This window comes from Rhizobium grahamii (genome assembly GCF_009498215.1).
Lineage (GTDB): Bacteria > Pseudomonadota > Alphaproteobacteria > Rhizobiales > Rhizobiaceae > Rhizobium > Rhizobium grahamii_A.
The window spans coordinates 1994410-2107616 of record NZ_CP043498.1 but is presented as its reverse complement, the minus strand read 5'-3'; the positions used below and the strand labels follow the sequence as shown (position 1 = coordinate 2107616).

Here is a 113207-nt window from a genome sequence, read left to right as displayed (position 1 = left end):
TGGCGGGCAGCAGGATGGCGAACTCGTCGCCCCCGAGGCGCGCGGCCTCGTCCGACGGTGCAAGATGCATCTTGAGCCGCTCGACAAATTCGCGCAGCGCGTTGTCACCCTCGGCGTGACCGAGATTGTCGTTGATCCACTTGAAACGGTCGAGGTCGACGAAGAGGCAGGCGAGTTCGTTGCCCGTCTGGTCGGCCTGGTGGATCTTCCGGTCGAGGACCGCTTCGAAGCCCTGGCGGTTTAGCAAGCCGGTCAGGTGATCGCTGATCGCCTGCTGGTGGTTGCGCGCTTCGGAAGCCTTCAGCTCGGTGACATCGGTCATGACCGAGAGCGAGAGGAGATCGTGTCCGCCGGTCGCGGCCTTCGATTCCAGGATCAGAACGTCCATCAGGCGGCCGTTGGCGCAGATGAACTTGACGGTAACACCCGAAGCTGCCGCGCTGTCGCTACGCGTATTGCGGTCGAGGAAGATGTCGCGGGTTTCGGCGGTGACGAGATCGATGAAGCGCTTTCCGATGACGTCGCGCCTGAGGTAACCGGTTGCGAATAGCCAGTAGTCGCTGACGGCGGTGATCCGGTTTTCCTCGTCGAGCGAGAACAGCATCGCGGGCGTCAGGTCGTAGATGTCGATCGCGCGCCTGTGGGCGAGCTTGAGTTCGCGTTCCTCGCTCTCGAGCTTCGACTGCATCTCATTGAAGCTGCTGGCCAGGCGGCCCATTTCGTCGTTCGAACGCCAGTCAACGTGGTGGCGCGATCCCAGCTGCCCGGTCGCCTCGATGGCCGCGATCAAACGCATCAGCGGGCGAATGACGAAGATGCGGTTGCCGATCAAGGCGGCGCTGAAGACCGTGAGAACGGCGAACACGAAGATCGCCATGAAGACGATCTCTTCATGCTTCAGCCCGCCGAAGAGACCGAGCGCAGGATAGAATACGGAAATGGTGCCGAGGTTCTTGGGGCCATCGACGGTGTTGTAGATGATCGCGCGGGACACCTGGATGAGTTCGCCGCGGAAGGACTTCGGGATTGTCGACTGGGTGACGTCGAGCTGGCCGGACTGATCGCGAACCTGAACCTTGACGATCGCACCTTGCGAAACGACGGTGGCGCTGATCTGGGCCACGCTGTCGTCATCCAGGTCCCATAGCGGCTTGGCGAGCGCCTGCGCATTGGCGACAAGAAGAACGGAGATGTGGTCGCGGATTTCCTTGTCGGCTCTTTCGGAGGACAGAAAAAGGAACAGCACGAAGAGGGGCGCAACGAAGAGAAGCAGTGCTCCGCAGACGATTGCGAGAAATCTATTCTGAACGGAATTGTGCATTTGTTCCGTTTTTCCCCTTGCCGCATTCTGGCCGTTTCCTGGTGCCCTCGGCATCCTCCGGACGGTCCTGAATGCTTCCCCGAAATGTATTAAATGTTGCTGAAACGGCCCCTTTCGCCAAAATGAAAAAGCCCGCCTTCGTGAGAAAGCGGGCCGTATGCTTTACAAATTATGGAAGCTATCAGGCTTCGGCTTCTTCGGCGCTTTCGTCAACGCCGCCAGCCGGAGCAACGATCGTTGCGATCGTGAAGTCGCGGTCGATAACCGTCGAAACGCCCTTCGGCAGAGTGACTTCCGAAATATGGATGCTGTCGCCGATCTTCTTGCCGCTGAGGTCAATGTTGAAGAATTCCGGGATAGCGTCTGCCGGGCAATGAACTTCGATTTCGTGACGAACGATGTTCAGAACGCCGCCGACCTTGAGGCCCTGAGACTTCTCTTCGTTGATGAAGTGAACCGGGATCTCAACGGTAACCTGGGTGTTGCCGGATACGCGCAGGAAGTCCACGTGCATCGTGAAATCACGGACGGGATCCAGCTGGTAGTCCTTCGGCAGAACCTTGTACTTCTTGCCGTCGACGTCGATCGTCGCGATCGTGGTCATGAAACCACCGGCATGAATGCGCTTCGTCACCTCATTGGTGCTCAGCGAGATAGAAATGGGGGCCTGCTTGTCACCATAGATGACAGCGGGGATAAGACCATTGCGGCGAAGTTCACGGGCGGACCCCTTACCAACCCGTTCGCGCGCCTCGGCCTTGAGCTCGTAGCTTGCGTGGCTCATGACTTTTCCTTCCGAGGTTATTTGGAGAGCTCGGCGCAGGCATTGCCTGTCGCTGAACTGGAGGCGGGTTTCCCCATCCTCATCCGCATTGCCTCCAAGGGTGTCTGTGCGGACGCGTGCGCTATAGTATAGATGGCCCACAAAGGCAAGGCAGTATGACTTTACGACGTCACACCGTCGGCAAGCTCCCGGCGAGTTGCCGTCCGGAAGAGGAATTCGAGGTTGCGGCGCGTCGCCAACACTTAACCATATGGCTGGAATTCGTCACGCATTAATGAATGCTAATGTCGCGATGAATATAAGGGAGCTGTCTCAATACGGTTCCTCATATGCTCCGCCTTATTACCTGCATCGGCATCGAACACAGCGCGCTGCACCTCCTCTTTGCTACCGTCATCTGCATTTCCGGCTCGCTGTTGACCGTGCGGCTGTTTTCCAGGGTACGGCGAACGCAGGCGCTGCAGCGGATCAACTGGCTGTTCTTGTCTGGATTCGTCGGCGGTTCGACGATCTGGACGACGCACTTCATCGCCATGCTCGGCTATCAGAGCCCGGTTCTGTTCGGCTACGAGGCGGAGCTGACGCTTCTGTCGTTGTTCATCGGCATCACCTCGGCGATTGCCGGCTTTGCCATCGCGTCGCTCGGGCGGGACAAGAGCGTCTTTATCGAAGCTGGCGGTGCAATCGTCGGTCTTGGCGTTGCGGCGATGCATTATGTCGGCATTTCCGGCTACAAGGTTGCCGGTGAGATCCAGTGGAATCAAGCCTATGTGATCTGCTCGCTGTTGACCGGTGGCTTCTTCGGTGCTCTGGCGACCAACCGGGTCGTGCGGCCGAGCCGGCGCTTGAGCAAATGCGGTGCGGCCATTCCGTTGCTGCTCGCGATCGTTTCCACGCATTTCCTCGGCATGGCCGGGATGACGATCGTTCCCGATGTGGGTGTTTCCGTGCCGCCGGAAATCCTGTCGGTCGGCATCATGACGGGTCTCGTGGGGGCGGTGATGATCGTGATCCTGCTTCTCGGCGCCTCGACCTATATCATCGACATGCAATCGACAGTCGCGGCCGTTGCCCGCTATCGCCATCTTTCCCTGCATGATCCGTTGACGAACCTCGCGAACCGGGCCGCTTTGAACGAGCACCTTCCAGCGCTGACAAAGAGCCTCAACGACCTGACCAGCAGCATCGCGGTTCTCTGCTTCGATCTCGATCGCTTCAAGGAGATCAACGACGTGCACGGCCACGCGGCGGGCGATGCCGTGCTGCGGGCGATCGGCGAACGATTGGCGTCGGTGACCGGGCCAGAGCGGTTTGCGGCGCGTGTCGGCGGCGACGAGTTCGTCGTCGTCATGCGCGACCACATCGCACGCCCGGAGGCGCGCAATCTCGCGCAGCGTCTGCTGGAAGAGATCGAGCGCCCCGTCGAGTGGAACGGGCAATCTCTCTGCGTCGGTTCCAGTATCGGCATTTCGAGCTTTCCCGACCGGGCGCGCACGATCGACGATCTGCTGTCACAGGCCGATGTCGCCATGTACCGCGCCAAGTCGACGATCGGCGGCAGCATTTGCTTCTACGATCCCTCGATGGACGAGGCGGCTCGCGCCCGCAACGCGCTCGCCATCGAGATGCGCGATGGTCTCAAGCGCGGCGAATTCCTGCTTTTCTACCAGCAGCAGAACGATACGGTGAGCCGGGAGGTCGTCGGTCTGGAAGTTCTTCTGCGCTGGCAGCATCCGACACGCGGATATGTACCGCCGACCGAATTCATTCCGATTGCTGAAAAGACCGGCTTCATCATGGAGCTGGGCGAGTGGGTGATGCGGACGGCCTGCGCGGAGGCTGCCACCTGGCAAAACCCGTTGCGCATCGCTGTCAACGTTGCGGCTCAGCAGCTTGCCGACAGCCGCCTGCCGCAGATCGTCCATCAGATCCTGATGGACACCGGCCTTGCGCCTGCCCGCCTTGAAATCGAGATCACCGAATCCGGCATCGTTGCCGATCACGTGCATGCCTTGAACGCGATACGTCGCCTCAAGGGACTGGGCGTGCGGATAGCGATGGACGATTACGGAACGGGCTATTCCTCACTCTCGACGTTGCAGAGCTTCCCGTTCGACAAGATCAAGATCGACCGTGCCTTCGTCGAGGGTGTTACCAACAACAAGCAGTCGGCGGCGATCGTTCGATCGACGCTTATTCTGGCGCAGAGCCTCGACATTCCGGTTCTCGCCGAAGGCGTGGAGCGGGAGGAGCACGTCGATTTTCTGCGGCGGGAAGGATGCCCGCAAGTGCAGGGCTTCCTGTTCAGCAGGCCGGTTCCGCGTCATGAGATCGAAGAACTTGTCGGCAGACCGGCTTCAAAATCCGCTGCGAACGAGCAAGCGGCGCCCAGCATTGACGGTTCGCGCGGCGCGGCGGCGTGATCGCGGCAACCCGTCGGGGTTGACATCAGCCCATCGCACACTTCACATGCCCACCAAATGAGGCAGGAGAAATTCGGTATGCGTCTCAACGCCATAGTTCTCGTTTGTGCTGTCGTTGCGGGCATGGCCGAGCCGGCCCTTTCCGCCGACATCACCCAGCAGGGCGCGGATAATCTCAAGCGCGACCTGACACGCCTCCTGCCGAAAGATGCGCAGAAGAACGGCAGCATCAAGGTCAATCCGGCGGGTGAACGCTACGAGATCATCTACGACCTCGACAAGATGCTGAAGACCTTCGGCAGTCATGCCGGCCTGTCGGTTTCCGGGCTGACCCCGTGGTCGATATTCGCGACGCCGGAGGACGGTGGGCTTTGGAAGCTTGAGGGCGACAACTCGCTCGACGTTTCCGGAACCATCAAGGCCGAAGGGCAGTCGACGACGGATTTCTCCTACGGCATCGATTCCTACGTCTTCAACGCGCTGTTCGATCCCGCGATCAGCTATCTCCGCTCCGGCGACTTCTCGACGAAGGCGATACGGCTTACCTCCAAGACGGACAAGGAAGAGGTAAAGGTCACCGCCGCGAATTCCACGACGAAACTAACCTCGTCGGACAACGAGCAGCCCGGCAGGACGAATTTCGCCGCCAGCGGAAGCATGACGCAGCTGTTCGAGAGCGTCAGCGGCACCGATATGCCGCTGGTCGAGATCCGGGCTGACGCACTGGACTTCGCGGCCGCCGTCAACGGCGTCGCGGCCAAGGAACTCCGCGAGATCGTAGCCTTCGTCATCGCCCATGCCGACGACAAGAAACTGAAGCGGGCAGACAGCGAAAAGCTTAAGTCGCTGCTGCGTGATGCGTTCCCGCTGGTAACCAGCTTGAACGAAACCATCAGCTTCAACAACGTGACCGTTTCGGCCAAGGATGGCAGCGGCGGTGCCAAGAGCATCGACTACAACATCGCCATGGCCGGCCCAACCAACGCGACCCGGTTTGACGTCGGCGTCGCGGCGCAGGGGATCACGCTCGATAGCGCGCTCGTTCCCGCAGCCTATTCCGCGTTCCTGCCGCAATCCTTCAGCATGCAGTTCTCCATGCCGGACATGGATTTTGCCACCTTCGGCGATGAGCTGTTGAAGATGGACTTCACGAAATCCAAGGGGTCGGACGAAGCGGGCAAGAAGGCGTTCGAGAAGCTCTTCAAGGACGACAACCTGGTGATTGGTTTCCCCAAGATTTCCGCGGTTTCCAGCATGTATGATGTCGATGTTTCCGGCGAATTGCGCGGGCACTCGACGTCGCAGAAGGACTATTCGCTGGACGCATCGATCCTCGTGCGGGATTTCGACAAGACGATCACTGCCATCCAGGATCTCGCCAAGACCAACCCAGACCTGAACCAGGTCTCGTTTGGGCTGATGATGGCGAAGGGCTTTGCGAAGACCGATGCCGACGGGCGTCAGCGTTGGGATATTAACGTCGCCAAGGACGGCGCCGTGACGATCAACGGTCAGGTCGTCAAGGGCGCCGATTAGCATTTCGACGGCCTCTTGCGCGTCTGGCGATGCAGGTTCATTCTGGCGTAGCCTTGGTGCTCAATTGAGCCGGGCCTGCCAGCTTGTGGACTGGCGTAAGGGCGGCTGCGATGAACTGTGCGGCCTGCGGTTTTGTGATCCAGAGCGGCTTTGCGTTTTGTCCCAAATGCGGCGCAAAGCAACCGATCTCTTGTGCCGCCTGCGGCCAGCAATGCGCTCCCGACTTTCTGTTTTGCCCCCGCTGCGGAAAGCCACTCGGCGACAGTTCCGCCGTACGCCCGGAACCGGCTGCCCCGGAGATCGTACCCGCGACGCGTGGTCCGGATGACGCTGCCGCTGACCGGCGGCCGCTGACAGTGTTGTTCGCGGACCTCTGCGGTTTCACGACGCTGAGCGAGAAGTTCGATCCGGAACTGATGCGCAGTCTGCAGAACGAGCTTTTCGATGAGCTCAGCCGTTGTGTCGTTGCCTATGGCGGCTTCGTCGACAAGTTCGTCGGCGATGCGCTCCTGGCACTTTTCGGTGCTCCGACGGCCCATGAGGACGATCCGCACCGGGCTCTCTGCGCGGCAATGGACATGGAAAGAGGCGTCGCCGAGCTCGGAGCCCGCAGACACGAGTTCGCCGGAATTCCCCTTCAGCTTCATATCGGCATCAATACCGGTCCTGTGGTGACCGGTAGCTTCGGGACAGGCGGTGCGCGCTCCTATTCAGTGACAGGCGATACGGTCAATACAGCCCAGCGCCTGCAATCCCTGGCCGCGCCGGGCGAAATTCTCGTCGGTCCGGTAACGCACCGGCTCACCCGCCATGCCTTCGGGTTCGAAAACCTCGGGACACAGGAGTTGCGCGGAAAGAGTGGTATCGTCGCCGTGCACCGCCTCATCGGTGCGCTGGAAACGCCGCACGCGGCGCGCGGTCTGGAAAGCCTCGGCCTGCGGGCCGAAACGATCGGTCGCGATGCCGAACTGGCACGGATGACCGGCTGCCTCGAGCTTGCCTGCGCCGGCAGCGCGCAGCTGGTGCAGCTCGTCGGCGAGGCGGGGATCGGGAAGTCGCGGCTCGTTCGCGATTTCCTGACCAGGATCGAGAAGGACGATGCATTCACCGACGTCGTGGTGCGTTGCGCGGTCTGCTCTCCGCTCGGCGATCAATCCTACGGCACGCTGGCCTCGGTGCTGCGCAGTGCCTACGGGATTGCAAATCGCGAGAGTGCGGCCAAGACCGTCGAGCTTCTGACCGCTGGTCTGAGAGGACTGGGATTTCCCGAGGAGAACGTCGCGGAGCTTTCGCCGCTTCTGTTCTGCGTATTCGGTTTCGGTGATCCTGGCGATGCGCTTCGCCATCTCGAGCCAGAGCAACTGCGGCGGCAGATTTTCTATGCGACGCGCACAATCATCGAGCGCCGCCTGGCGATCAGTCCGCTCGTCCTCGTCGTGGAGGACATGCACTGGGCCGACGCCGCCTCGATCGATGCCCTTCGGTTCGTGCTGGATCGGCTGGAGAGGGCGCGGTTGATGATGCTGACCACCGCACGGTCCTCGGAGGAGGGCGAGGGGCTCGCATCGAACCGAACCAACCGCACGATTCTGAGGCTGGTGCCGCTGTCGCTTGCCGATGGAGAACGGCTGCTATCGCAGTTCTTCGGAGCTGAGCTTCCCCCGGATATCCGCACGGGAATTCTCACGCGGTCGGGTGGTAATCCGCTGTTCATCGAGGAAATCGTCCGCAGTCTCATCGATACCGGGATGGTGGCTTCTCGTGACGGTGTCTGGGCTTTCTCCGCCGGAGATGGCGGGGCGGAGATCCCGATGAGCCTGCAGGCGATGCTGCTTGCGCGCATCGATCGGTTGCCCTCCGACATGAGGCGGTTGTTGCAGGAAGCCGCTGTGGTGGGGCCGCGTTTTGAAGCCGTTCTGTTGCAGGCGGTGGCGTCGGATCGGGCAAATGTCGAAGCTGGCCTCGATGCGCTTTGCGCGGCGGAAATTCTGGTCGAGGAGGTGAGAGGGCCGTCGGGCGGAACCTATGCTTTCACGCAAACCCTGCTGCACGATGTCGTCTATCACAATCTGCTGCTGCAGCGACGCAAGGAACTGCATGGCCGGATCGGGGTCGCGATGGAACGGCTGCTGCCGGCCAGCTTGCCTCGGCTCGAGGATGTCGCGTTGCTGGGACACCACTTCTGTCAAGCCGATGAGGTTGCCAAGGGTGCCCACTATCTGACCGAAGCAGGTGACCTGGCCGGAAAGGCCTATGCCAATGACGACGCGATGCGGCTCTATCTCGAAGCCTTCGCCGCGATCGGCGACCGAACCGCTATGCTGCGACAGAAGCTGACGCTCTGCGAGCGCTTGGCGGATCTCTGCATTGCCGCCGGTGACCGCAGCGCTGCACTCGGCTATTGCGAGGAAGCGCTTGCGGCGTATCGAGCCAGTAACGACCGGTCAGCGGCGGCGCGGATGCTGCGAAAGCTCGGCCGCCTCAATGTGAATGCCGGCAGGCGAGACCTCGCGGATGCCTTCTTCGTGGAAGCCAGCACCTGCCTGGAAGGTATGCCCGCATCCATCGAACTGGCCCATCTGCTACAGGAACGCGGGCATCTCGCCTTCAGGCAGGGGGATCATCAGGCGGCGGCGCGCTGGGCCGATGAAGCGCTGGCGTGCCTCGCGGACGTGAACCTCACCAATGCGGAAGCGGCGCAGGCGAGAGCAGAAGCGCTGAACACCAAGGGCGTTGCCCTTGCGCGCCTGGGTTATCATCGGCAAGCCGTGGGGGAAGTCGAGGCCAGTCTTCAGGTGGCCGAGCAGGCACAACTGCTTCGTGCGGCATGCAGGGCCTACTCCAATCTCGGCGTGCTCTACGCCATCGTCGATCCCGCCAGCGCCATCAAGGTTTGCCGGCGCGGGCTCGATGTCGCGATCGGGATCGCGGACCTTGGTTTCCAGGCAAGGCTTCACGCCAACCTTGCGGTCGCATGCTGCACTTTCACCGATCGATGCGCGAGCGAAGGGTTGCCGGCAGCGGAGCGCGCGATCGAGATCGATCGGGCGCTCGACCAACGCGACCATCTCGCCGTGCCGCTCATCGTTCTCGGTCAGATCCATCAATGCCACGGCGAGCTGCGGTCGGCACGGCGATGCTATCAGGAAGCGCTCCAGCTGGCGGTGGAGATTGGTGAGCCGCAGCTTCTGTTTCCATGCTATGATGGATTGGCGACACTGGATCTCGAGACAGACGACATGGCGAGTGCGGAGCATAATTTCGCATTGGCAAAGGACGTTTGTGCCCGCCATGGCCTGGATCCCGATGCACTCGTCGTGTTGCCTTTTCTGGACTGAAGAATGCGGCGGTTCGAGGCCGTCAAATAAAGCGGCGTACCGAGTTTCGTTGCCGACGCATTGCGCCGGCGGACAGGCGAAGGAGGAGACCATGCCGGAGACCCAGAGTGACAGACCCCTGAAGCCAGGCGATCGCGCGCCCAATGTCGTGCTCGACGCGATCACCCGTCAGGGAAAGATCGCCATTGATGATTTTCGCGGCCAGAAACCGGTTCTGGTTGGTCTCTTTCGCGGATTGCATTGTCCCTTCTGTCGTCGCCAGATTGCCGCCATGGCGAACCTCGCCGGCGAGTTGCAGCAGAAGGGCATCGAGAGCCTAACCGTCGTCAATACGCCGACCGAGCGGGCAAGGCTGTATTTCCGATATCACCCTTTGCCAAACCTGCTGGCCGCTTCCGACCCGGACAGGATTTCGCACCGTGCATTCGGGCTCCCCAATGTAGAGTTCACGGAATCGGAGACGGCATGGCCTTACAAGGTCGGGCTCAACGTGGTGAACTCGATGCGCCTCGACATGCCCGAACTGCCGCAGCCGATGGATCCGATGGCGGCGACGGAATACCTCGACAAGGCCGACGGGTACGAATTCGACGATGACGACAGGCGCATGATCGCGAAGGGCGAGGGGCAGCTGGTCGGCGAATTCCTCCTCGATCGAGACGGCTTCGTTCGCTGGTGCTTCACCGAGGTCGCGGATGACGGACGCCATATGTTCGGTGTTCCGGCACCCCAGGAGGTGATGTCGGCCGCATCTCACATGACGGCCTGATGCGCGTCAGGGCCGGCACTCTCCCTGCGCAATGATACGGAAGCCGCCGTTGTCTGCTTCGCATGCGTTCGGGAAAGTGCGCATCTCAGGTCCACGCTGGCCACAGACAGGCCGATACTCGCGTGTGCAGATACCGCCTGGCCTCTGCGGGCGATCAGGCTCGGGGTGTGGAGGCCCCGGTTGTGGTGGCATCGGCGTGACAGGTGGCTGGCGACGGCATTCGCCCCGAGCGACGATCGCAAAGCCGTCGGCGCGAGCCTGGCAGGCATTCGCGAACGTCTGCATTCGTCTGCCCCGTTCGCCGCAGACAGGGGCGTATTCCATCGTGCACATCTGCTGCTGTGGCGGGCGGGGGCGAGGCGGTGGTCGCGAGTAGCCGGGATCTGTCTCGACCGTGCAGGCGGACAGCACCGGCGCGATCAAGATCAGTGCAAGCTTTTTGGCGGATATGAACCGGGTGTGTCGCATCGCCATCCTCGAAACTGAAGAATTTCGAAGAACTCTAGCGGAAGCTGCACGTCGGCAAAAGCCCCGGCGTGCAGGCACGATTTCCGATCAATCGAAGAGGCTGGAGACAGACTCTTCCTGGCTCGTGCGGTTGATCGCTTCGCCTATGAGGCTCGCCGTGCTGATGACACGGATATTATGCGCCGACTGTACAGCCGTGGTCGGCTGAATGGAGTCGGTGGTAACGAGCTCGCGAAGCTTTGAGGAGGTGATGCGGGTTACCGCGCCACCCGAGAGAACACCGTGGGTGATATAGGCGGTGACGCTGGCGGCACCCTGGGCGAGCAGGGCGTCAGCGGCGTTGCAGAGCGTGCCGCCGGAATCGACGATGTCGTCGATCAGCAGGCAATCCTTGCCTGTCACGTCGCCGATAATGTTCATCACTTCGGATTCACCGGGGCGGTCGCGACGCTTGTCGACGATCGCCAGCAGACAGTCCAGGCGTTTGGCGAGCGAGCGAGCGCGCACCACGCCGCCGACGTCAGGCGAAACGACCATGACGTTGCCGAGATTGTAGTTCGCCTTGATGTCGCGCGTCAGGATCGGCACGGCATAGAGGTTGTCTGTCGGGATATCGAAGAAGCCCTGGATCTGCCCGGCATGGAGATCAAGCGTGAGAACGCGATCGGCGCCTGCTTCAGTAATGAGGTTCGCGACGAGCTTGGCCGAGATCGGCGTACGCCCGGAAGCGCGGCGATCCTGACGAGCATAGCCGAAGTAGGGAAGGACCGCCGTGATGCGACGTGCCGAAGAGCGGCGCATAGCGTCGATCATGATCAGCAGTTCCATCAGGTGGTCATTCGTCGGGAAGGACGTCGACTGCACGAGGAAGACATCCTCGCCGCGCACATTTTCCTGGACTTCGACGAAGATTTCCTGATCGGCAAACCTTCGGACGGTGGCTCTGCCCAAGGGCACATTGAGATAGTTGCAGATCGCTTCGGCGAGATGCCGGTTCGAATTGCCTGCGAAAACCTTCATCTTGGTCCGCCTGTTACCTGCTGATAGCCGCGCTTTTTAGCCAGCTTCTTCGTGAATGCAAGCGTAAAGGCGCCTCAAGCTTCCATATTTCTGAAAAGCTTGTGGCTTAGCCGCCACGCCCTCGCGCCACGACGAAAACTCACTGATCGTTCGCGATGCGATCTGCTGCATCACGGATGCCGGAACGCCTGCCCACGGGTCCTTGGCAGAAGACGGCACCTGTTCCTGTCCTTGTATGCGGTGGAGGCGGGCGCCGCTGTTATCAAGCACGTCCCACACGTAGACCACCGTGATATTTCCGCTGTCGGTGAAGGCGGATAGATAGCCCTTGAGGATATAGGCGCTACTGTTGTCGTTGGAGCTCTTGATCGAAAGGCCGTGGGCGCGCGCCTCGTTGCCGAGCTGCCTGGACAATGGCGTGACGGCCTGCACCGGGGCGCCGATGATCGGAAGGAAGCGCACCGTCGCGCCGCCCTGTGCCGGAGCCGATCGCAGCATTGCCGTCTGCTCCGGCTTCGCGGCGGGTTGCTCGACCATATCCTCTTCTTCTGCCTGCGCGTTCGATACCGGCTCGGAGAGAGGCTGGCTCCGCATCGGCGCTGAAACCGCGGGGGCCGGGTTTCGTTCTGAAGCGCCAGCGCCTGCTCGTCCATGGTTTTCGGCGGAGCGCCGCTTCCCTGCCTTGGCTGCTGGACGTAGCCCGGCTGCTCAACATAGGCCGGATGATAGCCGCCGCTGTTCTGACGGGACTCGACTGCAAAGGCCTGTCTGCGTGAGGAGGCGCCAGCCATCTGCTCGGCTTCGCCCTGGCTGACGGGGGATGAGCGCTGTGCGCTCGAGGTTTCGCCGATGTCGACGAGAGGCGTCAGCGTCAGTGCGTCCGTGGTATTGCAGGCAGAGAGCAGGGCAAGGCATGCAAAAATCGTGGATGCTGTCGCAAGTCGCGTCATCCCTCGTGTCGTCCTTCCCGCATGCGCGTAGAGCCCCGGCTGACTTTATGACGGCGCGGGTCGGTCCGTGTCAATTGCGGATTGTCGTCGATCAAGGCTCAGACGTTGAGGAAGTCGAGCGGATGCCGGGAAAGGGCGCGCGGTGCGCCATCGGTGGTCAGATAGGTCTGGCCAAGCGTCATCGCGGCACCGCTGTCGGAGTCCATGATGATCATATGGAGGAAAAGCGACATGCCGGGCTCGATCGGCTGCGGGTTGCCGACATGGAACATCTGGTGCTCCATCCACGAGGGGGAGAAGCGGGCGCCCAGCGAATAGCCGCAGGCATTCAGGCGATGGCGCGCCAGTCCGCGCTCATCCATGATTTTGGCGTGCATGTCGAAGACATCGCCGAAGACCTTGCCTGGAGTAAGGACGGTTTCGGTCGCCTGCATGGTCTCCAGGCAGGCATTATAGAGCTCGCGATGCCGATAGCTCGGCTCTCCGATCACGATCGTTCGCATCATGGCCGCATGATAATGAGCATAGGCGCCGGCCCATTCGAGCGTCAGCTGGTCGTTTGTGTCGAGCTTGCGACGACCGGCCTTGTAGCGGCAGAGCAAGGCGTCCTGCGCGGAGCCGACAATGAATTCGTTGGCGGCGTAGTCGCCGCCGCCGGCGAGCACGGCTCCCTGCATCGCGGCCAGGATTTCAGCTTCGTCAGCGCCGGGCTTCGTCAGGGCGAGGGCAGCGTCAAGCGCGTCGTCGGCAAGCGCTGCTGCCTTCTCGACATAGACGATTTCGGCGTTGCTCTTGACCAGCCGCAGCCGGCTGACGAGGTATGACGCATCGATGATCTGGCCGAACGTGGTCAGTTGCGTATCCAGCTGGCGGGCAACGCGTCCGGTCATTCCATGCGTGTCGTATTCCACACCGATGCGGGCACCGAGCAGGTCCATCTCGACCAGCATGTTCTTCAGGTCGACGGTCGGATCGGCGTTCACGCGGTCGACCCAGATCTGGATATCGTCGAGGATCGAGGTGTGACGCGCCTGCCTGAGGTCGGCGGAACGCGTCAACAGCGCCATCGTGCCGTCGGCCTTCACCACGAGCGTCTGGAAGAAGCAATAACCGAAGGTGTCGTATCCGGTCAGCCAGTACATGCTTTCCTGCGCGAACAGCAGGACCGCATCCAGCTTCTCTTCCTTCATTCCGTCGGTGAGCCGTATCAGGCGGTTTGCGAATTCGGTCTTTTCGAAATGAAGGGCCATGTCGTTCAAACCTCCCTTATGGCAATCGCTGAGATCTGCCGGCCGTAGTCCGGTTCGCGATTGTGCGTCGTTCGGCGATAGGAGAAGAAGCGTTCGTCGTCGGGATAGGTGCAGATGCCGAGGCTTTCGGCGCGAATGCCTGCCGCACGCAGTCTATCGACTGTCAGCGTCGGAAGATCGAACATCGCGTGGCCGGGTTTCGACGACGGGGTGAAATAGCGTTCGTAAGCCGGGTCGTAGGCGAGGAAGCGATCGACAAATTCGGGGCCGACTTCATAGCTGCTGCGGCTGATCGACGGGCCAAGGCAGGCAACGATCGTCTGGCGGCTGGCGCCAAGCTTTTCCATCGCGTCGATGGTGTTTTCGAGAACGCCCGTCAGCGCACCTTTCCAGCCGGCGTGCGCCGCACCGATGACCCCGTGTTCGGGATCGGCAAAAAGGACCGGGCCGCAATCGGCGGCGAGAACGCCCAGCACAACGCCCGGCGTCGCCGTCACCATCGCATCGGCTGCGGGGCGGGTGCCGTCATATCCGGGCTCGATAACCACGACATCCGGCGAATGAACCTGATGAACGGTGGCAAGACTTGCCTCTGGTAGATCGAACCATTCGGCGACGCGCCTGCGGTTCTCGACTACCTTTTCGCGCGAGTCGTTCGAGCCGAGGCCGACATTCAGTCCTCGATAAATTCCCTCGGACACGCCGCCCTGCCGGGTGAAGTATCCATGGCGAATGGCCTCGCCCGTCGCCTCTGTCAGAAGGGCGCTTTGGAGGGGTGCCGGGGAGGGCGTGTCAGTCATCAGCAATTCCGAGATTGGTATGGGCTTCTTTTCGAAACAGTCTTCAACAAGAGCGAATGTTGGTCAGTCGAAAACATCCTGTCAATCTACTGGTCGAAAAGGCATGAGATCGACCGCCGGATAGGAAACGGCCATGACCTTGAACAGTTCCCCCATTTTGCCTTCGCCTTCACCGGCCAGCCGATCGACGGCAGCCTGGATCATCTGCTGGGTGTTCGGCTGACGGTCACGGCCGAGGGCGGCAGCGCGCTCCAACAGGCCAAGACCGACGAGGAAATCGCCCTGATGCAGCAGGCCGTTCAGATAGAGGCCTGATGCCTGGGCGGTTTCCGCAAGCGCCTGAAAGTCGACATGCGAGGTGAGATCGGCTTCGCCGGGATGAGCCAGCGGCGGGTCGAATTCATGCATGCGGACCGCCTGAAGCGTGTCGCCGAAACTGGTAGTCAGGTGGCCGTAGTCGATCGCAAGTGCGGTGCCGCCGAACTGCATCAGGCGGTCGCCGATCGCCGTCATCACAGACTGGCGGGCAGGCGAGATCTCGAACAGCGTCCCGACCGGAACGGACGAGGCCTGGGCTGGCAGCAGGGACGGGTCGACGCCCGCAACGCCGACACCGAACGACAACTCGTCCTGCGCATCAACGCCGACCATGCGTTCGCGAAAGCCGGTGGGGGTCTTGATGAATTGGCGTATCGGGATCGCATCAAAGAGCTCGTTGGCAGCGATCAGGGTAAAGCCCTGCGGTACTTCGTCGAAGCTGTCATGCCAGCTGATCCTGCCCTCGTGCGCCACAAGTGTTTCCTGCTGGACATCCCGCAGGCGTTCGCTCGTTTCGACCAGATGGATGCTCATCGCATCGAAAAGAGGCGGCGCGAGGCGCTCGATGACGCGAAGCATGTCGGCCATCATGGTCCCGCGGCCGGGTCCGATTTCCACCAACCTCGCGTCAGCAGGCGCACCGTGGCGCTGCCAGGCATGGACGATGAAGACGCCGATCATTTCGCCGAATAGCTGGCTGACTTCAGGGGCGGTCACGAAATCGCCGGAGCGGCCGAAGGGTTCGCGTGTCCTGTAGTAGCCGTGATCAGGGTCGGCCAGGCAAAGCGAAAAGTAATCCGTTACGCTGATCGGACCGTTGGCCTGGATGATCGTCTTGATCTTTTCCCCGAGAGCAGTCGTCATGGGCTCCTCCGTACCGGCACAGGTCAGCTTTGCAGGGCCGCGCGGCTGCGGGCGCGGAGGATCGCCCACAGGCCAAGCAGGACCATCGGCGAGGACAGAACCATCCCCATGGTCAGCCAGTTTGTTCCCAGCAGATAGCCAAGCTGCGCATCGGGCTCGCGGAAGAACTCGACGAATATCCGCGACAGAGCGTAACCGCAGACGAATACGCCGGTGACCAGGCCTGGTGTCTTCAGGGCGCGGAACGCGAAAATCAGGATCGTCAGCACGGACAAGAGAACGATGCCTTCGAGGCCTGCTTCATACAGTTGGCTGGGGTGGCGGGCGAAGGGGCCGCCGTTCGGGAACACGAAAGCCCAAGGCACATCGGTCAGGCGGCCCCAGAGTTCGCCGTTGATGAAGTTCGCGATGCGGCCGCAGAACAGGCCAATCGGAACCACGGCCGAAACGATGTCGAAAAGGCTCCAGAGCGGAATGCCGTTCCGTCGCGCGAAAATGATCATCGCGATCGTGGTGCCGGTCAGGCCGCCGTGGAAAGACATGCCGCCGTTCCAGATCTGAATGGCCCGGATCGGGCTCTCGATGACGGCAGGCATGTCGTAGAAGAGAATGTAGCCGATGCGGCCGCCGAGAACGATGCCCAGTGCCACCCAGACAATGAAGTCATCGAGTTGGGTCTTGGAGATGGGCGAGGCGTTGCCCGGCCAAAGGGCGTCATTGCCGGCAATCAGGCGCGCGTAATACCAGCCGAGCATGATGCCGGCGACATAGGCGAGGCCATACCAGTGAATCGCGATGGGGCCGATCGAAAACGCGATCGGGTCGATATTCGGAAAAGGCATGATTGCCAGGAGGTTGGCTACTGTCGGCAAGGTGTCCCCATCCGCTGGCGCACGGACCCATCGAGGGCTGAAAGACTCAATGTCCGTACGCGTCTTCGAAGTGCAAAGGCATCCGATCCACGTCTTTTTCAAGGCGCTCGGCACCCAAGGTTGGCGGAAGATGGCCCTGAGCCGACGGGTGGTCAAGTCGATTGTGAGCGATGGGTCACGCAGGCTGCCTCTTATCCAGCGCAAAGCGCTTGCATCCTTAACGGCGAAGCCCTACCTCATTTCCGAGGGCCACCGATGGCCGGAATTCAAGTGTTTCAAAGGGAGTAGTCCGCCATGACGACAGGGACAAACCGCATCATGGACGAGTTCGCCAAGCTCATGACCGATGCGGCTGGCGCGGCCCAGGGCGTTCGCAAGGAAATCGAAACGGCTTTCAGTGCGCAGGCCGAGCGCTGGCTCAACAGCCTTGACGTCGTCAAGCGTGAGGAATTCGAGGCTGTTCGCGAGATGGCCATCAAGGCTCGCGACGAAAACGACGCGCTGCTGGCGCGCATTGCTGCTTTGGAAGAGAAGCTGGCAGCAGCCGGCAAGTAATCCCGTTCTGACACAGGTCGCGGTGTGACCTTTAAGAGACACGCCGCGGCTACACCCAAAAAATCAGGTGTGCTTATCCACCTGTGGACACTGCCAAAAAAGCCAATTCGCAGAGTCGTTTAATCCCTCCTCCTGAATGCAAATCCGAAGACCTTTCCACAGTGGCGTTCCCTAAAAGGCCCTCATGGGGCTAGCATACCCCGGACGCATTATACACTGATTTTAAATGATGATTCGAAGCGGTTGGTAAGCTCCAGGCAGGGTAACTGCGTAAGTCTGGTAGCGGTTCAACGGTCATCTGGGTTGGTGGTTTCCGGTAGCTGCGTGTGTTCTTGCTTGCGTCGTGTTTGACGAAGTTGGGCCGCATTCACTCCGGTCAAGAAGGTGCTGCATGAGCCTTATGGAATTGGAAGTCGAGCGTCAGTCGAACCCGGTCGATATGATCGAGTACGTCGCCGCCAATAACGACTGGGCTTTCGAGCGGTCTGGCGATGATGAAATCGCGATGACGGTCGAAGGCAAATGGACGGACTACCACGTCTCCTTTTCCTGGATGGAAGAGTTCGAAGCGTTGCATCTTGGATGCGCGTTCGACGTCAAGGTTCCGGAACAGCGGGTCAACGAGGTGACGAAGCTTCTGGCTGGCATCAATGGCCAGGTGCTAATGGGGCATTTCGACCTCTGGCGCCAGGAAGATGTCATTATTTTCCGTCAGTCTCTTCTGCTTGCTGGTGGCGCAGAACCGACGAACCGCCAGGTCGAGGTGTTGCTTGCGAGCGCGCTCGATACCTGCGAGGCCTATTATCAGGCCTTTCAGTTCGTGATCTGGTCCGGGATGGACGCTGCTCGCGCCATGGAAGCGGTTCTGTTCGAAACGGTAGGCGAAGCGTAAGATGATTTCAGGTGTTTCGGCGTCGGCGCCCATCGTTCTTGTGGGCGCCGGTAACATGGGCGGCGCTATGCTGGCAGGCTGGCTGAAGAGCGGCGTTTCCGGCGGCTCTGTCGTCGTTGTCGATCCCGGCCCGTCCGAGAAGATGATGGACGCTATCCGGGATGCAGGCGCAACGCATGTTACGGCGGTTCCTGCGGACCTCAAGGCGGGCGTGCTTTTCATCGCCGTCAAGCCGCAGGTGATGGAAACGGTGTTGCCGGCTGTCAAAAGCGCTGTCGGCGCCGGGACAGTGGTCGTTTCGGTTGCCGCGGGCAAGACGCTGAAATTCCTTGAAACGCATCTTGGTGAAGCGGCGATGGTTCGCGCCATGCCGAATACGCCAGCTATGGTCGGGCGCGGCGTTACCGGTGCTTTTGCCAATGCAAAAGTAACCGAACAGCAGCGCGATCAGGTACAGGCGCTGTTGCGTGTTTCGGGTCCTGTCGAATGGGTGCCAACCGAGGCGGACATCGATTCCGTCACGGCTCTCTCGGGCAGCGGCCCGGCGTATGTGTTCTATCTCGTCGAGTGTATGGCAGAAGCAGGCCGTAAACTTGGCCTGCAGGCGGACCTTGCCATGCGCCTCGCACGGGAAACTGTCGCGGGGGCTGGTGAACTTTTGCACCAGTCCCCCGACGACGCCTCGCGTCTGAGGCAGAACGTGACGTCGCCCGGCGGCACGACAGCGGCGGCATTGTCGGTCCTGATGGCCGAGGATGCGATGCAGCCTTTGTTCGACAAGGCGCTCGAGGCAGCCCGCAAGCGCGCCGAAGAACTCGCCGGCTGAGGGGACCCATTTATGGCCGAAGAAATAACCTATGCCGATTTCGAGCGCGTCGAAATCCGGGTCGGCACGATCGTCGAGGCAAGCCCGTTTCCGGAAGCCCGCAAACCGGCTTTCAAACTGCTGATCGATTTCGGGCCGGAGATCGGCCTGAAGAAGTCATCGGCACAGATTACCGTGCACTACACGCCGGAGAGCCTCGTCGGTCGACAGGTCCTCGGCGTCGTCAATTTTCCGCCGCGGCAGATCGGTCCGGTTCGCTCGGAAGTCCTGACCCTTGGTTTTGAGGACGAGGCCGGCGCGATCGTGCTTGCCGCGACCGACAAGCCGGTGCCAAACGGCAAGAAGCTGATGTGATCAGTGAATGTCTCGCGACAGAGGATCTGTCAGCGAGAAATCATGAAATGTTGCCTCGAAGCCGGCGCGCTGCGGGGAGCAAAACACCGGGCCGACATCGAGTTGGTCGAACTGCGGGTCGAACCATGCGAGCCGCGCCATGCGCCAGTCGGTCATCCCGTCCGTTCTGTACTGGATGAAAAGCGCGTCGCCGTTTCTCGTTACTCTGACATTTATCCGATCGAATGCATGATCGAGGCGAAAGGCTGACCAGTCTGAACGCTTGTTCGTGACGACGACGCTGAAATGCTTGGCACCGTCGGTGTATTCGATGCCGCATTTCATCCAGTTCGTTTCGTCGGCTCGCACCATGAGCCCTGCCTGGTCATAGAGCGCCTGATAGTCGGCGGAAAAGCAGACCTCGGCGGTGAAGTCGCCGCGACGTCTCATGTGCAGGAAATGGCCGTCGTCGCGATGGAAGCCGTAGTAGGTTTCCTGCCAGAAGTCGGTGTTCTCGCCGGAGCGGACGAGCAGCGAGTCGTCAGGCTGCTCTGTGGCGAGCGGCGGCGGGTTGAACCATTGCATGCCAGAGGAAAAGAAACTCATTGGTCCTCACGCGGGTACGCGGATCGTCGCGCGCAGCCCGCCAAGCGGGCTGTCGCCGAGCGTGACATTGCCGCCATGGCTGCGGGCAATGTCGCGAGCGATCGCCAAGCCGAGCCCCGTGCCTGAGGCATCGAGATTGCGCGCCTCATCGAGCCGGAAGAAGGGCTTGAAGACATCCTCGCGGTTCTTCTCGGGAATTCCGGGGCCATCGTCATCGAAGGTGACGGTCAGCCATTTCGCGCTGTGCTTGGCGTCGATCTTCAGCGTATTCGCATAGCGGCGGGCGTTTGAGGCAAGGTTGATAACGAGGCGCGTAAAAGCATTCGGCCGGACGGAGATAACGTCTTCGCCTTCGATGGAATAGGCGAGGTTCTTTCCGTTCAGGGCGAAGTCCGGCTCGAGCTTTTCGAAGAGGTCGCTGAGCTTCAGTTCGCCGACATCTTCTTCGACTTCGGTTCGTGCAAAGGCCATGTAAGCCTCGAGCATCGACTGCATGTCGTTGATGTCTTCGTTCAAGCCCTGAAGGTCCGGATGATCGCCGGCAAGCGCAAGCTGCAGTTTGAAGCGCGTCAGGATGGTGCGCAGGTCGTGGCTGACCCCCGTCAACATAGCGGTGCGCTGCTCGATCTGGCGTTCGATGCGCTCGCGCATGAGAATGAAGGCGAGGCCGGCGCGGCGCACTTCGTCCGCGCCGCGCGGATAGAAGTTGTCGGCTTTCTGGCCCTTGCCGAAGCTTTCGGCGGCGGACGCCAGCGCCTGGATCGGCCGGATCTGACCGCGCAGGAAGAGGATTGAGATGCCGATCAGGACGAGCGATGCGCCGACCATCCACACGATGAAGATATGGGTGTTCGAGGCGTAGGTCTGGCTGCGCCGCGCAAGCACACGCAGGATCTTGTCCGCCAGCTTGACGCGGATTTCGACCAGATTGGAATCGCCGACGGTATCGATCCAGAAGGGTCGCTTGATCTGGTCGGTGAGTTCGTCGCTGAGAATGCCGTCGAGGATGGAGAAGAACGGCTTGATCCGCGGCGGCGGCAGCTCGCCGTCAGGCTCGACGGAGATCTGCAAGCCGAGCTGATCGCGGGCGATGCGCGTGACTTCGCTGTAATCGGTGTCCTGCGGATAGGTCTCGATGATCTGGATGATCGCGGCGATGTCGCGCGTGACGGCCATGGAAAGCCGCTGCGTGACCATCTGCCAGTGCCGTTCCATGAACACGGCCGCCACCACCGACTGCAGCAGCACCATGGGGATGATGATGATGAGCAGGGAGCGGACATAGAGGCCAGTCGGGAGATAATGGCGCAATCTGCGGGTTATCCAGCGCCAGCCATGCGCAGGCCCGCGGTCCTCGCGCCGCAAAGAGTCGAATGTCACCATCTAAACCGCCGGTCCTGACATTGGGCGTTCAATCGATGCTCAGCCGGTATCCTATACCACGAACCGTCTGGAGCCAGACCGGATTTGCCGGATCGTCTTCGATTTTCCTGCGCAGGCGATTGATCTGCACGTCGATCGTCCGTTCGCCGACGTCCACGTCGTTGCCGATCAGTTCGTGGCGCGGGATCGTGTCGCCGGCGCGTTTTGCGAAGAGCAGCATGATTTCCTGCTCCCGGTCGGTGAGGCGCACGATTTCGGATGCCTTCTTCAATTCCTTGCGGGTCAAAGAGAAGGTATAGGGCCCGAACATCACCTGTTCGATCTTCGGCGTGTCGTTGGAGGCGTTGCGGCGCAGGATGTTGTTGATGCGCAGAACGAGCTCGCGCGGATCGAACGGCTTCGACAGGTAGTCGTCGGCGCCGGCCTCGAGGCCCGCAATCCTGTTGCCGGATTCGGCCAGCGCCGTCAGCATGATGATCGGCACGTTCTTGATCGAACGCAGCCCTTGGTCACGTCGATGCCGGACTCGCCGGGCATCATCACGTCCATCACGATGAGGTCGAAATCGAGACCGGCCAGCTTGCGCCGTGCTTCCGCACCGTCGGCCGCCACCGTCACCCGGAAACCGTTCTCCGCCAGATAGCGATTGAGAAGCGCGCGGATACGGGTGTCGTCGTCCACAACGAGCAGGTGAGCCGCATCGTCCGAAATCACTGTCTTTGGCGCCATTCAGTCCGCTTTCGAATTTTATGTGTTCCGCATGCCCCTCAGGAAGGCTTTGATGCCCTCCCGCATTTCGGCAGAAGCCCCGTCGAATGCCTTCTCAATACGGCGCGATTGCGGCTCCGCGAGTGCGAAGGCCAATTCGCGGCCTGCTTCGGTCGGATAGAGCTTGCGTTGCCGCCTGTCTTCCGGACCAGCAATCTGGCGAATATACCCCGAATCGATAAGTTGTTTGAGTACCCTTGCAAGACTCTGCTTGGTTATCTTCAACGTATCGAGCAGATCGGCAACGGTCATGCCCGGGTTTCGGTTAACGAAATGCACCACCCGGTGGTGGGCACGTCCGAAGCCGCTTTTCGCGAGGATGGCATCCGGATCGGAAACGAAGTCGCGATAGGAGAAAAACAGCAGCTCTATGATGTCAAAGTCGATGATACCGGTGTTTTCCATCGGCATTTTCAGTGGTTCCGGCTTTGTCGCTGCTGGGCTGCTCTTTCGTGCCAATTTGGCATTCCCTCTCTTCGGGTGGCGTCCATTGCAGAATGCGTCTGGTGCCGTCCTGTCGCTATTTTAGGGGTAGGCCTTCAGGCCCGGTAACGCTTGAGCCTCGCTTGATTCGCAAACGTTCTGTCGCGGCAGACTTCCCCACGGATATTCCCCGTTCCAGTGGATAGAACGCAATCGGGACAACAATCAACAGGGATGGCGCAGAACGGATGCACGGCAACGGATATTGGTTGCCAATGGTCCTGCCAAATTTCGGAAACTTATTGAGGCGAGGCCGGCGGCTGGCCGGGGGTTGAGGCGCGACCAGCCGCCTCCTGCTTACCGTGCTTTTGCCGCGACGGCGCCAACGATGGTCGACAGGATGCCGCCACCGATCAGGCCGCCGATTCCGTCGGCCACGAGACCTGTCATCGCAGCTTCGCCGCCGAACATGCTGAGCAACATGCCACCGCCGATGCCACCGATCGCACCGACGATCGTGCGCGCCACGACGCTGATCGCCACCTGCTTCAACGCACCGCTCGCGGCATTCCCGCCGACAGCGCCGGCGACTATCTGTGTCAGGATTGGTATGAGTGCTTCCATGATTATCCCTCCTTCGCGTTTCCTCAAACGCCGTTGCCGGCTGCGCGATCGTCTGCGGATGGCGAGCCACACAGGCGATCCGAAGTCCGACGAGGTCATGGATGTCGTCTGAATATCAGGATGTTATCATATGCGGAAGGGAAAATAAATGGATGGCAACCCATGCGGGAGGCGGTAAAACAAAGGCAGCTCCAGGAGCTGCCTTTGCTTGTTGATCGGTCGATCACTGATAGACGTAGACGATCCGGCGTGTGCCTGGATCGACCAGAACCGGACGATCGTTGATCCTCACGTAGCGATACTGATAGTCAGGAATTTCCTGGAAAGCCACGTCGCCCGGTACGGTCGCACCGACAACGACGTCGCCGCCAAGGCTGATAGTTTCGCCGGGATTGGTTTCAACATAGGTGGTTACTGTCTCCGGGGAGAGATGGCTTCCACTGATCCGACCGGGCCAAGCAATTCGTCACGGGGGTGGGCTCGGCTTGGGCCACGCTTGCCGTCGTCTCATAGGTCACGACCGGGACGCCGAGGTCGTCGCGGTTCTGATCGACGACCACCTGCGCGCCGCCCTGATCGACCTGAAGATACTGCGCGTACACCCATCCGCGCATTCCGTTGACATCCACCCGACACCAGTTGCTCCCGGCGACGCAGCCGTCCAGCAAGGTTTGGGAGCCGCGCGTTGCCACGCCGACCGACGGATACTGAGTGCCCGGGCCAGCGCGAACATTCAGGTCGTTGATGGCCGTTGCTGTCATTTCCGCCCTGGCAATACCGGCGCTCGCCGCCACGATCACGCCAGCCAGGAAAAGATTTCGTTTCAAGGTCATCTCGGTTGTCTCCTTGTTTTGGATGCTCGTTAACGTCTGGGGGAGGGATCAGGTTCCGGATGGCGGACGAGGAGGAGGCCGACGAAGGATCGCCGAGAACGCAGTGTTCGAAAAAATACGGCTGCGCGCGCGGGTATTTCTGACTATACCCAAGCTCTCTCAGAGACGAAGCGAGGCACATATGGGCATGCTCCAGGCCGGGATCGTACCGGTAACCGCGTTCCAGCAGAACTGCACCATCCTTTTCGATCCCGATACCAAGGAAGGGGTCGTCGTCGATCCAGGCGGGGATGTTCCGATCCTCCTGCAGGCGATCAAGGAAAACGGCTTCGCTATCAAGGAAATCTGGCTGACGCACGGGCATCTCGATCATGCCGGCGGCGCCAAGGAGCTGAAGGAAGCTCTGGGTGTCGATATTGTCGGACCGCACGAAGACGATCTCCCGCTTCTGCAGCGCATCGAGACGCAGGCGCAGAAATACGGTCTCCCGTCAGGCATGCAAAACGTCGTTCCCGACCGCTGGTTGCAGGACGGCGACACGGTCTCATTCGGCAACCATTGCTTTGAAGTATATCATACGCCGGGGCACGCGCCTGGACATGTGATATACTTCAATCGTGCGCAAAACTTCGCGCATCTCGGTGATGTTCTATTCAACGGGTCTATCGGCAGAACGGATCTTCCCGGCGGCAACCATCAGCAGTTGCTCGATTCCATCCGCGACAAGGTGCTCCCGCTCGGTGATGACGTCGGCTTCATCTGCGGCCATGGCCCGGGCAGCCGCATCGGTGACGAGCGCCGCAGCAATCCCTTTCTCCAGGGTATCTGACCGAACAAACAAAAAGCGCCGCGAAACGCGGCGCTTTGTCAATTCGGATAGATGCTGGCAATCAGCTGGCGACGCAGAAGTGGCTGCGGCCGTCATTGCCGATAAAGGTGCCGCTGCCCGGATCGAACGTGCGGTAGCGATAGGAGCAATAACGTTCCCACTGCGGCGTCCAAGGTTCGATCTCAGCGCGAACAGGCACCGGGCGATAGTAGCGCGGAGGAGGGGCGCGGTAGACGGGCGCATCCTCATACTCATAAGGCGGGTCGATGTAGCGCGGTTCATCGTAGCGCGGCGCGCTGGCGATAGCCGATCCGACGATCAGGCCAGTCGCGAGGCCGACGGCACCGCCTACCAGCGCATCGTCGTTGTGATGATGGCGGTAGCGCCAATCGTCAGCGGAGGCCGTAGCGATCGAGGAAAAGGTGATCGCAGCGGCTGTTGCCGTCAGAAAGAGGGTTTTAGCGAGGCTGTTCATCGTGTTCTGTCCTGTTTAGTCCGATCACCGGTGTTACGCTGTGATGATGGCAACGTAGGGGCCGGCGTGTGAATACAGGCTGAACAACAAAACCCGGCATTCCTGCCGGGCTTCAACTCGAATTGACAGCTTTGGCTGGAGGCTCAACCTGAGATTTGCAGGTTTACAGCCTTAGGGCCCTTGCCGCGGCGGTCCGGCTCCGTGTCGAAGCTTACCTTCTGGTTTTCCGTCAGTCCGGCGAGGCCCGAAGCCTGCACGGCAGAAATGTGAACAAAGATGTCGGCGCCGCCCTTGTCCGGCTTAATGAAGCCGAAGCCCTTGTCGGTATTGAAGAATTTTACAGTGCCAGTCTCGGCCATGCGTCAGGTCCTTTTATCTCTGCCCACCATCCACACGGGCAGCATTACACTTTGCCTCCTCACGGAGACGCTTGGCAGGCAATTATTGAATTGTGAGAAAAAGGTCCCCTCTATCTCAATCAGGCTCACTGCGAGACTTTCGCTCACTTTATCGGAACCGACCGACCGGAATATTAGCGTCTCCGGCGCGCACATTATTAAGGACTTCCCATGCTCGCAAAATGCCCGAACGCAGTGAGAGTGCTGCGATTATTAGAATTTGGCAAGTAAAAGTTTTTTTTACGGCAGTGCCTCGCGGCACGCGCAAAGCTGCTTCAAGATGCGTTTTGCGCAAAAAAAAGCTCTTCGGACGTTGCGGCGGACGGTTTTATATCGTCGGCAATATAGTTTCGGGGCAGATTTTCCCAAAAATGCAACGCTAACGCGATCTGCCTCGCGTTAGCATTTTCTTAAATTTTTCGCTTTCAACCCAATTTTGGGCTTGCTGAAAGGCGATTTGTGGCACGTCGGCGCGCCAGTTCCGGCACCAGCTCAACCACAAGCATGGCGAAAAACATTAACGCGCATCCCACGTAACCGAGCGGGCGCATGGTCTCGTTCAGCAGGAGCGCGCCGAGCGATGCGCCGAAGAGCGCTTCCGAGGACAGGAAGATCGCGGCTTGCGACGATGTGGTGTATCGCTGGCCGATGATCTGCAGGGAGAAGGCGATGCCTGATGAGAAAAGGCCGACGTAGAGAATTTCCGGAGCCGCGCCGAAGATGGCGTCCCAGCTGATCGGCTCGTGCACGAGCGCAATGGCGAGGGCGCAGAGGCCTGTTATCGCGAATTGGGCGGTCGAAAGGGCAAGCGGACGCTCGGTTTCCGAAACGGCGATGCCGGCAAGCGTGATCTGGCAAGCCCAGAATACCGCGCATACGACCGTGAGGAGATCGCCGGTCGACAGAGCGGACAGTTCTCCGCCCGACAGCAGGTAGATCCCCGTCAATGCCATCAGCGAACCCGGCCAAATGACCCAGTGTGGCGTGCGACGGAGAAAGACGACAGCGATGAGCGGGACGAAAACAACGTAAAGGCCCGTGATGAAGCTGGAATTCGTTACCGTTGTCGTCTGCAGGCCCAACTGCTGGGTGGCCGCGCCGCCAAAAAGGGCAAGGCCGGTCAGAAGATAAAGCTTGAAATGGCGAGGCGTGGTTTTGACTGTAGCCTTGCGGCTTTCCATCAGCGCGAAGGGCAAGACCGCCATCGCCGCGATGACGAAGCGCAGGCCGATGAACCAGAACGGACCGATCGCCTTCATCGCCGTCGACTGCGCAACGAAGCCGCCACCCCAGATCGCTGCCGCAAGCAACAGAAGTAGGTTCGCCTGAATGCGCGTCATGTCATCCTCGAATGGGGGGAAACGGCTTGTTGTCGGCGAGCGTTAACAGTTGCCTTTCGTTTGGGCAAGGGCAGGAGACGGGCAATCATCCCGTGGGAGCTCGCGAAACGCGCAGCAGTGTGCCATCGTCTTCGTCGGTGACGATCAGCAACGCGCCATCCGGCGCGACCACGACGTCGCGCATGCGACCGTAAGCGCCGTCGAACATTCTTTCCTCCGCGACGAAGGCGCCTTCGGTGTCCCGTTGCATGCGCGACAGAAGCTGGAATTTCAGCGCGGCGACAAGGAAATCGCCTTCCCACTCGGGAAACATCTTTCCCCGGTAGATCGCGACGGCACCCGGTGCGATCGAAGGATCCCAGTAATACAGAGGTTGTTCCAGCCCCTGCTTGGAGGTGCCTTCGCCGATCTCGGCTCCCGAGTAGTCGCGGCCATAGGTGATGATCGGCCAGCCGTAATTCTTGCCGGGCTCTATCAGGTTGATTTCATCGCCGCCGCGTGCGCCGTGCTCGACGGTGTAGAGCTTGCCGTCGGCACCATCGAAGGTGATGCCCTGGGGATTGCGGTGCCCCTTCGACCAGATTTCAGGCAGGGCTTTGCTGCCGTCCTTGAACGGATTGTCGGCGGGGATCGTGCCGTCGGCGTTGATGTGGATGATCGCGCCGGCATCGTCCTTCCAGTCCTGAGAGCGATCCCGGTCGCCGCGATCGCCGATGCTGACGAAGAGGGAGCCGTCCGGAGCAATCGCGATGCGCGAGCCGTACTGGATGTTGCCGCTGGTATAGCGGTTCATCCTGAAAATGGAGGTGACGTCTTCAAGCTTCGTTCCGTCGGTCGAGAGCTTGGCTCGGAAAGCCTCGGTGCCGGATCCGCCTTTGCCTGTCGTGGCGGCGGTAAAGTAGAGTGTTCGGCTGACGTTGAAATCAGGGGCGAGCTCGACGTCAAACAGGCCGCCCTGACCTGCGTCATGCACCTTCGGCACGCCTGATATCGGATCGGAGGCCTTGCCGTCTCGGACGATCCGCATCCTGCCGGGGCGTTCGGTGACGAGGTAAGCACCATCAGGAAGAACCGCGACGGCCCAAGGGTGTTCGAGACCAGTGGCTATGGTTTCGACCTGGACGGCGACCTTCTTGGTCTCAACGGTGTCGGCGGCAAGTGCGGAGGAGGAGAGTAGGGCAGCGACGGAAAGCGCCAATGCGAAGTTAAGTCTCTGAAGTTGCTTCATAGGCGGCCTCGTCCTCGTTTTCCTGAACGTGGCGCGGCATCCGGAACGCTTCAACCCCTACGAGGCGCGCGATAACGGCTTTGTGTTCTCATGGCTCAGTCCCGAGACCGAAGGCCACTTCAAAGGGATATGCGAAAACTCAGAGGCGGTTTTCAGGTAGAGACCGTGGCCGATCAGAAGCAGGCCGTAGATGATGAGCATCGCGATAACGCTTGCGACCGCTTTCTCGATCTTCGTCAGACGTGCGAGTGACCAGCGGCCGCTCCGTGCCTGAGCGGGATCGTGGACATTGGCGGCGGCGGTTGCCATCGCCAGCTCGAGATATGTCGGCAGGGGGCCGAACTCGTCCTCATCGCGAATGCGCGCGTTCTGCTTCGCCGTCATCACGCATGCTCCCCGGAGAACAGCCCGTGGAGGCGGCGGCGCCAGACGGCCATTCCGCTGATTGCGGTCAAGGCAAGCATTAGCGCGGTCAGGCCGTGCAGGATCTGCTGATCGGCCTGCGACTGGAAGGTTGCGGCGGCAGAGGCGGCGAGCAGCTGCTTGTCCGTATGGACATTCTCGGTGGACGCGATCTTGAGCACAGGCTTTGAACCATGGAGGGCGGTGTTGAAATCGGCAGTCATTGCCCTCAGTTCAGTCCGCGGCAGTTCGCCTGCATAGGCTGCCGTCACCAGACTGAAGGTCGTGACCAGCGATGCCGTCACGGCGACAACCGCAACCATCAGCGAAATGCAAACCCGTCTTGCGCGCAGGCGGCCAGCGGCCAATTCGTCGTTCAGAAACATGGTATGCCCTCAATAACCAGTGCCCATGCCTAAGGATGCGATTGTGATGGCGGCGCGCTCACGTCCGAATTGCGGCATGCCGCGGTATTTGTTGCGGCCAATTCATGGCAAAGGCCGGTTATCTCGAAACTGTTGATTTTAGGATACAAATCCGGCGCTCTTCAGAAACCGATTCAAGTGCTTCAGACGCTGATTCAACGACGATCATGCGCATGTGCGGCGAATCGCCAGCACGACGGGGGCCGACTGATCACGAAGAATCATTGGCCCCATCACGCGTTTGGCCTTGAAAAGCCTGTTTACATTGGACATAGACCTTAGCGCAGATTTTTGGCCCCGGCCGTCTGCTAAAATCAACCGTATAGGACCGATATCATGGCCTTTCTTGCCGATGCTCTTTCCCGTGTGAAGCCTTCAGCCACCATCGCCGTTTCCCAGAAAGCGCGCGAGCTGAAAGCGAAAGGGCGCGACGTAATCGGGTTGGGCGCCGGCGAGCCGGATTTCGATACGCCCGACAATATCAAGAAGGCCGCCATCGACGCGATCAACCGCGGCGAGACGAAGTACACGCCGGTCTCCGGTATCCCTGAACTGCGCAAGGCGATCGCCGCGAAGTTCAAGCGCGAGAACGGCCTGGAGTACTCCTGGGAGCAGACGATTGTCGGGACCGGCGGCAAGCAGATCCTCTTCAACGCCTTCATGGCGACGCTGAACCCCGGCGACGAAGTCGTTATCCCTGCACCGTACTGGGTATCCTACCCGGAGATGGTGTCGCTCTGCGGCGGCACGCCCGTCATCGTTTCGGCGACGCAGGAAAACAACTTCAAGCTCCAGGCTGCCGATCTCGACAAGGCGATCACGCCGAAGACCAAGTGGTTCATCTTCAACTCGCCGTCAAACCCGTCGGGCGCCGCCTATACGCATGACGAGCTGAAGGCTCTGACCGACGTGCTGCTGAAGCATCCGCATGTCTGGGTGCTGACCGACGACATGTACGAGCACCTGACCTACGGCGACTTCAAGTTCGTCACGCCTGTCGAAGTCGAGCCGAAGCTCTATGATCGCACGCTCACCATGAACGGCGTCTCCAAGGCCTATGCGATGACCGGCTGGCGTATCGGCTATGCAGCCGGCCCGATCCAGCTGATCAAGGCCATGGACATGATCCAGGGCCAGCAGACCTCGGGTGCGACCTCGATCGCCCAGTGGGCCGCTGTCGAGGCACTGAACGGCACGCAGGACTTCATTCCTGAAAACAAGAAGATCTTCGAAGGTCGCCGCGACCTCGTCGTGTCGATGCTGAACCAGGCCAAGGGGATCACGTGCCCGTCGCCGGAAGGCGCGTTCTACGTCTATCCGTCCTGCGCCGGCCTGATCGGCAAGACGGCTCCGTCGGGCAAGGTCATCGAGACCGACGAAGACTTCGTTTCGGAACTGCTGGAGACCGAAGGCGTCGCCGTCGTTCATGGCTCGGCCTTCGGCCTTGGCCCGAACTTCCGCATTTCCTACGCGACGTCGGAAGCTCTGCTCGAGGAAGCCTGCAAGCGCATCCAGCGCTTCTGCGGCGCCTGCAAGTAAGCGTCTGATCCTACTCGTTATCGAACAGGAACCCGCCGGAAACGGCGGGTTCTTTTTTGCAGGTTGGCAATTTAATCTTCGCTAATAACTGTCGCTTATCAGTCGCCCGCAAATCCTCTTACTGTGATGGCCTATGACTGTTCATCTCGACCTGGCGACCGTTCTGCTGCTGCACCAATGCTCCTTCCTGGTGGGGGCGCTGTGCTTTGTCTATATGCGTCTTCAGTCACGCGGCGGCGAAGGGCTGGGGGCGCTCGCAGCCGGGTATTTCTCGCTGGCTTTGGCATCGTCGCTTGCCGGCTTGGGCGAGCAGCATCTTTTGACGGTTGCTGTTTGGGGATCCGGCAGCGTTATCCTGGGCGCCACAGGGTACGCGCTATTCTGGATCGGTGTTCGCAGATTGAGCAGCGGCAGGCTGCGGCGGATGGATTGGTGGGCTCTTGCCATTCCGGCCGTTGTGGCGACGCTTGCGTTCACAACGGAGTTTCATCTCGTCAGTCATGTGCGCGGCAGTGTCGGCAATGGACTTGCCTTCTCGTCGCTTGCGGCATCGGCCATCAGTGTGCTGAAGGATCGCGCGCAGGAGCGCTTGCCGGCGCGGTTTCTTCTGGCCATCTCGATTGGACTCGGGGCGCTCTTGGCCCTTCTTGTGATCCTCGGTCTGCTTGCTCCCGACATCGCGCCGATGACGCCGATATGGGCATTCTTCCTGCGCATCATGTGCCAGTTCGGAGTTGCGCTGTTCGTGGTCATTATCGTCACCGAGCGAACCGAAGCGGAATTGCGGTGCCTCGCCGACACGGACATGCTGACGGGTATCGGCAACCGGCGCTGGTTCATGTCGCGCCTGCCGCGCACCGCGGTCGAAGGCAACGCATTGCTGTTGATGGATCTCGATTTCTTCAAGCAGGTGAACGATCGCTTCGGCCATGATGCCGGTGATGCGGTTCTTGTGTCCTTTGCGGAAGCGATCAGCCGCAATCTGCCGTCTGGTGCGAGCTTCGGTCGGTTGGGCGGTGAGGAGTTCGGGCTGTACCTGTCGAGGATCGCGGCAAGTGACGCGCGTGCCATGGGCGAAAGGCTGCGCAACGTCGTGCGCGATCTCATCGTCGAGCATTGCGGTGAACGGATACCGCTGACTGTGAGTATCGGTGTCGCTGCGGTCACGCAGCCGCAATGCTCGCTGGCCGATCTCTTCAAGATGGCGGATGCAGCACTTTACGCGGCAAAGGATTCCGGCCGCGATCGTGCCGTTCTGTTCGAGCCAAGCATTCGCGTCGCTGCGTGACGATCCGTCAGAGGCCGAGGAATGTCAGCATCAGGAACGTCGTGAAGAGGATGAAGTGGGTCATTCCTTCGATCGCATTCGTTTCCCCGTCGTTCAGATTGATTGCCGCTGCAATCAGCGTGATCGTTACCATCACGGTTTGAACCGGCGTCATCGCCATGACGAAGGGCTGCCCGGTGTAGAGCGCAATGCCTTCCATGACGGGCACGGTCAGAATGACCGTCGAGAGTGATGCGCCCATCGCGATATTGACCGTCGCCTGCATTCGGTTGCGCAGCGCGGCCCGCAAGGCGGTCAGGATCTCCGGTGCGGCCGATATCGCGGCGACGACGATCGCGGTTAGGGCGACCGGAGCGCCAAGATCCTTCAAGCCCTCGTTCATGAAACTGGACATGAACTCGGCCAGCAGGCCGATCAGCACCACGCCTATCAGGATCACCAGAATGGATCCGGCCGTGGAGCCCTCGCCATGGTCGGTATCCGAGGCGTCCTTGCGTTTTTCAGGACGCGGATAGCTGTAGCTGAAGAAGTAACTGTGCTGGCCGACCTGCATGCGCAGGAACAGACCATAAAGCGCGATCATCGCGACGATCGTGAACGCGGAATAATAGTGCCATTTGTCGTCCGGAACGAATTCCGGAACGATCATCGAAATGCCCATGGCCGTCAGGATCATGACGCCATAGGTCTTTCCGGAGTTGTCGTTGTACGGCTGCTCGCCGTGCTTCAGGCCGCCGAGCAGGGCGGCGAGCCCGAGAATCCCGTTTATATCCAGCATCAGGGCAGCGTAGATCGTGTCGCGCACGAGGGTTGGCGAACTCTCCCCGCTCATCATGATCGCGAGGATGATGACCTCGACGGCAACCGCGGACAGCGTGAGGATCATCGTGCCGTAGGGGTCGCCGACCTTGATCGCGAGCAGTTCGGCATGATGCGCCACCCTCATCGAGGCAAGCACGATGGTCGCGACGAGGGCGGTCGCCGCAACAAGCGCCGGTCCACGCCCCATCGCCATGATGGTGTGCTCCGAGGCGTAAGCCGCGATGCCGACGAGAAGCGCCAGCACAAGATATTTCTCGTCTTTCAGACGTGACGCGATTGCCAATGCCGGGCTCCCGTGGTGATTCACAAAATAAGTCTAAGGCAATGATTTTGCATATCAAGTGACGGCGTTGGGGCCGCAGTTTGCAGTCTCGCCGATTTAATGGAATACTAACGCATCGGTCAGCCGGAAGCATATCGCGGCGCCCTCGTTTTTCTTGCCCAACGGCCCGCGGCGGAACTGGATTAGTCCGGTCGGTTTCGGGTGCGTAAACAAGAAGGAGTGAGATGCATGATCAAGGTGGTCTACGAAGTCGTTCCGCATGACGGAGGCTGGGCCTACCGGCTGGGCAATGTCTATTCCGAAGCGTTCCCGACGCATGCCGAAGCTATCGAGGCGGCCCGTATCGTGGCAGCCGAGCAGCAGGTCGGCGGCGACTCGTCGGAGATCAGCTGGCAGGACGAGAACGGCCGATGGCATGAGGAGTATGCCGAGGGTGGCGACCGACCGGAGACCGAAGTGGTCGACGGCAACTGGCGGACGCGTTCGTCGGATGCATCTCCACGTGTCTAAGGTGTGCCTAGGATGGCATATCCGCTCTTTGTGAAGGTCCGGAAGTTTCTTTCCTGACGTAGTCTGTCAGGCCGTTCACCAGTGCATCGAATGTTGCGCGGTATCGCAACGAGGTCCTGATGCCCTCGTGCATGACCACCCAGGTTTCCAGCTGAATTTCGAAGGCGTTGGCCAGGATGTGAACGAGGCCGGGATCGCGACGTCCGAGGCCGGTCTGGCAAATTCCGATACCGAGCCCAGCCCTTATCGCGGCGAGCTGCGCGAGCGGGTTGTCCGCCTTGAAACCGAAGGCGATGTCATCAGGGATCGGGAAGCGCTCCAGCATCGCCCTGATATAGGCGGTCTGCTTGTCGTAACCGATGATCCGATGCCCGGCGAGATCCTCCATCGCCTGCGGCGTGCCATTCCGTTCAAGATATTGTCGATGTGCATGGAAGCCAAGCGGGATGTTTCCGATGCGCTTTGCAATGAGCGCGTCTTGCGTCGGCTGCGTCATCCGTACCGCGATGTCCGCCTCCCTGTGCAGCAGGTCCTCGACGTCGTCGGACGCCGAGATTTCAATCCGCAGGGCAGGGTGTTCTTCCATCAAAGGCGCAAGAATGGATGGCAGCACTTCCACGGCGATGACTTCGCTGGCGCTGATGCGAACGGCGCCGGAAATGCGATCGCGTTCGCCCGTCGCGGTCCGCAGAAGCGCCGCGGCTGTTGAGAACAGGGTTTCCGCGTAGGGCTGCAGGTCCCGGGCTGCGTCCGTCGGCAACAGCCCGTTTGGCGAGCGGATGAAGAGTTGGGCTCCCATCGTTTCCTCGAGGGCGTCGATGTGACGTCCGACCGTCGGCTGCGTCAGGCCGATCTCGCGCGCGGCCGCAGAGAGCGAACCGTGGCGCAGCACGGCGAGAAGCGTTCGGTAGTAATCCCAATTCGGCTCTTGAGTCATAAAAATATGTATATCTGTGATATGAATTTAGTCAATTTTGTTTGGCGTTATGTTGCTGCACAGTCTCTCCATCGAAACGATGGAGGCTCTCATGAGCATGGAAAGTAAGCGGATCGCACTGGTGCTGGGTGCAACGGGAGGCATTGGCGGCGCGGTTGCGCAGGTGCTGGCGTCAAGGGGATGGCATGTTCGGGCATTGAGCCGGAATGCAGATGCCGGCCGCAGCGGCAACGCGTTTGAATGGCTGCGTGGCGACGCGATGCGCGCGACGGACGTTCGGGCGGCAGCAGAAGGAGCCGACATCATCGTTCATGCTGTCAACCCGCCGGGCTACCGCGATTGGGAAACGCTCGTTCTGCCCATGCTCGACAATACGATCGCGGCGGCAAAGGCCGTCTCCGCATCCATCGTCCTGCCCGGCACCATCTACAATTTCGGCCCGGATGCTTTTCCGCTTCTTCGCGAAGAGAGCCCGCAGCATCCGGTGACGAAGAAGGGCGCAGTCCGCGTGGAGATGGAGAAGCGCCTGGCTGCTGCGTCGCGCGATGGCGTCGGTGTCATCATCGTGCGTGCTGGGGATTATTTTGGCCCCGGCGCGGGGAACAACTGGTTTGCCCAGGGGATGATCAAGCAGGGGAAACCGGTGAAGACGATATGGAATCCCGCGGCGCGCGGTGTCGGTCACCAATGGGCTTACCTGCCTGATGTCGCCGAAACGATGGTGCGTCTGGTGGAAATGCGTGAGGAGCTACCGGCCTTTGCGGTCTACCATATGGACGGCCTTTGGGATGCCGACGGTCGTCAGATGGCCGAGGCGATCCGGCGCGTTGTGGGACGCCACGCGAAGATCCGCTCGTTTCCGTGGTGGGTCGTGCCGCTCGCAGCACCCTTCAACAGGTTCATGCGTGAGGTGCTGGAAATGCGTTATCTCTGGCGTGAGCCGCTGCGCATGACCAACGCCCGTCTCGTCGCCACACTTGGAAGCGAGCCGCATACGCCGATCGATCAGGCTGTGCTGGTGTCTCTGACATCGCTTGGATGTGTCGGTCAGGCGCAACAGCGGTCGTTGTCGGCGAAGCCCGCCTGATCGGCGTCAACCCAGTTCGGCGACGGCGATGCGGGCGACGGCGAGGGGCGCTTCTGCCGAGAGCGTTGCGCCGTCTCCGAGAAACCAGGCTGCGGAAAGCCCGGAATAGGCTGCGATCCATTGCAGAAGGCGTCGGGTGTCGAGATTTGTCGCAGCCGATACGATGCCAAGCTGTCGGCGCAGCCTGTTTCTGTCCGTTATGGCCGCGAGATCGTGATTGGCGAAGATATTGGCATAATCGTAGCCGCGTTCTCCAAAGAGAGCCTTGGGGTCGATCGCACGCCAGCCATGGGTGCCGAAATCCAGGATGTTCGAATGATGGATATCGCCATGGAGAACCGTCCTGCCGCGAGGGGCGGACAGCAGGGCTGCGGCGATCCTGTCGCAATCGGAGAGTATGCCGCCATAGGTTTGCGCTGCCGGTGCGAGTGCTCGAAACCATTCATGAAGTTCGATCAGCGGCGGGTTAGGTTTGCTGCGTGGCGCGTGAAGCTTTGCAACAGTGGCGCAGATGATGCGGCTTGCTTCGTCGTCCTCGCCGTGCATCGCCATGGTCAGAAGCGACCTGGTGCCCGGCGCTCTTTCCAGCAACACGGCCTCGTCGCTGCAGGCAAAGACCGTCGCCGCGCCGTTGCCATCCCACCATTGCATCAGTTGACCGCCTGCCATCTCCGAGGCGTCGTGAGCGATCTTCAGGATTGCCGGCTGGTCCTGCCAAATGACGGGAAGGAGATTGCTGGAATGGGTGACAATGGGGTCGCCGTCTGGCACGAGATGCCAGCGGTCCAGGTAGGTTTGAAACATCGGCCGATCGTAGCGGCCTTGCCGGAAAAAGAAATCCCGCCAAATGGCGGGATTTCCGTTACTTAACCTGAAAGGCTCAGGCTGCCTTTTCGAGGGCAGGATAGTCGACGTAGCCCGTCGATCCACCGCCGTAGAGCGTTGCCTGATCGAGCCCTGCGAGGGGCGCATTGTCCTTCAGACGCTGGACGAGATCGGGGTTGGAGATGAAAGGCTTGCCGAAGGCGACGAGATCGGCTTCGCCGCTTTCGACAACGTCGATCGCCATCTGACGATCGTAGCCGTTGTTGACCATCCAGCTCGCCTTGCCGCCAGCCTTTTCGTAGGCCGTACGCAGCGCCTTGTAGTCGAAGGGCTTTTCCCCCTGCTGGTAGTTGCGATCGCCGCCCGTCGCGCCTTCGATGATGTGGATGTAGGACAGATCGTACTTGGCCAGTCCCTCGACGACATAGGTGAAGATCGGCTGCGGATCGGTGTCGGCCGAATCGTTGGCGGGGGTGACGGGCGAAATGCGGATGCCGGTGCGGCGCGCGCCGATTTCCTCGGTGATCGCATCGACGACCTGGAACAGGAAGCGGGCACGGTTCTCGATGGAGCCGCCGTACTGATCGGTGCGATCGTTGATGCCGCTGCGCAGGAACTGGTCGATCAGATAGCCGTTTGCCGCGTGGATCTCGACGCCGTCGAAGCCTGCCTCGATTGCTGCGCGGGCTGCCTTGCGGTAGTCCTCGACGATACCCGCGATTTCGGCGGTCTCAAGTGCACGGGGCTCGGACGTCGGTGCGAATGCGCCGCTGCCGTCGGGGTTGACCAGATAGGTCTTGGACTTGGCAACCTTGTTCGTCGAGGAGACCGGCTTGCCGCCATTCGGCTGCAGCGTGTCATGAGAGATGCGGCCCACGTGCCACATCTGGACGACGATCTTGCCGCCCTGCTCGTGCACGGCGTCCGTCACGCGCTTCCAGCCGGCGATGGCTTCCTTCGAATAGAGACCGGGAACGTCTGCGTAGCCCTGACCCTGATGGGTGATCGCGGTGGCCTCGGTGATGATAAGGCCGGCGGTCGCGCGCTGGCGATAATATTCGACATTCAGGTCGTTCGGAACGGCTCCGGGCGAACGATTGCGCGTCAGCGGCGCCATGACGATATGGTTCTTGAGCGTCAGGTCGCCAACCTGCGTCGGTTCGAAAAGCTTGCTCATGGGAGTCCTTTCTCTGAGTTTAAGAGGTCATTCGGCCAGAGCAGGGTCTGGCTGCTCTTCGGTGGAAAGATAGGTGAGGGCGGTTGCGCCGAGGCCGAGCAGGGCCATCAATGCCGCAGCGAGGGGAACGCGGGTCATCTCGAAACCTGCATCGATGACCATTCCGCCTGCCCAGGCGCCGAGCGCGTTGCCTGTGTTGAAGGCGCCGATGTTGATCGTCGAGACAAGGTTCGGCGCATTCTTGCCGAAGCGGACAACACCGACCTGCAGGGCTGGCACTGCGGCAAAAGTGGCCATTGCCCACAGGAACAAGGTGATCTCAGTCGGGATAAGCGAGCGCATCGTGATGCTGAAGGCGATGGACGTCAGCGCGATCAGGCCGAACATAACCGCGAGCGTCGGGCCTAGCTTCCAGTCCGCAAGCTTGCCGCCGACCAGATTGCCGATCGTCAGGCCGAGGCCGATCAGGAAGAGCGTCCAGGTCACGCCATCAGGCGTCAGGCCGGTCACGTCGCGCAGGAGCGGTGCAATATAGGTGAAGAGAGCAAACATCGATGCGGCGAAGAACACCGTCGTTGATAGGGCGAGCCAAAGGCGCGCATTTCTGAGGGCAGCGATTTCGCTGCGCAGGCTTCCCTGCTGTTCCTGGCTGTCCTTCGGAAGCACCGCGATCAGGCCGACAATAGTGACGATGCCGATAACGGTGACGATCGCGAAGGTGGAGCGCCAGCCGTAGGCCTGGCCGATGGCGGTTCCAAGCGGCACGCCAAGAACGTTGGCGAGCGTCAGGCCGGTGAACATCAGCGCGACGGCGCTGGCCTTACGGTCGGGCGTCACCAAATTTGCCGCGACCACCGAGCCAATGCCGAAGAAGGCGCCGTGGCAAAGCGCGGTTACGATGCGGGCAACCATCAGCACCCAGTAGTTTGGAGAGATCGCGCAGAGCAGATTGCCTATGATGAAGAAGCCCATCAGGCTGATCAGCGCCGTACGGCGCTTCAGGCGCGAGGTCGATACCGCCATGATCGGGGCGCCGATGGCGACCGCGAGCGCGTATCCCGTCACCAGCCAGCCGGCCTGCGGAATGGAGACGGCGAGATCGGAGGCGACCTCCGGCAGGAGGCCCATGATGACGAATTCGGTGGTGCCGATCGCAAATGAGCTCAGGGCGAGAACGAGAAGAGCAATAGGCATCTCAGAGATCCTGTGAGAGCTGCTTCAAAAAGGCGGCTATGGTCTCTTCGTTGCGTTTGTAGAAGATCCATTGTCCGACACGGCGGGTGGTTACGAGATCTGCCCGGCTGAGCGTGCCGAGATGGGCGGATACGGTCGATTGGGACAGGCCGCAGCGTTCGAACTGGCTGGCGCAGACGCCCATCTCCAGGGGGTGTTCCTGCGAGGTGAAATGCTCCTCCGGCTTCTTCAGCCAATTGAGGATCTCCATCCTCTTCGGATGCGAGAGAGCCTTGAGGATCTCGTCCTTATCCATCGTCGTTTCCCGAACTATAAATCGATAAAAGGCGATATATGGATAGACAGAATTCGATTCAAGGCCGGCAACAGACGCAACGGTCGATTTTTGCATGGTTAAATTTTAAGCAAAAAAAGAGGGCCGCCGAATGAACGGGGCCCTTTAAGGTGTGAAGGTCAATAAACCTCCAGAGGGGAACAGCTAACGCGGTGGCACTGGGAGAGAAGCCACCATGTGCATCAGCTGAGGGGGATATGATGCTTTGGCAGGCAGAATTCAATGCCTGTTTGCGCATGCCTGCTATGCATTGCAGCATTTTTTGCTGCAATGCGAAAAAATAGGGCAAAAAAAGAGGGCCGCCGGAAAGCCGGGGCCCTTATAGGTGTGAAGGTATAAACCTCCAGAGGGGAACAGCTAATGCGGTGGAACTGGGAGGAAAAGCCACCGTGTGCATCAGCTGAGTGCGATATGGTGCTTTATTGGGCAAACGGCAACCCCATTTTGCGCATGCCAGTCATGCGCAAAATGCACGGCTTGCATTTCTTGATGTCGCAACTAGAAGTTCCAGTTGCGCGCCTTGCTGACGATGAAGTCCCGGAAGGCCTTGAGTTTGGCCGCATTTTTCATTTCATCCGGGTAGCAGAAGTAGGTGTCGAACGACGGAACATCGGCGTTTATCGGTAGCTGAATCAGACCCGGGTCACGGCCGACGATGTAATCCGGCATGCAGGCGACGCCCATGCCGAGCAGGCAGGCGCGCTTGATAGAGGTCTGGCTGTTGATCTGCAGATGCGGAATACGCTTGTTGTCGGACGAGCGTCCGGCGACCTCCAGCCAGTTGACGTCGAGGAGATAGTTCGGTGCCGGTTCGCCGAAAGTGATGATGCGGTGGTTGTCGAGATCCTCCACCGTCTGCGGTTCCCCGTGCCTGTTGATGTAGGAGGGGGCCGCATAGACGTGCATGTGCACGGTGAACAGCTTGCGCTGAATCAGGTCCGATTGCACCGGCTGGCGAAGCCGTATGGCGCAATCGGCGTAGCGCATGTTCACGTCCACTTCCTCGTTGTCGAGGATCAGCTGGATCTGGACGTCAGGGTAGAGCTGCATGAACTCCTGGATCTTGTCCGTCAGCCAGCCCTGGCCAAGGCCGACGGTCGTCGTGACACGCAGCTTGCCGGTCGGCGTTTCCGTCGTCTCGGTGAGTTGCATCTTCACCGTTTCGAGCTTCAGGAGAACGTCGTGCGCGGTGCGATAAAGCAGCTCGCCCTGTTCTGTCAGGATCAGGCCGCGGGCATGGCGGTGGAACAGCTTGGTGCCGACATCCTGCTCAAGAGCGCTGACCTGGCGGCTGATGGCGGATTGAGACAGATGCAGCTTGTCGGCCGCATGCGTAAACGAGCCCGCTTCGGCAGCTGCGTGAAAAATACGCAGCTTGTCCCAATCCAATGGCATTCCCCCACCCCTCATGGCCGATCCTACTCCGCGGCAACGGCGACGGGCATATGGCCCGTCAGATAACGTTCGGCTTCCAGGGCGGCCATGCATCCCATGCCGGCAGCGGTGATTGCCTGACGGAACGTATCGTCCGTCACGTCACCAGCGGCATAGACCCCCTCCAGGCTGGTCGCGGTCGAGTCCGGCGCGGTCCAGAGATAGCCGTTATCCTTGAGCTTCAGCTTGCCCTTGAAAAGTTCGGTGGCGGGCGCGTGGCCGATCGCGACGAAGACGCCATCGACAGCGACCTCGGTGATGGCGCCGGTACGGGTGTCGCGCAGGCGCGCGCCACTGACGGACGGCGGCATCGGCGGCTTGGCCGCCGCCCCGGTGATTTCCGCAACTTCCGTGTTCCACAGCACCTTGATGTTCTCCTTGGAGAACAGGCGCTCCTGCAGGATCTTTTCCGAACGGAAGCTGTCGCGGCGATGCACGACGGTGACCGACTTCGCGATATTGGAAAGGTAAAGTGCTTCCTCGACGGCGCTGTTGCCGCCGCCGACGACGATCACGTCCTTGTTGCGATAGAAGAAGCCATCGCAGGTGGCGCAGGCCGAGACGCCGAAGCCCTGGAAATGCTGCTCGCTTTCGATGCCAAGCCACTTGGCCTTGGCGCCGGTCGCGATGATCAACGTGTCAGCCGTCCAGACCTGTCCGCTGTCCGTATGGGCAACGAAAGGACGCTGGTTCATGTCCACTTCCGTCACGATGTCGTTGACGATCTCTGCGCCGACATGCTTGGCCTGCTGCAGCATCTGATCCATCAGCCACGGGCCCTGGATCGGATCTGCAAAGCCCGGATAGTTCTCCACGTCGGTGGTGATCATCAGCTGTCCGCCTTGCTCCATGCCGGCGATCAGCACGGGCTTCAGCATTGCGCGAGCCGCATAGACGGCAGCCGTGTAACCGGCAGGCCCGGAGCCGATGATGAGCACCTTTGTGTGGCGGGCGGACATAGATATTTCCTTTCAACTGTCAGGAGGCGGCGGCTAAAAGGCGAATGCGGCCGTTTCGCGATCCATTCGCCATTTATGAACGTCCAATGCTTTTATTCAAGGGCAGCCTTGCGTTACCAACAAGGCATTCCGGTTTGGATATGCAAGATTCCGTCATACTGGGGAAACATTCTTGCGTATTGCGTTGCTTTATATAGAAGCTGCCCAGAGCAAATTAAAGAAAGGCACTCGCTTGGTCCGCGCTGAACTCGACGCCATCGACATCAAGATACTGCGTGAACTGCAGGTCGACGGTCGCATGACCAATGTCGAGTTGGCCGACAGGGTCGGTATATCCGCGCCACCGTGCCTGCGTCGCGTTCGAAAGCTCGAGGAATCGGGGATTATCGAAGGCTATCACGCCATGCTGAACAGCCCGAAGCTCGGCTTCGATCTGGTGGCGTTCTGCATGGTCGGTCTCAAGCACCAGTCCGAAGCCAATCTCAAGGCCTTCGCCGCCGCCACAGCCGAATGGCCGCTGGTCCGGCAGGCATGGATGGTGTCCGGCGACAGCGATTTCCTGCTTCATTGCGTCGCCGAGAACCTGACGCGCTTCCAGGATTTCGTCATCGAAGTGCTGACAGCCAATGAGCACGTCGACACGGTTCGCACCATGCTGACGATCCGTCAGGTCAAGCGGCTGGGTCTGGTTGAAGTCTGAGCGGATCAGGCTGCTGAGAATAGCCGGTTATAGACCGCGCCGAGTTTCTGCGCTTCACCATCGATGCTGAACGACTGAAGCGAATGTGCGCGTGCATGGTCCGCCGCCGCGTCGCGTCTTGCCGTATCGTCCATCAACTGGGCAGCAGCGTCGACCATGGCGTCGATATTGTCGCGCGCGATGATGATGCCGGTTTCCCCTGGGCCGGTGACCAGCAGTTCCGGAAAGGCGCCGACATCGGTTGCGACGACAGGCACGGCTGTCGACATGGCTTCCAGCGGCGTCAGGCCAAAGCCTTCCCAGCGCTGTGGCGCGATGAAAAGATCCAACGCCTTGTACCAGTCGTCGATATTGGTGTGCTCTCCGACGAAGAGGATGCGATCGGAAAGGCCGGCTGCCGCGACACGCTGTTTCAGGTCGTTTTCGAAGCTGATGTGCTGCGGCGTTGCCCGCCCGGCAATGATCGCGTTCCAATCGGGGCGGTCGGGAAGCAGGCGGATCATGCTTTCGACGAAGAGATCGGTGCCCTTCTGGTGTCGAACGCGACCGAAACAGCCGACGGTCTTCTTGGTCTCGTCGAGCCCGCAGGCGCGCCTGGCAGCGGCCTTGTCGGCTGCCGGCGCAAAGCGATGCGTATCGATCCCATGCAGCACGACATTGCTCGGCACCTCGAGATAGCCGGCGGTCTTGCCGCTGGTCGCGATGACCGCGTCCATTCGGGAAATCAGCCACTTCGTCCAGCCGCTATGCTTGCGCTGCGAAGCCGAGGTGAAAACGATCTTGAGCGGCATTCTCAGCAGATCGCGCAGGATGATCGCCGGCAACATCTCGATGTTGCGGCGCGCATGCCAGATGCGGAACGGCTTTCCTTCAGGCGGTCGCCACAGGCGCGTCAGGTCGGAAAAGCGGATATGCGGCAAGCGGCCGGGCAGGCCGGGCCCCAGGGCCGCAACCTTTTGTCCAAGGTTGCGCTGAATGGGGACCAGCTGAATGATGGTGGAGGTAACGCCCGACAGGCGCTTCTTGAAGTTCGGCGCTATGACCTCGACGTCCTTGACGTCGACGATTGCGGTTTGGCCGCGGTCCGCCACAGTCCGTCAGCCCCAGCTGATGGACAGCACTTCGTAGGCCTTGGAGCCCCCAGGCGCATTCACTTCGATGGAATCGCCGACTTCCTTGCCGATCAGCGCGCGGGCGATCGGGGAGGAGATGGAGATGCGGCCCTGCTTCACGTCAGCTTCCTGATCGCCGACAATCTGGTAGGTCTTTTCTTCCTCGGTGTCCTCGTCGACCAGCTTCACCTTGGCGCCGAACTTGATCGTGCTGCCGGACATTTTCGAGAGGTCGATGACTTCGGCGCGAGCTGTCAGATCTTCCAGTTCGGCGATCCGGCCTTCGTTGTGGCTCTGCGCTTCCTTGGCGGCATGGTACTCGGCGTTTTCGGAAAGGTCACCGTGGGCACGAGCTTCGGCGATCGCCTCGATGATTCGTGGGCGCTCTTCCTGCTGACGCCAGCGCAGTTCTTCCTGCAGCTTGACGAAACCACCCTGCGTCATCGGTACCTTATCAACCATTTTTCTGTCCTTCACTCCCCGTATCCGCTTAGCCGCAGACACAAAAGAAAACAGGTCCCGAAGAGGAAACTTCGGAACCGTGCAACAATTCTGATTAGCTGGGTTATAGCAGATCGCCCCCGCGAATTTCCATAAAATTCGTATCGCCAGCCGTGAGTGCCGGCCACGCCCGACAATCTTGACTTTTATCGTTGGAACATATAGTGAACAAAAGGATGAGAAAGTCACTCAAAGAACGACTGGCCATTCTTTCCGATGCTGCAAAGTATGATGCTTCCTGCGCCTCAAGCGGGACAACGAAGCGCGATTCGGGAGCATCCGGCGGCCTTGGCTCGACGGAAGGATCCGGCATCTGCCACGCTTACGCACCCGATGGGCGGTGTATTTCCCTGCTCAAGATCCTGCTGACCAATTTCTGCATCTATGACTGTGCGTACTGCGTCAATCGCTCGTCGAGCAACGTGGAGCGCGCACGCTTTACGCCGGAAGAAGTCGTCTGGCTCGTGCTGGAATTCTATCGTCGCAACTATATCGAGGGCCTGTTCCTCTCGTCGGGGATCATCCGGTCGTCGGACTATACGATGGAGCAGCTCGTCAGGATCGCGCGGGAATTGCGGGTAACGCATAATTTTCGCGGCTATATCCATCTCAAGGCCATCCCCGAGGCCTCGCCGCAGCTGATTGAAGAGGCGGGGCTCTATGCCGACCGGCTCTCGCTGAATATCGAACTCCCCACCGATGCCGGCGTCGCGCGGCTTGCGCCGGAAAAGAAGCCGTCCGAAATCCGTCGCTCGATGGCTGATCTCCGCCTGAAGATAGAGGCGGCGGGTGAGCCGACATTGCAGACAAAGCGTCGCAAGCGGTTTGTACCGGCGGGACAGAGCACGCAGATGATTGTCGGTGCTGATGGCGCCAACGACGCCGCCATCCTCGGCTGCAGCGCCAATCTCTACGGAAGCTATGGCCTGCGCCGCGTCTACTATTCGGCCTTCAGCCCTATCCCCGACTCGTCCAGCACCTTGCCGCTCATCAAGCCGCCCTTGATGCGCGAGCATCGACTGTACCAGGCCGATTGGCTTTATCGCTTCTACGGCTTCGGTATCGATGAGATCACCTCGTCTGAGACCGACGGGATGCTCGACCTTGATCTGGATCCGAAGCTCTCCTGGGCGCTTCGCCATCGAGGCGAGTTCCCGGTCGATATCAACAAGGCTGATCGGGAGAGGCTGCTTCGGGTTCCGGGTTTTGGAACGAAGACGGTGAAATCCCTGCTGTCGGCGAGACGCTTCCGCCGATTGCGAATGGATGACCTTTCGCGTCTCGGGGTTTCGATCAAGAAGGTGCAGGCATTCATCATTGTCGAAGACTGGTCGCCGCGGCGACTGATCGATCGGCCCGATCTTCGCCAGATGTTCGAGCCGCAGCCGGAGCAGTTGAGGTTGCTGTGATGCGACACATAACGTTGCGCGGGCGAGGGGATCTGGAGGAATGGCGGGTTGCGGCCCGCGCCTTGGCCATCGCCGGCGTGGCCTCCGAGGAGGTCGAGTGGCACGCGGAAGCGGAGGATGGCGGGCTTTTTCGACATGACGGCGAAATGCCGCTTCCTGCGTCGTCGCCGGACGCGGCGCCATTGACGGTGCCGCCGGCCTTTATCGAATTGGCCAACGCTGTCATCTGCCATAGTGATCCGGCGCGCTTCATGTTGCTTTACCGGCTTCTCGTTCGCTTGCAGGCCGACCGACGGCTTCTGGAACAGCCTTCGGACGAAGACGTGGTGCGCGCACGCCTGATGGAGAAAAGCGTTCGGCGCGACGCACACAAGATGACGGCGTTCGTTCGGTTCAAGGAGGTCGGCAGCGGGATTTCGGTGAATGGTCGGCGCAAGTTTCTCGCCTGGTTCGAACCGGACCACTACATCGTCGGACGCAAGGCCTCGTTCTTTCAGAGGCGCTTCAACGATATGGACTGGATCATCCTAACACCGAAAGGCTCGGCGGGCTGGGATGGCAAGACGCTGACAATTGGCGATGACTCCTGCGAAAAGCCTGACCTTTCCGATGCAGCCGATGAACTTTGGCGCACCTACTACGCCAATATCTTCAATCCGGCGCGTTTGAAGGTGAAGGCGATGCAGGCAGAGATGCCGAAGAAATACTGGAAGAATCTGCCCGAAGCGGACCTCATTCCCGGTCTGATCGCAAATGCAGAGAGCCAGGTACTGGCAATGGCGAAGCGGGAGGCAACCCGTCCGCTGCCGTTCCACGAGCGTCTGCAGGAGGCGGCCCGAAATGCGCCCGGCTTGCCTGTGGCGGAGGCCGGAACATGGGAGTCGCTTCGAGAGGCAGCCGCGACCTGCACCCGCTGTCCGCTGCATGGCCCGGCGACACAAACGGTGTTCGGTGAGGGGCCGCGCGATGCCGTGGCGGTTTTCGTCGGCGAGCAACCGGGCGATCAGGAAGATCTGGCTGGACGACCTTTCGTCGGCCCGGCGGGCTCGGTTTTTGATCAGGCATTGGTTCACGCGGGCATCGCGCGATCGACAATCTACGTCACCAATGCGGTGAAACACTTCAAGTACGAACCTCGAGGCAAACGACGCATCCACCAGCGGCCGAACATGGGCGAGGTGAAATATTGTCGTTGGTGGCTCGAGCAGGAACTGGAGCTGATCGCTCCAAAGCTTGTTGTCGCGATGGGGGCAACAGCGGTTGCGTCATTGGCCGACGGAAAATTTCGTTTCTCGGATATCAGGGGCGAGGCGCTTGCGACCCCGGATGGCCGCGTGCTGTTTACGACGGTGCATCCGTCCTATCTGCTGCGCCTGCCGGATCCCGCCAAAAAAGCGGAGGAAACGGATCGGTTCCTTCAGGATATGCTGAAAATTCAGAGGCTTATTGAATCGATCTCGCAAGGAGATTCAATCGCATCGATTGCTCGATGAGCGATGATGGCAACCCGCGACACGGCGGGTTGCCATCATTGATGAGGATTAGGCGAAGTAGCTCTGCAGCGGGCGGACTTCGAGGTTTCCGGCGCGGAGCGCCTTGATTGCCTGGGCAGCTGCCTCGGCGCCGGCCATCGTCGTGTAGTACGGCACCTTCTGCATCAGCGTGGCGCGGCGGAGCGACTTCGAGTCGGAGATCGCCTTGTTGCCATCCGTCGTGTTGATCACCAGCTGGACCTGACGGTTGCGGATCGCGTCTTCGATATGGGGACGACCTTCGAGAACCTTGTTGATCTTCGTGGCCTCGATGCCGTTTTCGGCGAGGAAGCGCTGGGTGCCGCCGGTTGCGAGAACCTTGAAGCCTTCGCCGACGAGAACGCGGATCGCCGGCAGGACGCGCGGCTTGTCGGCGTCGCGGACCGAAACGAAGACCGTTCCGTCACGCGGCAGTTCGACGCTGGCGCCGAGCTGGGACTTGGCGAAAGCCAGCGCGAAGTCGGTGTCGAGGCCGATGACTTCGCCGGTCGAGCGCATTTCCGGGCCGAGCAGCGTGTCGACGCCGGGGAAGCGGGCGAACGGGAAGACAGCTTCCTTGACGGCGATGTGCTTGAGGTTGCGCGGATCCGGCTTCTCGCCGTAGGCCGCAAACAACGGGTCGAGCTTTTCGCCGGCCATGGCGCGGGCGGCGATCTTGGCGATCGGCGCGCCAATGGTTTTGGCGACGAAGGGAACAGTACGCGAGGCGCGCGGGTTCACTTCGAGCACGTAGACGGTGCCGTCCTTGATGGCGAACTGGACGTTCATCAGGCCGACGACGTTGAGGGCCTTGGCCATCGACTTCGCCTGGCGCTCAAGCTCGTCGATCATCTCTGCTGACAGCGTGCGCGGCGGCAGCGAGCAGGCCGAGTCACCGGAGTGAATGCCGGCTTCCTCGATATGCTCCATGATGCCGGCGATGAAGGCGTCGTTGCCGTCAGAGAGGCAGTCGACGTCGACTTCGATGGCGTTCGACAGGTAGCTGTCGAAAAGCAGCGGGTTCTTGCCGAGCAGGGTGTTGATCTGGCCGGTCTTGTCGTTCGGGTAGCGCTGCTTGATGTCCTCAGGCACCAGTTCCGGAACCGTGTCCAGCAGGTAAGTCTGCAGCTGGCCTTCGGAATGGATGATCTGCATGGCGCGGCCGCCGAGAACGTAGGACGGGCGCACGACCAGCGGGAAGCCGATTTCGGTGGCGACCAGGCGGGCCTGTTCGACCGAGTAGGCGATGCCGTTGTTCGGCTGCGTCAGGTCGAGCTTGATCAGCAGCTTCTGGAAGCGGTCGCGGTCTTCGGCGAGGTCGATCATATCGGGCGCGGTGCCGAGGATCGGGATGCCGTTCTTTTCCAGCGCTTCGGCGAGCTTCAGCGGGGTTTGGCCGCCGAACTGCACGATGACGCCAACGACTTCGCCCTTTTCCTGCTCCGCGCGCAGGATTTCGATCACGTCTTCAGCCGTCAGCGGCTCGAAGTAGAGGCGATCGGAGGTGTCGTAGTCGGTCGAGACCGTTTCCGGGTTGCAGTTGATCATGATGGCTTCATAGCCGGCGTCGCGCAGAGCGAATGCGGCATGGCAGCAGCAATAGTCGAACTCGATGCCCTGGCCGATACGGTTCGGACCGCCGCCGAGGATGACGACCTTCTTGGCGGCGGAGACTTCGGCTTCGGAGCGCAGTTCACCGACGAAAGGCGTTTCGTAGGTCGAGTACATGTAGGCGGTCGGCGAGGCGAACTCGGCGGCGCAGGTGTCGATGCGCTTGAAGACCGGGCGGACGTTCAGGCTGTTGCGAAGCTCGGCAACTTCCTTCGGGCGCTTGCCGGTCAGCGTGGCGAGGCGGGCGTCGGAGAAGCCCATTGCCTTCAGCTTACGCAGGTTCGCGGCATCTGCAGGCAGGCCATGCTCGCGGATGCGGGCTTCCATGTCGACGATCGCCTTGAACTGGGCGATGAACCACGGGTCGATCTTGCAGCCTTCGTGGACTTCTTCCGGGCTCATGCCCTGGCGTAGCGCCTGGGCGACCATGCGCAGGCGATCCGGGGTCGGCGTGCCGATCGCGGCGCGGATGGCGTTCTGGCTGGATTCGCCTTCCTCGACGCCGGGGATTTCGATTTCGTCGAGGCCGGTCAGGCCGGTTTCGAGGCCACGCAGCGCCTTCTGCAGCGATTCCGCGAAGGTGCGGCCGATCGCCATGACTTCGCCTACCGACTTCATGGCGGTGGTCAGGACCGGCGAGGCGCCCGGGAACTTCTCGAAGGCGAAACGCGGGATCTTGGTGACGACGTAGTCGATCGACGGCTCGAAGGAGGCAGGGGTGGCGCCGCCGGTGATGTCGTTGTCGAGTTCGTCGAGCGTGTAGCCGACGGCGAGCTTGGCCGCGACCTTGGCGATCGGGAAGCCGGTGGCCTTGGATGCCAGAGCCGACGAGCGCGAGACGCGCGGGTTCATCTCGATGACAACGAGGCGGCCGTCCTTCGGGTTGACGGCGAACTGAACGTTCGAGCCGCCGGTCTCGACGCCGATCTCGCGCAGCACCGCGATCGAGGCGTTGCGCATCATCTGGTATTCCTTGTCGGTCAGCGTCAGCGCCGGCGCGACGGTGATGGAATCGCCCGTGTGGACGCCCATCGGGTCGATGTTTTCGATCGAGCAGATGATGATGCAGTTGTCCGCCTTGTCGCGGACGACTTCCATTTCATATTCCTTCCAGCCGAGAACCGATTCCTCGATCAGGACTTCCGTGGTCGGCGAGGCGTCGAGGCCGCCACCGATGATCTCGAAGAACTCCGAGCGGTTGTAGGCAATGCCGCCGCCGGTGCCACCCATGGTGAAGGAGGGGCGGATGATGGCGGGCAGGCCGACGACGTCGATCGCCTGGGCGGCAATCGCCATGGCGTGGCTGATATAACGCTGCTTGCGGTCGGTCTCGCCGAGGTTCCACTGGTTCTCCAGTTCATCGAGCGCCTTGTCGAGTTCGGCGCCGGAGAGGCTTTCCTTCAGCTTGTTGCGCTCGGCTTCATGCGTCTTGCGGTCGGCATCCTTGATGTCGGTGGCGTTGGCGAGCATCGAGCGCGGTGTTTCCAGGCCGATCTTTTCCATCGCCTCGCGAAAGAGGGCGCGGTCTTCGGCCTTGTCGATGGCGGCCGGCTTGGCGCCGATCATCTCCACATTGTAGCGGTCGAGCACGCCCATGCGCTTCAGGGAGAGCGCCGTGTTGAGCGCGGTCTGGCCCCCATGGTCGGGAGCAGCGCGTCGGGGCGCTCCTTGGCGATGATCTTGGCGACGACTTCGGGGGTGATCGGCTCGACGTAGGTGGCGTCGGCCAGCCCCGGGTCGGTCATGATCGTTGCCGGGTTGGAGTTGACGAGGATGACGCGGTAGCCTTCCTCCTTCAGCGCCTTGCAGGCCTGGGTGCCGGAGTAGTCGAATTCACATGCCTGGCCAATGACGATCGGTCCTGCGCCGATGATGAGGATCGATTTGATATCTTGGCGCTTCGGCATGGGCGTTTTCCGTTTCCTAGCTGCGCAGAAAGCCGGCCAGGGTGGGAGGCACCGGCCGGGTCGCGCATATGATGGTCTTTTCAGGCTAGAAGCGGCTTATAGGCAAATGTATTTGTAAACGGAACCCCATAAATTACGGAATCGACAGGAATTGGCGGCTCTTGCCGGAGCCTAGCCGATACCCGGCACCACAAGCGCCCTGATCTCGCCTTTTCGGGCGGGGTTGGAGATGGCTTCGACGGCCTCCTCGAGGCCGATTCGGCGGGAGATCAGTGGTTCGACCTTGATGGTGCCCGACGCAATGAGATCGGCGGCCCGCCGGTGCGTGAAAGGATTGATAAACGAGCTGATCAACTTGATCTCGCGAAACAGGAGATCGAACGGTTCGACCGCGACCTTCACCCCTTGCGGCATGACCCCGAGGATCACGACCGTACCGCCGCGGCGTGCGAGGTCGGGTGCCTGCTCGATCGTTTCGGCAACGCCGGCGCATTCGATCACAACGTCGGCGCCGCCGGGCAGCAGGCCGTTAACCGCCGTCAGGCGTGCGACAATGTCCCCGGTGGAGGGATCTGCACTGTCGGTCGCTCCAAGCTCCTCGGCGAGCCGACGCTTCTCCTCGCTGCGGGTCAGGAGAACCACCGTGGTCGCCCCTGCCAGTCGCGCCAATTGGACGACCAGCAGGCCGATCACGCCGCCGCCGAGCACGACGACGGAAGAACCAGTACGGATTTCGGCGAGGTCTATCCCGTGGATGCAACAGGCCAGCGGCTCGCAAAACGCGCCGTGCAGGGGAGGCAGCGCATCGGGCAGCTCGAAGGCCTGCTGTTGGGGGATACAGACATACTCGGCAAAGCCGCCGTCGCGGTGAATGCCGATCGCCTGAAGGTTATGGCAGAGATTGACGCGACCGCGCTGGCATTCGGGGCAGCGGCCGCAGGCGATATTCGGGTCGCCGGTGATGCGCATGCCCTCGTGAAAGCCACTGACGCCGTTCCCGATCTTCTCGATGATGCCGGTGAATTCGTGACCGAGCGTGACGGGCGGCTTGGAGGGGAACTCGCCATGAAAGAGATGGCGATCGGTTCCGCAGATGCCGCAGGCTTCAACGCGAACCAGCAACTCACCGACGCCCGGTTCAGGCCGCTCCACGTCGCGCAGGGCAAGTTTTCCGGTCGCTTCTAGACGTACGGCCTTCATCCCTGTCTCCTCCCCAGACTTATCGATCCAAGGAGGCCCGATTGCGGATGTCTCGTCAAGCGAGTGAGCCACAGGAAGCGGCTCAGCCTGCTCTTGTGGAAGACTATAAAATACTCCGCAACACGACGTTTTTACTCATGCCGGTCGAGGAAAATTAATAAATAGGGTGCTTTCTATTCGGGTGCAGACTTTAAGAGGTCGGTCTGTTGTCGAGGGCGTGGGTCGGCAATGTTTCAAGTCGATGAAAAACCCAGGGATGTAAAAATCTGGGCTTCCGAGTTGCTGTCGCATTTGATGATCCGCGCAAGGGCGGACGCATGGCTTTACTTTGCCGTTGCATTCTATTTCCTTGGCTCTGTCCTGTTGATCACCGCCACCGGTCACGCCGAGGTGATGTCCTTCTCACTCTACTTCGACCAGTGGACCTTCCTGTTTCTCATCTTCATGCCGCTGACGGCAGTCGTCGTCGATTATGCATGGGTCATCTTTCGTTTTGAGGGGAAGCGGGCGCTGGTCGCGCGCAAGACGTTTTCGCCACAGCGCCTGGCGCATCTGTTTTCCGGTATGGCTCTGCTGATGGCGCTGATGATCTTTCAGGGAACGTTCACGTCGATCAAGAACCTGCTGCCAATTCTTCGTGGCGGCTTCGTCTATGACCATATGCTCGCCAATGCCGACGCTTTGCTGTCCTTCGGTTCGGATCCTTCGAAGATTCTTCAATCGATCGGAGTGGTCGGGATCATGGACTGGAACTACAGCATCCTCTGGTTCATCCTCTGCTTCGGAACGCTTTTCTTCGTGGCGACATCGCCTCGCGCGGCCTCGATCCGCGTCCGATACATCAGCATGTTCATGTTCGTCTGGGTCTTCTGCGGCAACATCCTGGCAGGTTTCTTCATGTCGGCCGGGCCGGCATTTTACGGTGCGGCGACCGGCGATCATGAACGCTTCGCCGCACTTCAGGCTTTTCTTTCCTCACCCGATGGCCCTTTGCTGGCCCATAGCTTCCAGACCTATCTCTGGTCTTTGCACCAAGCGGGTACATCCGGCCTTGGCTCGGGAATCTCTGCTTTTCCAAGCGTGCATGTCGGGCTGATTGCCCTGAACGCATTCTTTGCGATCGACTTGTCGCGCAGGTTCGGCGTCTTGGCTTTCTGCTACACAGCCTTTGTGATGCTGAGCTCGGTCTGCCTTGGCTGGCACTATGCCGTCGATGGTTATGCTTCGCTGATTTTGGTTGGGGCTGCCCACTATGGAGTCAAGGCCGTGATGGAACGGCGGCCGACGCTCTCCGGCACTCCCGATAGCGTGATTCTTGCGCCTTGATCTTGATGCCGTCGAACCGTTAATCCCTTACGTTCTCCTCCGCTGCGACTTGCCTCTTTCGGCTGCTGGAATTTCCCGTCTGCCGAGATATATAAATGAGCCAACAGCGACCGAGGATTAGCTCTAGGGGATCGTTATGGAGTGGAAAGGCCGGCGTCAGTCCGACAACATCGAGGATCGCCGGGGCGATCCTTCCATCGGCGGATTGGGCCGAGGGGGAGGCTTCAGTTTTCCATCCGGTGGCGGCATGGGTGGTCGCGGCGGCGGCCTCAGCATCGGCACGATCATTTTCCTCGTGGTGATCTATCTCATCTTCAAGGCGATGGGGATCGATCTGCTTCAGGTGATGGACGGCGGCATGTCGACCGGCGGCTCCGGTTACGAGCAAAGCGATTCCGGCAGCAGTCGCCAGCCGGCCAACGACGACATGACCGCGTTCGTCCGGACGGTGCTGGCGGAGACGGAAGACACCTGGAACGGCATCTTCCAGTCGATGGGACGGCAGTATGAGGAGCCACGCCTCGTGCTGTTCAACGGCCAGACCCAGTCCGCTTGCGGCTTTGCGTCTGCGGCGACAGGCCCGTTTTATTGCCCGAGCGACCACAAGGTCTATCTCGATACGGCCTTCTTCCAGCAACTCAGCAAACAGTTCGGTGCGTCGGGCGACTTCGCGGAAGCCTATGTCGTTGCCCACGAGGTTGGCCACCACGTCCAGAACCAGCTCGGCATCTTGCCGAAGTTCAATGAAGCGCGTCAGCGCATGAGCGAGGCCGATGCCAACAAGATGTCCGTCAGGGTCGAGCTCCAGGCGGATTGCTTTGCCGGAATCTGGGGCAAGTTCACCGACCAGAAGGGCATACTCGAAGCCGGCGACCTCGAAGAGGCACTCAATGCCGCTCAGCAGATCGGCGACGATACGCTGCAGAAGCGCAGCCAGGGTTACGTCGTCCCGGAGAGCTTCAATCACGGAACCTCGGCACAGCGCGTACGGTGGTTCAAGCGCGGCTTCGACAGCGGCAAGCTTTCGGACTGCGATACGTTCTCCGGTCCCGTCTGAGCGACGATTGGCCTCTGTCTGGGAGGCCGATCGGATTTGCTACTGTTCGCTGGCCTCTGTCTAAGCTGGACGTCGGGATAGCGCGCCCCGCCGGCGGCGTCCTACTCCTGACGATGGAGTGTTTGCGTCGTGGTTCTACCGCGACGCACTTCGTGCGATAATCCGGGTGAATTTGAACCGGCCGTACGGAAAAGCGCACAATGGACGATCTTCCCCTCAATGATCTGGATGCCTTCACCGCCATTGCAAGGGAGCGAAGCTTTCGTTCCGCTGCGCGCAAGCGTGGCGTCTCCGCTTCCTCGCTCAGCGATTCGTTGCGACGCCTTGAGGAGCGCGTCGGCGTTCGTCTGCTGAACCGGACAACCCGTAGCGTGACGCCGACCGAGGCAGGACAGAGGCTGCTCGAACGACTGGCGCCCGCCTTGGGTGAGGTCTCGCAGGCGCTTCAGCAGCTTGAGACGTTCCGTGACAGTCCGAGCGGAACACTTCGCCTGAACGTGCCAATCATTGCCGTGCGACTGTTTCTGCCCGATATCGCCAACCGCTTCCTGAAGCGTTATCCCCAAATCTCGCTCGAGATCGTCGGCGAGGATACGTTCGTCGACGTGCTTGCGGCGGGCTACGATGCCGGTATCCGCTACGACGAGCGGCTGGAGCAGGACATGATCGCGGTGCCGATCGGGCCGCGCCGGCAACGGTACATCACCGCCGCATCGCCGGACTATCTGGAAAGGCGTGGCCTGCCTCTTCACCCGCGCGAACTGCTGGAGCACGACTGTATCAGACATCGCTTCCTGAGCAGTGGCGCCCTGGCGTGGGAGTTCGACCGTGGGACGGAAACGCTCACGATCATGCCGAAAGGGCCGATCATTGCCAATGCGATCGACATGGAGGTGTCGGCGGCCGTTGCCGGGCTCGGCGTTATCAGGACCTTCGAGGAGGTCATGCTGCCTGCGATCGAGAGCGGATCGCTGGTGCCCATCCTCGAAGAGTGGGTGACGGAATTCTCCGGGCCGTTTCTCTACTATGCGAGCCGCCGCCACATGCCGGCCGCGCTGCGGGCCTTTGTCGATTTCGTCAGGGAAGACCAGCGCCGGGGAGGCTAGAATCCGCTTTTGTTCCGCTTCTCCATCAAGATAAGTCGTGCGCCTATCAAAACATTTGAAATGTTCACGGATTGTTTCACTAATATGCGTGGGCTATGTAACAAACCCGGCGACGAGATCGTCTTTCCAGAAAACAACCTGCTGTAGAGACGTCTCATGCTCGATCCGAAATTTGTTCGCCGTGGTCTTTTCCTCGTCTTCATGATCCTGTTTCTCGACGTTATCGGGATCGCGATCATCATGCCGGTGCTGCCTGCCTATCTGGAGCAGCTGACCGGTGGTTCGGTGAGCGATGCGGCCCTCGATGGCGGCTGGCTGCTCGTCGTCTATGCCGGGATGCAGTTTCTCTTCGCGCCGTTCCTTGGCAATCTCAGCGACCGCTTCGGGCGTCGGCCGATCCTGCTTCTGTCCGTGCTGACATTTGCGATCGACAACTTCATCTGTGCCGTTGCCACAAGCTTCTGGATGCTCTTCGTCGGGCGCGCGCTTGCCGGTCTCAGCGGCGGCAGCTTTGCGACCTGCTCCGCCTACATCGCCGATATCAGTAACGATGAGAACCGCGCCAAGAATTTCGGATTGATCGGCATCGCCTTCGGCGTCGGCTTCACCGTCGGGCCCGTGATCGGCGGGTTCCTCGGCGAGTTCGGGCCGCGGGTGCCGTTCTTCGGAGCCGCCGCGGTGTCCTTCCTCAATTTCGTTGCCGCCTGTTTCCTGCTGCCGGAAACGCTGGACGCGAAGAACCGCCGGCGGTTCGAATGGAAGCGCGCCAATCCTCTCGGCGCGTTGAGACAGATGCGCCACTATCCCGGCATCGGCTGGGTGTCGGCAGTGATGTTTCTGTTCTGGCTCGCCCATGCGGTCTATCCGGCGGTGTGGTCGTTCGTCTCGACATACCGTTACGGCTGGAGCGAAGGGCAGATCGGCTTCTCGCTGGGGCTCTATGGTATCGGCGCCGCCGTCGTGATGGCTTTGGTCCTGCCGAGGATCGTGCCGATCCTTGGAGAATGGAAGACGGCGATCGTCGGCTTGAGCTTCTCGGTCGTCGGCCTGACGGGTTACGCGTTCGCCTGGGAGGGTTGGGTCGTCTATGCGGTGATCGTGCTGACGGTCATGGAGAACGTCGCGGACCCGCCGCTGCGAAGCATTGCCGCCGGCAAGGTTCCGCCATCGGCGCAGGGCGAGCTGCAGGGCGCGTTGACCAGCCTCAGCAGCATCACGACGATCATCGGGCCGCTGATCTTCACGCAGCTTTTCGGCTACTTCACCAGCCCGGCAGCGCCGGTCACCTTTGCCGGGGCGCCGTATTTGCTGGCGGCGGTGTTTATCCTGATCGCCGCGCTGGTGTTTCTGTTGAAGGTTCGCACGGCGTCGCACAATGAGGCGGCCCGGCAGCCCGCGCAGTGAACCATCAGAATTCATGATGTGATGATGAAATTTTCATCATCTGCCCATTTGGGGTGTCTATTTTGCGGGCTTTCCTTTAATTCATCAGGCTGGTCGCCGCACTTGCGACCGGACCTCAAAATCATAGAGCACAATCATGGATACGCCGATCGACGCAAAAGCGCTCGCGCCGAAAACCGATAACCGTTGGGCCGCGCATATTCGCGCCACCCTCGCGCTCGGGATTCCGTTTATTGGAGCGCAACTGGCACAGCTGGGAATCAACACGACCGACGTCATGATCGTCGGGCGCCTGGGGGCGGAACATCTGGCGGCGATGGTGCTTGCCGGACAGTTTCTCTTCACGATTCTGGTCTTTGGCTCGGGATTCTCCATCGCCGTCATTCCGATGGTCGCGCAGGCTTATGGTCGCGGCGACGTTGTCAGTGTGCGCCGCTCCATGCGGATGGGCCTGTGGGTCGTGTGTGCCTATTGGCTGATCATGCTGCCGGCCTTTTATAATTCGGAGCACATTCTGCTTGCTGCGGGGCAGAAGCCGGATGTTGCCGCTCTGGCGCACGGCTATATCGTCATCGGCCAGTTCGCGGTCCTGCCAGGCTTGCTCTACAACGTCATGCGCGCACTTGTCAGCGCGATCGGAAAGGCCGCCGTCGTCCTCAACGTGACGATCGTCATGCTTGCGCTCAATGCGGTCTTTGCCTATGCGCTCGTTCTTGGCCATTTCGGCTTGCCGGCGATGGGCCTGGAGGGGGCTGCGATCGTCTCCGTGCTGGTGCAGATAGCTGGATTTCTGTTCATCGTGGCTTACGTTCAGAGCCGGCCCGCAACGCGGCGATATGAGATCTTTGTGCGCTTCTGGCGGCCGGACTGGAAAGCGTTCCGGGAAGTGGTTCGCCTGGGTCTGCCAATCAGCGTGACCATCCTTGCCGAGGTGAGCCTGTTTACCGTCGCATCGCTTTTGATGGGCCGCATCGGGACGATCGAGCTTGCCGCGCATGGCATCGCGCTTCAGTGGGCCTCCATCGCCTTCATGATCCCCTTGGCCTTTCGCAGGCGGCAACGGTGCGGGTTGGCATTGCACACGGGCAGGGCGATCATGTCGCTCTCATCCGCGCCGCAATCTCCGTTTTTGTCATCTCCTGCGCCATATCGGCCGTAGGGGGAGCCCTGTTTGCGATAGCACCGGAGTTTTTCGCAAGCTGGTTCCTGGATACGAGTTCGGCGCAGGCGCCACAGGTGCTGGCCTTTGCCGGCCCGCTGATCGTCATTGCCGGACTGTTTCAGCTGGTCGATGGTCTTCAGGCTATCGCAAACGGCTTGCTTCGCGGTCTCAAGGATGCGCGCGTGCCGATGATCCTGGCGCTGATCGCCTATTGGCCGGTCGGCTTCTTCCTCGCGTGGGTGCTGGCGTTCCCGCTCGGCTTCGGCGGCATCGGCATCTGGTTCGGCTTCCTGATCGGGTTGTTCACGGCGTCGATCATGCTGTGCTGGCGTTTCTACGTCCTGATCCGCAGGATGGGTCGATAGTGTCGCCGGACACCGGACAAAGAAAAGCCCGCTCGAAGCGGGCTTTTCAATGGCTGTTCGCCAGGATCAGCGCTCGGCGAGAGCTTCTTCGCCCTTCTTCTCGCGCACCAGATTGATGAAGCGGCGGAAGAGGTAGTGGCTGTCCTGCGGGCCGGGGGAAGCTTCCGGGTGGTGCTGAACCGAGAAGATCGCCTTGCCTGATACGCGCAGGCCGCAGTTGGTGCCGTCGAAGAGGGAAACGTGAGTCTCTTCAACGCCCTCAGGCAGAGACTTCGTGTCGACCGCGAAGCCGTGGTTCATCGACACAATCTCGACCTTGCCCGTGGTGTGATCCTTGACCGGATGGTTGGCGCCGTGGTGGCCCTGGTGCATCTTCTCGGTCTTGGCGCCGAGCGCCAGGCCCAGCATCTGGTGGCCGAGGCAGATACCGAAAACCGGAATGTCGGTCTTGATCAGCTTCTGGATAACAGGAACGGCATACTCGCCCGTTGCGGCCGGGTCGCCGGGGCCGTTCGACAGGAAGATGCCGTCGGGTTGCATGGCAAGCACTTCCTCGGCGCTCGTCGTTGCCGGCATGACGGTGACCTTGCAATCAAGGCCGGCAAACAGGCGCAGGATGTTGCGCTTGACGCCGTAGTCGAGGCAGACGACGTGGTACTTGGCGTCTTCGGCCTTCAGTTCGCCGTAACCTTCATTCCAGATCCACGGGGTCTGCGCCCACTGCGACGACTGGCCCGACGAAGCGATCTTGGCGAGGTCGAGGCCTTCGAGGCCGCTCCATGCCTTGGCTTCCGCCTTCAGAGTCTCGACGTCGAAGACGCCGTTCGGATCGTGGGCGATGACGGCGTTCGGCGAACCGTTTTCACGGATCCAGGCGGTCAGCGCGCGCGTGTCGATGCCGCAGAGGCCGATGATGCCGCGAGCCTTGAGCCAGGCATCGAGATGCTTGGCGGCACGATAGTTGGACGGTTCGGTGATGTCGGCCTTGAAGATGACGCCGACCGCGCCGTGGCGTGCTGCCGGCGTCAGGTCTTCGATGTCTTCGTCGTTGGTGCCGATGTTGCCGATGTGTGGGAAGGTGAAGGTGACGATCTGGCCGAGATAGGAAGGGTCCGTCAGGATCTCTTCGTAGCCCGTCAGCGCGGTGTTGAAGACCACTTCGGCCTGGACCTTGCCGGTCGCGCCGATGCCCTTGCCTTCAATGACGGTTCCGTCTGCAAGAACGAGCAGGGCGGTCGGCTTTTCGGTTGTCCAGGGTGCTGTCGCGGTCATCTTCATCCCGTTTCCGGCGGCCACACGTCCTTGGGCAACGTTGGCCGGCCATTTGGTTCGCAAGCATACGCACGCGGCAAGGCGCGCGCTCTCAGGCCTGATCACGAATTTTGGTGCAGGTGGCGGTAAATAGCCACGCTATTGCGCGAGGTCAATCTTTGTACCGCACATTCTGCCGGTTTTCTCGCGGTTTCTGCCGTCGTTTTCCGCAATTTATTTGATCCCATGCATTCGCGTGGTTTATGAAGCGGCATTCAAACAGGAGTGATTATGATGTTGCGCGATCAACTCGCCGCCGCCCTCAAGGATGCCATGAAGTCCAAGAACGCAGAGCGTCTCTCGACGGTTCGCCTGATTCAGGCTGCGATCAAGGACCGGGATATCGCCAATCGCGGCGCCGGCAAGGAAGAGGCCAGTGACGACGAAATCCTGCAGATCCTCGCCAAGATGGTGAAGCAGCGCGACGAATCGGCGAAGATCTACGAAGAGAACGCCCGGCCGGAACTGGCTGCCAAGGAGCGCGGCGAAATTGTCGTGCTGCAAGACTTCCTGCCGAAGCAGCTCTCCGACGCGGAAGTCCGCAGCAACATTGCGGCGATCATCGCCGAGACCGGTGCTGCCGGACCGAAGGACATGGGCAAGGTGATGGCGGTGCTCAAGGAACGCTATGCCGGCCAGATGGATTTCTCCAAGGCCTCGGGCGCCGTCAAGGAACAGCTGATCTGATCAGCGTCGGCTCGCGATCTTGCCGATCGCGGGCCCCAGCACTTCTTCGGCGACACCGTCGACGACGACGAACTTGGCGGCCTGATAGCCCCAGTATTCCAGCACGAACTTGCGCGACAGCCACATGTCGCCTTTGAACGATGCTTCCGTCCAACCAATACTTCCCATCTCGGCTGCCTGCGTGAACAGGCGCTTCAAATGGGTGTTGGAAATCATGAAGCGGTCACGGATCTCCTTGAGGGAGACCTTGCCGAGGTTGACCTGCTCGGTCGACTTGTCGAACTCGGTTATCCGGCTCATGAGATAATCCATGACCAGACCGCCGGAGTTGGCCCAGTTGAACAGGTTGTAGGTCGCGCCCGGATTCCGGACCGCGTCGCTGCCGAGAATGCGCGTGGCGATCAGCGGCTGCATCCGCGAGAAAGCAGCGGGGTCGGCAACGGCGCGATCGTAGCGACCGCCACTGTCGAGGTGATCCAGAATCAAGAGATGCGTCGCCAGCCACTTGAAGAAGTGTTCCTGGGCCGTATCCGTCGGCTCCAGCAGGCGCGTCCGCTTGTCTGCCGTGCCTTCGACGACGCGAAGAAAGCGGTAGGCGATCATTTCCTGGATGAAGGCGGCAGCGGTGTTGCGGCTCGCGATCTTGTTTTCGACGACGAAGGTGATGAAGCGGCCGGAATAGAGGCCGGGCTTCTGTTCTCCGGGAACGCCGAAGTGAAGCGCAAAGCCGGCATGGGCCATGAGCCACCGCTGCTGAGCGGCAAAGATCGAGGCTATGCGCGGGCTCTCGTGATAAATCGCGAGCATTTCCCCCGCACAGTGCAGCATGGCTGCAAAGAAGGCATCGCTTTCTAGAAAATCTTCAACCTTGTGGGGCATCTCTAGCAACCATCGCAATTCTGCCTTCAATGAACATAGGGCTTGCGGCTGTCAATGACCTGCTCAGCAGCGACAAAAATAAAACCTGAGTGAGAAAACAAAGAAGGCAGGAGCTGGGGTGCTCCTGCCTTTTCGCTCTTTGCATCCTGAGGCTACGCAGGGTTTGGGCCCATGCCTAAGGACAGTTGCAAAGGCACCCTAGTGAGGCGGCGCCGGGGGTAGGGATGGTGCCTCACAAGGGGATGGCTTTGTTGAGACCGAAATTATTGCGATGCGAAAAGCAATTCAAATTACAAAAATATAATAATTCCGTCGTTGCCCCGCCTTAATTGCGACTCGGTGTCCGGCGGCGCTTGCTTTCAAGGGGTTTTTCGAGTGCCATGGTGAGCGGAAACGCTCCATAAGTTGCTGTTGTTATTTTGCTTTTCGTCAATTTCTCTGCTGGCAATAAGTTAGTTTTGCCTTATGAAGCCGGGATGGCGACATTACCGGTGCAGTCATTGTCGCACCCCCTGTCGCAGGTCAGGTAACGGTTTCTTGATCGCTTCTGGCCGGCTGTCTACAGGGGCTGTGAATAGCGAACCTTTTGGCCGAAGATCGTGGCATATGCGGGCCAACCTGCTTATATGGACCCATCAAGAGGTTTACATGCGCTTTTCCAATTCCTTTCTCGATGAGATACGCGATCGCGTGCCGATTTCGGACGTGATTGGCCGTCGGGTGAGCTGGGACAAGCGTAAGACCAATGTCCCGCGCGGTGACTATTGGGCGTGCTGCCCGTTTCACGGCGAGAAATCACCGAGTTTTCACTGCGAGGACCGCAAGGGGCGCTACCACTGCTTCGGCTGCGGCGTCACCGGCGACCACTTCCGCTTCCTGACCGAGCTGGAGGGCCTGAGCTTTCCCGAAGCCGTGCAGCAGATCGCCGACATGGCCGGTGTTTCGATGCCGGTCGCCGATCCGGTCATGGAGAGACGCGAGAAGGAGCGTACGTCGCTTCTCGACGTGATGGAGCTTGCGACCAAGTTCTTTCAGGATCAGTTGCAGACGGCGCTTGGCGCTCGGGCACGTGCCTATCTGCGCGATCGTGGACTGACGGGCCGTACGATCGAGACATTCCGGCTCGGATTCGCGCCCGACAGTCGCAATGCATTGAAGGAGTTTCTGGCGGGGCAGGGCGTTGCCAAGGAGCAGATCGAGGCTTGCGGACTGGTCGTACATGGTCCCGACATTCCGGTCTCCTACGATCGGTTCCGTGACCGTATCATGTTCCCGATTCTCTCGTCCCGCGAGAAGGTGATTGCCTTCGGCGGTCGGGCCATGTCTCCGGATGCGCCGGCGAAATACCTCAATTCCAATGAGACCGAGCTCTTTCACAAGGGCAACGTCCTCTACAATTTCGCACGAGCCCGCCGCGCGACGCAGGGTGCCAACGGCGAGGGCACGATCATCGCCGTCGAAGGCTATATCGATGTAATCGCCTTGCATCAGGCTGGCGTCGAGAACGCCGTCGCGCCGCTTGGTACGGCTTTGACCGAGAATCAGCTTGAGCTCCTCTGGAAGATGACGCCGCAGCCGGTTCTCTGCTTCGATGGCGACGGGGCAGGGATTCGTGCCGCCAACCGCGCCGCCGATTTGGCGCTGCCGCACATCAAGCCGGGCCGCACCGTGCGCTTTGCGCTGCTGCCTGACGGCAAGGATCCTGACGATCTGGTGCGTAACGAGGGCCGTGCGCCATTCGACAAGGTGATGAGCCAGGCAAAGCCCTTGGCCGAGATGATCTGGAGCCGCGAGATCAATGCCGGGCAGTTCGAGACCCCGGAGGCCAAGGCCGAGCTTGAAGCGCGCTTGCGGCAACTGGTATCCGTCATTGCCGATGAAAATGTGCGCCGACACTACCAGCAGGACATTCGCGACCGCTTGAACGGCTTCTTCCAGCCGCAGTTTCAGAGCCGTGGCGGCGAGCGGCGCAATTTCGAGCGTGGCTCGGGGCCGTCCCGCGGTCGTGGCAACGATTCACAACGCGGACCGCGGCTTTCGGGAGGCGGCATTTCCGATCGCCTGGCGCGCTCCGGCCTGGTACGTGGTCATCAGGAAACGCCGGCGCTGCGTGAAAGCGTACTGGCGCTGACTGTCATCAACCATCCGGCCCTGATGCAGGACGAGTACGACGAGATCGCCTCGATCGACTACGACAACCGCGAGCTTCAGCGCCTCTGGTCGGTGATGCTTGGTGCCGCGGCGGCCGTTGCCGGCCCGCACCTAACCCGGGAGTATCTGCTGGAACGCATGGAGGAACAGGGCTTCGGCGCGTTGCTGCAGGGGCTTGAGCAGCAGATCCGCAACGCCCGCCTCTGGATCGCCACATCGGAAGCGGCGATGGAAGACGCGCGCGAAGGCTATCGGCAGGCGCTTGCCTTCCACAAGCGCGCCAAGGCGCTGCGCTTCCAGAAGATCGAACTTGAACGCGAGATTGCCGCGGCGACCGAGGCCGGTAATGGCGAGGTGATCGACCTGTTGATGCAGGCATTGCAGGAAGTGCACTTCGAAGGGCTTCGGCTTGAAAATCAGGAAGCGATCATCGACGGCTTCGGGGTGCTTTCCGGTCGCGTCAAGGGAGCGGCGAGCCATTGATGGATTCGACGGATCGGCAATTTTCCGCGGGCGATGCGTTGTTCGGGGCCGAGCGATCGCCGCTTGGCATTCTGAACCGCGTCTATGGCTATCCGGCCTTTCGCGGCAAGCAGCAGCAGGTGGTCGAGCACGTCGTGGCGGGCGGAGATGCCGTCGTGCTTTTTCCGACCGGAGCCGGCAAGTCGCTCTGCTTCCAGATTCCGGCTCTTTGCCGCGATGGGATCGGCATCGTCGTTTCACCGCTGATCGCCCTGATGCGCGATCAGGTGGAGGCAATGAAGCAGCTCGGCATCAGGGCTGCGGCGCTGAACTCCACTCTGTCGCGCGAGGAGTTCATCGAAGTTCGCCGGGCGCTGTCGGCAGGCAAGCTCGATCTCCTCTATGTCACGCCTGAGCGCATTCTTCTCGATGGCTTTCGTGACACGATCGGCAGCGCGAAGATTTCGCTGTTTGCGATCGATGAAGCGCACTGCGTCTCGCAGTGGGGACATGATTTCCGCCCGGAGTACCGTGAACTCGGCAGACTGGCGGAACAGTTCCCCGGCGTGCCGCGCATTGCGCTGACGGCGACCGCCGACGCGCATACACGCGACGATATCGTCGAGCGACTGGCGCTGAACAATGCCAAGGTCTTCACGACCAGCTTTGATCGCCCGAACATTTCCTACGAGATCGTCGAGCGCGATCAGCCACGTCAGCAGTTGCTGCGGTTTCTTTCCGGACACAAGGGCAATAGCGGCATCGTCTATTGCCTGTCGCGTGCCAAGGTCGAGGAAACCGCCGAATGGCTGAACGGGCAGGGCATTCGCGCGCGGGCCTATCACGCCGGCATGGACCGCGGGATGCGCGACGCGAACCAGGATGCCTTCCTCAAGGAAGAAGAGCTCTGCCTTGTCGCCACCGTTGCCTTCGGCATGGGGATTGATAAGCCGAATGTGCGCTATGTCGCGCATCTCGATCTGCCGGGATCGGTCGAGGCCTATTACCAGGAGACCGGTCGCGCCGGGCGTGACGGCCTGCCGTCCGAGGTCTGGATGGCCTACGGCATGGCCGACGTGATCCAGCGCCGCCGGATGATCGACGAGGGTGGTGCGGCCGAGGAAATCAAGCGCGTCGAGCGCTCCAAGCTCAACGCATTGCTGGCAATCTGCGAAACGGCCTCCTGCCGCCGCCAGGCTATCCTTGCGCATTTCGGCGAAGCCCACGGCGGCGGTTGCGGTGGCTGCGATACCTGCCTGAAGCCGGTCGAAACCTGGGACGGCACCGAGGCCGCCATCAAGGCGCTTGCGGCGATCTACCGGACGGGCGAGCGGTTCGGCACCGGGCATGTGGTCGATGTGCTGCTCGGCAATGTCAACGAGAAGACGGAGCGCTTCGGACATACGACGATGCCGGTCTTCGGAGCGGGCAACGATCTGCCGGCGCGAACCTGGCAATCGGTGTTTCGACAATTGCTCGCGATGGGGCTGGTCAGGGTCGATCAGCAGGCGTTCGGAGCACTGAAGCTTGAGCCCGAGGCTCGTGTCGTCTTCAAGCGCGAGCGGTCGGTGTTCTTTCGCAAGGATCGTCCGGTCGCCGAGCGTCGCTCGAAGCGAACGGCGCAGGTCGAGCGCCGCTCTGTGCTGTCGGGGAGCGATGGCGTTCTTTTCGAAGCGCTGCGAGCCGAGCGCACGTCGATCGCCCGCTCTCTTGGCGTACCGCCTTACGTGGTCTTTCCCGATACGACGCTGATCGCCTTTGCGACCGAGCGGCCGCGAACGCACAAGGAAATGCTGGAGATTTCCGGTGTCGGCCAGTCCAAGCTCGAACGGTACGGCGATGCGTTCCTCGAGGTCATCCTGGGGCACGACGACTAGGGATTTGACCCGACGGGCGAGGGATGCCATGGTTTCGGTCAAGAACAGTATAATCATCCTATCTTGCGACTGCCGTCCCGCCTACTGAGATGACCTCCAGCATTGCTGGCATTGCCTATCGTGCCCGATTGATGAAAACGGAGAGTGTCGGATGCCAGGACCGTCGCAGTCGCAGCGTTCCGCTTTAGGGTCTCTGGTGTTGATTGCAGCCGTGGTCGCCTGTGGCGCCGGTGCATTCGCTTACACCGCTGGTTGGCTTTCCCCCGACCGCCTGACGTCGACAAAGCTTGTCAGTGCCTTGGCGCCTCCCGGCGGTCCGGCCCTGGGGCATAGGCGCAACCATGCAAAGGGCATCTGTTTTACCGGCGTGTTCGAAGCGAACGGAAATGGCGCGGCGATCTCGCGGGCGACCGCCTTCGCAACCGGACAGTATCCGGTTATCGGGCGCTTCAATCTTGCAACGCCTAATCCTGAGGCGGCCGACCCCACGGTGCGCGTGCGTGGCCTCGGCGTGCAGATCTCCACCCCTGACGGAGGTGTGTGGAGGATGGCGATGATCGATCCTCCCGTATTTGCCGTTTCCACCCCGCAACGCTTCTATGATCTGCTGCAGGCGTCGGGGAGCAAGGATCCGGGGGCGATGAAGAGTTTCGTGGCGGCCCATCCGGAATTCGTCGCATTCGGCAAGTGGGCGATGACTGCGCCCTGGACGGCGAGCTACGCCGAAGTGGCGTTCAACAGCCTCAATGCATTCATTTTCACCGATGCTTCGGGCGCGGAGCATGCCGTGCGTTGGTCGTGGCGACCGGAGGCAGTGGCGACACCAATCACGCCTGAAGATTTCGCCAAGCTCGGCCCCGACCATCTCGAGGACGATATTACAGAGCGCGTGTCTAAGTCGCCGCAGCGCTGGACGCTGGTGTTGACGGTGGCCGACCCCTCCGATCCGACATCGGATCCGACCAAGGCCTGGCCGGCGGAGCGGCGCACGATCGAAGCCGGCACCCTGGTGGTGCAGAAGATCGAGCCGGAAGCCGATGGACCTTGCCGGGACATCAATTTCGATCCGACCATTCTGCCCGATGGTATCAAGGTTTCCGATGATCCATTCCCGGCGGCGCGCTCGGCGGCCTACGCCAAATCCTACGATCTCAGGACTTCCGAAGCGAGCCACTATCCTCGAACTGCAGCGAGCGCGAAGCCATGAAAGGTACACATACCCAATTCACCCTCGTTCAGCGCCTGCTTCACTGGCTGATGGCAATCGGTATTCTGGCGATGCTGTTCATCGGCGTTGGCATGGTGTCAACCATCGGGCGAGGATATGTGCCACTGCTGTCGACACACAAGACGCTCGGCGTCGCGATACTCGTTCTTGCCCTCGTTCGTCTAATCGTTCGCTTCATCTCCGGATCGCCGAAGTTACCCGCCGATCTTCCGGAGCCGATGAAACTTGCCGCGTATCTATCCCACGTTGCCCTATACGCCTTGATGATCGGCATGCCCTTGATCGGCTGGGCGATGATGTCGGCGGCTGCCTATCCGATCGTGCTCTATGGCGATATTCACCTCCCGCCGATCCTGCCGCAGAGCGACAGTCTGCACACGCTCCTTTGGAACGCGCATTTTTATTTGGCCTTTGCCTTCTTCGCCCTCGTATTGCTGCATATCGCGGCCGCGCTGTTTCACGGTCTGGTCCGTCGCGACGGCGTTCTTCAGACGATGCTGCCGATCGGTGGCAACGATCGATCGCAATGAGCCGACCATCATTGCGATAACGCGAACTCTGTCTATATGGGCCGGCTGAAAGGAAACGGTCATGGCCCAGAACATCTACGACAAGCCCGAGTTCTTCGAAGGATACAGCCAGCTTTCGCGCTCGCTGTACGGTCTTGATGGCGCCGCTGAATGGGAATCGATCCGTGCAGTGTTGCCCGAACTGGCTGGCAAGCGGATCGTCGACCTCGGTTGCGGCTTCGGCTGGTTTGCCCGCTATGCGACTGCTCAGAATGCAAAGAGCGTCCTCGGTCTCGACATTTCGGAGCGAATGATTGATCGCGCGCGGCGCGAAACCGCCACTGCGAGCGTCCGTTACGAGATTGCGGACCTTGAAACGCTGGAGCTGCCGTCGGCATCGTTCGACCTCGCCTACAGCTCGCTGGCATTCCACTACATAGAGGATTTTGGCAGGCTCGCTACTACTATCTACAATGCGCTTGTCGCTGGTGGCGATTTTGTCTTCACGATTGAACACCCGATCTACATGGCGCCGGCCAAACCCGCCTGGACAGTGGACGGGGAGGGACGCCGGATCTGGCCGCTGGATGGCTATTCGCGCGAGGGCGCGCGCACGACGGACTGGCTCGCCAAGGGTGTCGTCAAATACCACCGGACACTTGGGACGACGCTCAACACTCTGATTGCGAAGGGTTTTTCGATCCGGCATGTCGAGGAGTGGCGACCGAGTGACGAGCAGCTTGGCACACATCCTGAATGGTCCGAGGAGATGGATCGACCGATGTTCCTGTTGATCGCTGCTCAGCGCTGACGACGGCAAGACAGGCGCTTGCCTATGTGCTAGTGCAGGGCATCGGGAACCATCACAAGAAGGGCATCCAATGACCTCGCACTTCCTCTCCCACCTCCGAACCGAACTTTCCGCATTGAAGGATGCCGGACTCTACAAGTCGGAGCGCGTCATCACCTCGAAACAATCAGGCGAGATCGCGGTTGCTTCGGGCGAGCGGGTCTTGAATTTTTGCGCCAACAATTATCTCGGGCTCGCCGACAACGAAGAACTTGCAGAGGCCGGAAAGAAGGCGCTCGACCGCTACGGCTACGGCATGGCCTCGGTGCGCTTCATCTGTGGCACACAGGAAGAGCACAAGCAGCTTGAGGCTCGGATTTCCTCCTTCCTCGGCATGGAAGATACGATCCTCTATTCCTCGTGCTTCGACGCCAATGGCGGTCTCTTCGAGACGCTGCTCGGCGAGGAGGATGCGATCATTTCGGACGCGCTGAACCATGCCTCGATCATCGACGGCGTGCGCCTCTCCAAGGCCAAGCGCTTCCGTTACGCCAACAACGACATGAAGGCGCTGGAGGAAGAACTGAAGAAGGCGGAAGGCAGCCGTTTCAAGCTGATTGCCACCGATGGCGTCTTCTCCATGGATGGCATCATCGCCAATCTGCAGGGTGTTTGCGATCTGGCCGAGAAATACGGCGCGATGGTTATGGTCGACGACAGCCATGCCGTCGGTTTCGTCGGCAAGCATGGACGTGGCTCGGCTGAGTACTGCGGAGTGGAGGGCCGGGTCGACATCATCACCGGCACGCTCGGCAAGGCGCTCGGCGGTGCTTCCGGCGGTTATACCTCGGCCAGGGCGGAAGTTGTCGACTGGTTGCGGCAGCGCTCGCGTCCGTATCTCTTCTCGAACACGCTGGCGCCGGTCATTGCGGCTGCATCGCTTAAGGTCTTCGATCTGATCGACAACGGCGATGCCTTGCGCGAGCGTTTGGCGGGTAATGCGGCGCTGTTCCGCTCCGAAATGACCAAGCTCGGCTTCACGCTGGCGGGCGAGGGACATCCGATCATTCCGGTCATGCTCGGCGATGCGAAACTGGCGCAGGACATGGCGGCGCTGATGCTCAAAAAGGGTATCTACGTGATCGGCTTCTCCTTCCCTGTCGTGCCGAAGGGACAGGCGCGCATCCGAACACAGATGTCGGCGGCGCATTCACGCGCGGATGTCGAGCGGACGATCGCGGCCTTCGCGGAGGCTGGCCGCGAACTCGGAGTCATTTAAAGGGTTTGGGAGAGTAAGATCATGTCGAACATGATGAGGGCACTGGTCAAGGCAAAGCCGGAGGTCGGGCTTTGGATGGAGCATGTCCCGGTTCCCGAAGTCGGGCCGAACGACGTGCTGATTAAGGTGAAAAAGTCAGCAATCTGCGGCACGGATGTTCATATCTGGAACTGGGACCAGTGGCGCAGAAGACCATCCCGGTGCCGATGGTCGTCGGGCATGAGTTCTGCGGTGAGATCGCTCAGATCGGCTCGGCGGTCACGAAATACCACGTCGGCGAGCGTGTCTCGGGTGAGGGCCACATCGTCTGCGGCAAGTGCCGCAACTGTCGTGCGGGCAGGGGCCACCTCTGCCGCAACACGCTCGGCGTCGGCGTCAACCGCCCCGGCTCTTTCGGAGAGTTCGTCTGCATTCCCGAGGCAAATGTGGTGCCGATCCGGATGACATTCCGGATGAGATCGCGGCGATCTTCGACCCGTTCGGCAATGCGGTGCACACGGCGCTGTCCTTCGATCTCGTCGGCGAGGACGTGCTGGTTACTGGCGCTGGACCGATCGGCATCATGGGGGCGTTGGTCGCTAAGCGTTCGGGCGCCCGCAAGGTGGTCATCACGGATATCAATCCGCACCGGCTGGATCTCGCCCGCAAGCTCGGCATCGATCACGTTGTCGATGCCTCGAAAGAAAATCTCGCCGACGTGATGAAGTCGATCGGGATGACCGAGGGCTTCGACGTCGGGCTGGAAATGTCAGGCGCAGCACCTGCCTTCCGCGACATGATCGACAAGATGAACAATGGCGGCAAGATTGCCATTCTCGGCATCGCGCCGGCCGGATTCGAGATCGACTGGAACAAAGTGATCTTCAAGATGCTTAATCTGAAGGGCATCTACGGCCGGGAGATGTTCGAGACCTGGTACAAGATGATTGCGTTCGTGCAGGGAGGCCTGGATCTTTCGCAGGTCATCACGCATCGGATCGGAATAGACGACTTCCGGGAGGGTTCGAGGCAATGCGTTCGGGTAATTCCGGCAAGGTGGTCATGGACTGGAATTGAGGAGGAACGATGCTTTACGAGGGAAGCTGCCATTGCGGCAACATCGAGTTTGAGGTGGAAGGTGAGTTCACGTCCGCGCTTGACTGCAATTGCTCGCTCTGCCGGCGACGCGGCGGTCTATTAGCCTTCGTGCCCCGCGACAAGTTCACGCTGAAGACGCCGCGCGAGAACCTGTCGACCTACACGTTCAATACGCACAGCATCCAGCACCGCTTCTGCGGAACGTGCGGGGTTGCGCCTTTCGCCGAGGCGCAGATGCCTGATGGGGCCGAAATGGCTTGCATCAATGTCCGTTGTATTCCAGCGGTCGACTTGGCAAGTCTGGAGATCCAGCCTTGGGACGGCCAGTCGCGCTAAGCTTCGAACCGCATCGAAAAACTGGCAGCGGGTGTTTGAAAAGCTTGGCGGCAACTTTGCCGTTCCGGAACAACACCTGCTGCTCTTGTCTTCTTCTGGTGACATCCTATCTATGGATGGCAATCGCTTAAGCGGTTCCGAGCCTGTGGATAAGGCTTTTTCCGGGTTTTCCGAGGCTTTTTTTCCAGAAAAGCTTGACGAGAACAAAAATTGTGGGAATCACCGTTCAACTTGGAAAGCGGTGAACTGGGTCAAGGGCGGATCGCACAACCATGGCCGGACATTTGATGACAATAAAGCTCTGTCGTCCGGCGCCGGCAATCGTGGTTAATCGGGTATTAAATCTCATCCCATTAGTTGGGAGCATGTGATTCGAAACGATCGTGTGCGGCGGATCGGCTGCGTACGGTCGTTCACTGCGGCGAGTTTGAATAGCGTCAGGAAGGCGACGATATAAATGGCAACCAAGGTCAAAGAGAACGAAGAAGCGGAAGTCGAACGCGACGGCGGCACCGACGGCCCTCTTCTCGATCTTTCCGATGACGCGGTCAAGAAGATGATCAAGGCCGCGAAGAAGCGCGGCTATGTGACGATGGACGAGCTGAACGCCGTCCTGCCGTCCGAAGAAGTGACGTCCGAGCAGATCGAAGATACGATGGCAATGCTGTCCGACATGGGCATCAACGTCATCGAGGACGAGGAAGCCGAAGAGGCCGGCGCCAGCGGCGGCGATGACGACGATTCTGGCTCCGACGACGAGAACGAAGGCGGCGAACTGGCACCTTCCAGCGGCACCGCACTTGCGACCGCGAAGAAGAAGGAACCGACCGACCGTACCGACGACCCGGTTCGCATGTATCTGCGCGAAATGGGTTCGGTCGAGCTTCTGTCGCGCGAAGGCGAAATCGCCATCGCGAAGCGCATCGAGGCTGGCCGTGAGACCATGATCGGTGGTCTCTGCGAGAGCCCGCTGACCTTCCAGGCGATCATCATCTGGCGCGACGAACTCAACGAAGGCACGACGCTGCTGCGCGAGATCATCGATCTCGAAACGACCTATTCCGGTCCGGAAGCCAAGGCTGCACCGCAGTTCCAGAGCCCCGAGAAGATCGAGGCCGACCGCAAGGCTGCCGAGGAAAAGGAAAAGACGCGCCGCACCCGTTCCGGCGACGACGACATCACCAATGTCGGCGGCGAGGGCCTGCCTCCGGAAGAAGAGGAAGAGGACGAGGACGAATCCAACCTGTCGCTTGCCGCCATGGAAGCGGAATTGCGTCCGCAGGTCATGGAAACGCTCGACATCATCGCCGAGACCTACAAGAAGCTGCGCAAGCTGCAGGATCAGCAGGTCGAGCAGCGCCTGGCCGCTACCGGCACGCTGTCATCAGCCCAGGAGCGCCGCTACAAGGAACTCAAGGATGAGCTCATCAAGGCCGTCAAGTCTCTGTCGCTGAACCAGAACCGCGTCGACGCCCTCGTCGAGCAGCTCTACGACATTTCCAAGCGACTGATGCAGAACGAAGGCCGCCTGCTGCGCCTGGCCGAATCCTACGGCGTCAAGCGTGACAGCTTCCTCGAGCAGTATCAGGGTGCCGAGCTCGATCCGAACTGGATGAAGTCGATCGGTAATCTGGCCGCGCGCGGCTGGAAGGAATTCGCCAAGAGCGAAAACACCACGATCCGCGACATCCGCCAGGAGATCCAGAACCTCGCAACGGAAACCGGCATCTCGATCGCCGAATTCCGCCGCATCGTGTCGATGGTGCAGAAGGGCGAGCGCGAAGCGCGTATCGCCAAGAAGGAAATGGTCGAAGCGAACCTTCGCCTCGTCATCTCCATCGCCAAGAAGTACACGAACCGCGGCCTGCAGTTCCTCGACCTCATTCAGGAAGGCAACATCGGCCTGATGAAGGCGGTCGACAAGTTCGAGTACCGCCGTGGCTACAAGTTCTCGACCTATGCGACGTGGTGGATCCGTCAGGCGATCACCCGCTCGATCGCCGACCAGGCTCGCACGATCCGTATTCCGGTGCACATGATCGAAACGATCAATAAGATCGTTCGTACCTCGCGCCAGATGCTGCACGAGATCGGCCGCGAGCCGACGCCGGAAGAACTGGCCGAAAAGCTCGCCATGCCGCTCGAAAAGGTCCGCAAGGTCCTGAAGATCGCCAAGGAGCCGATCTCGCTCGAAACGCCTGTTGGTGACGAAGAAGATTCGCACCTCGGCGATTTCATCGAGGACAAGAACGCGCTTCTGCCGATCGACGCCGCCATCCAGGCGAACCTGCGCGAAACGACGACGCGTGTTCTGGCATCGCTCACGCCGCGCGAGGAGCGCGTGCTGCGCATGCGCTTCGGCATCGGCATGAACACTGACCACACGCTTGAGGAAGTCGGCCAGCAGTTCTCGGTTACCCGCGAACGTATCCGTCAGATCGAAGCGAAGGCGCTGCGCAAGCTGAAGCATCCGAGCCGCTCCAGGAAGCTCCGGAGCTTCCTGGACAGCTAAGAAGGACGCAAGCTGCGGTCGTTCCTCGACAGCTGAGATTCTTATGCTGAGAAAACCTTTCGAAAGCCGGGCCCTGTGCCCGGCTTTTGCTTTTGGCGCCTGCCTCCGGTTTGCCGTTTCTTGTTGTCGCGACGGCACAGGAGTAAAGTGCGCAGCACGGGGGAAGGGACCGACCACAGCGCATGAGCGACGGTCGCCATAGCCTGTTGCGTAGGCCAAGACCCTCCGTCGGGAGGTGTGCAATGACCACTTATATCGTGCTTATCAATTGGACGGATCAGGGCATTCGCAACGTTCGCGACTCGGCAAAGCGCCTCGACGCTGCCAAGAAGCTTCTGGGCGACATGGGCGGTTCGTTCCAGCAATTCTTTCTCACGCTTGGCGACCATGACATGGTTGCCGTCTGTGATGCGCCCGATGATGCCGTGATGGCGCGTTTTGGTCTTTCTCTCGGTATGGGCGGAAATGTGCGCACGCGTACGCTCAAGGCGTTTCCCGAGGCAGCCTATCGCGAAATCATAGGGTCGCTCGGATAAGGCGCAATCAAAGGCCTCGCGGGCGCCACGGAATGGCGCCCGCGAGGCAGAAGGGCGGATGGTCAGCCGGCAATTCGCTGGTCGTATTCACCACGCAGCTTGAGCCAGCCATCCCAGAAGGGCTCGGTCGTGCCCCCAGCAAGGCGGGCGGCGAGGATATCGAGGTGCATGTGCCACCCGGCGCCGACCATGACGAGGTTCTTGCGGTCGGAGATACGCTTGTGGACGACGGTCAGCAGGACATCGCGCCCGGCTTCCTTCAGTTCGAACGACACCTCGCCGTGCTCTCCCCAGGTAAAGACAAGCTTGTGCGGGGCGTCGAGTTCGGTGATCCGGCTCTGCATCCGATGTTCTTCCGGGAAATCGGCAGGACGTGCGCCGGGAGGCGTCGTCAGCTCGTCGTTTTTCCACGTCAGTTCGAAGGGAGATCCGGCCTTCATTTCCATCTTGCCCGACGCCAGCCACTGCCGGCGCAGGTCGCTTTCCGTCAGGTATCGCCAGACCCGGTCGATAGGCCCCGGCAAGAGCCGCTGGATTTTGAGCGTGGCAGGTTCCGTGAGCACACCATAGGCATCAAGAGTCGCAAGTTCGTTCATTGGTCGTCTCCTTTTGGTGGTTGTGGGGCATGCTTGTCGTCTTCGCGAAGAAGCTGTTCCAGCAGATCCAGGCGTCCATTCCAGAAGCGCTCGTAGAAACTCAGCCATTCCTGGGCGCTCGCCAAGGGTCCGGGATCGAGGCGGCAAATATGCGTGCGGCCGCGAACTTCGCGGCGGATGAGGCCGGCATTTTCCAGCGCCTTGATATGCTTGGACGCCGCGGCGAGCGAAATCTCGAAAGGCTCCGCGAGCTGCGTCACAGTTCGTTCGCCGTCCGCCAGCTCGCGCAACATCCGTCTTCGAGTCGCGTCGCCGAGGGCGTGAAAAACGGTGTCGAGTTCCAAGGTTTTTAATTCAACCATGTGGTTGAATGTATGCCAAAGCGCTGGAATGGTCAACCATGTGGTTGAATGTTTGTTGTCGATCCTGCTTGAAACCGCCACCTGCACCTATGTCGAGGTTGTCTGCATGCGCTTTTTTCGTTTTGTGGCTTGATGGCGCCTTCTTAAACGGCCACATCGGGACTGGATCGACGGAGCGTAGCGGGCAGGCATGCCGAGAATACCGAAAAGGCACTGGGGAGTATTCGGCTGGGGCATCGTTGCCTCCGTGCTGCTGCACCTTGTTGTCGTCGGAGCCTTCTTCCTGAAGCTGCCCGATATGCCTCAGCCGGTGGAAGAGGAGGCCGTCAGCGTCGACCTTGTGCCGCCGCCTGAAGAGAAGAAGCCCGAGGAACCGAAGCCTGAGGAGAAGCCTCCCGAGCTGAAGATGCCTGATGAAAAGCAGGAGGAGAAGAAGGCGGAGGAAAATAAGGCCGAAGAGAAAAAGCTCGAAGAAAAGCCCGCCGAGCCTCCACCGCCACCGCCACCGCCGCCACCACCGGAAAAGAAGCCTGAGGAGAAACCTCCCGAGGAGAAGCCGGCCGCCGAGCCTCCGAAGGCGGAAGAGCCGAAACCCGAAGGGAAAGAAGCCGGTGGGGCGCAACCGCTGCAGCCATTAAGGCCGGTATTCCAGTTCGGCGACAAGGATACGGGACCGGAGAAAACGGAAACCGGCAACGCCTCGGCGTCGAGCGGGAAGCCCAACCCGACGCCGTCCGACAAGCCGCCTGAGCTGAAGCCTGAGGCTGCCGCCAAGGCGGACGCGCCGCCGAGCGACAAGCCTCCGGCAAAGCCTGTGCCCGACGATATCGCCTTGCCGGAGGTTGCGACCGCGGAAACGCATATTGCGAACAATGCTCCTGCTGCTGCCGACAACCCGGATGTGAAGACGACGATGGGACCGCAGAACGAGGCCGACGCAGGCGCGACCGAGGCCGACAAGGCCGGAACGGATGAGCTGACGGAGGCAAAGACGCTCTTCTCGCAGAAGACCACCAACGATCCCGTCGCCAAGACGGCGATCGACGGCCTGCCGCGGGGCATGCGGGTGGCACAGCTCTGCAGCACGGAACTACGCGAGCAGCTTATCCACGCGCCGCAGCGCTATCGCCCGGAATTGCTACCGTCCTACCGGCTCTCGCAGGGAACGGTGCTGGAGGTGAAGCGCGGCGCCTTCCGCGCGAGTGCGCGCTGGTACGACATGAGCTTCCGCTGCGAGGTGGACGCCGATGCAACGAAAGTCGTGTCGTTCGCCTTCGATGTCGGTGATGTCGTTCCGAAGAGCCAATGGAAAAGCCGTGGCTTTCCGAGCTACTGATTTGCGTCAGGGCTGGACGAAACCGAGGATTCCTCTAGGTTGTTTGCTTACCGAAGGGTGAACTGAAATCGGCCGCCGCTCCAGTTCGGCACAAGTAAGGTTTCCTAAGTTCGTCTCATCGCCCGATGTCGGTGGCGAACGAAAGGACAATGAATGTCGGATCTGATTGACCGCTTTTTCGAGCTGCAGGACGAAGACACCAAGGTGACGTTCGTCGAAAATCGTGGTGATGAACTGACCGATATTCTTGTCGCCGCGCTGGAAGACACGTTTTCCGCGCTGTCAGGTGACGTTGACGTCAAGACCTGGCACTGATCTTCTCAGTTCCGATTGCTGTTGAACTAAGCGAAGGCGTTTGTCGCTGACGCGAGATTTTCCGGTGTGATCCTTGGCTGTTTTCGATTGTGGGATTGCCCGGCGCTCCTGCAATTTCCGCAACAGGCTCTATATGGCGGGTATCACCCGACAGGAGCCGCCGATGTCAGCACAGCCGATGAAATTACCTGGTCCCGATCACCCGATCACGATCGATCCGAGTTCAAGCCGCGTCGTCGTAACGGCGGGCGGGCGCGTGATCGCGGATAGCCGACGCGCGCTCACGCTGAAAGAGGCGTCCTATCCTGTGGTTCAATACATCCCCGCGAGGATGTGAATCTTTCGCTCGTCGAGAGGACAGATCATCACAGCTATTGCCCCTACAAGGGCGAGGCGTCTTATTTCAGCATCCTGCCTGGCGGAGAGCGTTCGAAGAACGCGATATGGACCTACGAAGATCCCTATGGGGCAGTGGAGGAAATCGCCGGCTACTTCGCCTTCTATCCGGACCGCGTCGATTCGATCGAAGTGCTTCCTGCCTAGCTTGGCGTTTGGCCGGGGAGCTGCGTAATGAAGGCGGCCGTCTTAGCAAGGATGGTCCGGCAGGGAAACCGGACCAATCCCCGTAACTGATCGGAGGTCAATCGGATCAGAAAACGCAATACGGATGGCGCCCCGACAATGCCGGGGCCCCGAGATTTCGGAAATTAGAACGCGCGCTGCAGGCGGAAGAAGCCCGTCGTTACGTCGTCGTCGTGCTTCGGGTCGAGGTAGCTTACGGTTGCCTTGGCGTAGAGGTTGTCTACGATCTGGTAATCGAGCGTTACGCCAACTTTCCAAGCGTCGCCAGAAGCGAAGTCGGTGTTGGTGGCATTATGGCCGTAGTCGCCGAAGTACTGAACGGTCGGGGTGAAGGTGAACTTGTCGGTTGCCTTCAGAGCGTATTCAGCAGCAACCGTCCACTCCGACTCGTCGTAGTAGCTGTTGATGCCGGAAGCATAAACAGCAGCCAGGCCGAGGGTGCCCGGTCCGATGTCGGCATAACCGATCGCGCGGATTGCGCCTTCTTCGGTGTCGGTGTCGTAGCCACCGATGACCTGGTAGGAGAACGCGCCAGTCTTGCCGCCGATTGCAGCAGCAATACCGATAGCGTTGCCGCTGTTGGTGCCGTTGGTTGCGCCAGCGCCGTCTTCCAGTTCGTCAACCGATACGCCAGCGTAGAAGTCGCCGGATTCGTACTGGTAGCGGAACGAGTTGTGCAGGGTCTGGTAGCTGGATAGAACGTCCGGCTCGCCGCTCAGGTCATCATCCCACCAGCTGTAGAACAGACCAGCGCGGAGACCGGCGATGTCGATGTAAGCGGAGTCGAGCGTGCTGGTCGTCGAAGCGTTGTCGCCGTTGTTGCGGAGAACGATAACGCCGGTCAGCGGGCCGTATTCAGTGTCGCTCTTGGCGGTGAACTGAACCTGAGCGCGCGTACGAGCGTTCCAGTCAGACGTACCCTTCTGGTTGGGGCCGCCGTATACTTCGAAACGCAGGTAACCGCCGATCTTCAGGCAGGTTTCGGTGCCGGGGATGTAGAAGTAACCCGTGCCGTACGCGTCGCAGACGCGGACGTATTCAACCGGTTCCGGCTCAGCTGCAACGATGGCGTCAGCAGCGAAAACCGGCGAGGACGCAGCAGCGAGAGCCGCCGCCGAGGTCAACAAAACCATCCGTATGTTCATTTGAAATCCATTTCCTTTTCGAAGGGACTACCGCCAGACCATGAAGTCGGTTGGCGGCCGTTCCGGTAATTGCCTTTCGGCGCGCGGATCAGCGAACCGCTGTCCCTTCTCTTTCATCGTTCAGTAAATCTATCAATTCTCCCATCATCAAAATGGGCGCCCTAAACTTTCGTTTTACTCATTTTGTGGTTTTTTCGCAACAATATCAAATACTTAGGCACACTGCTTCGTTGCGCCGCTGGTGCGTCGCACAAAAGTTCTATTGCTGTTGCGAAGGCTCGTGAGAGCGATAGGAACACGACGCAAATCACGCCGTGCGCATTACGACCGCGACATAATATCGGCGAGCAGCCAGTTGAAGGCCGGTCTTTGGAACGCAATGTTCCAAATTTGGAACGAACGCCATTTTTGGGCTGTTGGCATCTGCGCTCAACAGGCGTAATTGACGGTGGCGGGGGCGTAGTTAGCATTTTAAAAGAGGTGCCAAGTGCCTGCCGCGGATTTCTCCTTTCCTGATATGAACGATTTCGCCTATTTCGCGGCTGTTGTGCGGCACGGCGGGTTTTCCTCGGCCGGACGCGTCCTGGGGTTGCCTAAATCGAAGTTGAGCAGGCGGATATCGGCGCTCGAGGAGCGGCTCGGCGTCCGATTGATCGAGCGGACCGTTCATCGGTTCCGTGTCACGGAGATCGGCCAGTCGCTCTACGGATACTGCGAGAACATGCTGCGGGAGGTCGACCGGGCAGCGAAGGCGGTGAACGAGGCGAGTGGCGAGCCGCAGGGGCAGGTCCGCATCAGTGTGCCGACCGGTCTTCTCGAAGGGTCGCTCGCGGGTATTCTTCCTGAGTTCCTGCTGCGCCATCCGCGCGTCCAGCTGCAGATCCTCGCGACAGACAGCCGCGTCGATATCATCAATGATCGTCTGGATCTGGCGATCCGTGCGCAATTGAATGACGAAACCGATTCCGAACTGACGATGCGCGTCCTGAGCAAGGTCGATCTGATCCTGGTCGCCAACAAGCAGCTGGCCGAACTCGTGCCCCAGGGCGGGGGCATCGAGTGCCTTTCAGATGTTCCGACGGTTTCCTTTACGGGTACCATGAACGAATGGCGCGACACCGACGTCTGGGAATTCAAGGGCCCGATGGGGCGATGCACCGGCATGAGCATCGGCCGCGCATGAGCTGCCGCAGCGTTCCCGCCGTTCTGGAGGCGATCTACGCCGGCGTTGGCGTCGGCCTCTTGCCCGATCACTTGTGCGCGGAAGGGATACGGGACGGCAGCCTCGTTCATCTCCTGCCGGACTACCAGATGTCGCAGGCAACCATCTATATCGTCTTTACCGCCTCGCGTGGTCTGCCAACCGCCGTTCGCGCCCTGGTCGATTTTCTGGTCGACAAGTTCAAGACCTTTCGCGTTCCGACCAGGGCCTTCGAAACGGCAACGGACGGCTGAGGCAGCCTACCTCCCGATAATTCCGCGCTTGCCCATTCGCGATCGCGACTCATCTTTATGTGCATGTCGGTTTCTCATGAACTCGTCCGTCCTTGAAGAAGGACGCCATGAAGGGAGAACAGCATGCCTTATGTCGATGGATTTATCGTTGCGGTGCCGAAGCAGAATATCGAGGCCTACAAGGCCTTCTCGGCGACAACAGGAGCCATCTGGAAGTCTTACGGCGCAAAGGAATATGTCGAGTGCGTTGGCGACGACGTGCCCTACGGCGAGGTCACGTCGTTTCCCCGCGCCGTTCAGGCGAAAGAGGACGAGGTCGTCGTCTTTTCCTGGATCGTTTATGATTCCCGCAAGGATCGCGATGAAATCGTCGAGAAGGTGATGGCAGACTCGCGCCTTCAGGGCGACGAATGGAAGTCCATCTTCGACGGGAAGCGGATGATCTTCGGCGGTTTCGAGCCATTTCTGCGGCTCTGACCTGACGCCAAGGATTGACATGAGCCGAGCGCCGCAGCCACTGCTGCGGCGACGTCAAGCCTGTGCGGAGCACCATCATGCCTCAGAAGATCATCAGCCTGGCTACACAAGGCCAGGGGCTCTATGAATTTACCCATGAGGCCAGCGCCTTTGTCCGCACGTGCGCGGTCACCGAGGGGTTACTCACGGTGTTTGTCCGGCACACTTCCTGTTCCCTGATCATCCAGGAGAACGCCGACCCGGATGTGCAGCAGGATCTGCGGGCATTTTTTACCCGGCTGGTGCCGCCTTCCTCGGATCCTTCGATGCGCTGGATCGTGCATACGGCAGAGGGACCGGATGACATGCCTGCTCATATCAAGGCCGCTTTGACCCAGGTTTCCATCGGTATCCCGGTTATTTCGGGACGGCTGGCGCTAGGCACGTGGCAGGGGATCTATCTCTTCGAGCATCGCGATCGCCCGCATCGGCGTGAAGTCGTGCTGCATCTCGGCGCCTGAACCCAATCTGAATAGGCAATTCGAACATCGTTCATTTTCAGCGGCTTATGGTTGCCTCAATCCCGCAAGGGAGATCAATGAAACTGATTTGAGAGTTCGTTATGCATCAATTCGTCGCCCGCGTTGCCTTCGCAGCCTTCGTTGCTTTTGCCTCCATGCCTGCAACCTCTTCCGTCGCCGATGCGGCTTCAATGCAGCATGCCGCTGTGATCGACGTCCAGTATCGTCCGGTCCGTGGTTGCTGGCCTGTTGAAGCCGTGCAGAAGGCGCGGTGGGCCGGTCTTCGCAATGCGCGGGTCACGCATATGACGCCAAAGCGGGTTGCTGTCTCGGGACGGGGCTATCGCGGATGGGAACAGATGTGGTTCGCCAACGTTAGGGGATGTCCGCTGATCCGTCGTTGACGGCCTGGGATTCGCCATAGCGGTGCCATTTTCGAACGGCTTTGTGCGAATCGCATATGAGTAGGCGTATCCGGGACGGCCGTGGCCGACCGGGACGAGTAAAATCGGAGCAGTCGCGGTTTCGGCCGTGAGGATATGGAGAGTTTGATGAAGCAGTTTCTGGCCAAGGCGGGTATCGCCGCGGTGCTTGCTGCCGGCACGCTTGCCGGAGCAGTGGCGCCGGCGTCCGCTCAGGTGGATGTCTATATCGGTAGCGGTCGTCCGCCACCGCCTCCCGGCTATTACCGTCCGCCACCACCGCCGCCGCCGGGTTATGGCCGTCCTCGTGGCTGTGATCCTCGGCTTGCCGAAGATATCGCGCGCGACTACGGCTTCCGCCGCGCCCACGTCGTCGACGTGACGCCGCGCCGCGTGATCGTGCAGGGCTGGTCGCGCCGCGGTCCGGATGAAATCAGCTTCGGCAACGTTCGTGGCTGCCCCGTTCTGCGTCGATAGAGTTTCGATCGCCTAAAACTCAACACCCCTGCCTGCGTTGCCGCCGGCAGGGGTGTTGCTTTTTGTGAAGATGTCTTCGCCGCTTCGTTCAACAGCCGGCGGATTTAATCCGCGCCGGCGGTCTCTAGAGACTTCGTGGTTGCGAGCGGTGCCTGGCTGTCGGTCGAAACGACCGATGTCGGAAGCGGCGTGCCACGCTTGCGTTCGCGCGCCAGCGTCAGCAGGCCGGAGCAGATGATGAGCAGGATACCGCCGGCCATCGGAAGATCGATCGTATCGTCGAAAATCAGGTAGCCGAAGGCGATTGCCCAGAGCATCTGGCTATATTGCGGTGGAGCGACAAGATTCGCCGGTGCCATGCGCGCGGCGGTCATCAGCATCACGTTGCCGGCGGCGCCGAGCAGGCCGTAGCTCGCCAAGAAGAACCACTGGCTTGGTGTCGGCATAGCCATTTGCGACAGCATCAGGATGCCGCTGACAATAATCGTGCCGAGCAATGCCGCGCCATAGAGGGACAGCCGCTTTTCCGCAGGGCCCATCTTTCTGAGCACCACGATCGAGATCGCCGCGGCCAATCCGCCGATCGCAGCGGCGAGATGTCCGACCGAAAGTTCCCTGAAACCCGGCCGAAGCACCACCAGCACGCCGAGGAAGCCGACGATGACGGCGGCCCAGCGCTGCCAGCGCACATCTTCCTTCAGGAAGATCACCGAAAGAATGGTGACGAAGGAGGGAAGCAGGAACAGCAGACAGAAGGCTTCAGCCATCGGCAGCTTCGTAAACGTGATGATCGACGCAATGGCGCCGACGGCGCCGCAGACGAATCTCAGCAGCCACAGTGAGCGGTTGGATGAACGAACCATATCGAGCCATGAGTCGTCCTTGCCCTTGATAAAGGGAAGAACGGCTGTTCCGAACAGAGCGCCGATGAAGGCGACCTGATAGGCCGGAATGCTACCATGAAGGATTTTGATGGATGCGTCGCTGAACGCGAAAACCGCGTAAGCGGCAAACGCTACGAGAACACCGCGGAGCGGCGAATGGGGAGCTGTCATGTGGCCAGAATCATTGACGGAGGAGGGTAAGCTACCATGGCCCAGAAATACCCGCGGAGCGAACGCTGAATGAGAATAGCTGCCATGCAGCAGAAGAGGAGTGCGCTGCGCTCACGCTGCTGGATGAGCGGCGGCAAAATCCCTCAAGATCGGGCGCTGACCGGCAAGCAGCTTCACATCCGCCTCATAGAGCGAAAACCACGCGGCTCTGTCGACTTCCGGGAATTCCTGCGTGAGGCCGGAACGTGGTGGCCATTCCATGGCAAAGCTGTTGCTCACGATCCTGTCGATGTCGATCTCAGCCGGGACAGACCAGGCAATGACGATCTTCCCGCCACTCGGCTGCTTGTAGGAGCCGATAAAGGTGAAGGGACCTTCCGGAGTGTGACCGATCTCTTCCCGTACCTCGCGCCTGGCGGCGGAGAGTTCGTCTTCTCCCTCGTCGACCAGACCCTTCGGGATCGACCAACTACCGTCATCCTTCTTGGCCCAGTAAGGTCCGCCGGGGTGAACCAGCAGGACCTCTAGACGACCTTCATGCTGGCGGTGAATAAGCAGACCGGCGCTTCTTGTCGCCATTCATCATGCTCCGGTCATCAATGCGATCCGGCGCGCAGAGCCGCGCCATAATCCCTGTAGATGCTGAGGCAATCGGTATAGCTCAACGATTCATTCGCCCCGTAGATGACATGCGCGCTCGAAGAACTCGTCGCGGCCTCTTCGGAGACGAACAAGATCGCCTCGCCAAGTGATTTTCCGGTGATCGGTGCTTCCGTCCCGTCCTCTTGCGTAATTCCTTTGATGATCGCCGCGATTTCGCGGTGGCTGAAGACTACACGTCTGTCTTCGGGGTCATTGTCTTGCCTCGGGTATGAATGGAGCCACTTCAAACAACAACTTCAATACATCGTCGCGACGAACACTCGCCGCCACGGGGTGGACGCTTATGACGCATCATCAAAAACATGCCGGTTTCGCCGGAACGATAACGCTTTACGGCGAGCGGTGCGCTGCACATCGTTGCGGGCATCCGGTTCGCTGATGACCAAAAGGTCGCCACTCATAATAGATATGGTGCCGTCGCATTCCGACAAGTCCGCAGCCTGCCCACTCGCGGCGATGTGACCGCGGCATTGGCAAAGTGTGATCAGCCTATTATATCGAGCGCATCCCAATGACAGCGAGTGTTCAGGCCATGTTTCAGGCTTCCAAGATAACGCATGCGGACAAGGCCACGTTCTACCAAGAACTGCAGCAGCAGCTTCAAGGCCTGCTGCACGGCGAGCGGGATATGATCGCCAATGCCGCAAATACGTCTGCCCTGATGTTCGAGATGCTGCCGGATTTGAACTGGGCCGGATTCTATTTCCTGAAGTCGGACAGCGAACTGGTTCTCGGGCCATTCCAAGGCAAGGCGGCGTGCGTTCGTATCGCGGTCGGTCGTGGCGTCTGCGGAACGGCGGTGGAGAAGGGAACCCCGATCCTCGTCGAGGACGTGCATGCCTTTCCCGGACATATCGCCTGCGATGCCGCCTCGCGCTCCGAACTTGTCGTGCCGCTTCATCACAACGGCAAGATCCTGGGCGTAATCGACCTCGACAGCCCGACCCCGGCGCGTTTCGACGCCGACGACCAGGCCGGCATCGAAGCGCTGGCCAGGATTTTCGTCGAGGCCAGCTACTGAGCCTTTACGGGCTCAGTGATATTTTTCCCGTTCGCGAACGAGGATCGCCGGAGCATTCAGCCCGGCGATCGGCTGGTTGACGTCTGCCGGAATATCTCCCGTCAGCTGCAGGTCGAGATAGCGTGCGCAGCACACTCTCAGGAAAGACGTGAAGTTTCCGAGATCATGGCCGGCATCGATCGATTCATGATGCAGCCTTGTGATCAACTGCGTGACATTCATGCGGTCACGCCGTGCGATCTCTTCGAGCTTCGACCAGAAGAAATTCTCCAGCCGAACGCTCGTCACCATGCCGTCGATGCGCAGCGAACGCGTGGTGCTCTCCCAGAGCTTCGCGTCCGCCTTGATGAACAATTCGCACATCCCGTCTCTCCCTGTCCGTCTCCTCAGGCGGCGTTCGTTTGTAGCAGTGCCGAGGCATCAAGCACAGCCATGAACTGCCGCAGCCATGAAGGGTGTGCGGGCCATGCCGGAGCGGTCACGAGGTTGCCATCCGAGACAGCGTCGCTGATGGCGATATCGGCGTAGATCCCGCCGGCAAGTTCGACTTCCGGGCGGCAGGCGGGGTAGGCGGAGCAGGTGCGACCCTTGAGAACGCCGGCGGCTGCCAGCAGTTGGGCGCCGTGGCAGATCGCGGCCACCGGCTTGCCGGCTTCAAAGAAGTGCTGCACGGCCTTGATGACCTCGGGGTTGAGGCGCAGATATTCCGGCGCGCGGCCACCCGGAATGACGAGTGCGTCGTAATCCTCGGCGCGGATGCTGGAGAAGGTGGCGTTGAGCGCGAAGTTGTGGCCGCGCTTTTCGGAATAGGTCTGGTCGCCCTCGAAGTCATGGATGGCGGTCGCGACGGTCTCGCCGGCATTCTTGCCGGGGCACACCGCATGCACGGTATAGCCGCAGGCGAGCAGCGTCTGGAACGGGACCATGGTTTCATAGTCCTCGGTGAAATCGCCGGTGATCATCAGGATTTTAGAAGCTGGCATCTGTTTCCTCCCAAAAACAACGGGAGGAGCTTAGCAAGGCCTGTGAGCCAAAGGGTACTAAGGGAATACTACAGCGAAAATTCCCAGTTTTAAGGCAGCAAAAAGGGGACGCGCCGGTTGGCCGTCCCCTTATCGTTTCCTTGGCAGCAGCTTGAGCGCTACTGCTTTTTCTTCTTGGCTTCGTCGTCCATCAGTTCATACCACATCGCGTTCAGAACCGCGAAGGCGGCGGCCAGCGGAAGGCCGAGGATCCATGCGAAATACCACATCGTCTTTCTCCTTCAGTAAGCGTGGCCGCTCTTGTCGTTGATGGCCTTCTCGTCGACCTTGCCCCACAGCACTTTGTAGACCCAGGCGGTGTAGGCGAAGATGATCGGCAGGAAGATCACCGCGACGACAAGCATGGTGAACAACGTCGAATGGCTCGACGATGCATCCCACACCGTCAGGCTCGACTTCGGATCGAGCGAGGAGGGCAGGATGAACGGAAACATCGAAAGGCCGACGGTCGAGATGATGCCGAGGATCGAGACCTTGCTGAACAGCAGCGTTGCGACCTCCCATCTTGCCCGCAACCCGAGGAATGCCGCGGCCGCTCCGATGAAGCCCAGGATAGGAGCGATGATCATCCACGGATAGGTGCCGTAGTTCGCAAGCCAGGACCCCTCATGCGTTGCAGTCTTGAGAAGCGGGTTCGACGGGCCGGTCGGGTTGATGGCGCTCGTTATGGTGTAACCGTTGACGCCGAGAGCGAGAAAGATGCCGCCGAGCGCGAAGAGGACGATCACCGCGAGTGCCGCCAGGCTTCCATAGCTTCTGGCCCGGTCCGCGACGGTTCCGCTTGCCTTGAGGACCAGCCAGGCAGATCCATGCAGGACCAGCATGGCGACCGAAAGCAGGCCGCAGAGCAATGCGTAGGGGTTCAACAATCCGAAAAACGACCCTTCGTAGAAGATGCGCATGTCGGCCGGATCAAACCGGAACGGCACGCCCTGCAACACGTTGCCGACCGCGACGCCGAAGATCAGCGACGGCACGAAACCGCCGATGAACAGGGCGATGTCCCAATTGCCGCGCCAGCGGGCGCTTTCACGCTTCGAGCGGTACTTGAAGGCGACCGGCCGCAGGATGAGCGCGAGCAGGATCGCGAACATCGCAAGGTAGAACCCCGAGAAGGACACCGCATAGAGCGGAGGCCAGGCGGCGAAGATGGCACCGCCGCCGAGGATGAGCCAGACCTGGTTTCCTTCCCAGACTGGGCCAATGGTGTTGATGGCGACGCGGCGTTCCGTATCCGTCTTGGCGACGAAGGGAAGCAGCGTGCCGACGCCGAGGTCGAAGCCGTCGCTGGCGGCAAAGGCGATCAGCAGCACCCCGAGAAGCAGCCACCAGATCATGCGCAGGATGTCGTAGCTTATGAGTTCGTGCAGGATCATGATCGATCACTCCGCGGCGGGAACGAGGGTTTCGGAAATGAGTTCGGCCTCCGGCTTGTCGTCCGGTTCCGGTCCCTTCTGGATGCTCTTGATCATCAAGGTCATCTCGACGACGATCAGCGCCGTGTAAAGGACAGCAAAGCCGATGATCGTCAGCAGCACGGTGCTCGCGCCGAGGCTCGAGACCGCCATGGCCGTCGGCAGCACGCCTTCGATTACCCACGGCTGGCGCCCAATTTCGGCAACGATCCAGCCGGCTTCGATGGCGATCCAGGGAAGCGGGATGGCGAAGACGGCAATTTTCAGCAACAGTGGATATTTGTCGAGGTGCCGGCGTGCCGAGAGCCAGAAGAAGGTGGCCGTCAGGACAATGAAGAACATGCCTAGCCCGACCATGATGCGGAACGACCAGAAGAGCGTCGGCACATGCGGGATGGTATCGCGGGCAGCCTGGATGATCTGCGCGTCAGTCGCCTGGCGCGGATCGTCGACGTAGCGCTTCAGGAGAAGGGCATAGCCAAGCTCGTGTCCCATTTCCTCGAAGGAGCTACGCAGCTGGGGTGCGATTGCATCCGGGGTCGCGGCTGCGCGGATCTGCATCAGCGCGTCGTAAGCCTTGATGCCGTCGCGGATACGAACCTCGGCTTGCTGTTCGAGCTTGTCGATGCCGGGGATCTCTGTCGTCAGCGAGCGCGTGCCGATCAGCCCCATGACCCAGGGGATATGGACCGCAAAGTGGGTCTCGCGGGCTTCCTGGTCGGGGAAGCCGAAGGCGGTGAAGGCGGCGGGCGCCGGCTCCGTCTTCCACATGGCTTCGATCGCGGCGAGCTTCATCTTCTGGTTTTCAGTTGCGAGATAGCCGCTTTCGTCACCGAGGACGACAACCGACAGGGCCGATGCAAGACCGAACGAGGCGGCAACCGTCATCGATCGCTTGGCGATCTCGATGTGGCGTCCCTTCAAGAGGTACCAGGCCGAGACGCCGAGCACGAAGATCGAGGCACAGACGTAGCCGGCCGAGACCGTATGAACGAACTTCGCCTGGGCAACCGGATTGAAGACCACGTCGAAGAAGCTGGTGACCTCCATGCGCATCGTCTGCGGATTGAGTGCCGAACCGACCGGGTTCTGCATCCAGCCGTTGGCGATGAGGATCCAGAGCGCCGAGAAGTTGGAGCCGAGCGCGACACACCATGTCGCCACTAGGTGACCGACCTTGGAGAGCTTGTCCCAACCGAAGAAGAACAGGCCGACAAAGGTCGCCTCGAGGAAGAAGGCCATCAGCCCTTCGATCGCCAGAGGCGCGCCGAAGATGTCACCGACGTAATAGCTGTAGTAGCTCCAGTTCATGCCGAACTGGAATTCCATGACGATGCCGGTGGCAACGCCGATGGCGAAATTGATGCCGAAGAGCACGCCCCAGAATTTCGTCATCTGGCGCCAGATCTGGCGGCCGGTCATGACGTAGACGGTTTCCATGATGGCGAGCAGCACGGAAAGCCCGAGCGTCAATGGTACGAATAAAAAGTGGTAAAGCGCGGTCAGCGCAAATTGGAAGCGCGATAGCGCGACTATGTCTAGTTCCATTGTCTTTCTCCCACGGCCCCACGGGGTATGAAGAGTTTCCGCCGGGCCGGATTGCCGGGCGGTCATGCGGGTTGGCTCAGTCCGGTCTCAGCCGATTCAGAGCCTTTTCGAACGCCGCCTCTCCACGGCGTGAAACTTCTGTAACGCGTCCGTCTTCCATGACGGCGATGACATCCGCGATCGCGGCCTCGCGGCGGATGTGGGTGGCGATGACGAGCGAGCGTCCCTTCGCCTTCTCCGCCAGGCGGTTCATAACGTCGCGGGCGGTTGCGCCATCGAGACCCTCGGTCGGCTCGTCGAAGAGCCAGAGCGGCGTGTCGCGCAGGAAGAGACGGGCAAGGGCGAGGCGGCGCGACTGGCCACCCGAGAGCCCCATGCCGCCTTCAGCAAGCCGGGTGTCGAGCCCGTGCGGCAGCGCGGCGACGTCCTGCAGGAGCCCGGCGGCGGCAAGCGCCTCGTTCAGGGCGGCATCCTTTGCCTCGGGATTTGCCAGCTGCAGATTGCCGCGAAGGCTATCCTGGAAGAGCTCGGTACGCTGCGTGAGCAGGGTGGCGTCGAGGCATTCGACGCTTCCCCGGCTCTGGCGGATTTCGGCCGCGAGCAGCGATAGCAGGGTCGATTTTCCCGCGCCGCTGGTGCCGATGAGTGCGAGCGTCGAGCCTGCGGCCATGTCGAGATCGATGCCGTGAAGCACGGGCGTTTCCGTTTCGTAGCCTGCGCTGACGCCGTTCAGGCGAAAGGCCGATCCGTTCTGTGGCTCACGGTTGCCGAGGATCTCGTCATCGGCGGATAGCCGGGGCGAGATGCGACGTGCAGCGAGAAGTGTGCGGCCGAGTTCCATCGCTCCCCGCCGCAATGCGCCAAAGGGTTCAACCGATGCGAAAGCGATCAGGACAGCGAGCGTGGCGGCCGATGCGCTGATTGCTCCGCTGCCCGCAAGTGCCGCGACCGATAACAATGAACCGACGAGAAGCGCGGTCGTCGTGAGGCCGAAACCGAAGGTGACACCGGCTTCGATCCGGTTCAGGCGATCGTCCGCATCCGACGCGTAGCGATCGGCTTCGGCGATTGCCGCGCGTTGGGCGGCAAGGCGTCCGGCCATCAGCAGATCGGTCTGCCCGGCGACGAGGTCGATGGTGCGGGCGCGAAGTGCTTCGATGCCATAGGTGCGGCGACGGGCGTGTTTCGTCGCGCGACGTCCGGCGAATAGTGGAATGCCGAGACCAGCGCCCAGCAGGGTAGCGCCGACGGCTAGGCCGAAGAGTGGATTCATGAGGCCGAGCGCAATACTCACGGCAAGCGCTGCGGCGATCGCCACGGCTGCCGGAACCAGCACACGGAGGTAAAGCGAATCCAGCGCGTCAATGTCGCCAGTCAGCCGGAAAAGCAGGCGGGCGGGCCGCCGTGCCAGTTCGCGGGCAGCGCCGGGTGCTGCCCATCCGCGAAACAGGCGTTCTCGAAGGGCAGCGAGCACGCTCAGCGTCGCGTCGTGGGTCGTCAGCCGTTCCGCGTAGCGCGAGGCTGTGCGGCCAAGTGCCAGCAGGCGGATTCCGGCCGATGGCATGAAGACGTCGAAGGTGGCGATCGCTGCCGCGGACAGTCCGGCGATGCCGGTTGCGGTGATAAACCAACCGGAGAGGCCGAGCAGGGCAATGCCCGCGGCGACTGTCGTTGCGGAAAGTGCCGCGCCAAGGAGCAGGCCGCGGCGCCGCTCGGCCAGGAAAAGCTTGACGATCGGCTTGAGATTGGAAAGCGATGCGCTCATTCGGCGGCCTCCCGTGCGGTTTCGGGATCGAGCATGATTGTGCGGTCCATGCGCGCGGCAAGCCGCGGATCATGGGTTGCGACGACAAGGGTGCGGCCCTTGGCAAGAGCGATCAGGCTTTCGGTGATGTCGCTGGCGGTTTCGGCGTCAAGGTGGGCTGTCGGCTCGTCGGCAAGCACGATTTCTGCGTCGGGATTGCAGGCGGCGCGGGCAATGGCGAGGCGTAGCGCTTCGCCGCCCGATACTCCGAGGCCACCGTCGCCAAGCGGACGGCGGGCATGAAGGCTGGCGAAACGGCCAAGCTTGGCGAGATCGAGAGCCTCCGCCACCACTTGGGGAGACACGTCAGGTCGACCGAGCGAAATATTGCCCGCAATGGTGCCCGCAAATATGTGCGGCTTCTGGCCGACCCAGGCGATCCTGGCCTGCAGGGCGGGGTTGGCGGGCTGTCCGTCGATGGTGACGCTGCCGGTATCGCAGGCTGCGTGGCCGGCGATCAATGCGAGCAGGGTCGATTTGCCCGAACCGCTTGCGCCAAGCAACGCAACGTGCTCGCCGGGACGAATGCTGAGATTGAATGCCTCGATCGCGGCCTTTCCGTCCCTGTCGTAGCGGAAGCCGACATTCTCCAATCGGATGGCGCCGGCCGCGCTTTCGTTTGCGGCAACGGTATCACTACCGACCGGAAGCTGAAGTCCTTCCGCACTCAACGCATCGATCGCCTTGATCGCGGCTTCGCCCGCGGCCCGGTCATGCCAGACGGCAGAGAGTTCGCGCATCGGCTCGAAGAAGGCGGGGCCAGCAGCAGCACGAAGAGGCCGTTTGCCAGGTCGAGGCCGCCGGTCCAGGCGCCGAACCTGATCTCGCCAAGCAGGGAAAAGCCGATGTAGACGGCAACGAGTGCGACGCCGAGCACGGCGAAAAGCTCCAGAACGGCCGACGACAGGAAGGCGATCTTCAGGACGGCCATGGTGCGGGTTTTCAGCTCGTCGGCATCGGTTCTCAGTCGGGTCGCGGTGGCATCGACGGCACCGAGCGAGCGGATCGTCGTCATTCCACGCAGGCGATCGAGGAGGAAACCATTGAGCCCGCCGGTCGCGGCCAACTGCTTTTCGCTGGCTGCCTGCGCACGCCAGCCGATCAATGCCATGAAAACGGGAATGAGCGGCATGGCGAAGAGCAGGATCAGAGCCGCGATCCAGGAGATCGGGAAGACGCAGGCGAGGATGACCAATGGTACGGCGCTCGCCTTGAAGCGCGCCGGCTGAAAGCGCGAGAGGTAGGGAACGATCATCTCGGCCTGTTCGCCGATGATGCTTGCGGCTTCGCCCGAGCTCGGCCTTGTGCTGTCGATCGGCGAACGACGGGCTAGCGCAGCCGCAGCAAGTTCACGCCGCGCCGTCAGTTCGGCGCGTGCTGCGCGAAATGCCATGCGGCCGCCAGCCGCTTCGAGACAGCTTTTTGCGACCCCGAGGAGCGCTATGTAGACGGCGAACCACAAGACGTCGTTGAAGCCGCCGCCATCGGCAATGCGGCCGACCGCGGCGGCGAGAATTGCCGCCTGCGGAATCCAGATGAGCGATGCCAGCGCCTGGACGGTGGCTGCCTTGCGCAGCCCCGCATTTTTGCCCACGGCTTTTGCCGGCTTGCCGAAAGCCTGCTTTCCACTTGCGTCTAAGTAAGCACTCCCCATAGCGCTAACTCTTGTTCGCAGGATTGGGCCGGCGGCTGCGGCCGAGCGAAACAACTCGGTTCTTGGCCTCCAGCAGCTTCGTCACTTTCGCACCTAAAGAGAGTAACGTTGCAAGGCGCTCGGTTTCAAGTTGTTTCACGTCTTCATACCAATGCGTTAGCTGCTCGATCAGCGCATGCATCTCGCTCATCCGCTCCTGGGCGTGGCGCTCGGCTTCGCTTGCGGGGCGTTGCATCAGGATTTCTCTCAGCACCGACAGGGTCGGATCGACCTCGCGCTTCTTGCGCTCTTCGGCCAGTGTTCGCAGGATTTGCCAGACATCATCCGGCGTCGTGAAGAAGTCGCGCCGGTCATCCGGCTTGTGCTTCAGCAGGACCAGGTTCCAGGTCTGCAGTTCGCGCAGGCTCATCGAAACATTCGAGCGCGAGATGCCGAGGGCATCGGCGATTTCCTCGGCGCAGAGCGGCGAAGGCGAGACGTAGAGCAGGGCGTAAATCTGACCAACGGTGCGGTTGATGCCCCATCGCGAGCCCATTTCGCCGAAGTGCAGGACAAATGATTGAACAAGCGGCGGAAGGTTCATCGTCAGTTTCCGTTATGTCTGTGATTTCAGAAATTTCTGAAATTACTATAACTGGCTAGGTCTATGGGCAATCGTCAATTGAGGGCTGCGGCAATTTGGTGCCGCAGCCAGTCATAGGAAAATTCGCTGCGGCTGAACTTGATCTGGATCAAACGGCGACGGAATGTTTTGCATGGCCCTGATTGAGGTAGCGATCGAATTTCGCAGCGATCGCCCTCACGAAAGGCCGGCCTTTCGGCGTGATGGTGAAGGTATTGCCGTCGAAGGTGGTCAGCTCATCCTCGTTGAAGATATGCGTGCGCATCGCATCGGCGCAGACCCCATCGGCGGCGCGTCCGAACCGCGAACGCAGGTCGGTGACGGAGAACGCATAGCGGCACATCAGGTCCTCGATGGCGGAGGCCGCGGCGCGGTCGCTCTCCGACAGCGCAAAGCCGCGGGCGACAGGCAGGTGGCCGTCGGAGACCGCCCGGCAATATTGGCCAGTCGCCGTGATGTTCTGCACATAGCCTTGCGGCAAGCGGCCGATCGAGGAGACGCCGAAGCCGATCAGAGCCTCGGCATCATCCGTGGTGTAGCCCTGGAAATTGCGCCGAAGCGTGCCGTCGGAAAGCTTCTGCGCCATGCAGTCGGTCGGCTTTGCAAAATGATCGATGCCGACAGACACGTAGTCTGCTGCCAGAAGGGCCCCGGCACCGGCGGCCGCCATCTCGAAGCGTTCAGCCGGGCCGGCGAGTGTCGCCGCATCGATCTGCGACTGATGCTTCTTCATCCAGGGGACGTGCGCATAGCCGAACATGGCGATCCGGTCCGGCGCCATGGAAAGGCATTGTTCGATCGTCCGCATCAGCATCGCCCTGTCCTGGTGCGGCAGGCCGTAGACAATGTCGAGATTGATGGACGCAACGCCGAGGTCGCGCAGCGTGGTCACGACGTCGGCCGTCTCCTCGAAACTTTGCGGGCGGTTGATGGCGGTCTGGACGATCGGTTCGAAGTCCTGCACGCCGACACTTGCGCGCGTTATACCGAACGATCTCCATGCCTGCAGGCGCTCGGCGTCCACATGGGTAGGGTCGATCTCGACACTGATCTCGGCGTTGGCAGCGATGTCGAAATGCCGATCCAGCGTGTCGCGCAGTCTTTGCAGATCCTTTGGGCTGACGATCGTCGGCGAACCGCCGCCGAAATGGATGGCGCTGACCTTGCGCCGCTCGGGAAGGCATTCGGCAACAAGCCCGATCTCCTTGTTGAGCGCATCGAGATAGGCGGCGATCGGATCGTAGCGGCGCACCTGCTTGGTATGGCAGCCGCAATAGAAACAGAGCCGATCGCAGAACGGGATATGTAGATAGAGCGACAGCGGGCCATCCGACTGCTCGCCAAGCCACCCCTATAGACGGCTTCGTCGACGCCGTCGTGGAAGTGTGGAGCTGTGGGGTAGCTGGTGTAGCGCGGTACCGGAGCGGCGTAGCGGGCGATGAGTTCGGCGTTCATGGCGTATCCTTTCGGGAAAGCCATAGCCGGGCTCGGATGACGACACTTTGATTTCGATCAAGAAAGGGCTGTTCTCGCGCGGGGGCTGTAGTCTATGCTTTTGGCCGGAGCTGATTTGATGCGTAAAGATATTCATAATTCAAACATACCAGTACGTTGCGTGAGCTGCGAGGTTCGCCACAAGGGCATGTGCGGTGCGCTCAGTTCCGACGAATTGCTGGCGCTGTCTGCGCACACGCGCCTCGTCAATCACGAATCGGGCGACGAGCTTGCCGGCGAAAGGATGCCGACCGAGTCCTACGCGACCGTCATCCGCGGCGTCGTGAAGCTCACGAAGACGCTGGAGGACGGGCGCCAGCAGATCGTCGGCCTGCAGTTCGCCCCCGATCTTCTCGGCAGGCTGAATGCGAATGAGAATGCGGTGTCGGTAGAGGCTGCGTCCGACGTCAACCTCTGTCGCATCCCGAAGGCCGCGCTGGAGCGCATGGTCAAGAGCAACCCGGCCCTTGCAGAACGTTTGATGTCGCAGACGCTGCGCGAGCTGGATGAAGCGCGCGACTGGATGGTGACGCTTGGGCGCAAGACGGCGGCAGAGAAGGTCGCGAGCTTCCTGCTTCTGATCGCGACGCATCTCGATCCCGAGGCCGTCGGCGAAAAGCGCAAGTTCGATCTGCCGCTATCGCGGGCTGACATTGCTGACTTCCTGGGGCTGACGATCGAGACGGTTTCCCGCCAGATGTCGAAGCTGAAGGCCGATGGGGTGATCTCGATCGTTGCCAACCGGCATATCGAGGTGCCGAAGCTCTCGAAGCTCAAGGCCTGCTGCGGCTCCTGATGAAGCCTGTGCGGCATTCTTCAATGCATGTTGCCGAGGAAGGCCATTCCGTGCAGGAGTGATGGTTCACTTTCGTTCGATAAGAGAGTTGCATGTCTGCCTTCGCCAATCCGCTTGTTTCCCGCCTGTCTCCGCCACCAATTCCTTCGGTTCTTGCCTGGGCTCGCGAATACAAGGGTGGCAAGGGTCCGTTGGTCGATCTTTCGCAGGCAGTGCCCGGCTATCCGTCCCATCCTGAAATGTTGCGGTTGCTTGGCGAAGCGGCATCTTCGCCGAAGACGGCGGGCTATGGTCCGATCGAGGGCGAGGGCGTGCTGAGAGAGGCTTATGCCGGGCATATGTCCAAGGTCTACGGGGCGTCCGTTTCCGCAGCCAACATCCATATCACCGCGGGTTGCAACCAGGCCTTCATGTCGGCGGCAATCGCGCTTGCCGGGTCCGGCGATACCGTGGCGTTGACCAATCCGTTCTATTTCAATCAGGAGACGACGCTGTCGATGCTCGGCATCAAGCGGGTTCTGGTTGAGTGCGACGCGGAGAACGGCTTTCTGCCGGAGGTTCAATCGGCCGAGAAGGCGCTGCACGGCGGCGCCAAGGTGCTGGCGGTGGTGACGCCGAACAATCCGACCGGAGCGGTCTATCCGCCTGAGTTGCTGCTTGAGCTCTTCACCCTCTGCTGCAAGCATGGGGCGTGGCTGATCGTTGACGAGACCTATCGCGACTTCCTTCCCGATGGCTACGGTGCTCCGCATCCGCTGCTCACGATTCCGGGTTGGGAAGGCACGCTGATCCTGCTCTACAGCTTCTCGAAGTCCTTCTGCATTCCCGGCCATCGCCTCGGGGCGATCACGGCGGGCGCCGATGTTGTTGCCGAGATCGCCAAGGTTATGGACAACATGCAGATCTGCGCGCCGCGTGCAGCCCAGGTCGCCGTTGCCGCGGCGATGCCGATCCTTGTCGACTGGCAGGCGGCAAATCGCCTGGAGATCACGCGCCGCGCAGATGCATTGCGGGCCGTGATGTCGGGGTTGCCCGGCTGGGAGATCGGTGCGCTTGGCGCCTATTTCGCGTTCATCCGCCATCCGTTCGCGGAGCTTGGCTCGGCCGCCGTCGCGGAGCGTCTGGCGAAGGAGGCTGGTGTCGTCTGCCTGCCGGGAAGCTACTTTGGAGAAGGGCAGGAGCACTACCTGCGGCTCGCCTTTGCCAATGCCGACGCTGCTTCGATCGGTCTTCTCGCGGATCGTCTGCGCTAATTCCGAAATGATAAAGGCCCGCGCTAACGGACCTGCAGGTTGCTGGCAAACTTCAAGTTGTTTGACATCCTTGCTTCTCCGTCATTCCGGCCTTGAGCCGGAATCCAGCAAGCCGCGCGTCTGCGCGGCTAAAGAGTATTTCGCGATCAAGGACTTGATCGCGCTGGATACCGGCACAAGGCCGGTATGACGGCGATGGGTATTTCGCCCTTCCAGAAAATCAATCGAGTTGACGGCTTTATCGGCGGTCTAAAGGCCCGCACGAGCGGGCCTTTATTCTTTCTGACTGGGTACTCGTATCAGACCACGACGGTCAGCGGCGGTATCCGCTTGTCCGCCGGGTTAGCCTGCTCGGAGGCCTCCAGCAGATTGAGCTCCCGCCGCTCCTTCTCCGACACGATCGCAAGGTCGAGGACCTTCTGCAGGTTTGCGGCGTGACGGAAGGTCGGGTCGTCCTGCTTTCCGGTTCTGACGGCTTCGGCAAAGCGCTGGTAGTTCGTCAGAACGGCCGGGACCTCGATGTCGCGCCAGGTGGCGGTCTCGATGTCCTCGCCGAAGCAGCCGCGCAGTTCGGAACCATCAGGGCGATGGATGACCTCGAGGCTGCCCTTTTCGCCATAGATGCGAAGCTTCAGCTCGTTGAGATGGCCGGTTGCCCAGCGGGTCGCATGGATGACGCCGAGCGCACCGTTGGTGAAGTCGACCGACATGGTGAAGCTGTCGTTGGCGTCCAGCAGGTATTCGCCGATCTGGCCGCCGGGAGCCTTGTTGAAGGTCTTCAGGCGGGCAAAGACGTGGTCGATATCGGTCGCCGCGCCATAGGCGGCGAAGTCGAGGATGTGGATGCCGACATCGCCGAGCACACCGTTCGAGCCGTGACCGGTCGACAGGCGCCACAGCCAGCGCGATTCCGTGCGCCAGTCACCCCAGGCGCGCGAGACCAGCCAGCTTTGCAGGTAGGAGGCCTCGACGTGTCTGATGGTGCCGAGCTCACCAGCCAGCACCATTTCGCGGGCGCGCTGCAGGGGGGCGACGTTGCGATAGGTGAGGTTGACCATGTTGATGACGCCGGCGGCTTCCGCTGCCTCCGTCATCTCGAGTGCATCGGCATAGTGCTCTGCCAGCGGCTTTTCGCAGAACACATGCTTGCCAGCTGCGATCAGCGCAAGACTGGTCGCGTGGTGGATGCGATCCGGCGTGACGTTGGTCGCCGCGTCGAATTCACCCCATGCGATCGCTTCTTCGAGGGAGAGGAAGCGATTCTGGATATGGAAGTGATCGGCAAATTCGGCAAGGCGCGCCGGATCGGTATCGACGGCGCCGACAACCTCCACGCCATCGATGGCGAGGAAATTGGCAACCTGGTTTCTGGCCATCGAGCCTGTGCCAAGAACGAGTAGTCGCATATGTGTGCTCCTCAGCGGTAACCGGCTTCGCCGGCCTGATGCAGACGCGGCCCGCGTTCGACGATCGGCTCGAGAGCCTTTTCGACCGGCACATTCGGGGCATCGGTGATGCTCTTCAGATCGCCCTGCGGGTTATAGGCCCATTTCACGCCGTTGATGAGGACCTTCTGGACGTTGGCATCATGATAGGTCGGATAGGTTTCGTGGCCAGGGCGGAAGTAGAAAATGTTACCGGCGCCACGGCGCCAGGTGAGGCCCGAACGGAAGACTTCGCCGCCCTGGAACCAGGAGATGAACACGGTTTCCAGCGGTTCCGGCACGGAGAACTGCTCGCCGTACATTTCCTCGTTTTCGAGAACGAAGTTTTCATCGATGCCGGCTGCGATCGGGTGGCGCGGGTTGATCGTCCACAGACGTTCGCGCTCGCCGGCCTCGCGCCACTTCAGCGCGCAGGGCGTGCCCATCAGGCGCTTGAAGATCTTCGAGAAGTGGCCGGAGTGCAGGACCAGCAGGCCCATGCCTTCCCAAACGCGCTTGGCGACGCGCTCGACGACGACGTCGGAGACCGCGCCGTGATCCTTGTGGCCCCACCAGGTGAGGACATCGGTTTCGGCAAGGCGGGCTTCCGTCAGGCCGTGCTCGGGCTCCTGCAGCGTGGCCGTCGTCGCCTGGATCGCCGGATCGGTGTTCAGGGCGTTGGCAATGGTGGTGTGCATGCCTTCGGGATAGATGCCCCGAACGATGGCATTGGTGGTTTCGTGGATGTTTTCACCCCAGACAATGGTGCGAATAGCCAAGTGATTGCTCCTTCATGCGAATGTCGGACCGGAGCCGATGGGAAGCGGCCAGATCCTGTGGTTTTGGGTGGTGTCAGGCCGCGCCCTTGAGGGGAACCCTTTCGAGCGCGCGTCCGGATTGGTCGAAACGGTGAACTGAGCCTTGAACCGGGGCGACGCCCAGTTTCTGGCCGGGTTGATGGCTCGATACGCCGGTCTCGCGAACGACAAGCGGTTCCGAGGTGCCGATATCGAGGTAGACGAAGCTGTCCGAGCCGAGAATTTCGGAATGAATGACGGTACCGCTCCAGGCGGCGTCCTGCTGAACGATCTCCATATGCTCGGCGCGCACGCCGATGGTGTGTGCATTGTAGGGTGCCGAAAACTCACCGGTCAGGAAGTTCATTTTCGGCGAGCCGATGAAGCCGGCGACGAAAACGGAATTCGGCGTCTCGTAGAGTTCGAGCGGCGTGCCGACCTGCTCCACGACGCCATCCCGCAGGACGCAGATGCGGTCGGCGAGCGTCATCGCCTCGACCTGGTCGTGGGTGACGTAGATCATCGTCGTGCCGTGCAGGCTGCGATGAAGCTTGGCGATCTCCAGCCGCGTCGCAACGCGCAGCGCCGCGTCGAGGTTCGAGAGGGGTTCGTCAAACAGGAACACCTTGGGATCGCGGACGATTGCGCGACCGATCGCGACACGCTGGCGCTGACCGCCCGACAGCTGGCGGGGCAGCCGCTCGAGATAGGGCGACAGCTGCAGCATGCCGGCGGCTTGCTCGACGCGGGCCCTGCATTCTTCCTTGGTGCGCCCCGACAGCTTCATGCCGAAGGCCATGTTCTCGAACACGGTCATATGCGGATAGAGCGCATAGGACTGGAACACCATGGCGATACCGCGCTTCGACGGCGCGTAGCGGTTGACCGCCTCGCCATCGAAGGAAAGCGTGCCCGAGCTGATGTCTTCCAGCCCGGAAATCAGCCGCAGCAGCGTGGACTTGCCGCAGCCGGACGGGCCGACGAAGACCATGAACTCGCCCTTGCGGATGTCGAGCGAGACGCCCTTGATGACTTCAAGCGCACCGAAGCTCTTGCGGATATTGTCGAGTCGAATCTGTGCCATATCGTGCTTTCTTCAACCTTTGACGCCACCGGCGGTCAGGCCGGAAATGATGCGCCGCTGGAATATCAGGACCAGGACAACGACAGGGACCGTAACGATGACGGATGCTGCCATGATGTTGCCCCACGGGATTTCGAACTGGCTGCCGCCCGAAAGCAGGGCGATGGCAACCGGCACCGTTCGCTGAGCGTCCGATGAGGTGAATGTTAGGGCGAAGAGGAATTCGTTCCAGGCCGTAATGAAGGCAAGCAGGCCTGTCGTGACCAGTGCCGGCCACATCAGCGGCATGAAAACCTGGGTGATGATGACCCACGGCGAGGCGCCGTCGACGATCGCCGCTTCCTCGATTTCGATGGGCAGATCGCGCATGAAGGTGGTCAGAACCCAGACCGTGAAGGGCAGGGTAAAGATCATGTAGGAGAAGATCAGCGCGAAGGGCGTGTTGAAGATGCCGATCCAGCGGATCAGTTCGAACAGGCCGGCGAGCACGGCGATCTGCGGGAACATCGAGACCGACAGGATAGTCAGCATCAGCAGCGCGCGGCCGCGGAAATTGACGCGGGCAAGCGCATAGGATGCTGTGACGGCGAGCAGCAGGGAGGCCGCGACCACGAGGATGGCGACCAGCAGCGAGTTGCCGAGGCTGCGGATGAAGCTGCCCGTGGTCAGGACCGTCGTGTAGTTGGTCAGCGAGATCGAGGTCGGCCAGTAATTCACCTCGAAGAGGGCCGTGCCGGCTTTGAAGCTCGTCAGGATCGCGTAGTAGAACGGGAATACCGCGATGACGACGATGACGGCGACGAGCAGGTAGAAGAGGGTGTTCTTGGTAGCGGTCAGCAGCATCAGCGTTCACTCCCACCAAGCTTGACGCGACCGAGCCACATGTAGAGCACGGTGATCGTCGCGATGATCAGGAAGAGTACCGTCGAGGCGGTTGCCCCGTAGGCGAACTTGTCGAAGTCGAAGAGGTTTTCGCGGGCCATGACCGACATGGTCTTGGTCTGCGCATTGTTCGGCGTCAGCACGTAGATCAGGTCGAAGATGCGCATGGCGTCGAGCATGCGGAAGATCACGGCGACCATGATGGCCGGGCGGACCAGCGGCAGGGTCAGGCGCCAGAAGACCTTGATCGGGTTGATGCCATCGATCTTGGCCGCCTCGTAGATATCGGCAGGGACCATCTGCAGGCCGGCAAGGATGAGGAGCGCCATGAAGGGTGTCGTCTTCCAGACGTCGACGATCAGAACGGCAATCATGGCCGTGTCGGGATTGGCGGTCCAGGCAATCTTCTGGGTGATCAGGCCCATGCCGAGGAGGATGTCGTTCAGGATGCCGAACTGGTCGTTGAGCATCCAGGCCCACATCTTGGCGGAAACGATGGTCGGGATTGCCCAGGGAATGAGAATGGCGGCGCGGACGATGCCGCGGCCTGCAAAGTTCGCGTTCAGCACCAGCGCGACGACGAGGCCGAGGACGGTTTCGATGGTCACCGACAGAAGCGCGAACTTCATCGTGTTCAGGACCGCTTTCCACCAGTTGGGATCGGCGAGCAAGCCGTTATAGACAGTGCGACCACTCTTCAGCGTGACCCAGGAGAGGTAATTCTTGAAGCCGACGAACTGGGCGTCACCGAGGCTCGTGAGCGATGCGTTCGTGAAGCTGAAATAGATCGTTCTGAAAAGCGGCCATCCGGCAACGACGGCCAGGATGAACAGGGTGGGGGCCAGGAATAGCCAGGCGGAACGGATGCGCTCGGAGCGCAAGTCCGACGAGGTATTGACGGCGCGTGCTCGCGATCCGACGCTTGAGGAAACTGCGGCTTCAGTCATGAGGTACCCGCTTCTTGAGGCGATTTGACGATGGCGGCTTCGGGGAAGGGCAGCGGCGGAGGTCCGCCGCTGCCGATGCCGTCGGTTACCAGTTATCGCCCTTCAGCGATGTCAGGTCGGCCTCGAGAAGCTCGAGGTTTTCTGCGGAGGTGCCGTTGCCGGAAAGCGAGTTGTGAACGGCGGTCCAGAACTTCGAGGAGACCTCGTTGTACTTGACCTTGGCGGATGCCGACGGACGCGGAACGGCGTTCTGGAAGATCGGCTTCCAGCTCGGCATGAAGGGTGCCGCGGCCGCGATGTCCTTGTCGTCGTAGAGGGCAGCCAGCGTCGGCAGGTTGGAGAGTTCGATCGCGCGCTGCTTCTGGCTTTCCTTGGAGGTCAGGAACTTGACGAGGGCAATCGCGGCATCCTGGTTCTCGGAGTACTTGGAGACGGCGAGGTTCCAGCCGCCGAGCGTCGAGGACGGCGTGTCGCCTTCCTTGGCAACCGGAAGTGTCGTCACGTCGAACTTGCCCTTGACGGCGCTGTCCCCGCCATTGCCGAGAGCATAGGCATAGGGCCAGTTGCGCATGAAGACGGCATTGCCGGTCTGCCAGACGCCACGGGACTCTTCTTCCTGGTAGGCGAGCACGCCACCGGGCGAAATCGTGCCGACCCAACCCTTGGCGCGGTCGATCGCCGCTGCTGCCTTCTCGTTGTTGATGGAGATGGTGCCATCCGGCTCGATGATCTGGCCGCCGCCAGAGGACTTGACCCATTCGAGCGCATTGCAGGTCAGGCCTTCATAAGCGTTGCCCTGGAAGACATAGCCCCAGAGATCCTTCTGGCCGGCTGCGCGTTCCTTGTCCTGGATTTCCTTGGCGGTTGCCGCCATTTCGTCCCAGGTCTTCGGCGGCTGCTTGCCGTACTTCTCGAGCAGGTCCTTGCGGTAGAAGAGCGCCGGCGCATCGGTGTAGAGCGGCATGGCGACGAGGCGGCCATTGACGGTCTGCGAGGCGATGATCGACGGGAAGAAATCGCCGACGACATCCTTTGCGGCATCCTTGAGGTCGACGAACTGGTCGGCAAGCTGCGGTGCCCAGATGACGTCGGTCTGATAGACGTCGACGTCCTTGTTGCCGGCGGCGAGCCACAGGCGGTACTGCGAGAACTGCTCCGTCGACGATGACGGCATGGTCACGATGCTGACCTTGTTGCCGGTTTCCTTTTCGAACTCGTCGAGCTGCTTGCGGAACAGGTCGAGGTTCTTGCCGGTCGAGCTTGCGGAAATGCTGATGTTGGCGGCAAACGAGGGCTGCGCGACGCCAATCAATGCGGCTGCGACGGCGACCGCTGTGAAACGAAAGTTCATATCTTCCTCCCAAAAGAACCAAACACCGGAAAAATTGAAATCGGTTTGGCTGGAAAAAATTGTCAGAAGGTCGATATCAAGTCAAGCGGGTAAGCGACGCAGAAGCATCACATGTCTATCCGTTGAAATTGTCATATTAAAATCAATATGATGATCGATATTTTGGTTGTGGGCAAACGGCCTTGCGTGAGATGCAGACAATATTTAGATTTGAAAACGGTTTGGCTGTTTTGCGCTTTGGCGCGGTTGGGCCATAAGTGACGTCGAAACAGATGATCCAAAATCGATCAGAAGAGACTTGCCAGCTACATGAAACTTAAAGACTTCGCCAAACATGTGGGCTTGTCACCGACCACCGTCAGCCGGGCGCTGAGCGGGTATCCGGAGGTCAGCGAGGTCACGCGTGCGCGGGTCACGGAGGAGGCGGCGAGGCTCGGATATCGGCCGAATGTCAATGCGGTGCGGCTGAAGACCGGAAGGGCAGGCGCTATCGGCGTTGTCATGGGGCGCGCTGGCGAATTTCACTTCGCGGAGTTCATGGCCGGCATGGCCGAACGGTTGGTTGCCGAGGAGACAGACATTCTCGTCATTCCGATGTCCGACCCTGACCAGGACGATGAGATGGAATTGTACCGCCGCCTCGTCGAAAGCCGGCGTGTCGACGCGATCATCGTGCATTCGCCGAAGCCCAGCGATCCGCGCATTGCGCTTCTGCACGAACTCAGCATGCCGTTTCTCGTGCACGGGCGGTCGGATATCGATGTGCCGCATGCCTGGCTCGACATCGACAACGAAGGCGCCATCCGCAGGGCAACCTCGCATCTCATCGACCTCGGGCATCGGCGGATCGCGATGATCAACGGCAGGCCCGGAGCGACCTATGCGATCCACCGGGACAACGGCTTTCGCGGCGCGCTGCAAAGCGGAGGCATCGAGCCGGATCCGCAACTGCTGGCGAGCGGAAATTTCACCGACGAGCTTGGCTTTCGGTTTGCGCGTTCCTTTCTGGAGCAACCCAATCCTCCGACCGCGATCGTCGCCGGATCGATGATGACGGCGCTTGGGGTTTACAGGGCTGCACGCTCCCTTGGGCTGCAGGTCGGGCGCGACGTTTCGGTTATCGCGCATGACGACGTGTTCCCCTATCTGACGGCTGACAACATGGCTCCTTCGCTATCGGCGACACGGTCATCGATGCGCGCGGCCGGCACGCGCTGCGCCGATCTGGTGCTCCAGCTGCTTGCGGGACGTTCGCTGACGGAAATTCACGAACTCTGGCCGGTGGAACTGATCCTTCGCGAATCCACCGCCGCTGCACCATCGCCACGCTAAGCGACGATCGGGAGAATTTCGCGCCAGAAGAGGCGATGGCGGAAAGATGATTTCCATTCCTGACATATTTGAGCGCGCGATTGATTGAGACCTCGGGCTTAGACCGTCATATTTACTGGCAGCTGTCTCGTGCTTGTCGATCATTCCTCCCGATTGATGAGGCAGCTGTTCCCTCTGGAGGTTTTGACCTCACTACTTAGCCACCGCTCGACGGTGGCTTCTTTTTGCGCGCATGCCGAGCGCCCACGTCCCCCAAGCGAATGCTATCGGAACTTTGTCGAAAGGCAGTCGTTGTCGAAATGGATGCTGAAAAGGAGAGTTCAAATGCAGCTCGTCGGTACACAGGTCATTCCGGAGCAAGGTGGGAAGCGCGGTTTCACAGTCGAGTTTGTGGGCGCGGGCGGCGAGGTGGTGTCCGTCCAGCTGCGCAAAGATAGCGACGCGACCCTGAATTCACGCAATGCACTCGACCGTGCCAAGGCCGTCATGAAGGAGTTGGCATCGTTTCAAGCGGATGGCGATCTTTCGAAGGGCATGGCGCAGCCGAGTGCGCGTAAGGCCGGAGACACGGAAGCGATGGAAGAGCAACTCGACGAGGGCCTCGAAGATTCCTTCCCGGCAAGCGATCCCGTCTCGGTGACGATCTCGAGCATATCAGGCGGGAAGACGCGCAAACATTGAGCCGACTATGCCGGCCTTGCTGTTCCAGGTATCAGGCAGGCTTCGCCACCGCCGAACAGGCGAGAGCGCGTCAGGAAGCGCTTTTCCCGGCCGTTATCCAGCGAGAACATGCCGCCACGGCCGGGCACGACATCGATGATCAACTGCGTGTGTTTCCAGGCCTCGAACTGGCTGGCGCTGATATAGACGGGCACGCCTGAAATCTCGCCGAGTTTCACATCCAGATCGCCCACGATGAAATCGTCAGTGGGATAGCACATGGGCGAAGACCCGTCGCAGCATCCGCCGGACTGGTGGAAGAGGATATCCGGATAATCGCGGCGGATCTCGTCGATCAGCGCGACGGCGGCGTCGGTTGCGAGAACGCGCGGTTCGCCGTTGACCAAGGTGTCCATGACATGCCTCCCAAAGCTACTTTAACAAGATGAGGCCCCTCCCAACCCTCCCCACAAGGGGAGGGCTTAACCCAGCCGTGCCGCCGATGCTCAAATGTGCGACACCGGTGCCACATGTTTTCTCCCCCCTTGTGGGGGAGATGGCCGGCAGGCCAGAGGGGGACTTTCTTTCCAAGCTTGAAAGCTCCCGGCCTTGGCGGGAGCCTCCTGTCGTCGACGATGCTCAGAAGAAGCCGAGCTTCTTTTCGCTATAGCTGACGAGCATGTTCTTCGTCTGCTGATAGTGGTCGAGCATCATCTTGTGCGTCTCACGACCGATACCCGATTGCTTGTAACCACCGAAGGCGGCATGGGCCGGATAGGCATGGTAGCAATTGGTCCAGACGCGCCCGGCCTGGATTTCGCGGCCGAAGCGGTAGGCGCGGTTGCCGTCGCGGGTCCAGACGCCGGCGCCGAGACCGTAGAGCGTGTCGTTGGCAATCTCGAGCGCTTCCTTCTCGTCCTTGAAGGTCGTCACCGATACGACCGGTCCGAAGATTTCCTCCTGGAAGACGCGCATCTTGTTGTGACCCTTGAAGATCGTCGGCTTGACGTAGTAGCCGCCGGCGAGCTCGCCGCCGAGTTCGTTGCGCGAACCGCCAGCGAGAACTTCAGCCCCTTCCTGCTTACCGATGTCGAGATAGGCGAGGATCTTCTCCAGCTGCTCGTTTGAGGCCTGGGCGCCGATCATCGTTGCGCTGTCGAGTGGGTTGCCCTGCTTGATCGCCTCGACGCGCTTGACCGCCTTTTCCATGAAGCGATCGTAGATCGATTCCTGAACGAGGGCGCGGCTGGGGCATGTGCAGACTTCGCCCTGGTTCAAGGCGAACATGGCGAAGCCTTCGAGCGCCTTGTCAAGGAAGTCGTCGTCCTCAGCCATGACGTCGGCGAAGAAGATGTTCGGGGACTTGCCGCCCAGTTCCAGCGTGACCGGGATCAGGTTCTGGCTGGCATATTGCATGATCAACCGGCCGGTGGTCGTTTCACCGGTGAAGGCGATCTTGGCGATCCGGGGGCTCGATGCAAGCGGCTTGCCGGCTTCCAGGCCGAAACCGTTGACGATGTTGAGAACACCTGGAGGCAGGAGATCACCGATCAGTTCGGCCCAGACGAGCAGCGATGCGGGCGTCTGTTCGGCGGGCTTGATGACCACGCAGTTGCCAGCCGCCAGCGCCGGCGCAAGTTTCCAGGCCGCCATCAGGATCGGGAAGTTCCAGGGGATGATCTGGCCGACGACGCCGAGCGGTTCATGGAAGTGATAGGCGACGGTGTCGTGATCGATCTCGCCGATCGAGCCTTCCTGCGAACGAATGCAGGAGGCGAAATAGCGGAAATGGTCGATTGCCAGCGGAATATCGGCGGCCATCGTTTCGCGGATCGGCTTGCCGTTGTCCCAGGTTTCCGCCTGTGCAAGAAGCTCCAGCTTGTCCTCCATGCGCTGGGCAATCTTCATCAGGATATTGGAGCGTTCGGCTACCGACGTGCGGCCCCATTTTTCCTTCGCAGCGTGGGCGGCGTCGAGCGCGGCGTTGATGTCCTTCTCGCTGGAGCGTGGAATCTCGCAAAGCTTGCCGCCGGTGACTGGGGTGATGTTGTCGAAGTATTTGCCTTCGATCGGTTCGCGCCATTCGCCGCCGATGAAGTTGCCGTACTTCAGCTTGAACGGAGATTCGACGATTTTCTGATGCAGCATGTCATCCTCCCTTGAGATGAGCCCAGGTCCAGGAACGAACCCGTGAGAGGAAATCTGCTCGTCTTTATGAGGAAGAAACAGGCCGGCTCGGCCATACCGCAGTGCACAGTGTCGCAGGGCTGCGACACGCTGCCGGACTGGGAGGCAATCAGTGAAGGTCGAGTTTCTTCATCTTCCGGTGAAGTGTTGCGCGGCTGATGCCAAGGGCGATCGCGGCTTGCGAGACGTTGCCGTTGGCCCGGGACAGCACACGCATCAGCGCCGCACGTTCGGATTCAGCAAGCTCTTCTTCGTCGGAGAGCCGCGTTTCGTTAAGGGCGTCGGTGGCGGGCAGGCCGGCCGCAATGCGTCGGTCGTCCAGCTTCAGGGCAAGGCGGGCTGCGCGGGTGGCGCCGAGGACCAGATCGTGGCGATCCACGGCCAGCAGCGCCGATGAAGAGTTGACGCCCGACGACACCATCACGAAACGCGAGCCGGCAAATGCGCTCCGGAAGAGATTGATCTCGATGCGCATGGCGGCATCGCGGACCATCTGCGAGAGCAGGGCGAGGGTCATTTCGTTGACGTCGTCGCGGCAGGTGGAAACGTCGAGAGCAGCGGCCAGTTGGCCGCGATGATCGCGGATCGGCGCGGTCGTGCAGCTCAGCTTGATGTTCGAACAGAAGAAGTGCTGGTCGCGGAAGATCGACACCGCACGCTCGTCGGCGATCGCGGTGCCGATGCCGTTGGTCCCGACGCTTGCTTCGGTCCAGACCGAGCCGGTCCATAGACCGAGATCGTGGAATTCCTTGTCGTCGCCGGCAGCTCCGCGCCGTTCCAGCGCGATGCCGTTGCGATCGGTGAGCAGGAGGCAGCATCCAGCCCGGCCTGCAGTGGTAAAAAGTCGGTCGAGTTCGTCGGACGCGTTCGCGATCAGAAGCTCGGCTTCTTCCCGGGCAATGCCGAATTCCTGATCAGTCAGGCGAAGAGGAGAGCGGTTTTCTTCCGGCGCCAGCCTGTGCATGGCGATGCATCGCCGCCATGATGCCACGACGGACGAACTGGCAGCTGCGGAATCGCGTTGCGTGCTCGTATAGACATGCTCTGCATGAGCGGACTGCTCCTGCATCGTGGCTCCTCCCACCGAACTGGCCACAGTGTGCGGGACGGCGGGCATTTTAGCAACGGGTGCTGCCGGGCTGCGGTTGATGGCCGCCGGTCGCGATCGATGCGAGTGTCGCAAAATTGCGACAACTGGGATGCGCCCCTCATGCGACGGAGTGCAACTGCGCCGCCGCGGAGAGCCCATGGAACTTTTTTGCTCCTCAGCGATTTATATGCTTCGGCACCACTAGGGTATTTTCCGATGAAGAATGTGCGAAGGTTCGATCAGAGAGGCAGTCAACCGGATGCACGCGATCGATTGATCATCGCGCTCTATGCCCAGCTGAAAGCCGAGCGGCAGACGCGCGAGACGCTGGAATGGGTTATCCGGCAGGGCGCTCTTTCTCCAGAAGTTCTCGAGGCGATAGCGGCGGATCCCGTTCCCGTCGTCACCAGCGACGACATCGCTTCCGTCGAAAAGATCATCGCGCTCGACGAACGGCGCAAGGGCAGGCAGCAAGGCGAAAAATGAGAGGGGTTTCGTCATGGCAGCGCGTGCAAGTTGGAAAGGCCATCTGAAGGTCGGTGACCTCACCTGTGCGGTCGGTCTTTACACCGCCGTATCGGTGTCGGAGCGGATATCGTTCAACATCATCAATCGAAAGACCGGTCACCGCGTCGAGCGCCAGTTCGTCGACGCCGAAACGGGCCAGCCCGTCGAGAAGGACGACCAGGTCAAAGGCTACCAACTTGAGAACGGCGATTATGTCATGATCGAGGGCAGCGAGATCTCCGACCTCGCGCCGGAGAGCAATAAACTGCTGAACGTCCAGAGTTTCGTTCCCTATCAAGAGATTAACAAGCTGTATTTTGACAAGGCCTACTATCTCGCGCCTGTCAGCGACGACGATAGCGAGGCGCTGAGTCTGATCATGCGCGCAATGCGGGATCAGAAGGTTGCCGCGATCGCCGAAGCAGTCCTCTTCCGCAAAAACCGCACCGTACTGATCCGTCCCCAGGACGATTGCATCGTCGCCACCACGCTGAGCTACGACTACGAAGTCCGCAGCGCCGACACGGTCTTCAAGGACATTCCCGAAATGAAGTTCGACAAGGAGATGCTGGAGCTCGCCGGACACATCATCGGAACGAAGAAGGGTGAGTTCAAACCCGAGAGTTACGAGGATCGCTACGAGGCAGCGTTGGGTGAGCTGGTCAAGGCGAAGATCGAAGGACGGGCTCCGCCGAAACAAAAAACTCGGCCCCAAGGCAAGGTGATCGATCTCATGGAAGCGCTTCGCCAGAGCGCCAAGCTTGGCGAGGGCAAGGCTCCCGGAAAGGTGCCTTCGCGCGGCGGTGGCGGTAGCCGATCGAAGAAAGCCAGCTGATCATGCCGCTTGAGACCTATCAGGCGAAGCGCAACTTCAAGGTCAGTCCGGAGCCGCGCGGGGCGCGCAAGCCGGCGGCAGCCACGGACAATGTCTTGAGTTTTGTCGTGCAGAAGCACGATGCGACGCGGCTCCACTATGATTTCCGGCTGGAAATGGATGGCGTCCTGAAAAGCTGGGCGGTTACGCGCGGCCCCAGCCTCAATCCCGACGAGAAGCGATTGGCCGTCCATGTCGAGGATCATCCGCTCGAATACGGGGATTTCGAAGGGATCATCCCGAAGGGTCAGTATGGGGGCGGGACTGTCATTGTCTGGGATCGCGGCACATGGGCGCCGCATGGCGACATTCACAAGGCTTACAAGAAAGGCCACATCGAATTCGATCTCGACGGCGAGAAGCTGAAGGGGCGCTGGCACCTCGTGCGAATGCATGGCAAGCCGGGCGAAAGCCGGGAGAACTGGCTGCTGATAAAGGCCGAGGACGAAGAGGCCCGACACAAGGGAGACATCCTGAAGCAGCGGCCGGAGTCGGCCAAGACCGGTCGCAAGATCGAGCAGGTTGCCAAGAATCCTGACGCGACATGGAATTCGCGACCGAATGGCAAGGCGGAGACGACTGATAAACCTGCCGCCAAGCGCGTCTCATCGTTCAAGCGCGGATGGCCGGATGGAGCGCATAAGGCCGAAATGCCGGATTTCGTCGAACCGGAGCTGGCGAAGCTCAAGGCTTCGCCGCCCGGCGGCGAGGGGTGGATCCACGAAATCAAGTTCGACGGCTACCGGCTGCAGATCAGGATAGAGAACGGCCACGTCGTGATGCTGACCCGCAACGGGCTGGACTGGACCGAAAAGTTTGGCGAGCCAATCCTGAAGGCCTTTGCGAAGCTGCCGCTCAAGACGGCGATACTCGACGGTGAGCTTGTCGTCGAACAGGCGAACGGGGCATCGGACTTTTCCGCCTTGCAAAGCGATCTCAGCGAAGGCCGCTCCGACCGCTTCAAGTTCTATGCTTTCGATCTCCTGTATCTCGATGGCCACGACATCCGCGAAGCCAAGCTGCTCGATCGCAAACGTGTGCTTGAGACGCTGATTGCCGAGGATGACGAGCTCTTGCGGTTCAGCATGCATTTCTCGGAGAAAGGCAGCGTCGTGCTCGAGCATGCCCGCAACCTCGCCCTGGAAGGCATCATCTCCAAGCGGGAGGATAGCGCCTATACCTCGGGTCGCTCCGGCGATTGGGTGAAGTCCAAGTGCTCGAAGCGGCAGGAACTGGTGATCGGCGGCTACGTGCCGTCGACCGCAACCAAACAGGCGATCGGTTCTCTGGCCATGGGCTATTACGAGGGCGGTAAGTTGATGCATGCCGGCCGCGTCGGGACGGGCTACAGCGTCACGCTTGCTCAATCTCTCTATGAGGACCTATCGAAGATCGAACAGAAGAAGAGCCCTTTCGATAACGCGTTGAGTGCGGATGAGCGGCGTGGTCTTGTCTACGTCAAGCCCAAGCTGGTGGCAGAGATCGAGTTTCAGGCATGGTCGTCGGACCATAAACTGCGTCACGCGGCTTTTCGCGGACTGCGCGACGACAAGCCGGCGGGAGAGGTCACATTGGAAGCAGACACAAAGCCAACGATCGAAACGCCTCAATCAGACGTGTCGCTCACGCATCCGGACAGAATCTACTGGCCCGACGAAGGTGTCACCAAGCAGGGACTTGCCGACTATTATGCGCAGGTTTGGCAGTTCATCCGGCCGTTCGTCGTTCAGCGCCCGCTGGCATTGCTGCGGTGTCCCGATGGGATTGGCGGTCAGAAATTCTTCCAGAAACACGCCTGGAAAGGCATGAACGCGCACATCGAGCAGATCGTCGATCCGAAGGATCGCGGTGGAGAAAAGCTGCTCCGGATTGCCGATTTCGACGGGCTTGTCGCTCTCGTGCAGTCGGCCGTTCTGGAGATCCACCCCTGGGGTTCGACGACCGCCAATTGGGAGAAGCCCGATATCATCACGATGGACCTCGATCCAGCTGACGATGTTTCCTGGGGTGAGGTGATTGCGGCAGCGCAGGAGCTGAAGCAGCGCCTGGAAGCGAGTGGACTTGCGGCCTTCGTCAAGACCTCGGGTGGGAAGGGGCTGCATGTGGTCACGCCGCTGGCGCCGAAGGCCAATTGGGTGCAGGTCAAGGCATTCGCGAAGGCATTGGCCGATTCCATGTCCAAGGACAGTCCCGACAAATACCTCGCAACCGCCACCAAAGCCAAACGAAACGGAAAGATCTTCGTCGACTATCTACGCAACGGACGCGGCAATACCGCGGTGGCTGCCTATTCGCCGCGCGCCAGAAAAGGCGCCCCCGTTTCGATGCCGCTCGGTTGGGAAGAACTGACCGATGATATCGGGCCGGCTTATTTCACGATTGCCAATTCGCCTATCCGGTTGCAGACCCTGCGGACCGATCCATGGGCCGGGTTTTTCGATGCAGCATTGCCGTTGCAGAAGCTGAAGTAGATCGCGCCTTCAGTGTGGCTTCGGACGCTGGTTTTCCTTGGTAAGGCTCTTCTTCAAGGCGTCCATGATGTTCACCACATTGCCTGTCGGTTTGGTGGCTGGACGCTTGGTCGAGATCGGCGCTGCCTTTGCCATGCTTTTCTGCTTCGCGCGGATCATGGCCTTCAGGCGCTTCTGGACCGGGTCCTGCACCATCGTCGTCTTCCACTCTTCGGTCCGGTCCTTCACGAGCTTGGTCATGAGCGACAGCACGGTGGCGTCCATCTTGCTATCGATCTCCAGCGCGGCCGCGGGGGCACGCACCTCGTCACCGAAATGCAGCGTCCAGAGCACGATGCCCTTGCCTTGCGGTTCGAGCAGAACGGCACGCTCGCGCCGGTAAAGAACCAGGCGCGCGATACCGACGACGTTGCTGGCGCGCATGGCCTCGCGGATGACGCAGAAGGCTTCGACGCCGACCTTGTCTTCGGGCGCGAGAAAATGCGGCTTGTCGTACCAGATCCAATCGATAGAGCCGCGCGGCACGAAGGTATCGATATCGATGGTGCGCGTGCTTTCGAGTGCGACACCGTCCAATTCTTCGTCTTCAAGGATGACGTAGTCGTCCTCGCTGCGCGGATATCCCTTGACCTGGTCCTTATCGGAGACCGGTTTATGCGTCACGTTGTCGACGTAGCGGCTTTCGACGCGATTTTTTGTTTTTCGGTTGAGGACGTGGAAGCGTAGCTGGTTGCTGTCCGTCGTGGCGGGGGTCAGAGACACAGCTGCGGTGACCAGCGAGAGCTTGAGATAGCCCTTCCAGTATGTCTGACGCGCCATTACTCACTCTCCCGACCCAATCCGCCTCAATTTCGCTCTAACGAGGGAAGGGGCGGTTTGGTTCCGGACGCGTCGATTTATAGCGGAAGGTGCCTGGAAAGCGGCCGGTCGTCCGGCCGCCAGACCTATCAGTCGACGAATTCGACCGTGACGCCGGGTTTCACCATCTTTGCCAGTTCTGTGGCGTCCCAATTGGTCAGGCGAATGCAGCCATGGCTTTGCGTCCGGCCGATTTTCGACGGTTCCGGCGTGCCGTGGATGCCGTAAGTCGGCTTGGAGAGCGCCATCCAGACCGTACCAACAGGGCCGTTCGGGCCCGGCGGAATGTTCAGGATTTTGTCGTTTGCGCCCTGCTGGAAGTTGATCTTCGGATTGTAGGTGTAGCCCGGGTTGAAGGCGACACGCTCGACTGTCACGGTGCCAGACGGCGACGGCGTATCGTTCGAGCCGATCGAGGCGGGGTAGGCGGCGATCAGCGTGCCGGACGCATCATAGGCGAAGACCTGCTTCTTGCCCTTGTCGGCAATGATGCGGGCGACGGTTCCGGACTTCATCTCGCCGGGATTGACGACCTTGATGATGGTGCCCGGGACGGTGAAGTCGACGCCGGGATTGATTTCCTTGAGGAAGCCTTCGTCCATGTGGAAGCGCTCGGCCAGAGCCTCGGTGGTCGAGGTGAAGGCGAGCGAGGTCAACATCGCCTTGTGCGCGTAATCCTCGGGGATTTCCGCGACATAAGGACCGGCGGCGTCGGCAGGGGTGATCGTGTAGCTGACGAGCGGCATGCCGCCCGACATCCTGAGTTGTTCGAGAATCGCGTCGGTATTGTTCGGATCGAGCGTCTCGCCGGTCATCTGTTGATAGGCGTAGATCGCCTTGGTGACATTGGCGCCCATGTGGCCGTCGATCGCGCCTGGCGAGACGCCGGCGCGGTCGAGGAACACCTGCAAGGCGACGATCTCGGTCTTCGACTTGTTCTTGAGCGAGATAACCGGCTCAGGCTGCCTCGGTTGCGTGACCTCCGGCCGCTGCTGATCCTGATCGATCGATGCGTAGTCGTCATTGGCTTGCGGGTAAGGTTGCTCGTCGAGCGGCTGCCGATCGATCGCGGCGTCGCGCGGTATCGAGCCGGTGACGGCGCCGCGTTCGGAATATCGGGTATCGCCATAGGCGTCGTCGCCGTATGGATCGTTGTTGTAGACCTCGCGGGCGGGCGGGCGCGGATAGTAGCCCGTGGCGCGCGCTTCGGTGGCGATGATGTTGCCATAGGGATCGACGAGCACGCGGTTTCCGCGGCGGT

The 113207-nt window shown here is 60.6% G+C and carries 100 protein-coding genes and 10 pseudogenes (2 of these 110 only partly in view); 50 read left to right on the top strand and 60 right to left on the bottom strand.

Annotated features, from left to right (window positions below; translation table 11 throughout):
• Together FZ934_RS10255 and FZ934_RS10250 are read right to left on the bottom strand one after the other, a co-directional pair.
• A pseudogene (locus FZ934_RS10255) lies at positions 1-1321 on the bottom strand (EAL domain-containing protein); it reaches 1039 nt to the left of the window's first position.
• Between the two features lie 181 nt (positions 1322-1502).
• Positions 1503-2105, bottom strand: coding sequence for a 50S ribosomal protein L25/general stress protein Ctc (locus FZ934_RS10250; protein ID WP_153270983.1), 603 nt, complete (start codon positions 2103-2105; stop codon positions 1503-1505).
• 329 nt (positions 2106-2434) lie between these two features.
• On the opposite strand from FZ934_RS10250, the gene FZ934_RS10245 reads away from it, so the two are divergent.
• From FZ934_RS10245 to FZ934_RS10230, 4 genes are all read left to right on the top strand, one after another.
• On the top strand, positions 2435-4528 hold the full coding sequence (locus tag FZ934_RS10245) for a putative bifunctional diguanylate cyclase/phosphodiesterase (protein WP_153270982.1): 2094 nt from the start codon (positions 2435-2437) through the stop codon (positions 4526-4528).
• 78 nt (positions 4529-4606) lie between these two features.
• A complete protein-coding gene (locus FZ934_RS10240) occupies positions 4607-6064 on the top strand; it encodes a hypothetical protein (protein WP_153270981.1) in 1458 nt (485 codons plus the stop codon).
• A gap of 110 nt (positions 6065-6174) precedes the next feature.
• Complete coding sequence (locus FZ934_RS10235; RefSeq protein WP_153270980.1) at positions 6175-9402, top strand: adenylate/guanylate cyclase domain-containing protein; 3228 nt, start codon at positions 6175-6177, stop codon at positions 9400-9402.
• A 91-nt stretch (positions 9403-9493) separates the two neighbouring features.
• On the top strand, positions 9494-10171 hold the full coding sequence (locus tag FZ934_RS10230; protein WP_153270979.1) for a peroxiredoxin-like family protein: 678 nt from the start codon (positions 9494-9496) through the stop codon (positions 10169-10171).
• Positions 10172-10177: 6 nt separating this feature from the next.
• Here FZ934_RS10230 and FZ934_RS10225 read toward each other — a convergent pair whose 3' ends face one another.
• The 7 genes and pseudogenes from FZ934_RS10225 to lgt form a co-directional block, all read right to left on the bottom strand.
• Entirely contained in the window at positions 10178-10504 is a 327-nt protein-coding gene (locus tag FZ934_RS10225; RefSeq protein ID WP_432443619.1) for a Kazal-type serine protease inhibitor domain-containing protein, read from the bottom strand.
• Positions 10505-10726: 222 nt separating this feature from the next.
• Positions 10727-11659, bottom strand: coding sequence for a ribose-phosphate pyrophosphokinase (locus tag FZ934_RS10220; protein ID WP_153270977.1), 933 nt, complete (start codon positions 11657-11659; stop codon positions 10727-10729).
• Positions 11660-11779: 120 nt separating this feature from the next.
• Positions 11780-12609, bottom strand: a pseudogene (locus tag FZ934_RS10215) (hypothetical protein); the annotation flags it as partial.
• A gap of 98 nt (positions 12610-12707) precedes the next feature.
• Complete coding sequence (locus FZ934_RS10210; protein WP_153270976.1) at positions 12708-13859, bottom strand: M24 family metallopeptidase; 1152 nt, start codon at positions 13857-13859, stop codon at positions 12708-12710.
• A gap of 5 nt (positions 13860-13864) precedes the next feature.
• Positions 13865-14659: a peptidoglycan editing factor PgeF gene (gene pgeF / locus FZ934_RS10205; RefSeq protein ID WP_153270975.1), complete on the bottom strand. Its 795-nt coding sequence runs from the start codon at positions 14657-14659 to the stop codon at positions 13865-13867.
• An 81-nt stretch (positions 14660-14740) separates the two neighbouring features.
• Positions 14741-15841: a class I SAM-dependent methyltransferase gene (locus tag FZ934_RS10200; RefSeq protein WP_153270974.1), complete on the bottom strand. Its 1101-nt coding sequence runs from the start codon at positions 15839-15841 to the stop codon at positions 14741-14743.
• A gap of 23 nt (positions 15842-15864) precedes the next feature.
• The gene (lgt, locus tag FZ934_RS10195; RefSeq protein WP_194273698.1) at positions 15865-16713 is read right to left on the bottom strand and encodes a prolipoprotein diacylglyceryl transferase; all 849 of its coding nucleotides are present in this window, start codon (positions 16711-16713) and stop codon (positions 15865-15867) included.
• A 294-nt stretch (positions 16714-17007) separates the two neighbouring features.
• On the opposite strand from lgt, the gene FZ934_RS10190 reads away from it, so the two are divergent.
• From FZ934_RS10190 to FZ934_RS10175, 4 genes are all read left to right on the top strand, one after another.
• Complete coding sequence (locus FZ934_RS10190; protein ID WP_113361828.1) at positions 17008-17268, top strand: accessory factor UbiK family protein; 261 nt, start codon at positions 17008-17010, stop codon at positions 17266-17268.
• Between the two features lie 391 nt (positions 17269-17659).
• Entirely contained in the window at positions 17660-18160 is a 501-nt protein-coding gene (locus tag FZ934_RS10185; protein WP_113361829.1) for a YbjN domain-containing protein, read from the top strand.
• 1 nt (position 18161) lies between these two features.
• Positions 18162-18986 (top strand): pyrroline-5-carboxylate reductase, encoded by an 825-nt coding sequence (gene proC, locus FZ934_RS10180; protein ID WP_153270973.1) that lies wholly within the window; start codon positions 18162-18164, stop codon positions 18984-18986.
• Between the two features lie 12 nt (positions 18987-18998).
• Positions 18999-19340 (top strand): tRNA-binding protein, encoded by a 342-nt coding sequence (locus FZ934_RS10175; protein ID WP_056823588.1) that lies wholly within the window; start codon positions 18999-19001, stop codon positions 19338-19340.
• On the opposite strand, the gene FZ934_RS10170 is transcribed toward FZ934_RS10175, so the two are convergent.
• The 6 genes and pseudogenes from FZ934_RS10170 to FZ934_RS10145 form a co-directional block, all read right to left on the bottom strand.
• On the bottom strand, positions 19341-19925 hold the full coding sequence (locus FZ934_RS10170; protein WP_194273697.1) for a DUF1349 domain-containing protein: 585 nt from the start codon (positions 19923-19925) through the stop codon (positions 19341-19343).
• 6 nt (positions 19926-19931) lie between these two features.
• Positions 19932-21308, bottom strand: a complete 1377-nt coding sequence (locus FZ934_RS10165) for an ATP-binding protein (RefSeq protein ID WP_153270972.1) — start codon at positions 21306-21308, stop codon at positions 19932-19934.
• A gap of 28 nt (positions 21309-21336) precedes the next feature.
• Positions 21337-22037: pseudogene (locus FZ934_RS28540) on the bottom strand (response regulator).
• An 18-nt stretch (positions 22038-22055) separates the two neighbouring features.
• Entirely contained in the window at positions 22056-22487 is a 432-nt protein-coding gene (locus FZ934_RS10155) for a MarR family winged helix-turn-helix transcriptional regulator (RefSeq protein WP_432443578.1), read from the bottom strand.
• 369 nt (positions 22488-22856) lie between these two features.
• Positions 22857-23123, bottom strand: a complete 267-nt coding sequence (locus tag FZ934_RS10150) for a hypothetical protein (protein WP_153270970.1) — start codon at positions 23121-23123, stop codon at positions 22857-22859.
• A gap of 223 nt (positions 23124-23346) precedes the next feature.
• Positions 23347-23956: pseudogene (locus tag FZ934_RS10145) on the bottom strand (DUF1236 domain-containing protein).
• A gap of 181 nt (positions 23957-24137) precedes the next feature.
• Between FZ934_RS10145 and FZ934_RS10140 the strand changes: the two are divergent.
• Complete coding sequence (locus FZ934_RS10140; RefSeq protein ID WP_153270969.1) at positions 24138-24785, top strand: MBL fold metallo-hydrolase; 648 nt, start codon at positions 24138-24140, stop codon at positions 24783-24785.
• 61 nt (positions 24786-24846) lie between these two features.
• On the opposite strand, the gene FZ934_RS10135 is transcribed toward FZ934_RS10140, so the two are convergent.
• The 6 genes from FZ934_RS10135 to FZ934_RS10110 all read right to left on the bottom strand — a co-directional run bounded on the left by FZ934_RS10135 (position 24847) and on the right by FZ934_RS10110 (position 29014).
• Entirely contained in the window at positions 24847-25260 is a 414-nt protein-coding gene (locus tag FZ934_RS10135) for a BA14K family protein (RefSeq protein ID WP_153270968.1), read from the bottom strand.
• A 143-nt stretch (positions 25261-25403) separates the two neighbouring features.
• Positions 25404-25619 carry a cold-shock protein gene (locus FZ934_RS10130; protein ID WP_007824341.1) on the bottom strand — a complete coding sequence of 72 codons (216 nt, stop codon included), beginning with the start codon at positions 25617-25619 and terminating at the stop codon, positions 25404-25406.
• Positions 25620-26083: 464 nt separating this feature from the next.
• Complete coding sequence (locus FZ934_RS10125) at positions 26084-26998, bottom strand: DMT family transporter (RefSeq protein WP_153270967.1); 915 nt, start codon at positions 26996-26998, stop codon at positions 26084-26086.
• Between the two features lie 85 nt (positions 26999-27083).
• Positions 27084-28226 carry a PQQ-dependent sugar dehydrogenase gene (locus FZ934_RS10120; RefSeq protein ID WP_153270966.1) on the bottom strand — a complete coding sequence of 381 codons (1143 nt, stop codon included), beginning with the start codon at positions 28224-28226 and terminating at the stop codon, positions 27084-27086.
• A gap of 57 nt (positions 28227-28283) precedes the next feature.
• Entirely contained in the window at positions 28284-28610 is a 327-nt protein-coding gene (locus FZ934_RS10115) for a sortase (RefSeq protein WP_153270965.1), read from the bottom strand.
• Positions 28610-29014, bottom strand: coding sequence for a hypothetical protein (locus tag FZ934_RS10110; protein ID WP_153270964.1), 405 nt, complete (start codon positions 29012-29014; stop codon positions 28610-28612). Before FZ934_RS10110 ends, FZ934_RS10115 begins: the two co-directional genes overlap by 1 nt.
• A gap of 375 nt (positions 29015-29389) precedes the next feature.
• Here FZ934_RS10110 and FZ934_RS10105 point away from each other — a divergent pair, with 375 nt between their 5' ends.
• Positions 29390-30592 carry a pyridoxal phosphate-dependent aminotransferase gene (locus FZ934_RS10105; RefSeq protein WP_153270963.1) on the top strand — a complete coding sequence of 401 codons (1203 nt, stop codon included), beginning with the start codon at positions 29390-29392 and terminating at the stop codon, positions 30590-30592.
• A gap of 133 nt (positions 30593-30725) precedes the next feature.
• On the top strand, positions 30726-31880 hold the full coding sequence (locus FZ934_RS10100; protein ID WP_153270962.1) for a GGDEF domain-containing protein: 1155 nt from the start codon (positions 30726-30728) through the stop codon (positions 31878-31880).
• A 7-nt stretch (positions 31881-31887) separates the two neighbouring features.
• On the opposite strand, the gene FZ934_RS10095 is transcribed toward FZ934_RS10100, so the two are convergent.
• Positions 31888-32985 carry a calcium:proton antiporter gene (locus FZ934_RS10095; protein WP_153270961.1) on the bottom strand — a complete coding sequence of 366 codons (1098 nt, stop codon included), beginning with the start codon at positions 32983-32985 and terminating at the stop codon, positions 31888-31890.
• A gap of 228 nt (positions 32986-33213) precedes the next feature.
• Here FZ934_RS10095 and FZ934_RS10090 point away from each other — a divergent pair, with 228 nt between their 5' ends.
• Positions 33214-33495 carry a DUF2188 domain-containing protein gene (locus FZ934_RS10090; protein ID WP_153270960.1) on the top strand — a complete coding sequence of 94 codons (282 nt, stop codon included), beginning with the start codon at positions 33214-33216 and terminating at the stop codon, positions 33493-33495.
• A 7-nt stretch (positions 33496-33502) separates the two neighbouring features.
• On the opposite strand, the gene FZ934_RS10085 is transcribed toward FZ934_RS10090, so the two are convergent.
• Entirely contained in the window at positions 33503-34432 is a 930-nt protein-coding gene (locus FZ934_RS10085; RefSeq protein ID WP_153270959.1) for a LysR family transcriptional regulator, read from the bottom strand.
• Between the two features lie 91 nt (positions 34433-34523).
• Here FZ934_RS10085 and FZ934_RS10080 point away from each other — a divergent pair, with 91 nt between their 5' ends.
• Entirely contained in the window at positions 34524-35519 is a 996-nt protein-coding gene (locus FZ934_RS10080; protein WP_153270958.1) for an NAD-dependent epimerase/dehydratase family protein, read from the top strand.
• Between the two features lie 6 nt (positions 35520-35525).
• On the opposite strand, the gene FZ934_RS10075 is transcribed toward FZ934_RS10080, so the two are convergent.
• From FZ934_RS10075 to trxB, 6 genes are all read right to left on the bottom strand, one after another.
• Complete coding sequence (locus tag FZ934_RS10075) at positions 35526-36323, bottom strand: aminoglycoside phosphotransferase family protein (protein ID WP_153270957.1); 798 nt, start codon at positions 36321-36323, stop codon at positions 35526-35528.
• A 76-nt stretch (positions 36324-36399) separates the two neighbouring features.
• Positions 36400-37521, bottom strand: a complete 1122-nt coding sequence (locus tag FZ934_RS10070; RefSeq protein WP_153270956.1) for an alkene reductase — start codon at positions 37519-37521, stop codon at positions 36400-36402.
• Between the two features lie 27 nt (positions 37522-37548).
• Positions 37549-38715: an MFS transporter gene (locus FZ934_RS10065; protein ID WP_153270955.1), complete on the bottom strand. Its 1167-nt coding sequence runs from the start codon at positions 38713-38715 to the stop codon at positions 37549-37551.
• 1 nt (position 38716) lies between these two features.
• Positions 38717-39010, bottom strand: a complete 294-nt coding sequence (locus FZ934_RS10060) for an ArsR/SmtB family transcription factor (protein WP_113361880.1) — start codon at positions 39008-39010, stop codon at positions 38717-38719.
• Between the two features lie 537 nt (positions 39011-39547).
• Positions 39548-40444, bottom strand: coding sequence for a LysR family transcriptional regulator VtlR (locus FZ934_RS10055; protein WP_113361852.1), 897 nt, complete (start codon positions 40442-40444; stop codon positions 39548-39550).
• 23 nt (positions 40445-40467) lie between these two features.
• Positions 40468-41442, bottom strand: a complete 975-nt coding sequence (gene trxB, locus FZ934_RS10050; protein ID WP_153270954.1) for a thioredoxin-disulfide reductase — start codon at positions 41440-41442, stop codon at positions 40468-40470.
• Positions 41443-41674: 232 nt separating this feature from the next.
• Here trxB and FZ934_RS10045 point away from each other — a divergent pair, with 232 nt between their 5' ends.
• A complete protein-coding gene (locus tag FZ934_RS10045; RefSeq protein ID WP_113361854.1) occupies positions 41675-42142 on the top strand; it encodes an Lrp/AsnC family transcriptional regulator in 468 nt (155 codons plus the stop codon).
• Positions 42143-42147: 5 nt separating this feature from the next.
• Here the strand turns inward: FZ934_RS10045 and FZ934_RS10040 are convergent, their stop codons facing one another.
• Together FZ934_RS10040 and greA are read right to left on the bottom strand one after the other, a co-directional pair.
• Complete coding sequence (locus FZ934_RS10040) at positions 42148-43209, bottom strand: glycosyltransferase family 4 protein (protein ID WP_194273799.1); 1062 nt, start codon at positions 43207-43209, stop codon at positions 42148-42150.
• A 30-nt stretch (positions 43210-43239) separates the two neighbouring features.
• Positions 43240-43716, bottom strand: coding sequence for a transcription elongation factor GreA (gene greA / locus FZ934_RS10035; RefSeq protein ID WP_113361856.1), 477 nt, complete (start codon positions 43714-43716; stop codon positions 43240-43242).
• A 215-nt stretch (positions 43717-43931) separates the two neighbouring features.
• Here greA and FZ934_RS10030 point away from each other — a divergent pair, with 215 nt between their 5' ends.
• Entirely contained in the window at positions 43932-45164 is a 1233-nt protein-coding gene (locus tag FZ934_RS10030) for a putative DNA modification/repair radical SAM protein (RefSeq protein WP_153270952.1), read from the top strand.
• Positions 45164-46657: a UdgX family uracil-DNA binding protein gene (locus FZ934_RS10025; RefSeq protein WP_153270951.1), complete on the top strand. Its 1494-nt coding sequence runs from the start codon at positions 45164-45166 to the stop codon at positions 46655-46657. The genes FZ934_RS10030 and FZ934_RS10025 overlap by 1 nt, the downstream gene beginning before the upstream one ends.
• 48 nt (positions 46658-46705) lie before the next feature.
• On the opposite strand, the pseudogene carB reads toward FZ934_RS10025, so the two are convergent.
• Both carB and FZ934_RS10015 read right to left on the bottom strand, forming a co-directional pair.
• Positions 46706-50193: pseudogene (gene carB / locus FZ934_RS10020) on the bottom strand (carbamoyl-phosphate synthase large subunit).
• 171 nt (positions 50194-50364) lie between these two features.
• Positions 50365-51393 (bottom strand): zinc-dependent alcohol dehydrogenase family protein, encoded by a 1029-nt coding sequence (locus FZ934_RS10015; RefSeq protein ID WP_153270950.1) that lies wholly within the window; start codon positions 51391-51393, stop codon positions 50365-50367.
• Between the two features lie 228 nt (positions 51394-51621).
• Between FZ934_RS10015 and FZ934_RS10010 the strand changes: the two genes are divergently transcribed.
• The 5 genes and pseudogenes from FZ934_RS10010 (at position 51622) to FZ934_RS09990 (ending at position 57813) form a co-directional block, all read left to right on the top strand.
• Entirely contained in the window at positions 51622-52719 is a 1098-nt protein-coding gene (locus FZ934_RS10010) for a phosphatase PAP2 family protein (RefSeq protein ID WP_153270949.1), read from the top strand.
• Positions 52720-52855: 136 nt separating this feature from the next.
• The gene (ypfJ, locus tag FZ934_RS10005; protein WP_153270948.1) at positions 52856-53776 is read left to right on the top strand and encodes a KPN_02809 family neutral zinc metallopeptidase; all 921 of its coding nucleotides are present in this window, start codon (positions 52856-52858) and stop codon (positions 53774-53776) included.
• Positions 53777-53976: 200 nt separating this feature from the next.
• Positions 53977-54882, top strand: a complete 906-nt coding sequence (locus tag FZ934_RS10000; protein WP_153270947.1) for a LysR family transcriptional regulator — start codon at positions 53977-53979, stop codon at positions 54880-54882.
• Between the two features lie 156 nt (positions 54883-55038).
• On the top strand, positions 55039-56286 hold the full coding sequence (locus FZ934_RS09995; RefSeq protein WP_153270946.1) for a TCR/Tet family MFS transporter: 1248 nt from the start codon (positions 55039-55041) through the stop codon (positions 56284-56286).
• 136 nt (positions 56287-56422) lie between these two features.
• A pseudogene (locus tag FZ934_RS09990) lies at positions 56423-57813 on the top strand (MATE family efflux transporter).
• Positions 57814-57879: 66 nt separating this feature from the next.
• On the opposite strand, the gene carA reads toward FZ934_RS09990, so the two are convergent.
• The gene (gene carA, locus FZ934_RS09985) at positions 57880-59085 is read right to left on the bottom strand and encodes a glutamine-hydrolyzing carbamoyl-phosphate synthase small subunit (RefSeq protein WP_153270945.1); all 1206 of its coding nucleotides are present in this window, start codon (positions 59083-59085) and stop codon (positions 57880-57882) included.
• 273 nt (positions 59086-59358) lie between these two features.
• Here carA and FZ934_RS09980 point away from each other — a divergent pair, with 273 nt between their 5' ends.
• Complete coding sequence (locus tag FZ934_RS09980; protein WP_153272414.1) at positions 59359-59811, top strand: GatB/YqeY domain-containing protein; 453 nt, start codon at positions 59359-59361, stop codon at positions 59809-59811.
• Here the strand turns inward: FZ934_RS09980 and FZ934_RS09975 are convergent, their stop codons facing one another.
• Positions 59812-60690, bottom strand: a complete 879-nt coding sequence (locus FZ934_RS09975; RefSeq protein ID WP_153270944.1) for a hypothetical protein — start codon at positions 60688-60690, stop codon at positions 59812-59814. It abuts the gene before it with no gap.
• Positions 60691-61338: 648 nt separating this feature from the next.
• Between FZ934_RS09975 and dnaG the strand changes: the two genes are divergently transcribed.
• From dnaG to FZ934_RS09920, 11 genes and pseudogenes are all read left to right on the top strand, one after another.
• Positions 61339-63324, top strand: coding sequence for a DNA primase (dnaG, locus tag FZ934_RS09970; protein WP_153270943.1), 1986 nt, complete (start codon positions 61339-61341; stop codon positions 63322-63324).
• A complete protein-coding gene (recQ, locus tag FZ934_RS09965; protein ID WP_153270942.1) occupies positions 63324-65180 on the top strand; it encodes a DNA helicase RecQ in 1857 nt (618 codons plus the stop codon). Before dnaG ends, recQ begins: the two co-directional genes overlap by 1 nt.
• A 151-nt stretch (positions 65181-65331) precedes the next feature.
• Positions 65332-66387: a catalase family peroxidase gene (locus tag FZ934_RS09960; RefSeq protein WP_153270941.1), complete on the top strand. Its 1056-nt coding sequence runs from the start codon at positions 65332-65334 to the stop codon at positions 66385-66387.
• The gene (locus tag FZ934_RS09955; RefSeq protein ID WP_153270940.1) at positions 66384-66938 is read left to right on the top strand and encodes a cytochrome b; all 555 of its coding nucleotides are present in this window, start codon (positions 66384-66386) and stop codon (positions 66936-66938) included. The genes FZ934_RS09960 and FZ934_RS09955 overlap by 4 nt, the downstream gene beginning before the upstream one ends.
• A 61-nt stretch (positions 66939-66999) precedes the next feature.
• Positions 67000-67728, top strand: a complete 729-nt coding sequence (locus FZ934_RS09950; protein WP_153270939.1) for a class I SAM-dependent methyltransferase — start codon at positions 67000-67002, stop codon at positions 67726-67728.
• A gap of 70 nt (positions 67729-67798) precedes the next feature.
• Complete coding sequence (locus FZ934_RS09945; RefSeq protein WP_153270938.1) at positions 67799-68986, top strand: glycine C-acetyltransferase; 1188 nt, start codon at positions 67799-67801, stop codon at positions 68984-68986.
• 21 nt (positions 68987-69007) lie between these two features.
• Positions 69008-70042, top strand: a pseudogene (tdh, locus tag FZ934_RS09940) (L-threonine 3-dehydrogenase).
• A gap of 9 nt (positions 70043-70051) precedes the next feature.
• Positions 70052-70399, top strand: coding sequence for a GFA family protein (locus tag FZ934_RS09935; RefSeq protein ID WP_056823718.1), 348 nt, complete (start codon positions 70052-70054; stop codon positions 70397-70399).
• Positions 70400-70430: 31 nt separating this feature from the next.
• Positions 70431-70730 (top strand): hypothetical protein, encoded by a 300-nt coding sequence (locus FZ934_RS09930; protein WP_153270937.1) that lies wholly within the window; start codon positions 70431-70433, stop codon positions 70728-70730.
• 126 nt (positions 70731-70856) lie between these two features.
• The gene (rpoD, locus tag FZ934_RS09925) at positions 70857-72911 is read left to right on the top strand and encodes an RNA polymerase sigma factor RpoD (RefSeq protein ID WP_153270936.1); all 2055 of its coding nucleotides are present in this window, start codon (positions 70857-70859) and stop codon (positions 72909-72911) included.
• Positions 72912-73153: 242 nt separating this feature from the next.
• Positions 73154-73447 (top strand): GYD domain-containing protein, encoded by a 294-nt coding sequence (locus tag FZ934_RS09920; RefSeq protein WP_113361875.1) that lies wholly within the window; start codon positions 73154-73156, stop codon positions 73445-73447.
• 62 nt (positions 73448-73509) lie between these two features.
• On the opposite strand, the gene FZ934_RS09915 is transcribed toward FZ934_RS09920, so the two are convergent.
• Complete coding sequence (locus FZ934_RS09915; RefSeq protein ID WP_153270935.1) at positions 73510-74043, bottom strand: SRPBCC family protein; 534 nt, start codon at positions 74041-74043, stop codon at positions 73510-73512.
• On the bottom strand, positions 74040-74405 hold the full coding sequence (locus FZ934_RS09910; RefSeq protein ID WP_153272413.1) for an ArsR/SmtB family transcription factor: 366 nt from the start codon (positions 74403-74405) through the stop codon (positions 74040-74042). The genes FZ934_RS09915 and FZ934_RS09910 overlap by 4 nt, the downstream gene beginning before the upstream one ends.
• 190 nt (positions 74406-74595) lie before the next feature.
• On the opposite strand from FZ934_RS09910, the gene FZ934_RS09905 reads away from it, so the two are divergent.
• From FZ934_RS09905 to FZ934_RS09900, 3 genes and pseudogenes are all read left to right on the top strand, one after another.
• Positions 74596-75741 carry a DUF930 domain-containing protein gene (locus FZ934_RS09905; protein ID WP_153270934.1) on the top strand — a complete coding sequence of 382 codons (1146 nt, stop codon included), beginning with the start codon at positions 74596-74598 and terminating at the stop codon, positions 75739-75741.
• 153 nt (positions 75742-75894) lie between these two features.
• Complete coding sequence (locus tag FZ934_RS27785) at positions 75895-76056, top strand: hypothetical protein (protein WP_194273696.1); 162 nt, start codon at positions 75895-75897, stop codon at positions 76054-76056.
• Positions 76057-76219: 163 nt separating this feature from the next.
• Positions 76220-76599, top strand: a pseudogene (locus FZ934_RS09900) (DUF427 domain-containing protein).
• Positions 76600-76763: 164 nt separating this feature from the next.
• Here FZ934_RS09900 and FZ934_RS09895 read toward each other — a convergent pair.
• Positions 76764-77783 carry a porin gene (locus FZ934_RS09895; RefSeq protein ID WP_153270933.1) on the bottom strand — a complete coding sequence of 340 codons (1020 nt, stop codon included), beginning with the start codon at positions 77781-77783 and terminating at the stop codon, positions 76764-76766.
• 487 nt (positions 77784-78270) lie between these two features.
• On the opposite strand from FZ934_RS09895, the gene FZ934_RS09890 reads away from it, so the two are divergent.
• From FZ934_RS09890 to FZ934_RS09870, 6 genes are all read left to right on the top strand, one after another.
• Entirely contained in the window at positions 78271-78966 is a 696-nt protein-coding gene (locus tag FZ934_RS09890) for a LysR family transcriptional regulator (RefSeq protein ID WP_348649068.1), read from the top strand.
• On the top strand, positions 78963-79238 hold the full coding sequence (locus FZ934_RS28535; RefSeq protein WP_348649067.1) for a LysR substrate-binding domain-containing protein: 276 nt from the start codon (positions 78963-78965) through the stop codon (positions 79236-79238). The genes FZ934_RS09890 and FZ934_RS28535 overlap by 4 nt, the downstream gene beginning before the upstream one ends.
• A gap of 123 nt (positions 79239-79361) precedes the next feature.
• Positions 79362-79715 (top strand): DUF1428 domain-containing protein, encoded by a 354-nt coding sequence (locus tag FZ934_RS09885; RefSeq protein WP_153270932.1) that lies wholly within the window; start codon positions 79362-79364, stop codon positions 79713-79715.
• Positions 79716-79792: 77 nt separating this feature from the next.
• Positions 79793-80215, top strand: coding sequence for a secondary thiamine-phosphate synthase enzyme YjbQ (locus tag FZ934_RS09880; RefSeq protein ID WP_153270931.1), 423 nt, complete (start codon positions 79793-79795; stop codon positions 80213-80215).
• A 101-nt stretch (positions 80216-80316) separates the two neighbouring features.
• Positions 80317-80619, top strand: coding sequence for a hypothetical protein (locus tag FZ934_RS09875; RefSeq protein ID WP_153270930.1), 303 nt, complete (start codon positions 80317-80319; stop codon positions 80617-80619).
• Between the two features lie 147 nt (positions 80620-80766).
• Complete coding sequence (locus FZ934_RS09870; protein ID WP_153270929.1) at positions 80767-81114, top strand: hypothetical protein; 348 nt, start codon at positions 80767-80769, stop codon at positions 81112-81114.
• 104 nt (positions 81115-81218) lie between these two features.
• Here the strand turns inward: FZ934_RS09870 and FZ934_RS09865 are convergent, their stop codons facing one another.
• Together FZ934_RS09865 and FZ934_RS09860 are read right to left on the bottom strand one after the other, a co-directional pair.
• Positions 81219-82169 (bottom strand): DMT family transporter, encoded by a 951-nt coding sequence (locus FZ934_RS09865; protein ID WP_153270928.1) that lies wholly within the window; start codon positions 82167-82169, stop codon positions 81219-81221.
• A 111-nt stretch (positions 82170-82280) separates the two neighbouring features.
• A complete protein-coding gene (locus FZ934_RS09860) occupies positions 82281-82748 on the bottom strand; it encodes an NUDIX domain-containing protein (RefSeq protein ID WP_153270927.1) in 468 nt (155 codons plus the stop codon).
• A 616-nt stretch (positions 82749-83364) separates the two neighbouring features.
• On the opposite strand from FZ934_RS09860, the gene FZ934_RS09850 reads away from it, so the two are divergent.
• On the top strand, positions 83365-83853 hold the full coding sequence (locus FZ934_RS09850; protein ID WP_153272412.1) for a GAF domain-containing protein: 489 nt from the start codon (positions 83365-83367) through the stop codon (positions 83851-83853).
• Between the two features lie 12 nt (positions 83854-83865).
• On the opposite strand, the gene FZ934_RS09845 is transcribed toward FZ934_RS09850, so the two are convergent.
• The 9 genes and pseudogenes from FZ934_RS09845 to hemN all read right to left on the bottom strand — a co-directional run bounded on the left by FZ934_RS09845 (position 83866) and on the right by hemN (position 93394).
• Entirely contained in the window at positions 83866-84216 is a 351-nt protein-coding gene (locus FZ934_RS09845) for a ribbon-helix-helix domain-containing protein (protein WP_018116210.1), read from the bottom strand.
• A 23-nt stretch (positions 84217-84239) separates the two neighbouring features.
• On the bottom strand, positions 84240-84836 hold the full coding sequence (locus FZ934_RS09840) for a DJ-1/PfpI family protein (protein ID WP_153270925.1): 597 nt from the start codon (positions 84834-84836) through the stop codon (positions 84240-84242).
• Between the two features lie 158 nt (positions 84837-84994).
• Positions 84995-85105, bottom strand: coding sequence for a cytochrome bd-I oxidase subunit CydX (gene cydX, locus FZ934_RS09835; RefSeq protein WP_018857158.1), 111 nt, complete (start codon positions 85103-85105; stop codon positions 84995-84997).
• A 12-nt stretch (positions 85106-85117) separates the two neighbouring features.
• The gene (cydB, locus tag FZ934_RS09830; RefSeq protein WP_153270924.1) at positions 85118-86272 is read right to left on the bottom strand and encodes a cytochrome d ubiquinol oxidase subunit II; all 1155 of its coding nucleotides are present in this window, start codon (positions 86270-86272) and stop codon (positions 85118-85120) included.
• Between the two features lie 6 nt (positions 86273-86278).
• Entirely contained in the window at positions 86279-87859 is a 1581-nt protein-coding gene (locus FZ934_RS09825) for a cytochrome ubiquinol oxidase subunit I (RefSeq protein ID WP_153270923.1), read from the bottom strand.
• A 76-nt stretch (positions 87860-87935) separates the two neighbouring features.
• Positions 87936-89624, bottom strand: a complete 1689-nt coding sequence (locus FZ934_RS09820; protein WP_153270922.1) for an amino acid ABC transporter ATP-binding/permease protein — start codon at positions 89622-89624, stop codon at positions 87936-87938.
• Positions 89621-91317, bottom strand: a pseudogene (gene cydD, locus FZ934_RS09815) (thiol reductant ABC exporter subunit CydD). Before cydD ends, FZ934_RS09820 begins: the two are co-directional and overlap by 4 nt.
• A 4-nt stretch (positions 91318-91321) precedes the next feature.
• On the bottom strand, positions 91322-91900 hold the full coding sequence (locus tag FZ934_RS09810) for a GbsR/MarR family transcriptional regulator (RefSeq protein WP_153270921.1): 579 nt from the start codon (positions 91898-91900) through the stop codon (positions 91322-91324).
• A 148-nt stretch (positions 91901-92048) separates the two neighbouring features.
• Positions 92049-93394: pseudogene (gene hemN, locus FZ934_RS09805) on the bottom strand (oxygen-independent coproporphyrinogen III oxidase).
• Between the two features lie 187 nt (positions 93395-93581).
• Here hemN and FZ934_RS09800 point away from each other — a divergent pair.
• On the top strand, positions 93582-94229 hold the full coding sequence (locus FZ934_RS09800; protein ID WP_153272411.1) for a Crp/Fnr family transcriptional regulator: 648 nt from the start codon (positions 93582-93584) through the stop codon (positions 94227-94229).
• Between the two features lie 92 nt (positions 94230-94321).
• On the top strand, positions 94322-95482 hold the full coding sequence (locus FZ934_RS09795; RefSeq protein ID WP_153270920.1) for an aminotransferase: 1161 nt from the start codon (positions 94322-94324) through the stop codon (positions 95480-95482).
• A 299-nt stretch (positions 95483-95781) separates the two neighbouring features.
• On the opposite strand, the gene FZ934_RS09790 is transcribed toward FZ934_RS09795, so the two are convergent.
• The 6 genes from FZ934_RS09790 to FZ934_RS09765 all read right to left on the bottom strand — a co-directional run bounded on the left by FZ934_RS09790 (position 95782) and on the right by FZ934_RS09765 (position 101967).
• Positions 95782-96888, bottom strand: a complete 1107-nt coding sequence (locus FZ934_RS09790) for a Gfo/Idh/MocA family protein (protein WP_153270919.1) — start codon at positions 96886-96888, stop codon at positions 95782-95784.
• 11 nt (positions 96889-96899) lie between these two features.
• Positions 96900-97685, bottom strand: a complete 786-nt coding sequence (locus FZ934_RS09785; RefSeq protein WP_153270918.1) for a ThuA domain-containing protein — start codon at positions 97683-97685, stop codon at positions 96900-96902.
• 73 nt (positions 97686-97758) lie between these two features.
• On the bottom strand, positions 97759-98787 hold the full coding sequence (locus FZ934_RS09780; protein WP_153270917.1) for an ABC transporter ATP-binding protein: 1029 nt from the start codon (positions 98785-98787) through the stop codon (positions 97759-97761).
• Between the two features lie 12 nt (positions 98788-98799).
• The gene (locus tag FZ934_RS09775; RefSeq protein WP_153270916.1) at positions 98800-99630 is read right to left on the bottom strand and encodes a carbohydrate ABC transporter permease; all 831 of its coding nucleotides are present in this window, start codon (positions 99628-99630) and stop codon (positions 98800-98802) included.
• The gene (locus FZ934_RS09770; RefSeq protein ID WP_153270915.1) at positions 99630-100616 is read right to left on the bottom strand and encodes a carbohydrate ABC transporter permease; all 987 of its coding nucleotides are present in this window, start codon (positions 100614-100616) and stop codon (positions 99630-99632) included. Before FZ934_RS09770 ends, FZ934_RS09775 begins: the two co-directional genes overlap by 1 nt.
• An 85-nt stretch (positions 100617-100701) precedes the next feature.
• A complete protein-coding gene (locus FZ934_RS09765) occupies positions 100702-101967 on the bottom strand; it encodes an ABC transporter substrate-binding protein (protein WP_153270914.1) in 1266 nt (421 codons plus the stop codon).
• Between the two features lie 309 nt (positions 101968-102276).
• Between FZ934_RS09765 and FZ934_RS09760 the strand changes: the two genes are divergently transcribed.
• Together FZ934_RS09760 and FZ934_RS09755 are read left to right on the top strand one after the other, a co-directional pair.
• Complete coding sequence (locus tag FZ934_RS09760; protein ID WP_153270913.1) at positions 102277-103299, top strand: substrate-binding domain-containing protein; 1023 nt, start codon at positions 102277-102279, stop codon at positions 103297-103299.
• A 324-nt stretch (positions 103300-103623) separates the two neighbouring features.
• Positions 103624-103980 (top strand): hypothetical protein, encoded by a 357-nt coding sequence (locus FZ934_RS09755; protein WP_153270912.1) that lies wholly within the window; start codon positions 103624-103626, stop codon positions 103978-103980.
• A 5-nt stretch (positions 103981-103985) separates the two neighbouring features.
• Here the strand turns inward: FZ934_RS09755 and FZ934_RS09750 are convergent, their stop codons facing one another.
• The 3 genes from FZ934_RS09750 to FZ934_RS09740 form a co-directional block, all read right to left on the bottom strand.
• Entirely contained in the window at positions 103986-104375 is a 390-nt protein-coding gene (locus FZ934_RS09750; RefSeq protein WP_153270911.1) for a DUF779 domain-containing protein, read from the bottom strand.
• 223 nt (positions 104376-104598) lie between these two features.
• On the bottom strand, positions 104599-106107 hold the full coding sequence (gene adh, locus FZ934_RS09745) for an aldehyde dehydrogenase (RefSeq protein ID WP_153270910.1): 1509 nt from the start codon (positions 106105-106107) through the stop codon (positions 104599-104601).
• A gap of 148 nt (positions 106108-106255) precedes the next feature.
• Positions 106256-107215, bottom strand: coding sequence for a helix-turn-helix domain-containing protein (locus tag FZ934_RS09740; protein ID WP_153270909.1), 960 nt, complete (start codon positions 107213-107215; stop codon positions 106256-106258).
• A 237-nt stretch (positions 107216-107452) separates the two neighbouring features.
• On the opposite strand from FZ934_RS09740, the gene FZ934_RS09735 reads away from it, so the two are divergent.
• From FZ934_RS09735 to ligD, 3 genes are read left to right on the top strand one after another with little or no spacing between them, the layout of a single operon-like run.
• Positions 107453-107722, top strand: coding sequence for a hypothetical protein (locus tag FZ934_RS09735; protein WP_153270908.1), 270 nt, complete (start codon positions 107453-107455; stop codon positions 107720-107722).
• A 13-nt stretch (positions 107723-107735) separates the two neighbouring features.
• Positions 107736-108578 (top strand): Ku protein, encoded by an 843-nt coding sequence (locus FZ934_RS09730; RefSeq protein WP_153270907.1) that lies wholly within the window; start codon positions 107736-107738, stop codon positions 108576-108578.
• 2 nt (positions 108579-108580) lie between these two features.
• Entirely contained in the window at positions 108581-111088 is a 2508-nt protein-coding gene (ligD, locus tag FZ934_RS09725) for a DNA ligase D (protein WP_153270906.1), read from the top strand.
• Positions 111089-111097: 9 nt separating this feature from the next.
• Here the strand turns inward: ligD and FZ934_RS09720 are convergent, their stop codons facing one another.
• Positions 111098-111907: a Ku protein gene (locus FZ934_RS09720; RefSeq protein WP_153270905.1), complete on the bottom strand. Its 810-nt coding sequence runs from the start codon at positions 111905-111907 to the stop codon at positions 111098-111100.
• Between the two features lie 128 nt (positions 111908-112035).
• Positions 112036-113207, bottom strand: partial view of a L,D-transpeptidase family protein gene (locus FZ934_RS09715; RefSeq protein ID WP_153270904.1) — the 3' portion only. Its footprint extends 172 nt past the window's final position; 1172 of the gene's 1344 nt are visible here — the last part of the coding sequence; the start codon falls outside the window, past its right edge; its stop codon occupies positions 112036-112038.

Bases quoted from the DNA above. Each gene is read 5' to 3' on its own strand.
- FZ934_RS09825 (WP_153270923.1), bottom strand. From the start codon at position 87,859: ATGGAACTAGACATAGTCGCGCTATCGCGCTTCCAATTTGCGCTGACC.
- FZ934_RS10165 (WP_153270972.1), bottom strand. From the start codon at position 21,308: ATGGTGACATTCGACTCTTTGCGGCGCGAGGACCGCGGGCCTGCGCAT.
- FZ934_RS10125 (WP_153270967.1), bottom strand. From the start codon at position 26,998: ATGACGCGCATTCAGGCGAACCTACTTCTGTTGCTTGCGGCAGCGATC.
- FZ934_RS09810 (WP_153270921.1), bottom strand. From the start codon at position 91,900: ATGAACCTTCCGCCGCTTGTTCAATCATTTGTCCTGCACTTCGGCGAA.
- adh (WP_153270910.1), bottom strand. From the start codon at position 106,107: ATGCTGCATCAGAAAATCGTCGAATCTCCGTTCAAGCTGAAGTACGGC.
- cydB (WP_153270924.1), bottom strand. From the start codon at position 86,272: ATGATCCTGCACGAACTCATAAGCTACGACATCCTGCGCATGATCTGG.
- FZ934_RS10250 (WP_153270983.1), bottom strand. From the start codon at position 2,105: ATGAGCCACGCAAGCTACGAGCTCAAGGCCGAGGCGCGCGAACGGGTT.
- FZ934_RS09800 (WP_153272411.1), top strand. From the start codon at position 93,582: ATGTGCGGTGCGCTCAGTTCCGACGAATTGCTGGCGCTGTCTGCGCAC.
- FZ934_RS09735 (WP_153270908.1), top strand. From the start codon at position 107,453: ATGAAGAATGTGCGAAGGTTCGATCAGAGAGGCAGTCAACCGGATGCA.
- FZ934_RS10155 (WP_432443578.1), bottom strand. From the start codon at position 22,487: ATGCCGATGGAAAACACCGGTATCATCGACTTTGACATCATAGAGCTG.
- FZ934_RS09840 (WP_153270925.1), bottom strand. From the start codon at position 84,836: ATGCCAGCTTCTAAAATCCTGATGATCACCGGCGATTTCACCGAGGAC.
- FZ934_RS09920 (WP_113361875.1), top strand. From the start codon at position 73,154: ATGACCACTTATATCGTGCTTATCAATTGGACGGATCAGGGCATTCGC.
- FZ934_RS10075 (WP_153270957.1), bottom strand. From the start codon at position 36,323: ATGTTTCAAACCTACCTGGACCGCTGGCATCTCGTGCCAGACGGCGAC.
- cydX (WP_018857158.1), bottom strand. From the start codon at position 85,105: ATGTGGTATTTCGCATGGATCCTCGGCCTTCCGCTGGCCGCCGCCTTC.
- FZ934_RS10060 (WP_113361880.1), bottom strand. From the start codon at position 39,010: ATGGATAAGGACGAGATCCTCAAGGCTCTCTCGCATCCGAAGAGGATG.
- FZ934_RS09875 (WP_153270930.1), top strand. From the start codon at position 80,317: ATGCATCAATTCGTCGCCCGCGTTGCCTTCGCAGCCTTCGTTGCTTTT.
- FZ934_RS09790 (WP_153270919.1), bottom strand. From the start codon at position 96,888: ATGCGACTACTCGTTCTTGGCACAGGCTCGATGGCCAGAAACCAGGTT.
- FZ934_RS09820 (WP_153270922.1), bottom strand. From the start codon at position 89,624: ATGAGCGCATCGCTTTCCAATCTCAAGCCGATCGTCAAGCTTTTCCTG.
- FZ934_RS09910 (WP_153272413.1), bottom strand. From the start codon at position 74,405: ATGGTTGAATTAAAAACCTTGGAACTCGACACCGTTTTTCACGCCCTC.
- FZ934_RS09960 (WP_153270941.1), top strand. From the start codon at position 65,332: ATGCCAGGACCGTCGCAGTCGCAGCGTTCCGCTTTAGGGTCTCTGGTG.
- ypfJ (WP_153270948.1), top strand. From the start codon at position 52,856: ATGGAGTGGAAAGGCCGGCGTCAGTCCGACAACATCGAGGATCGCCGG.
- FZ934_RS10090 (WP_153270960.1), top strand. From the start codon at position 33,214: ATGATCAAGGTGGTCTACGAAGTCGTTCCGCATGACGGAGGCTGGGCC.
- FZ934_RS09895 (WP_153270933.1), bottom strand. From the start codon at position 77,783: ATGAACATACGGATGGTTTTGTTGACCTCGGCGGCGGCTCTCGCTGCT.
- FZ934_RS09935 (WP_056823718.1), top strand. From the start codon at position 70,052: ATGCTTTACGAGGGAAGCTGCCATTGCGGCAACATCGAGTTTGAGGTG.
- FZ934_RS10070 (WP_153270956.1), bottom strand. From the start codon at position 37,521: ATGAGCAAGCTTTTCGAACCGACGCAGGTTGGCGACCTGACGCTCAAG.
- FZ934_RS09905 (WP_153270934.1), top strand. From the start codon at position 74,596: ATGCCGAGAATACCGAAAAGGCACTGGGGAGTATTCGGCTGGGGCATC.
- FZ934_RS10235 (WP_153270980.1), top strand. From the start codon at position 6,175: ATGAACTGTGCGGCCTGCGGTTTTGTGATCCAGAGCGGCTTTGCGTTT.
- FZ934_RS09885 (WP_153270932.1), top strand. From the start codon at position 79,362: ATGCCTTATGTCGATGGATTTATCGTTGCGGTGCCGAAGCAGAATATC.
- FZ934_RS09870 (WP_153270929.1), top strand. From the start codon at position 80,767: ATGAAGCAGTTTCTGGCCAAGGCGGGTATCGCCGCGGTGCTTGCTGCC.
- FZ934_RS09750 (WP_153270911.1), bottom strand. From the start codon at position 104,375: ATGGACACCTTGGTCAACGGCGAACCGCGCGTTCTCGCAACCGACGCC.
- FZ934_RS10185 (WP_113361829.1), top strand. From the start codon at position 17,660: ATGAGCCTTATGGAATTGGAAGTCGAGCGTCAGTCGAACCCGGTCGAT.
- FZ934_RS09775 (WP_153270916.1), bottom strand. From the start codon at position 99,630: ATGCTGCTGACCGCTACCAAGAACACCCTCTTCTACCTGCTCGTCGCC.
- FZ934_RS09780 (WP_153270917.1), bottom strand. From the start codon at position 98,787: ATGGCACAGATTCGACTCGACAATATCCGCAAGAGCTTCGGTGCGCTT.
- FZ934_RS10000 (WP_153270947.1), top strand. From the start codon at position 53,977: ATGGACGATCTTCCCCTCAATGATCTGGATGCCTTCACCGCCATTGCA.
- FZ934_RS10085 (WP_153270959.1), bottom strand. From the start codon at position 34,432: ATGACTCAAGAGCCGAATTGGGATTACTACCGAACGCTTCTCGCCGTG.
- FZ934_RS10065 (WP_153270955.1), bottom strand. From the start codon at position 38,715: ATGCCTATTGCTCTTCTCGTTCTCGCCCTGAGCTCATTTGCGATCGGC.
- FZ934_RS10010 (WP_153270949.1), top strand. From the start codon at position 51,622: ATGTTTCAAGTCGATGAAAAACCCAGGGATGTAAAAATCTGGGCTTCC.
- FZ934_RS09860 (WP_153270927.1), bottom strand. From the start codon at position 82,748: ATGGCGACAAGAAGCGCCGGTCTGCTTATTCACCGCCAGCATGAAGGT.
- FZ934_RS09980 (WP_153272414.1), top strand. From the start codon at position 59,359: ATGTTGCGCGATCAACTCGCCGCCGCCCTCAAGGATGCCATGAAGTCC.
- FZ934_RS10030 (WP_153270952.1), top strand. From the start codon at position 43,932: ATGAGAAAGTCACTCAAAGAACGACTGGCCATTCTTTCCGATGCTGCA.
- recQ (WP_153270942.1), top strand. From the start codon at position 63,324: ATGGATTCGACGGATCGGCAATTTTCCGCGGGCGATGCGTTGTTCGGG.
- FZ934_RS09975 (WP_153270944.1), bottom strand. From the start codon at position 60,690: ATGCCCCACAAGGTTGAAGATTTTCTAGAAAGCGATGCCTTCTTTGCA.
- FZ934_RS09850 (WP_153272412.1), top strand. From the start codon at position 83,365: ATGTTTCAGGCTTCCAAGATAACGCATGCGGACAAGGCCACGTTCTAC.
- FZ934_RS10210 (WP_153270976.1), bottom strand. From the start codon at position 13,859: ATGGCCCTTCATTTCGAAAAGACCGAATTCGCAAACCGCCTGATACGG.
- FZ934_RS10150 (WP_153270970.1), bottom strand. From the start codon at position 23,123: ATGGAAGCACTCATACCAATCCTGACACAGATAGTCGCCGGCGCTGTC.
- FZ934_RS09945 (WP_153270938.1), top strand. From the start codon at position 67,799: ATGACCTCGCACTTCCTCTCCCACCTCCGAACCGAACTTTCCGCATTG.
- FZ934_RS10135 (WP_153270968.1), bottom strand. From the start codon at position 25,260: ATGAACAGCCTCGCTAAAACCCTCTTTCTGACGGCAACAGCCGCTGCG.
- FZ934_RS09950 (WP_153270939.1), top strand. From the start codon at position 67,000: ATGGCCCAGAACATCTACGACAAGCCCGAGTTCTTCGAAGGATACAGC.
- FZ934_RS09865 (WP_153270928.1), bottom strand. From the start codon at position 82,169: ATGACAGCTCCCCATTCGCCGCTCCGCGGTGTTCTCGTAGCGTTTGCC.
- FZ934_RS09740 (WP_153270909.1), bottom strand. From the start codon at position 107,215: ATGCAGGAGCAGTCCGCTCATGCAGAGCATGTCTATACGAGCACGCAA.
- FZ934_RS10240 (WP_153270981.1), top strand. From the start codon at position 4,607: ATGCGTCTCAACGCCATAGTTCTCGTTTGTGCTGTCGTTGCGGGCATG.
- FZ934_RS10105 (WP_153270963.1), top strand. From the start codon at position 29,390: ATGGCCTTTCTTGCCGATGCTCTTTCCCGTGTGAAGCCTTCAGCCACC.
- FZ934_RS10200 (WP_153270974.1), bottom strand. From the start codon at position 15,841: ATGACGACTGCTCTCGGGGAAAAGATCAAGACGATCATCCAGGCCAAC.
- FZ934_RS09770 (WP_153270915.1), bottom strand. From the start codon at position 100,616: ATGACTGAAGCCGCAGTTTCCTCAAGCGTCGGATCGCGAGCACGCGCC.
- FZ934_RS09730 (WP_153270907.1), top strand. From the start codon at position 107,736: ATGGCAGCGCGTGCAAGTTGGAAAGGCCATCTGAAGGTCGGTGACCTC.
- FZ934_RS27785 (WP_194273696.1), top strand. From the start codon at position 75,895: ATGTCGGATCTGATTGACCGCTTTTTCGAGCTGCAGGACGAAGACACC.
- FZ934_RS09880 (WP_153270931.1), top strand. From the start codon at position 79,793: ATGCCTCAGAAGATCATCAGCCTGGCTACACAAGGCCAGGGGCTCTAT.
- FZ934_RS10120 (WP_153270966.1), bottom strand. From the start codon at position 28,226: ATGAAGCAACTTCAGAGACTTAACTTCGCATTGGCGCTTTCCGTCGCT.
- FZ934_RS10230 (WP_153270979.1), top strand. From the start codon at position 9,494: ATGCCGGAGACCCAGAGTGACAGACCCCTGAAGCCAGGCGATCGCGCG.
- FZ934_RS09915 (WP_153270935.1), bottom strand. From the start codon at position 74,043: ATGAACGAACTTGCGACTCTTGATGCCTATGGTGTGCTCACGGAACCT.
- FZ934_RS10170 (WP_194273697.1), bottom strand. From the start codon at position 19,925: ATGAGTTTCTTTTCCTCTGGCATGCAATGGTTCAACCCGCCGCCGCTC.
- greA (WP_113361856.1), bottom strand. From the start codon at position 43,716: ATGGTTGATAAGGTACCGATGACGCAGGGTGGTTTCGTCAAGCTGCAG.
- FZ934_RS10175 (WP_056823588.1), top strand. From the start codon at position 18,999: ATGGCCGAAGAAATAACCTATGCCGATTTCGAGCGCGTCGAAATCCGG.
- FZ934_RS10080 (WP_153270958.1), top strand. From the start codon at position 34,524: ATGAGCATGGAAAGTAAGCGGATCGCACTGGTGCTGGGTGCAACGGGA.
- ligD (WP_153270906.1), top strand. From the start codon at position 108,581: ATGCCGCTTGAGACCTATCAGGCGAAGCGCAACTTCAAGGTCAGTCCG.
- proC (WP_153270973.1), top strand. From the start codon at position 18,162: ATGATTTCAGGTGTTTCGGCGTCGGCGCCCATCGTTCTTGTGGGCGCC.
- FZ934_RS10025 (WP_153270951.1), top strand. From the start codon at position 45,164: ATGCGACACATAACGTTGCGCGGGCGAGGGGATCTGGAGGAATGGCGG.
- FZ934_RS10110 (WP_153270964.1), bottom strand. From the start codon at position 29,014: ATGTTTCTGAACGACGAATTGGCCGCTGGCCGCCTGCGCGCAAGACGG.
- FZ934_RS10140 (WP_153270969.1), top strand. From the start codon at position 24,138: ATGGGCATGCTCCAGGCCGGGATCGTACCGGTAACCGCGTTCCAGCAG.
- pgeF (WP_153270975.1), bottom strand. From the start codon at position 14,659: ATGACTGACACGCCCTCCCCGGCACCCCTCCAAAGCGCCCTTCTGACA.
- FZ934_RS10015 (WP_153270950.1), bottom strand. From the start codon at position 51,393: ATGAAGGCCGTACGTCTAGAAGCGACCGGAAAACTTGCCCTGCGCGAC.
- FZ934_RS09845 (WP_018116210.1), bottom strand. From the start codon at position 84,216: ATGTGCGAATTGTTCATCAAGGCGGACGCGAAGCTCTGGGAGAGCACC.
- FZ934_RS09765 (WP_153270914.1), bottom strand. From the start codon at position 101,967: ATGAACTTTCGTTTCACAGCGGTCGCCGTCGCAGCCGCATTGATTGGC.
- FZ934_RS09755 (WP_153270912.1), top strand. From the start codon at position 103,624: ATGCAGCTCGTCGGTACACAGGTCATTCCGGAGCAAGGTGGGAAGCGC.
- FZ934_RS28535 (WP_348649067.1), top strand. From the start codon at position 78,963: ATGAGCTGCCGCAGCGTTCCCGCCGTTCTGGAGGCGATCTACGCCGGC.
- FZ934_RS10245 (WP_153270982.1), top strand. From the start codon at position 2,435: ATGCTCCGCCTTATTACCTGCATCGGCATCGAACACAGCGCGCTGCAC.
- FZ934_RS10225 (WP_432443619.1), bottom strand. From the start codon at position 10,504: ATGTGCACGATGGAATACGCCCCTGTCTGCGGCGAACGGGGCAGACGA.
- carA (WP_153270945.1), bottom strand. From the start codon at position 59,085: ATGACCGCGACAGCACCCTGGACAACCGAAAAGCCGACCGCCCTGCTC.
- trxB (WP_153270954.1), bottom strand. From the start codon at position 41,442: ATGTCCGCCCGCCACACAAAGGTGCTCATCATCGGCTCCGGGCCTGCC.
- FZ934_RS10220 (WP_153270977.1), bottom strand. From the start codon at position 11,659: ATGAAGGTTTTCGCAGGCAATTCGAACCGGCATCTCGCCGAAGCGATC.
- FZ934_RS10190 (WP_113361828.1), top strand. From the start codon at position 17,008: ATGACGACAGGGACAAACCGCATCATGGACGAGTTCGCCAAGCTCATG.
- FZ934_RS10115 (WP_153270965.1), bottom strand. From the start codon at position 28,610: ATGACGGCGAAGCAGAACGCGCGCATTCGCGATGAGGACGAGTTCGGC.
- FZ934_RS10100 (WP_153270962.1), top strand. From the start codon at position 30,726: ATGACTGTTCATCTCGACCTGGCGACCGTTCTGCTGCTGCACCAATGC.
- FZ934_RS09955 (WP_153270940.1), top strand. From the start codon at position 66,384: ATGAAAGGTACACATACCCAATTCACCCTCGTTCAGCGCCTGCTTCAC.
- FZ934_RS09760 (WP_153270913.1), top strand. From the start codon at position 102,277: ATGAAACTTAAAGACTTCGCCAAACATGTGGGCTTGTCACCGACCACC.
- FZ934_RS10130 (WP_007824341.1), bottom strand. From the start codon at position 25,619: ATGGCCGAGACTGGCACTGTAAAATTCTTCAATACCGACAAGGGCTTC.
- rpoD (WP_153270936.1), top strand. From the start codon at position 70,857: ATGGCAACCAAGGTCAAAGAGAACGAAGAAGCGGAAGTCGAACGCGAC.
- FZ934_RS10055 (WP_113361852.1), bottom strand. From the start codon at position 40,444: ATGCCATTGGATTGGGACAAGCTGCGTATTTTTCACGCAGCTGCCGAA.
- dnaG (WP_153270943.1), top strand. From the start codon at position 61,339: ATGCGCTTTTCCAATTCCTTTCTCGATGAGATACGCGATCGCGTGCCG.
- FZ934_RS09995 (WP_153270946.1), top strand. From the start codon at position 55,039: ATGCTCGATCCGAAATTTGTTCGCCGTGGTCTTTTCCTCGTCTTCATG.
- FZ934_RS09720 (WP_153270905.1), bottom strand. From the start codon at position 111,907: ATGGCGCGTCAGACATACTGGAAGGGCTATCTCAAGCTCTCGCTGGTC.
- FZ934_RS09795 (WP_153270920.1), top strand. From the start codon at position 94,322: ATGTCTGCCTTCGCCAATCCGCTTGTTTCCCGCCTGTCTCCGCCACCA.